The 115,343-nt window shown below is 45.2% G+C and carries 104 protein-coding genes and 1 pseudogene; 58 read left to right on the top strand and 47 right to left on the bottom strand.

Annotated features, from left to right (window positions below; translation table 11 throughout):
- Window positions 1-100: 100 nt before the first annotated feature.
- Window positions 101-1,087, top strand: coding sequence for a LacI family DNA-binding transcriptional regulator (locus L3V30_RS08920; RefSeq protein WP_182033256.1), 987 nt, complete (start codon window positions 101-103; stop codon window positions 1,085-1,087).
- Between the two features lie 63 nt (window positions 1,088-1,150).
- On the opposite strand, the gene L3V30_RS08915 is transcribed toward L3V30_RS08920, so the two are convergent.
- The 6 genes from L3V30_RS08915 to L3V30_RS08890 form a co-directional block, all read right to left on the bottom strand.
- Window positions 1,151-2,524, bottom strand: a complete 1,374-nt coding sequence (locus tag L3V30_RS08915) for a carbohydrate porin (protein ID WP_237308751.1) — start codon at window positions 2,522-2,524, stop codon at window positions 1,151-1,153.
- A gap of 451 nt (window positions 2,525-2,975) precedes the next feature.
- Window positions 2,976-3,707 (bottom strand): hypothetical protein, encoded by a 732-nt coding sequence (locus L3V30_RS08910; protein WP_012842374.1) that lies wholly within the window; start codon window positions 3,705-3,707, stop codon window positions 2,976-2,978.
- Between the two features lie 312 nt (window positions 3,708-4,019).
- Window positions 4,020-4,739, bottom strand: a complete 720-nt coding sequence (locus L3V30_RS08905) for a beta-ketoacyl-ACP reductase (RefSeq protein WP_005392780.1) — start codon at window positions 4,737-4,739, stop codon at window positions 4,020-4,022.
- A gap of 300 nt (window positions 4,740-5,039) precedes the next feature.
- A complete protein-coding gene (locus L3V30_RS08900; protein ID WP_237308750.1) occupies window positions 5,040-5,834 on the bottom strand; it encodes a metal ABC transporter permease in 795 nt (264 codons plus the stop codon).
- 3 nt (window positions 5,835-5,837) lie between these two features.
- On the bottom strand, window positions 5,838-6,764 hold the full coding sequence (locus tag L3V30_RS08895; protein WP_237308749.1) for a zinc ABC transporter substrate-binding protein: 927 nt from the start codon (window positions 6,762-6,764) through the stop codon (window positions 5,838-5,840).
- On the bottom strand, window positions 6,754-7,890 hold the full coding sequence (locus tag L3V30_RS08890; protein WP_237308748.1) for a hypothetical protein: 1,137 nt from the start codon (window positions 7,888-7,890) through the stop codon (window positions 6,754-6,756). The genes L3V30_RS08895 and L3V30_RS08890 overlap by 11 nt, the downstream gene beginning before the upstream one ends.
- Before the next feature lie 207 nt (window positions 7,891-8,097).
- On the opposite strand from L3V30_RS08890, the gene L3V30_RS08885 reads away from it, so the two are divergent.
- Window positions 8,098-8,769 (top strand): cupin domain-containing protein, encoded by a 672-nt coding sequence (locus L3V30_RS08885; RefSeq protein ID WP_237308747.1) that lies wholly within the window; start codon window positions 8,098-8,100, stop codon window positions 8,767-8,769.
- A 73-nt stretch (window positions 8,770-8,842) separates the two neighbouring features.
- Here L3V30_RS08885 and L3V30_RS08880 read toward each other — a convergent pair whose 3' ends face one another.
- Entirely contained in the window at window positions 8,843-9,082 is a 240-nt protein-coding gene (locus tag L3V30_RS08880; protein WP_005392770.1) for a YdcH family protein, read from the bottom strand.
- 232 nt (window positions 9,083-9,314) lie between these two features.
- Here L3V30_RS08880 and L3V30_RS08875 point away from each other — a divergent pair, with 232 nt between their 5' ends.
- A complete protein-coding gene (locus L3V30_RS08875; RefSeq protein ID WP_225460909.1) occupies window positions 9,315-10,352 on the top strand; it encodes a DUF4382 domain-containing protein in 1,038 nt (345 codons plus the stop codon).
- A gap of 114 nt (window positions 10,353-10,466) precedes the next feature.
- On the opposite strand, the gene L3V30_RS08870 is transcribed toward L3V30_RS08875, so the two are convergent.
- Window positions 10,467-11,336 carry a helix-turn-helix domain-containing protein gene (locus L3V30_RS08870; protein WP_237308746.1) on the bottom strand — a complete coding sequence of 290 codons (870 nt, stop codon included), beginning with the start codon at window positions 11,334-11,336 and terminating at the stop codon, window positions 10,467-10,469.
- Between the two features lie 124 nt (window positions 11,337-11,460).
- On the opposite strand from L3V30_RS08870, the gene L3V30_RS08865 reads away from it, so the two are divergent.
- Window positions 11,461-12,609, top strand: coding sequence for a PLP-dependent aminotransferase family protein (locus tag L3V30_RS08865; protein ID WP_005392764.1), 1,149 nt, complete (start codon window positions 11,461-11,463; stop codon window positions 12,607-12,609).
- A gap of 412 nt (window positions 12,610-13,021) precedes the next feature.
- Complete coding sequence (locus L3V30_RS08860) at window positions 13,022-14,050, top strand: hypothetical protein (protein WP_145534506.1); 1,029 nt, start codon at window positions 13,022-13,024, stop codon at window positions 14,048-14,050.
- 103 nt (window positions 14,051-14,153) lie between these two features.
- On the opposite strand, the gene L3V30_RS08855 is transcribed toward L3V30_RS08860, so the two are convergent.
- The gene (locus L3V30_RS08855; protein ID WP_005392758.1) at window positions 14,154-14,483 is read right to left on the bottom strand and encodes a DUF4156 domain-containing protein; all 330 of its coding nucleotides are present in this window, start codon (window positions 14,481-14,483) and stop codon (window positions 14,154-14,156) included.
- 195 nt (window positions 14,484-14,678) lie between these two features.
- Here L3V30_RS08855 and L3V30_RS08850 point away from each other — a divergent pair, with 195 nt between their 5' ends.
- Window positions 14,679-15,389: a lipoate--protein ligase gene (locus L3V30_RS08850; protein ID WP_104970509.1), complete on the top strand. Its 711-nt coding sequence runs from the start codon at window positions 14,679-14,681 to the stop codon at window positions 15,387-15,389.
- A 62-nt stretch (window positions 15,390-15,451) separates the two neighbouring features.
- On the opposite strand, the gene L3V30_RS08845 is transcribed toward L3V30_RS08850, so the two are convergent.
- The 3 genes from L3V30_RS08845 to L3V30_RS08835 are packed head-to-tail and all read right to left on the bottom strand — an operon-like array spanning window position 15,452 to window position 19,149.
- Window positions 15,452-16,489: an HlyD family efflux transporter periplasmic adaptor subunit gene (locus tag L3V30_RS08845; RefSeq protein ID WP_006741410.1), complete on the bottom strand. Its 1,038-nt coding sequence runs from the start codon at window positions 16,487-16,489 to the stop codon at window positions 15,452-15,454.
- Between the two features lies 1 nt (window position 16,490).
- Window positions 16,491-17,807: a glycosyltransferase gene (locus L3V30_RS08840; RefSeq protein WP_237308745.1), complete on the bottom strand. Its 1,317-nt coding sequence runs from the start codon at window positions 17,805-17,807 to the stop codon at window positions 16,491-16,493.
- Entirely contained in the window at window positions 17,794-19,149 is a 1,356-nt protein-coding gene (locus L3V30_RS08835) for a diguanylate cyclase (RefSeq protein WP_237308744.1), read from the bottom strand. The genes L3V30_RS08840 and L3V30_RS08835 overlap by 14 nt, the downstream gene beginning before the upstream one ends.
- A 718-nt stretch (window positions 19,150-19,867) precedes the next feature.
- Between L3V30_RS08835 and L3V30_RS08830 the strand changes: the two genes are divergently transcribed.
- Window positions 19,868-21,436: a DEAD/DEAH box helicase gene (locus L3V30_RS08830; protein ID WP_237308743.1), complete on the top strand. Its 1,569-nt coding sequence runs from the start codon at window positions 19,868-19,870 to the stop codon at window positions 21,434-21,436.
- 105 nt (window positions 21,437-21,541) lie between these two features.
- Here the strand turns inward: L3V30_RS08830 and L3V30_RS08825 are convergent.
- Window positions 21,542-24,421, bottom strand: a pseudogene (locus L3V30_RS08825) (Six-hairpin glycosidase-like protein).
- Between the two features lie 220 nt (window positions 24,422-24,641).
- Between L3V30_RS08825 and L3V30_RS08820 the strand changes: the two are divergent.
- Entirely contained in the window at window positions 24,642-25,553 is a 912-nt protein-coding gene (locus tag L3V30_RS08820; RefSeq protein ID WP_020841841.1) for a LysR family transcriptional regulator, read from the top strand.
- Here L3V30_RS08820 and L3V30_RS08815 read toward each other — a convergent pair.
- Entirely contained in the window at window positions 25,506-26,441 is a 936-nt protein-coding gene (locus L3V30_RS08815) for a LysR family transcriptional regulator (RefSeq protein ID WP_237308742.1), read from the bottom strand. The two genes, L3V30_RS08820 and L3V30_RS08815, sit on opposite strands and share 48 nt — an antisense overlap.
- Window positions 26,442-26,640: 199 nt before the next feature.
- Between L3V30_RS08815 and grxB the strand changes: the two genes are divergently transcribed.
- Both grxB and L3V30_RS08805 read left to right on the top strand, forming a co-directional pair.
- Window positions 26,641-27,270 carry a glutaredoxin 2 gene (gene grxB, locus L3V30_RS08810; RefSeq protein WP_065769252.1) on the top strand — a complete coding sequence of 210 codons (630 nt, stop codon included), beginning with the start codon at window positions 26,641-26,643 and terminating at the stop codon, window positions 27,268-27,270.
- Window positions 27,271-27,280: 10 nt separating this feature from the next.
- Complete coding sequence (locus L3V30_RS08805) at window positions 27,281-28,405, top strand: alkene reductase (protein WP_237308741.1); 1,125 nt, start codon at window positions 27,281-27,283, stop codon at window positions 28,403-28,405.
- A gap of 83 nt (window positions 28,406-28,488) precedes the next feature.
- Here L3V30_RS08805 and L3V30_RS08800 read toward each other — a convergent pair whose 3' ends face one another.
- The 3 genes from L3V30_RS08800 to L3V30_RS08790 are packed head-to-tail and all read right to left on the bottom strand — an operon-like array spanning window position 28,489 to window position 30,875.
- Window positions 28,489-29,547, bottom strand: a complete 1,059-nt coding sequence (locus L3V30_RS08800) for a zinc-binding dehydrogenase (protein ID WP_237308740.1) — start codon at window positions 29,545-29,547, stop codon at window positions 28,489-28,491.
- 4 nt (window positions 29,548-29,551) lie between these two features.
- Window positions 29,552-30,064 carry a 2,4'-dihydroxyacetophenone dioxygenase family protein gene (locus tag L3V30_RS08795; protein ID WP_237308739.1) on the bottom strand — a complete coding sequence of 171 codons (513 nt, stop codon included), beginning with the start codon at window positions 30,062-30,064 and terminating at the stop codon, window positions 29,552-29,554.
- A gap of 49 nt (window positions 30,065-30,113) precedes the next feature.
- Window positions 30,114-30,875, bottom strand: a complete 762-nt coding sequence (locus L3V30_RS08790; RefSeq protein ID WP_237308738.1) for an SDR family oxidoreductase — start codon at window positions 30,873-30,875, stop codon at window positions 30,114-30,116.
- Between the two features lie 131 nt (window positions 30,876-31,006).
- On the opposite strand from L3V30_RS08790, the gene L3V30_RS08785 reads away from it, so the two are divergent.
- Window positions 31,007-32,008 (top strand): AraC family transcriptional regulator, encoded by a 1,002-nt coding sequence (locus tag L3V30_RS08785; protein ID WP_237308737.1) that lies wholly within the window; start codon window positions 31,007-31,009, stop codon window positions 32,006-32,008.
- A gap of 64 nt (window positions 32,009-32,072) precedes the next feature.
- Here the strand turns inward: L3V30_RS08785 and L3V30_RS08780 are convergent, their stop codons facing one another.
- The 3 genes from L3V30_RS08780 to L3V30_RS08770 form a co-directional block, all read right to left on the bottom strand.
- On the bottom strand, window positions 32,073-33,350 hold the full coding sequence (locus tag L3V30_RS08780) for a TRAP transporter large permease (RefSeq protein ID WP_005392736.1): 1,278 nt from the start codon (window positions 33,348-33,350) through the stop codon (window positions 32,073-32,075).
- Complete coding sequence (locus tag L3V30_RS08775; RefSeq protein ID WP_237308736.1) at window positions 33,347-33,904, bottom strand: TRAP transporter small permease; 558 nt, start codon at window positions 33,902-33,904, stop codon at window positions 33,347-33,349. Before L3V30_RS08775 ends, L3V30_RS08780 begins: the two co-directional genes overlap by 4 nt.
- Before the next feature lie 132 nt (window positions 33,905-34,036).
- Entirely contained in the window at window positions 34,037-35,470 is a 1,434-nt protein-coding gene (locus L3V30_RS08770) for a PLP-dependent aminotransferase family protein (protein WP_080936811.1), read from the bottom strand.
- Between the two features lie 273 nt (window positions 35,471-35,743).
- On the opposite strand from L3V30_RS08770, the gene doeA reads away from it, so the two are divergent.
- From doeA to L3V30_RS08720, 10 genes are all read left to right on the top strand, one after another.
- Window positions 35,744-36,931 (top strand): ectoine hydrolase DoeA, encoded by a 1,188-nt coding sequence (doeA, locus tag L3V30_RS08765; protein ID WP_005392731.1) that lies wholly within the window; start codon window positions 35,744-35,746, stop codon window positions 36,929-36,931.
- Window positions 36,932-36,985: 54 nt separating this feature from the next.
- Window positions 36,986-37,993 (top strand): N(2)-acetyl-L-2,4-diaminobutanoate deacetylase DoeB, encoded by a 1,008-nt coding sequence (doeB, locus tag L3V30_RS08760; protein ID WP_006741395.1) that lies wholly within the window; start codon window positions 36,986-36,988, stop codon window positions 37,991-37,993.
- 332 nt (window positions 37,994-38,325) lie between these two features.
- A complete protein-coding gene (gene dctP / locus L3V30_RS08755) occupies window positions 38,326-39,339 on the top strand; it encodes a TRAP transporter substrate-binding protein DctP (protein ID WP_005392727.1) in 1,014 nt (337 codons plus the stop codon).
- Between the two features lie 103 nt (window positions 39,340-39,442).
- Window positions 39,443-39,922 carry an Lrp/AsnC family transcriptional regulator gene (locus L3V30_RS08750; protein ID WP_006741393.1) on the top strand — a complete coding sequence of 160 codons (480 nt, stop codon included), beginning with the start codon at window positions 39,443-39,445 and terminating at the stop codon, window positions 39,920-39,922.
- A gap of 155 nt (window positions 39,923-40,077) precedes the next feature.
- Entirely contained in the window at window positions 40,078-41,598 is a 1,521-nt protein-coding gene (locus L3V30_RS08745) for an NAD-dependent succinate-semialdehyde dehydrogenase (protein ID WP_237284859.1), read from the top strand.
- A gap of 41 nt (window positions 41,599-41,639) precedes the next feature.
- The gene (locus L3V30_RS08740; protein WP_237308735.1) at window positions 41,640-43,046 is read left to right on the top strand and encodes an aspartate aminotransferase family protein; all 1,407 of its coding nucleotides are present in this window, start codon (window positions 41,640-41,642) and stop codon (window positions 43,044-43,046) included.
- Window positions 43,047-43,132: 86 nt separating this feature from the next.
- Window positions 43,133-44,107 carry a hydroxyectoine utilization dehydratase EutB gene (gene eutB / locus L3V30_RS08735; protein WP_237308734.1) on the top strand — a complete coding sequence of 325 codons (975 nt, stop codon included), beginning with the start codon at window positions 43,133-43,135 and terminating at the stop codon, window positions 44,105-44,107.
- A gap of 14 nt (window positions 44,108-44,121) precedes the next feature.
- Window positions 44,122-45,081 carry a cyclodeaminase gene (locus L3V30_RS08730; RefSeq protein ID WP_237308733.1) on the top strand — a complete coding sequence of 320 codons (960 nt, stop codon included), beginning with the start codon at window positions 44,122-44,124 and terminating at the stop codon, window positions 45,079-45,081.
- 56 nt (window positions 45,082-45,137) lie between these two features.
- Window positions 45,138-45,914, top strand: coding sequence for an Asp/Glu racemase (locus L3V30_RS08725; RefSeq protein WP_114323418.1), 777 nt, complete (start codon window positions 45,138-45,140; stop codon window positions 45,912-45,914).
- A gap of 47 nt (window positions 45,915-45,961) precedes the next feature.
- Complete coding sequence (locus tag L3V30_RS08720) at window positions 45,962-46,483, top strand: DUF2058 domain-containing protein (RefSeq protein ID WP_006741387.1); 522 nt, start codon at window positions 45,962-45,964, stop codon at window positions 46,481-46,483.
- A gap of 93 nt (window positions 46,484-46,576) precedes the next feature.
- On the opposite strand, the gene L3V30_RS08715 is transcribed toward L3V30_RS08720, so the two are convergent.
- From L3V30_RS08715 to L3V30_RS08705, 3 genes are all read right to left on the bottom strand, one after another.
- Entirely contained in the window at window positions 46,577-47,191 is a 615-nt protein-coding gene (locus L3V30_RS08715; RefSeq protein ID WP_006741386.1) for a LysE family translocator, read from the bottom strand.
- 79 nt (window positions 47,192-47,270) lie between these two features.
- Window positions 47,271-47,663, bottom strand: coding sequence for a ribosome recycling factor family protein (locus L3V30_RS08710; RefSeq protein WP_237308732.1), 393 nt, complete (start codon window positions 47,661-47,663; stop codon window positions 47,271-47,273).
- Window positions 47,664-47,666: 3 nt separating this feature from the next.
- The gene (locus tag L3V30_RS08705; RefSeq protein WP_006741384.1) at window positions 47,667-48,536 is read right to left on the bottom strand and encodes a LysR family transcriptional regulator; all 870 of its coding nucleotides are present in this window, start codon (window positions 48,534-48,536) and stop codon (window positions 47,667-47,669) included.
- A gap of 105 nt (window positions 48,537-48,641) precedes the next feature.
- Here L3V30_RS08705 and L3V30_RS08700 point away from each other — a divergent pair, with 105 nt between their 5' ends.
- Entirely contained in the window at window positions 48,642-49,898 is a 1,257-nt protein-coding gene (locus L3V30_RS08700; RefSeq protein WP_237308731.1) for an adenylosuccinate synthase, read from the top strand.
- Between the two features lie 371 nt (window positions 49,899-50,269).
- On the top strand, window positions 50,270-51,334 hold the full coding sequence (gene ansB / locus L3V30_RS08695) for an L-asparaginase 2 (RefSeq protein WP_237308730.1): 1,065 nt from the start codon (window positions 50,270-50,272) through the stop codon (window positions 51,332-51,334).
- Between the two features lie 80 nt (window positions 51,335-51,414).
- Here ansB and L3V30_RS08690 read toward each other — a convergent pair whose 3' ends face one another.
- Entirely contained in the window at window positions 51,415-52,251 is an 837-nt protein-coding gene (locus L3V30_RS08690; RefSeq protein ID WP_005392709.1) for a pyruvate, water dikinase regulatory protein, read from the bottom strand.
- Window positions 52,252-52,502: 251 nt separating this feature from the next.
- Here L3V30_RS08690 and ppsA point away from each other — a divergent pair, with 251 nt between their 5' ends.
- The 4 genes from ppsA (at window position 52,503) to tyrS (ending at window position 58,167) form a co-directional block, all read left to right on the top strand.
- Window positions 52,503-54,875 (top strand): phosphoenolpyruvate synthase, encoded by a 2,373-nt coding sequence (gene ppsA / locus L3V30_RS08685; RefSeq protein ID WP_006741382.1) that lies wholly within the window; start codon window positions 52,503-52,505, stop codon window positions 54,873-54,875.
- A gap of 170 nt (window positions 54,876-55,045) precedes the next feature.
- A complete protein-coding gene (locus L3V30_RS08680; protein WP_237308729.1) occupies window positions 55,046-55,825 on the top strand; it encodes a hypothetical protein in 780 nt (259 codons plus the stop codon).
- Between the two features lie 193 nt (window positions 55,826-56,018).
- On the top strand, window positions 56,019-56,825 hold the full coding sequence (locus L3V30_RS08675) for a helix-turn-helix transcriptional regulator (protein ID WP_046876144.1): 807 nt from the start codon (window positions 56,019-56,021) through the stop codon (window positions 56,823-56,825).
- An 82-nt stretch (window positions 56,826-56,907) separates the two neighbouring features.
- On the top strand, window positions 56,908-58,167 hold the full coding sequence (tyrS, locus tag L3V30_RS08670) for a tyrosine--tRNA ligase (RefSeq protein ID WP_237308728.1): 1,260 nt from the start codon (window positions 56,908-56,910) through the stop codon (window positions 58,165-58,167).
- 78 nt (window positions 58,168-58,245) lie between these two features.
- Here the strand turns inward: tyrS and L3V30_RS08665 are convergent, their stop codons facing one another.
- Entirely contained in the window at window positions 58,246-58,605 is a 360-nt protein-coding gene (locus L3V30_RS08665) for a DUF6559 family protein (protein ID WP_237308727.1), read from the bottom strand.
- A gap of 112 nt (window positions 58,606-58,717) precedes the next feature.
- On the opposite strand from L3V30_RS08665, the gene L3V30_RS08660 reads away from it, so the two are divergent.
- The 5 genes from L3V30_RS08660 (at window position 58,718) to L3V30_RS08640 (ending at window position 65,798) form a co-directional block, all read left to right on the top strand.
- On the top strand, window positions 58,718-59,599 hold the full coding sequence (locus tag L3V30_RS08660) for a LysR family transcriptional regulator (protein ID WP_005392703.1): 882 nt from the start codon (window positions 58,718-58,720) through the stop codon (window positions 59,597-59,599).
- A 104-nt stretch (window positions 59,600-59,703) separates the two neighbouring features.
- Window positions 59,704-60,786 (top strand): efflux RND transporter periplasmic adaptor subunit, encoded by a 1,083-nt coding sequence (locus tag L3V30_RS08655; RefSeq protein WP_237308726.1) that lies wholly within the window; start codon window positions 59,704-59,706, stop codon window positions 60,784-60,786.
- Window positions 60,787-60,796: 10 nt separating this feature from the next.
- Window positions 60,797-63,859, top strand: a complete 3,063-nt coding sequence (locus L3V30_RS08650; protein ID WP_237308725.1) for an efflux RND transporter permease subunit — start codon at window positions 60,797-60,799, stop codon at window positions 63,857-63,859.
- Window positions 63,856-65,358, top strand: coding sequence for an efflux transporter outer membrane subunit (locus tag L3V30_RS08645; protein ID WP_237308724.1), 1,503 nt, complete (start codon window positions 63,856-63,858; stop codon window positions 65,356-65,358). Before L3V30_RS08650 ends, L3V30_RS08645 begins: the two co-directional genes overlap by 4 nt.
- Before the next feature lie 185 nt (window positions 65,359-65,543).
- Entirely contained in the window at window positions 65,544-65,798 is a 255-nt protein-coding gene (locus L3V30_RS08640; protein ID WP_046875806.1) for a hypothetical protein, read from the top strand.
- 101 nt (window positions 65,799-65,899) lie between these two features.
- Here L3V30_RS08640 and L3V30_RS08635 read toward each other — a convergent pair whose 3' ends face one another.
- Window positions 65,900-68,308: a glycoside hydrolase family 2 protein gene (locus tag L3V30_RS08635; RefSeq protein WP_237308723.1), complete on the bottom strand. Its 2,409-nt coding sequence runs from the start codon at window positions 68,306-68,308 to the stop codon at window positions 65,900-65,902.
- Window positions 68,309-68,612: 304 nt separating this feature from the next.
- Between L3V30_RS08635 and L3V30_RS08630 the strand changes: the two genes are divergently transcribed.
- Window positions 68,613-70,199: a BCCT family transporter gene (locus tag L3V30_RS08630; protein ID WP_005392697.1), complete on the top strand. Its 1,587-nt coding sequence runs from the start codon at window positions 68,613-68,615 to the stop codon at window positions 70,197-70,199.
- 62 nt (window positions 70,200-70,261) lie between these two features.
- On the opposite strand, the gene L3V30_RS08625 is transcribed toward L3V30_RS08630, so the two are convergent.
- Window positions 70,262-70,990, bottom strand: coding sequence for a UTRA domain-containing protein (locus tag L3V30_RS08625; protein ID WP_237308722.1), 729 nt, complete (start codon window positions 70,988-70,990; stop codon window positions 70,262-70,264).
- A gap of 205 nt (window positions 70,991-71,195) precedes the next feature.
- Between L3V30_RS08625 and L3V30_RS08620 the strand changes: the two genes are divergently transcribed.
- The 6 genes from L3V30_RS08620 to L3V30_RS08595 are packed head-to-tail and all read left to right on the top strand — an operon-like array spanning window position 71,196 to window position 76,456.
- Window positions 71,196-72,263, top strand: a complete 1,068-nt coding sequence (locus L3V30_RS08620) for an ABC transporter substrate-binding protein (protein ID WP_237308721.1) — start codon at window positions 71,196-71,198, stop codon at window positions 72,261-72,263.
- 12 nt (window positions 72,264-72,275) lie between these two features.
- Window positions 72,276-73,100, top strand: a complete 825-nt coding sequence (locus tag L3V30_RS08615; protein WP_237308720.1) for an alkaline phosphatase family protein — start codon at window positions 72,276-72,278, stop codon at window positions 73,098-73,100.
- Entirely contained in the window at window positions 73,097-73,987 is an 891-nt protein-coding gene (locus L3V30_RS08610; protein WP_237308719.1) for an ABC transporter permease subunit, read from the top strand. The genes L3V30_RS08615 and L3V30_RS08610 overlap by 4 nt, the downstream gene beginning before the upstream one ends.
- A gap of 2 nt (window positions 73,988-73,989) precedes the next feature.
- Entirely contained in the window at window positions 73,990-74,778 is a 789-nt protein-coding gene (locus L3V30_RS08605; RefSeq protein WP_074189833.1) for an ABC transporter permease, read from the top strand.
- A complete protein-coding gene (locus L3V30_RS08600; protein ID WP_109168901.1) occupies window positions 74,775-75,794 on the top strand; it encodes an ABC transporter ATP-binding protein in 1,020 nt (339 codons plus the stop codon). Before L3V30_RS08605 ends, L3V30_RS08600 begins: the two co-directional genes overlap by 4 nt.
- Before the next feature lie 2 nt (window positions 75,795-75,796).
- Window positions 75,797-76,456 carry an HAD family hydrolase gene (locus L3V30_RS08595; RefSeq protein WP_237308718.1) on the top strand — a complete coding sequence of 220 codons (660 nt, stop codon included), beginning with the start codon at window positions 75,797-75,799 and terminating at the stop codon, window positions 76,454-76,456.
- A 29-nt stretch (window positions 76,457-76,485) separates the two neighbouring features.
- Here the strand turns inward: L3V30_RS08595 and L3V30_RS08590 are convergent, their stop codons facing one another.
- The 5 genes from L3V30_RS08590 to L3V30_RS08570 all read right to left on the bottom strand — a co-directional run bounded on the left by L3V30_RS08590 (window position 76,486) and on the right by L3V30_RS08570 (window position 84,218).
- Window positions 76,486-77,304: a hypothetical protein gene (locus L3V30_RS08590; protein WP_237308717.1), complete on the bottom strand. Its 819-nt coding sequence runs from the start codon at window positions 77,302-77,304 to the stop codon at window positions 76,486-76,488.
- Window positions 77,304-78,611, bottom strand: coding sequence for a hypothetical protein (locus L3V30_RS08585; protein WP_237308716.1), 1,308 nt, complete (start codon window positions 78,609-78,611; stop codon window positions 77,304-77,306). The genes L3V30_RS08590 and L3V30_RS08585 overlap by 1 nt, the downstream gene beginning before the upstream one ends.
- A gap of 674 nt (window positions 78,612-79,285) precedes the next feature.
- A complete protein-coding gene (locus L3V30_RS08580) occupies window positions 79,286-79,552 on the bottom strand; it encodes a hypothetical protein (protein ID WP_046873807.1) in 267 nt (88 codons plus the stop codon).
- Window positions 79,553-79,894: 342 nt separating this feature from the next.
- Window positions 79,895-83,047: an efflux RND transporter permease subunit gene (locus L3V30_RS08575; RefSeq protein WP_237308715.1), complete on the bottom strand. Its 3,153-nt coding sequence runs from the start codon at window positions 83,045-83,047 to the stop codon at window positions 79,895-79,897.
- Window positions 83,048-83,060: 13 nt separating this feature from the next.
- Window positions 83,061-84,218 carry an efflux RND transporter periplasmic adaptor subunit gene (locus tag L3V30_RS08570; protein WP_006741362.1) on the bottom strand — a complete coding sequence of 386 codons (1,158 nt, stop codon included), beginning with the start codon at window positions 84,216-84,218 and terminating at the stop codon, window positions 83,061-83,063.
- A 518-nt stretch (window positions 84,219-84,736) separates the two neighbouring features.
- Here L3V30_RS08570 and L3V30_RS08565 point away from each other — a divergent pair.
- Together L3V30_RS08565 and L3V30_RS08560 are read left to right on the top strand one after the other, a co-directional pair.
- The gene (locus tag L3V30_RS08565; protein ID WP_053808079.1) at window positions 84,737-86,254 is read left to right on the top strand and encodes a phospholipase D family protein; all 1,518 of its coding nucleotides are present in this window, start codon (window positions 84,737-84,739) and stop codon (window positions 86,252-86,254) included.
- 89 nt (window positions 86,255-86,343) lie between these two features.
- Window positions 86,344-86,931, top strand: coding sequence for a class I SAM-dependent methyltransferase (locus L3V30_RS08560; protein WP_237308714.1), 588 nt, complete (start codon window positions 86,344-86,346; stop codon window positions 86,929-86,931).
- Window positions 86,932-86,981: 50 nt separating this feature from the next.
- Here the strand turns inward: L3V30_RS08560 and L3V30_RS08555 are convergent, their stop codons facing one another.
- Complete coding sequence (locus L3V30_RS08555; RefSeq protein WP_237308713.1) at window positions 86,982-87,452, bottom strand: ASCH domain-containing protein; 471 nt, start codon at window positions 87,450-87,452, stop codon at window positions 86,982-86,984.
- 200 nt (window positions 87,453-87,652) lie between these two features.
- Here L3V30_RS08555 and L3V30_RS08550 point away from each other — a divergent pair, with 200 nt between their 5' ends.
- A complete protein-coding gene (locus tag L3V30_RS08550) occupies window positions 87,653-88,498 on the top strand; it encodes a tetratricopeptide repeat protein (protein WP_005392681.1) in 846 nt (281 codons plus the stop codon).
- A gap of 13 nt (window positions 88,499-88,511) precedes the next feature.
- Window positions 88,512-88,907, top strand: a complete 396-nt coding sequence (locus L3V30_RS08545; RefSeq protein WP_005373896.1) for a DUF2391 family protein — start codon at window positions 88,512-88,514, stop codon at window positions 88,905-88,907.
- A gap of 9 nt (window positions 88,908-88,916) precedes the next feature.
- Here L3V30_RS08545 and soxR read toward each other — a convergent pair whose 3' ends face one another.
- Window positions 88,917-89,348, bottom strand: coding sequence for a redox-sensitive transcriptional activator SoxR (gene soxR / locus L3V30_RS08540; protein WP_005392679.1), 432 nt, complete (start codon window positions 89,346-89,348; stop codon window positions 88,917-88,919).
- Window positions 89,349-89,549: 201 nt separating this feature from the next.
- Here soxR and L3V30_RS08535 point away from each other — a divergent pair, with 201 nt between their 5' ends.
- From L3V30_RS08535 to fusA, 5 genes are all read left to right on the top strand, one after another.
- Window positions 89,550-90,758, top strand: a complete 1,209-nt coding sequence (locus L3V30_RS08535; RefSeq protein WP_237308712.1) for an MFS transporter — start codon at window positions 89,550-89,552, stop codon at window positions 90,756-90,758.
- Window positions 90,759-90,912: 154 nt separating this feature from the next.
- Entirely contained in the window at window positions 90,913-91,794 is an 882-nt protein-coding gene (locus L3V30_RS08530) for a LysR family transcriptional regulator (RefSeq protein ID WP_237308711.1), read from the top strand.
- A 101-nt stretch (window positions 91,795-91,895) separates the two neighbouring features.
- Entirely contained in the window at window positions 91,896-92,900 is a 1,005-nt protein-coding gene (dgcN, locus tag L3V30_RS08525) for an N-acetyltransferase DgcN (RefSeq protein ID WP_237308801.1), read from the top strand.
- Window positions 92,901-92,950: 50 nt separating this feature from the next.
- Window positions 92,951-93,943, top strand: coding sequence for an N-acetyl-D-Glu racemase DgcA (gene dgcA / locus L3V30_RS08520; protein WP_237308710.1), 993 nt, complete (start codon window positions 92,951-92,953; stop codon window positions 93,941-93,943).
- Between the two features lie 293 nt (window positions 93,944-94,236).
- Window positions 94,237-96,261: an elongation factor G gene (gene fusA, locus L3V30_RS08515; RefSeq protein WP_237308709.1), complete on the top strand. Its 2,025-nt coding sequence runs from the start codon at window positions 94,237-94,239 to the stop codon at window positions 96,259-96,261.
- Window positions 96,262-96,336: 75 nt separating this feature from the next.
- Here the strand turns inward: fusA and L3V30_RS08510 are convergent, their stop codons facing one another.
- Window positions 96,337-96,531: a hypothetical protein gene (locus L3V30_RS08510; protein ID WP_005392673.1), complete on the bottom strand. Its 195-nt coding sequence runs from the start codon at window positions 96,529-96,531 to the stop codon at window positions 96,337-96,339.
- Between the two features lie 210 nt (window positions 96,532-96,741).
- On the opposite strand from L3V30_RS08510, the gene L3V30_RS08505 reads away from it, so the two are divergent.
- Window positions 96,742-97,536, top strand: coding sequence for a phosphotransferase (locus L3V30_RS08505; RefSeq protein ID WP_005392672.1), 795 nt, complete (start codon window positions 96,742-96,744; stop codon window positions 97,534-97,536).
- On the opposite strand, the gene nqrM is transcribed toward L3V30_RS08505, so the two are convergent.
- Genes nqrM through L3V30_RS08490 form a run of 3 tightly spaced genes read right to left on the bottom strand, consistent with a single transcriptional unit; the run spans window position 97,514 to window position 98,527 of the window.
- Entirely contained in the window at window positions 97,514-97,723 is a 210-nt protein-coding gene (gene nqrM, locus L3V30_RS08500; RefSeq protein WP_005392671.1) for a (Na+)-NQR maturation NqrM, read from the bottom strand. The two genes, L3V30_RS08505 and nqrM, sit on opposite strands and share 23 nt — an antisense overlap.
- A 1-nt stretch (window position 97,724) precedes the next feature.
- Window positions 97,725-98,240 (bottom strand): NifB/NifX family molybdenum-iron cluster-binding protein, encoded by a 516-nt coding sequence (locus L3V30_RS08495; protein ID WP_237308708.1) that lies wholly within the window; start codon window positions 98,238-98,240, stop codon window positions 97,725-97,727.
- Complete coding sequence (locus L3V30_RS08490; RefSeq protein WP_005392669.1) at window positions 98,237-98,527, bottom strand: DUF134 domain-containing protein; 291 nt, start codon at window positions 98,525-98,527, stop codon at window positions 98,237-98,239. The genes L3V30_RS08495 and L3V30_RS08490 overlap by 4 nt, the downstream gene beginning before the upstream one ends.
- Before the next feature lie 502 nt (window positions 98,528-99,029).
- Here L3V30_RS08490 and L3V30_RS08485 point away from each other — a divergent pair.
- The 4 genes from L3V30_RS08485 (at window position 99,030) to ompV (ending at window position 102,941) form a co-directional block, all read left to right on the top strand.
- Window positions 99,030-99,929, top strand: coding sequence for a proline/glycine betaine ABC transporter permease (locus tag L3V30_RS08485; RefSeq protein WP_046873819.1), 900 nt, complete (start codon window positions 99,030-99,032; stop codon window positions 99,927-99,929).
- Window positions 99,922-101,151 carry a glycine betaine/L-proline ABC transporter ATP-binding protein gene (locus L3V30_RS08480; RefSeq protein WP_237308707.1) on the top strand — a complete coding sequence of 410 codons (1,230 nt, stop codon included), beginning with the start codon at window positions 99,922-99,924 and terminating at the stop codon, window positions 101,149-101,151. Before L3V30_RS08485 ends, L3V30_RS08480 begins: the two co-directional genes overlap by 8 nt.
- Window positions 101,152-101,408: 257 nt before the next feature.
- On the top strand, window positions 101,409-101,945 hold the full coding sequence (locus L3V30_RS08475; RefSeq protein ID WP_046873821.1) for a copper resistance protein NlpE: 537 nt from the start codon (window positions 101,409-101,411) through the stop codon (window positions 101,943-101,945).
- A gap of 219 nt (window positions 101,946-102,164) precedes the next feature.
- Complete coding sequence (gene ompV / locus L3V30_RS08470) at window positions 102,165-102,941, top strand: outer membrane protein OmpV (protein ID WP_005392665.1); 777 nt, start codon at window positions 102,165-102,167, stop codon at window positions 102,939-102,941.
- A gap of 75 nt (window positions 102,942-103,016) precedes the next feature.
- On the opposite strand, the gene L3V30_RS08465 is transcribed toward ompV, so the two are convergent.
- From L3V30_RS08465 to L3V30_RS08455, 3 genes are all read right to left on the bottom strand, one after another.
- On the bottom strand, window positions 103,017-104,684 hold the full coding sequence (locus L3V30_RS08465; protein ID WP_237308706.1) for an ABC transporter substrate-binding protein: 1,668 nt from the start codon (window positions 104,682-104,684) through the stop codon (window positions 103,017-103,019).
- A gap of 160 nt (window positions 104,685-104,844) precedes the next feature.
- Entirely contained in the window at window positions 104,845-105,459 is a 615-nt protein-coding gene (locus L3V30_RS08460) for an outer membrane beta-barrel protein (RefSeq protein ID WP_005373936.1), read from the bottom strand.
- A gap of 180 nt (window positions 105,460-105,639) precedes the next feature.
- The gene (locus tag L3V30_RS08455; RefSeq protein WP_005392662.1) at window positions 105,640-106,524 is read right to left on the bottom strand and encodes a LysR family transcriptional regulator; all 885 of its coding nucleotides are present in this window, start codon (window positions 106,522-106,524) and stop codon (window positions 105,640-105,642) included.
- Between the two features lie 94 nt (window positions 106,525-106,618).
- Between L3V30_RS08455 and L3V30_RS08450 the strand changes: the two genes are divergently transcribed.
- Window positions 106,619-107,515 (top strand): DMT family transporter, encoded by an 897-nt coding sequence (locus L3V30_RS08450; RefSeq protein WP_237308705.1) that lies wholly within the window; start codon window positions 106,619-106,621, stop codon window positions 107,513-107,515.
- Between the two features lie 65 nt (window positions 107,516-107,580).
- Here L3V30_RS08450 and L3V30_RS08445 read toward each other — a convergent pair whose 3' ends face one another.
- The 4 genes from L3V30_RS08445 to pncB all read right to left on the bottom strand — a co-directional run bounded on the left by L3V30_RS08445 (window position 107,581) and on the right by pncB (window position 111,268).
- A complete protein-coding gene (locus tag L3V30_RS08445; RefSeq protein ID WP_237308704.1) occupies window positions 107,581-108,360 on the bottom strand; it encodes a methyltransferase domain-containing protein in 780 nt (259 codons plus the stop codon).
- 170 nt (window positions 108,361-108,530) lie between these two features.
- Window positions 108,531-109,049 (bottom strand): glycine zipper 2TM domain-containing protein, encoded by a 519-nt coding sequence (locus tag L3V30_RS08440; RefSeq protein ID WP_237308703.1) that lies wholly within the window; start codon window positions 109,047-109,049, stop codon window positions 108,531-108,533.
- 214 nt (window positions 109,050-109,263) lie between these two features.
- Window positions 109,264-109,623 carry a hypothetical protein gene (locus L3V30_RS08435; RefSeq protein WP_005373947.1) on the bottom strand — a complete coding sequence of 120 codons (360 nt, stop codon included), beginning with the start codon at window positions 109,621-109,623 and terminating at the stop codon, window positions 109,264-109,266.
- A gap of 334 nt (window positions 109,624-109,957) precedes the next feature.
- A complete protein-coding gene (gene pncB / locus L3V30_RS08430) occupies window positions 109,958-111,268 on the bottom strand; it encodes a nicotinate phosphoribosyltransferase (RefSeq protein WP_237308702.1) in 1,311 nt (436 codons plus the stop codon).
- Between the two features lie 299 nt (window positions 111,269-111,567).
- On the opposite strand from pncB, the gene L3V30_RS08425 reads away from it, so the two are divergent.
- Genes L3V30_RS08425 through L3V30_RS08415 form a run of 3 tightly spaced genes read left to right on the top strand, consistent with a single transcriptional unit; the run spans window position 111,568 to window position 113,365 of the window.
- Window positions 111,568-112,293 carry an NUDIX domain-containing protein gene (locus tag L3V30_RS08425; RefSeq protein ID WP_005373953.1) on the top strand — a complete coding sequence of 242 codons (726 nt, stop codon included), beginning with the start codon at window positions 111,568-111,570 and terminating at the stop codon, window positions 112,291-112,293.
- A 32-nt stretch (window positions 112,294-112,325) separates the two neighbouring features.
- Window positions 112,326-112,979 (top strand): isochorismatase family protein, encoded by a 654-nt coding sequence (locus L3V30_RS08420; RefSeq protein ID WP_005392655.1) that lies wholly within the window; start codon window positions 112,326-112,328, stop codon window positions 112,977-112,979.
- A 29-nt stretch (window positions 112,980-113,008) separates the two neighbouring features.
- A complete protein-coding gene (locus tag L3V30_RS08415) occupies window positions 113,009-113,365 on the top strand; it encodes a VOC family protein (protein ID WP_054866935.1) in 357 nt (118 codons plus the stop codon).
- A 3-nt stretch (window positions 113,366-113,368) separates the two neighbouring features.
- On the opposite strand, the gene L3V30_RS08410 is transcribed toward L3V30_RS08415, so the two are convergent.
- Both L3V30_RS08410 and L3V30_RS08405 read right to left on the bottom strand, forming a co-directional pair.
- Window positions 113,369-114,109, bottom strand: a complete 741-nt coding sequence (locus L3V30_RS08410) for a DNA-binding transcriptional regulator YciT (protein WP_053808097.1) — start codon at window positions 114,107-114,109, stop codon at window positions 113,369-113,371.
- 91 nt (window positions 114,110-114,200) lie between these two features.
- Window positions 114,201-114,590 (bottom strand): VOC family protein, encoded by a 390-nt coding sequence (locus L3V30_RS08405; protein WP_237308701.1) that lies wholly within the window; start codon window positions 114,588-114,590, stop codon window positions 114,201-114,203.
- 193 nt (window positions 114,591-114,783) lie between these two features.
- Here L3V30_RS08405 and L3V30_RS08400 point away from each other — a divergent pair, with 193 nt between their 5' ends.
- On the top strand, window positions 114,784-115,230 hold the full coding sequence (locus L3V30_RS08400) for a peptide-methionine (S)-S-oxide reductase (RefSeq protein ID WP_237308800.1): 447 nt from the start codon (window positions 114,784-114,786) through the stop codon (window positions 115,228-115,230).
- Window positions 115,231-115,343: the final 113 nt, after the last annotated feature.

Here is a 115,343-nt window from a genome sequence, read left to right as displayed (position 1 = left end):
TAAGAGCAGTATAGGAGGTTAGAATCGCTACTTATCAAAGAGCCTTTCATCTTCTCTTTGCAAACAATCCCAAAAACGAAAAACAGAATGGATAGGAACAATGGCGAGTCTGCATGATGTCGCCCGTCTGGCTGGCGTATCAAAATCAACAGTGTCACGGGTTATAAACGATGAGTATGGCGTAAAAGAAGCGACAAAACAAAAAGTCCGCCAAGCAGTAGCTGAGTGTGGCTATGTGCCAAACCAAGTCGCTAAAGATCTAAAATCTCAAAAGACCAATCTGGTTGGTGTCATTGTTCCTCGGGTTTCCTCTCATGCCACATCCCAAGGCGTCGATGGATTAACCGAGGTCCTTGAAAAAGCGGGGAAACATGTCTTACTTGCTAGCACTCACCAAGTCCACGAAAAAGAACTGGAATATATTCAGATCTTTAACCAAAAACGGGTTGAAGGGATCATTCTTTACGCGACCCACCTCGATTCCAAGCTGGTAAAAGCAATTCAAAACTCAGCGGTCCCAGTTGTGCTCGTCGGTCAAGATGGTTCCATGTTTAATATTCCAAGCATCATTCATGATGACGCACGAGTAGGGTTTGAAGCGGGAAATAGACTGGTTGCAAAAGGTTGCCAAACCATGGGCTTTATTGGCGTACAAGGTGACGATATCGCGGTAGATAAGCAACGCTCTGAAGGATTTGTTCAAGCGCTGCAACACCATGGTTTTGAGCTCGCCTTCCATGCTCGTGGTGACTTTACCATCGACTCTGGCTATTCATTGGCAAAACAACACTTAACAGAGAACCGTAAGCTAGATGGCTTGTTCTGTGCGACAGACCGTATTGCTATTGGTGCGATGAGAGCGATTCAAGAGCTCGGGTTAACACCGGGAAAAGACGTTTTAGTGCTAGGAGTTGGTGATGATGAGCTCGCATCAGTGTGCACCCCAACCTTATCAACATTTAACTATGCATTTGATAAAGCAGGTGAAAATGGTGCGAAACTGTTACTAGATAGAATTGCCAACAGAAGTTTTGAAATGAGTAAGATGGTACTAACCTTCAAAACAATTGAGCGTCAGTCCTGTTAATGAAAAAGCGCCAACTGAAATCAGTTGGCGCTTTTCTTATTACTCTTTGTCGGTTAGATCCCTTTAGAACCAAGTTTCCATTTGCAGTGCAAACAGAACTTCACCACCATCACCCATCGTTGCAGCGCCCGCATCCTGGCTAATCGAGTAACCATTCAAGTCTTCGCTCCAATCAACGTAGCTAACTGCAAAACGTAGCTCCGGACGGTCAAAGAAACCTGCAGCGGTAGACATCTTAAGCGTTGGTGCAATTGTCGCTTTGTAAAAACTGCCACTTGCTTTATCAATCGCATTGTCTAGGTCCATGTATTGGTATGAGCCTTCATAAACCATCTCAAAGTTCTGCGTAAACTCTTGCGCTAAGCGGATGTTGAACGATGCCCACGTAAATTCATCATTTTTAGCAAAGCGATCTTGGCTGTGTTCTGCTAGCAACGCAGGTGCTACACGCCAGTTGTCGCCGATGCGTGTTACACCATAACTGAACAAGCGTACGGCTTTTGCGTCTTCTAGCAAATCACCGTTTGAACCAATGCCTTTAAGTTCTGCACCCAGTCCATCACCCATCAAAATACCAGTTTTAGAGAAGCCTTCACTCATGCCAAAGAAGTTATCGCCATGGTAAGCAAACATCGCATGTAAACCTTTTTCCGCTGCGCCTTCTGCGCGATCATTGTTATCAGCTGACGTCATGCCGCTCAGCATCAATTGCCAATTACCAAAGCGGTTGTTCATTGTCGCGATATAGTTTTCAACATCAGTTGACGAGCTATCAATCTCACCAAAATCACGACCATAGATCGAGAAGTTTGCTTTCCATGAATCGTTCATTTGGACGTCATACACGCCTGCACCAGTACCAGATAAGAAAACGATATCCGAGTCAAAGAAGTGAATATCAAAGTTATCACGGTCAAATCGTTTACCTGCCCAAAACGTTGCGTCAGCAAACGCACTTGATTCAGAGAACATGCTCAACTTGTTTAGCTCAGCATATACCTGACGAACGTTTAATTGACTCTCACTCGCTGTCCATTCGTTATTGGTTTCCGTACTATCTGCCAACATGATTCGGAACAATGCGCTGGAACCATCATCTGCAAAGCGTTTGTGAATAAGGTTTGCTTCCACATAATGATCATCCTCAACCCCTAATCGTCCAATTGGCGCGCCAATAGCACCAGCTGCCGTCATGTAAGGACCAGTACCCACTGCACCATTCAGATCATCATTAATGAGCAGCCCGGAACGAGCGTAGCCATGAAACTCAAAGCTTGAGGCTTTCTCATTTGCTTCTGTTGATACTTTTTCTGTCTGTTCAAGTCTCTGTTCTAATTCATTAATTCGCTTTTCAAGAGCGTCAACATCTGTTGTTGCGAATGCAGGTGCTGTAACCAGCCCAAGCGCTACTGCCATCGTCAAAGTGTGTAGTTTCATTTCCATAGTCTCACGTAAATTTATACTTAGATCAGTTGCAAACGTTCCCAAGCAAAATTGCAAACTTATGGTGACTTTAAATGTCTATCTAAAGCCTGAATTTCAGAGCGCTCAGATACAGAGCGTCTCTACCACTTGTATCAATGAAGGCGATAATATATAAAATTTTCGGGAACGTTACCGCAAGGAAGCGATTTTGTTACTTCTATCACGTTCAATTGTGTTACTTACAGAAAAATCATTAACCAGCGCACATTTGAATGGTAATGAGAAACAGGCATTGAAATTCAGCCTTATTAACAGGTGGCATTGTGGCAGAGACGTTGGCTCCATGCATTTTAATATCTACAAAACTCATTTTTTGAACATAAATGAGTTTTGTAAAATCCAATAATCTTGCTCATGGTCACATCGGTTGCGAAAAGCCACTCATTACCAAAAAGTAATCAAGCTAATGCATCTCAACGTTATTCTCTTTGGCGACTAGTAAGTATTTAATTTGATGTTGAAAATCTGCCTCAATTATCTCTTCTCGACCTTTGGACATAACGGTGTCGTAAACCATGTTTACATATTCATACGGCAGATATTTATCAAAAACATGAACTATATCGTCGTTAATTAAAATTTCACCGTAACAAGCTAAGTCTTCATCAAACGTATTTTGGTAACAAGATATTTTAGAACTATCCCATCCAGAGTAAAATTTGACACTCTTGACATCGTCATACATCGCAATGAATAACTTTTCGATTCCAAGCTTTCCTTCAGCCTCAAACCTCGACTCAAAGTTAACATAGCCGATAGCAATACCTTCATTAGAAGCTGAGTAATCTTTATTAACTCCGTAGTGGACTTGGTTTTCTCTAAGTTTAGAATTGCCAATAGCTTTCCAAGTTAGGCGGTTCCCATCAATATTTTCACCAAATGTAAGCTCTTCTTTGACCTCAATAATTTGGTTCGCCAGTTGGTAAGTTAAAGGCAGGTCAAGATCCGGAACGTTAGTGGCAAGACTTAGACCTTTCCTGCTATGTTTTTCGTAAATTACCTGATGTTTTCTTGGCTCGGAGTGAGAGCTTACAACTATCCATCCGCTTTCTTCAGTAGATGGGTTAGTTGATTCGGAGTTACAGCCCAAAATAAGAAGAGTTGACGCGCTAAACAGTACAGTTTTTAAGTACATAGTGAGTATTCAAAGTTAATTATTTAGTGGCATTATCATTTAAAACAATATCATGGGCAATAAAATCATACTTTAATACCTCAATAGTTATTCTATTTCGAAGTTAATATTTTTGATTAGCTACATTGCTAGGTTAATAACAGAGAACGATGCCAGAATGAATTACGTGTTCTAACTCTATACTTAATCATACAAATCCGGCAGTGCGAAACGAATAAAGTGAACGTGTCAAAAGCCCGAATAGCGTTACCCAACAAAAACGCCCTTCACATAAGTAAAGGGCGTTTGTTATTTGAGATTTTGATTAGCGAGCTATAACACCAACCCACCATCAATCTTGAGCACTTGTCCGGTTATAAACGCACTTTTATCAGACGCTAGAAACGCAACGCCATTGGCAATGTCTTGCGCCGAGCCCATGCGTCCCAGAGGCGTTTTACTTTCCATCATTTGAATGACTTTTTCAGGCAAGCTCTTTGTCATGTCGGTAGCGATAAAACCTGGAGCAACACAGTTGACTCGGATTTGAGCGCCTTTTCTTGCGAACTCTTTCGCCCAGCCTTTGCTCATCGCTATCACGCCACCTTTACTCGCGCCATAATTACTTTGACCAATATTGCCATCCGTTCCCACGATAGACGAAATACTGACAATACTGCCTGCGCCTTGCTCTAGCATGACAGGTGCAACGCGCTGGGTGAGTAAAAACACCGCCTTTAGGTTCACGTCGATAACGCTGTCCCAGTCTTGCTCTAACATGTCTGGCAGCAGTGCATCTCTCGTTATCCCGGCGTTGTTGACCAGAACATCAATGCGTTGATGTTTCGCGACGATGCGGTCGACCACTTCACTTACCGCTGCGGCCTCACAGAGATTAACTTGATAACTTGAAAGGTTTGGCGACTGACTCCACTCCACAGGCGAGATATCTAGCCCCACGACGTGGAATCCATCTTCGAGTAATTGTTCGCAAATGGCCTGCCCTATACCGCGAGCAGCCCCTGTAACGACGGCGACTTTTTCGTCTTTCATCTTGGTCTTCCTTAAATGTTGAGAGTACAAATTCGCTTGTATCCCTAGCGTTTTTTGTTTTTATGCCTAGTCGCGCTACAGCTGCGCTTCTCATACGCAGGGTCTTTTATATCTTATAAAAACTATAGAAACAGTCTGGGAGTCGGATGTGAACTAATCAAGGCAACTTGATGACTATGGCAAGATCAACTTAAGAAAGTGTGTTGGAAGGAGCAAAGTTACACGATTGGAGGACTTGGATAGAAAAGTATTGATCTGATGACTCAAATACTACTTCATCAGACCAATATTACTTGTCTCTTAATCTCTTACAAAAGCTGGTTTTGTTATTTTCACCAGAAAAGGTTGAAGCAAAAGATTAAACAACATTCCAATAATAAACAGGGTGATCACAATACTCGCACCACTTGGTAAGTCGTAGCGAGCCGATGCGGCAATACCCGATAAAATCCCAACAATACCGATGCTGATACTGGCGACAAAGAATCGAGTTCCCTTCAATGCTGCCGCACATAAAGCTGGAATCACCAACAAAGCAAATTCTAAATAAATGCCGGTTAACTTGACCGTAATGGGCATCAGGATAGCAAAGATAAGATAAAAACCACTACCGCGCATAAACGCAGGTTTTAACCAAACCAATAGCAACATCGCAGCGGTAATGAGTGCCAAAGGCCAAACGTCTGCCCAAGTCGCCCATAACAGTTGCCCATTAAGAATGCCTTGAATAAAGTCTCCGCCGTGTGGGTCTTTGCTCACCAGCAGGATCGCCAGCGATGCAGACACCACAAACAAGCTGCCAATCATGGGCTCTAAATCTTGCTGGTATCGTTTCTCCATTAAGGCAATCAAACCGCAAAGCATCAAAGACATAACCCAAGGGCCAATCATTTCACCAAAGAATGAGCCTGAGAACAGCGCGTATTGGCTCAACCAGTAGTGGCTTAGTGCTGCCCCCAATGCCGCGACTTGCGCCACCGCCAAATCTATAAAGATGATCTGACGATTAAGAACTTGTTGCCCCAGAACGATGTTGCCAACTAACGCAATTAAGCCACACAAAACCGCAGGTAAAAGCCATGCATAATCTGCCATGACTTAGATCTTCACTGGAACGGGTGGCACTAACACATCCAGTAAATCATCAATGACCTGATCGTACATCTCATCCAAGCTTTCACCCTCAGAAACGGTCAATGGCAGTTGAATCACAGGTTTGTCAGTATGCTCCTGCAACCATTTCGCTGGACGCTGATCCTGATGAGAGGAGTAAACAATCGCATCAAAACTGTCGGCATCTAACTTGGTAAGTGATTGCAGATGCGACGTCGTTGGCGATATCCCCGGTTTCGGTTCAAGATCCGCGACTTGAACCATACCTAACCAATCAAATAGGTATCGGTAGGTGGAGTGATATCCAACGACCCGTTTCCCCTGTAATGGTTGAGCTTTTTGTTCCCATTCATTGAGCTTTTTTTGCCACTGCGCGCGAAACTTCATACCATTCACTTGGTAACTTTGCGCGTTGTCGGGATCAATCGCTTTTAAGCGCTCAGTTACTTTACGAGATAATGGAATCATGTCATTTGCCGCAAATTGAACATGTGGGTTTCCGTGCGCATGAATGTCCCCCATGCTGCGGTCAACATGCTCATGAGAGTCCAACATACGCACGAAATCGGTCGCATAAATCATGCTTTGAGCACCATTTTGAACGGCACTATTGCCACTTCGATTTTGAAGCATCGGCAACCAACCTACCTCCAACTCAGCGCCAGAGCACATCGCCATGTCAGCTTGGCGCATCTTGGCAATTAAAGACGGACGAGCTTGAACATAATGCGGATCTTGCTTAGCCGTGGTTGCTGAGTAAATGGTGGCGTTTGGGGCATGGCTTTCAAGAAAAGCTTTCCATTCAGGCTCACAAACGAAAATGTTGAGAGCCAAAGCAGGCGAAGAGATGATGGCAGCTCCCGCCGCCATCATCACTAAACTGCATTTACTTATCGCAAGTTTAGAACGCATGTGCACCGTGCGCTCCAAATGTCATCACGTATTGCAGAGTAAACACGTTGTCTGTTTCGCTGTCTTGGTTATCAATGCGAGTGTATTGCGCACGGATCGTACCGAAATGAGAAGAATCCCATGCGATCATCACATCCATCTCTTTATCATTCAGTGCTGTGAAATGCATATGATCGCCGTGTGCGTGGCCATCATAGCTTTCTGCTTCGCCGTAGCGTAGGCCTGCAGACCAACTTGGGTTAAAGCGGTAAACGCCCGAAACATAGTATGCGCTTAGGTTGTCTGGTGACTCTGCATCGTTCTTGTATTTGCTGTCTACTACACCGTCTAACAACATGTATTCCGCAGATAGCGTGAAGTTGCTGTACTTGTAGTTACCATCTGGTGCCCACTTCCACACAAAATCTGCGCCGTATAGGTTCGCACCCATTACAGCCGCAGCGTGGCTGTGGTCATGTTCTTCTTCGTGACCATGGTCGTGATCTTCGAATTCTTTAACTTTGCCATTTTCGTTACGCAGGTAACTTAAACCAAACTGCCAACTTGAAGATTCAGAGAAATCATTACCAAGCTTCATCGTTGTCGTGTAAACACCAACTTTAGAGCCATCTTCAACAGAAGACATCTTGTTGCCGCTTAATGCTTCTACACCAAACTTCACGTAAAGATCGGTTGGCAGAACGATGTTTGCGCGTACACCGTCATCATAGTAATGCGAACCAAGGAAAGTACGGTAAGCAATTGGGCGTTCAACGAAACTGTCAGTGTGCATGTGTTGATTGTTGAGGTAACCGAAGTCAGATAGGAATCGGCCTGCGCGCACGTTTACACCGTAAGGCAATGCCAAAGTTTCGATGAATGCTTCTTCAAGCTCTAATTCTGTCTCATCGCCATGACTTTCAAGAACAGCGGTCAACGCACCGTGAAACTTGTCGTCAATATTTGATGATAAGTTCAATTCCGTATGGCCTAGGCCAAAGCCTTCTTCGCGCTCAGAATTATGACGTTGACCATCTTGGTAGTAGCCATCAACAACAACACCAATCTGTGGATTCGATAATGTATCGGCAAAAACAGGGGACGCAAAAATGCTACCGATCGCGAGAGAAACCAATTTCTTATTCACTACTTCTTTCCTTTTGTTATGTTATAACATTTAATTTTTCGATGTTATAATATAACAATTATCATTACACAAGCAGAAATTTAACTCGGTTCCGACTGCTAGTTCGTATTCAATCCCTGATTTCGACTATCAACAAGTGAATCAATTGATGTTTTTTATACGTATACTATTGAGAGTCAATCATTAGATAAGTAACGGAATTTCAGTATGTTGAATATGGATTTCTCGAAAAGAATCGTGATAGAAACAGGTGAACAGGAGTGGATCGCCAGCCCTTCCAAAGGCGTGTGGCGTAAACCTTTGGAAAGAGAAGCCAAAGAATCAGGGCACACCACCAGCGTAGTGAAGTATGAGCCAAACTCGCACTTTTCGACTCATCCTCATCCTCACGGAGAAGAAATATTAGTGCTCGAAGGAGTGTTCTCTGACGAACATGGTGACTACCCTGCTGGAACCTACTTGCGTAACCCTCCTGGAAGTCAACATGCGCCCTATAGCAAAGAAGGCTGTGTGATTTTAGTTAAACTAAATCAATTCAAGTCTGATGATCTTGAAACAGTTCGCATCAACACGAACGAAGCGAATTGGTTACCTGGCATTGGTGGGCTGAAAGTCATGCCATTGCATGATTTTGAGCATGAACATGTCGCATTGGTTAAATGGTCGAAAGACGAGAAGTTTCAACCACACCGTCACTTTGGTGGTGAAGAAATTTTTGTGTTATCGGGAGAGTTTAAAGACGAGCTAGGAACCTATCCTCCCTACTCTTGGATACGCAGTCCACATATGAGTGAGCACTTTCCTTTTGTAGAGCAAGAAACGATCATTTGGGTAAAAACAGGCCACCTGCCACTCCAAGCTCCTGCTCAGCAATCCTAATGTTGGAATACTTGGCATCGTCCCTCGAAACTAAAATCGGCTCGTAGATTACGAGCCGATGATCATTGCGTCGCTAAGAGCCCATAATTCTCGAGTGGAGCCAATCTTTGAGCTCAGCTCGATTATGTTTTAACACGTTCATTTCGTGATCATCAATCGGGCTTCCTTGCAGTTCTAGTACGCGGATTTCCTTATCTAAAGCATTGTAGTTTTTAACGGTTTCAGCAAATGATGCATCGTTTTCGGCAAGCTGAGTAATGGTATCCAAATGTTCTGGGAATTCATGAGTTAATGAGTGATTTTCACCTAACATAGAGACCTCTTGGCTAGAGTTATTGATGTATATCTCCGCTCATTTTTTGAGCGACACATTCTTAACCATAGCACTTCATTGAGCACAATATCGTCGATTTGAGCACACTTTTACTGAACTTCTTAATGATGGTTCGTCGCTGTTTTCGGTCCGGTAACTCCGCTCGTTGTTATTCTGTACTTTGTCAATAATCGGCTACATTTAATACACTTCTCATAAAAAGGTACATCTAATGAACAGCATGAAAATTGGCCTAATCAGTGCATCAATAGCCGTTGCACTTATTGGCTGTAATTCAGACAGTGACTCTGTCAGTACAATGACTCCTGTTACTTTGTCCGTATCAGATGCCCCTATTGATGACGTATCAGAACTGGTGATCACATATAACAAAGTTGCATTTCTTCCTCTGGATGGTGGCACACCACAAGTATTCGATGTGTATAAAACAGACGAAGAAGGCAATTTGGTCGACGAAGATGGTAACCCCCTTCCCGAAGGTGAAGATCCACTCCCACTAAGTGTTAACTTACTCAACTTCCAAGGCAGTGACGCGCAGGAATTGGTGGATGATGAACTGATACCAACTGGTAATTATAAACTCTGCGTGTTTGCTAATGATGGCGATCATCCAAACTACCCATCGTATGTGATTGACGAAGCGACAGGAAATCAAATCCCACTAACCGTCAAAGGTGATGGGGCTTGCCCACAAGGTGTCGGAAAGGATCCTGATTCTGGGGTACTGTTCTTTAACAACACCTTTGCAGTCAACCCTGACAGTAATGAGTTCGTAGTTGAATTTGATCTGCGCCGTGGCTTAAAAGACGGAACAGGCCAAAATGAAGGCTACAGCATTCAACGCACCTCCGTCACTTTAATTAACACGGTTACAACGGGGGAGATTCAGGGTGATGTCGCAACATTGACCTATCAAAGCTGCGAAACGGATACCCCAAGTGCAAACGGATATGCGCACGCGGTCTACTTATATCAAGGAAATATCGCTGAAGAAAACATGGGGCCATTTGCCGGCGCAGAAGGCCAAGCAATGCCAATCGCAGCAGCGAACGTGGTTCAAGATGTTGATGATGCAAATTACGAGTACGAATTCGGTTTTGTAGAACCTGGTACTTACTCGGTCGGTTATACCTGTACGGCAAATGACGATTCTGAAGAAGGTATTGTCGCTGGCGAAACTTTCAGCATTTATCAATCAACTAGCGGACTTAACGTATCCGTTGGTACTAATACAGACGCAAACTTTTAAGATCCCCTAGAAATGGCAGAGTCAGCACAAGCTCTGCCTTTTCTTCATGGCGTTCTTGGTCAGCTCTTTGCTCACCACAAATCGACTCACACGATAATACGTTCGTTTTCATCCTTAGAAGAAGCTAATGGGTAGATAGAAATCCAGCTCAAACGCCTCATCATGGCTGAGAAAGTGATTTTTATGATAATGGACATAAGCGGGCGTAGAACGCTGTTTAAAGCCAGAGTTAGGCAACCACTTCTCTAATACCATACTCAGTTGAGGAAGAAGCTCACCATATACTCCCGTTAAGCGAAAGACGGCATGTAAACCGCCTGGGATGGTCATTTGATTCACGACGCCACGCACTTTGAGCGGCGTATCAATCTCCATACAAGCCACATAGCGACACTTGTCGAGTTCTACCCAAGCAGGGTTGGAGTGATGCAAGCCGTATTGAACCGAAAAGTCCCGATTCTCAGAACTTGCCCACGCTTTCAAAATCAGCCACGCATTGCGAATGGAACGGTTATAGCCCTCATGTCGAACATACGCCGCAAAGCGTTGTGGAACCTCCATAATTTTAGGTTCTGGCAACTCGCGTTTAGCAACACGATGATAACCCGCAGCCACTTCCGGATCCTTCAAATACGGTTTTTCTGCGACTTGTAAATCATGCTTTCGCCACGCACCAGGTGACATAGCGAACGTCGCTTTAAACGCTCGGCTAAAAGAAGATACCGAGCTAAAACCGCACTTGTTAGCAATGTCTAACACCGACGAGCTGGTATCAAACATCAGTTGATTGGCGGCGTATTCCATTCTTGTGCGGCGGATATATTGATGGACAGACTCCCCTACCACATCTTTAAAAATACGATGGAAGTGTTGCTCAGAATAGGCTGCTACATCTGCTAGCTCTTTAGCTGATAAATCTCTGCTAATGTCCTGATGAATGTAAAACAGCACGTCATTGATTCTGGAAACTTGTTGATGGCTCACGGAGTAAACTTTTGCTTAAATAGCATAAATGGACACGTTTAACAGCATAAATGGACACACCAAGCTTGGCAATTTACCTATACTATTTCTGACATAAAAAAGACAATTACGAGAAGCACAGCACATGGAAATCGCACAGTCATTACAACAAACTAAGTCATCCTACATTCGAGAGATCCTCGCAGCAGCGAGCGATAAGAACGTCATTTCTCTTGCGGGTGGCTTACCGGACGAAAAAACCTTCCCGATCGACTTAATGAAACCGACGCTCGAAAACCTCGCGAACATGCCAGAGGTGTTTCAATACGGCGCAACAGCAGGCTACGCACCGCTACTTAACTTTTTGACCGATTATTATCAGCTACCAGAATCTCATTTGGCGATGATCACAACGGGTTCTCAGCAAGGGCTAGATTTGATTGCGCGTGCGTACGTGAATCCGGGCGATAAAGTGGTGATGGAAGCACCAAGCTACCTTGGTGCTATGCAAGTATTCGGTTTAGTGCAAGCCAACATCGTGACCGTTTCGCAAACCGAGTGCGGCCCAAACCTTGAAGAACTCGAGCAATGCTTTGCCACGCAGCAACCAAAAATGTTCTACGCCGTGCCCGATTTTCACAACCCAACGGGCGTATGCTGGGCGCTAGAGACTCGCCAAAAAGTTGCCGAGCTTTGTATCCAATACGACGTTGCATTCATTGAAGACGCACCATACCGCGAGCTGCGTTTTTCTGGTGAAGCACTGCCGCTGGTTTCGGAGTTCTGCCCGCAGCACTCCATCGTATTGCGTTCATTCTCCAAAATCGCCTCACCAGGCTTGCGTATTGGTGTGGTAACGGGCAAACGCAGTTACCTTGAGCCACTCATCAAAATCAAACAAGGTGCCGATCTGCACTCTAGTATTCCAATGCAAGCTTTGCTGCATGGTCTACTGCAACATGACAACTTCGAAACGCACATTTCAACCATCTGTGCGCTTTACAAATCGCGTTACGATGTCATGTTTACTGAGCTGCAAAAACAGCTGCCGGAAAGTTGCGTACTCAAACCTGTCGATGGTGGTATGTTTGTCTGGGTAGAAATTCCAGAATGTGACACCTTCGAACTTGCGAAGACTCTTCTCGCAAACTGGGTTGCTGTGGTGCCTAGCCCGGTATTTTATCCGGAAGGTTCAAAGGTAAAAGCCGCTCTGCGTCTTAACTTTACCAATGCCACACCAGAAGAACTGACGACTGCTGTCACTCGACTTGCGGATGTACTCAACGCTTTGTAATTAAGCGCATGCGTTAGAATTTGCCTTTGAGATTCGAAAAAGTCTCAAAGGCAGCATCAAAAAAGTTCCCCAAAAAATTTTATATTTTTCTCTCAAATCAACTCTCTACAGTAAGTGCCTGTTTTCTCTTGATCCTCTCACTCATATAAAAATGAGAACCTAATCACGTATTTGATGGTTAGAAAAGTTACGTCTATCTTTCAAACAAAAGACATCAACTTCGCAGCATTAATGTTCTCAATTTCAGACACTTTACTCAGTCGTGGCTTAGCGATTGAGTAAACGACTAGAAAGCATCTGCGGGCATACCCACTACGAAGGATTGACCAGAACCATTCTGAATGTCGCGAGCCAGTCTTTTGATTGGCAATTACGTCAGTGAATCGCACCAAATGACAGAGGGGTTATCAGGATGAACACTCGAACCACGACAGGACTCGTCACCACTGGCTGGTCCGTTATCTTTTCACTTTTTACCGCATTCGCCGCGTATGCGAATACGTCTCCAAACTGTAGTGATGTTTTAGCGGGCAACACAACTGCCGTATCGCAAAAAATGATGGTTTTACTGGGCGAAGACATCACTAAATCCAACCGCATCACCACAGTGATTCCAGCCGAAAACAATCCATTTGTGACCGAAGCACTGGTCTCGGTTTCCAACGATGTGTCACCCAATGGACGTTTGCCACAAAAGACATTGGAAGAGATCAGAAAAGTACGCTCAGATTTAGAAAAAGCCGCACAGGAAGTGAGTCGATTACAAGGTACTTTTGAAGTCGCATTTGTTAGCTTGATTGATGGTTACTGCCAGTTCTCGAACCACGAACTTACTCAGCATGCCAAAATCGACTTTGACCATTTGGAAGGTCTCACGTTGTATTCAATCCCCGCTTTGTTAGCAATGGTAGATCAATCTTACGCCATGGCAGAAAATAGAATTGCTAGCGAGCAGGAACAGTTAAGCAACATCGAGAAAGAACAACAGAGACAGAAACAGCAAGCCAGTGCTGCCGCAGCAGCACGTTACCAAGACGGTAACGTGTTGGTGAAAGTCGAGAATTTTGATGGCTCTAATGTGACGTTTTCCGTCACTAACGTCGGTTCACAAGGTTCATTACAGCCAAACTTCAACACGTTTAATGCCTATCGCACCGAAAGCGGAGAGCTAGTGTATAAATCGGAGTCTTTGTTGAACTTAGCAGATACTGCGGGTAATACGCTTGAAACCATGGGAATCGCAGAGCTCTCATCACGAGGGGGAAACAACTTGTCAATCTCTCCGGGTGAAACCCGAAAATTCGTTACTAGCATTGCTTCAGAAGTCGCGCCACATACGCAGTTAAGCTTAGAGTTCCCAGCCAAAGTATTAAATACCGAACAAGACTTCACGCTGTCGTTTTCTGACACGACGGCCGTGGCTACAGCGAACGTAAATTAACGGAAAAGCGCTCATCACAACGCGCACAGACGTAAACTTGTTGTTTGGCAGCAAGCTCAAAGACAGGCACATTTCGCCTGTCTTTGCTTTCGGAAAAGTAAAATTATGGCTGTTTGCACTTATAAGCATTAGCAAACATGGTAACCGATGTGGAGAAGTCCAACGGCTCATATAAATACAATGTATCTGCGCCTAAATCTGCCGCTTTGATGCGCATTTGGTTTAACGTACCCCAGACCATGTCTTTATCTGCGTGCAGCCAATAATCATAAAAGTGCCCTTCCGAGCCAATTACCGTTCCCATTAGCTCGCAGTTTTCAATCGCATTCACGTTATCCCAAAGCACTTGGACTTGCTCAGATTCTTGGGTCGGGAACGTCACACATCCCGTCAATGATGCCGCTAACGCAAGACACATCACTCGCTTTTTCATAGTCATATCGCCTAAAAATTATTTAGATGGCGGATTTTATGAATTGCTTATGTGATGACCAACAAAATATTTCTATCGCCCCTTTAAATAGAAATAATGGAAGCGAAGAAAACTCTAAAGGCAGCGTATACCGCTAGTAATCACATGGCATCTAAGATAAAACAGTAGCGATAATATACGGATGAGGGATAGAGTTTGGTTTCTAAAAATAAGCTAATTCGCTATACGGCTACGGAAGTCGCTGATGCATTTGAAAAAGAAGATGAGCTCATTAAACAAGTTCAGTCCAACCAACTCTCGCAAGTGCTATTACTTTGGCAAGTAAAAAGCCCGACGCTCGTGCTTCCCGCAGGTAAAAAGTGGCCTATTTCTAACGAGTTAGAACATGCGTTAAATGCGTCTGGCTGGAAACTCTTTTCCCGTAAAACTGGTGGTGCCCCCGTCCCTCAAGTACCGGGTATTATTAATCTATCCCACATCTATCACTGGCCAGACGGTGAGCCTTACGACATCAAGAAAGCGTATCTCGATTTGTGTGCGATTTTGACAGTTTTCTTTGAGCAACTGGGCGTGAAAGTAGATGTCCATGCTACGCCTTATTCGTACTGTGACGGCGAGTACAACCTCAATATTGGTGGTCAAAAAGTTGTGGGAACCGCGCAGCGCGTTTTATTGAAAAAAGGCGGTGGACAAGTGGTGTTATCACAAGCATGCATTCTGATTGATGCCGACGTTGAAAAGATTGTCGCACCGGTAAAATTGTGTAATCAACTGTGCGGTCACAACGATGATATTCGTGGTGATGTCCACACACCGCTCTTCAATCATATATCCGACCGCCCCTCGATAGATTCACTCTTTCAGCAACTGACTAGCGCGTTTTTAATGCATGCTAAAGGCCACTAAAGGCGCGTTAACAACCAAAATAAAAGGAGCTTTTCGCTCCTTTCCTACTCAATCAACCAACGTTAAAAGCGAACTTCCACTTCGACCCCTTCAATCCATCGACTTTTTTCCAACGGCTCATCAAAGCTCAGTGTGACTTTTAAATAGGCTGGCTGCCCTTCAAATGGGCTTTGAAGTTCTGAAGGCAATTTGTTCACAACCTCAACTGGCTTCGATACCGTCGCTCTAAACTTTCGACCATCAGGAAATACTACTTTTGCTTTGGTTTCCATATTACTGTATTCGAGGTATTTAGGATTTAGAAAAGCCGTAATTTCAGGTGTCACGTTGCGAGCAATCGTGAGCAATGGCGTATTTTCCGATACATTTTGCCCCTCATGCACATGAATATCGAGTACACGGCCGTCCATAGGAGAACGGAAGGTGAGATCTTCTTGTTGAGCACGCTTTACTACCAGCTCACGCATTAAAGAACGATACTCTTGTGTCACTGGACCAGCCAACTCTAACTCTTCCAAGTTACGCATCGCATCCACATAAGCAATTTTCTGACTGCTTAACTGATTACTCAGTGAGTTATTCACACTCACAATAGCCGCGTAATCCACCTCAGACACTTGCCCTTTCTTTCTGTAAAGGTCGTATTTTTTCTGAATATCACGAACCTTCTTCAAGCCTTCGGCTGAGCTTTCAATAGCACTTTTGTATAGCTCATCAGTACTTTGCACCTGATTTTTAGACAGTTTCACCAGCTCATCTTTAATGAAATCAATCTCTTTGTTCAACGCATTATCTTTTAACAACAGCAGCGCTTGATCCTGAGTCACTTCCGTACCGACATTCACAGGCACTGGCCCAACAATGGCAGAGCGAGTTGCCGTCACCGTAAGTGGATGTGACGTGATAATGGCAGGCGCCGTCACTAACACTTGCGTTCTAAACAAGTAATAAGCCATAAACAAAAGCGGACTGATTACAATCGCTAAAATCAAGTACCAACGGAGACGATAACCGCCACGCTTTGCCTGTCCGTAGACGACTTTCATCCCGTTCTCAGACTGCGGTTTGTTTTTCTTATCTAAGTGAAAGTTAACTTTCATACTAAAACTTTTTACCTCGCTTCAATACCCACCAAGGTGCCACACTCGACTCTTCATGACTTCTCCTCACAACCTCATTAACCATTGAGAAAGCGGTAATCAAACGCATGAAAAACTGGTAGACAGGGTAAAGAAATAACCATTTCGCTGACTTCAAATCCTCTTTTTTTCTCTCTGATACAAGCCCAATGTAGACAACAAAAATCAGAGCAGATAAAAAGAGGTAGACAAAATAGAGCATTAGCATCAACGCCAATACAAATTTAAGTGGATAGACAATCACCATGTACACGCTAAATATCACCACAAGCAGCGGCAATAAAACGTTTTGAATCACGCCATAAGCCAAAGTGAATAAGAAGTTTCCCCAACCAAGTAACCGTGGAGACAACCCTTCATTGTGTTTACGCAAAAACAAAAACAATAAATCGCCATCCCAACGCAACCGCTGCAATACCAAACCTTTCAACGTATCTGGTACATCAGTATGGCCGATGGAGTGCGTCGAAAAGGCCAATTTATTATCAGGGTAACGACGTTTGTATTGCTTCAAGCGCATGGTTAAGTCGAGATCTTCTGCAGTATGCGTATCCCAGCCCCCCACTTGCTTAAGCAGGTTCTTCCGAAACGCTCCGAATGCGCCAGAAATGTTATTGAGAACACCCCATGTCGCCATCCCCGTTTTACCGGCTTGCATCGACAGCATGTACTCCAAGGATTGCATTTTGGTCAACAAGTTGGCGTTATGGTTACGAACTCTTAACGCACCACCGCTCGCAATCACATTTTTATCCGCAAACTGTTTCATCATGGTGAAGACCATGTCGTTATCGAATGACGTATCTCCATCCACGTTAATGACGATTTCACCACTAGCCATTGATAAGCCGGCATTCAGTGTTGAAACCCGACCTCCTCGTTGCCATTTTGGCAACACGCGCACTTTACGATTACGAACGCCTGCATGCCTTTTCTCACCATTTAACGCGGCTTGATAGGTATCTTGGTTTTGTACCGCCCCATCAACCACAGCAAGTACTTCAATATGACCTGGGTAAACTTGCTCAACTAACGTATCGATAGTGATCCCAATCGCATCACCTTCACCATAACAAGTAATAACGAAACTCACTGAAGGGAACTGTTTTAATTCTGGATCTTCTTGCGCATATGACCAACGAAATATCCCTGTTAGCACCAGCAAATATAGAGGTAGCTCGATAATGATCATGACGGGAAACAGCAATAGCCATAACTCTTCGTTGTGAAGTAGCATACCTCGAAGATAGTCGAGCAGAACGAGACTATCTTGCAGCATAAATCTCACCCATCAGCGATTCCATCCAAACAGAAACACCGTCTTCGATGATCGGATCGGGCAGGTCCCAAGCAAAGACATCCAACTCAAACTCTTCGTCTTCAACAAGCTCACCCAGATCCGATAATTTTTGCTGTAAAATGGACAGGCTCGCGTTGGTCGTATTTGGCATTAGGACAAGCAACACATCCTGTTTGTACTGACAACAGATATCGGTATCTCTAAACAAGCCGCTAAGACGACGCGTCAGTTGATCCATCAATGAGAACAATTTTGCATCGCCATATTGCTTACCGTATTCATCGATCGTCGGTAAATGCAGTCCAAGTAGAAGGTGCTGTTCTTTGTGTCTCAGCGCGACTTTATTTAACCATGCAAGCAAATTTTGGAAAAAGCTGACTTCCACTTTGCCTTTGATCGAGAGTTCAGGAGCTTGAATGGACTTACCGTGTTGGAAAATGTATTCACCCACTTCACCAAGTCGATATTGGTAAATTTTCCGGACAACAAGCTCTTCGACTTTGATCTTTGAGTCACAACTTAAACATTGACTGATCGTCGTAGCTTCAACAAATAAACTGGAGCAACTATTACAAACGTGGTTTTCAAGCGGGCGATCATAATCAACGCCGATATGGCGCAGCTGGGTCAAACATTTGGGGCACTCGAGCTTTCCACGGCGCTGAAAGCTGTGTTGTTCACCAACATGGCCACAAGTGAAGCAGTGCAAAGAGCTTTGAGAGTCGATATCGATGCTGCTGCAATCCGGGCACACCTCTACATAATTCAAGTGCCCGCTATTACATTGAGAACAAACACGAATTCTGTCGATCAGTACTTCCGCTTCTAATACTCCGCGACCTTGCTCTGAGAGCACGTATCGATAAGTCGAATAAATATCAGGAAAGAACATGTCGATGATTGGGTACGAATAAACCGACATAGACTCTAAGCTTTTTAAAGCAGTCACTCTTCGCTGACGATTGACCCCAAGCCAACCAATCAAAGGGTCTAACACTTCCGGTTCATCAATGGCATCGAGCTTATTTTGAATAGATCGCCAAATTTTTATTGATTCTCTAGCTTCAAAGACACCGTCGGTAACGCATCGAGAATAAGGGGTTTCCACAGTGACATAAACCGCCCAAGACCAACGCCCTTTCTCCTGATAAAACGCTTTCAGCGCGGTATCTATTTGGTGTGGATCTTGATAAGCAATACACACCATGCCACCGAGTCCCGTTGCCACCTCATCAATATGATTAACCAAAACCATATCTTCAGCTAACTCACTGACAGGCTGTTCACCAACCCAGTAGAAATTGTTATTTATTGACGACATTTTATTAGTTCTCACAACCACAAAATTAATTCATAACATCAGAAATATAGAACTTGCAGTAACAAAGCACTCTAGGTAGACAAGCCTTGCCACCGTTAAATACAACAATAGAACAAATATTTAGAGAGCTTTAACTCAGGCAGTAAAAGCAGAAAGATCTCTGAATAAAGTGTGAAGGAGGCCGTGAGTAGAGAAATCGAATAGCAAAGCGCATAGTACAACCTTTTGTTAGCAAGCTGGGATAATAGTGCGATTTGATGCAGAATGAGATCCTTGCATTCATATCAAGCTCATTGTTTTATATCAATCGATTCCTTTCTGCTCAGCATTTAACCATACCGACACGTATCAAATCTGAGACTTGGTAATACTTTACTAACTAATTTCCATTAAAATTGAGTGGCAAAACACTGAATAACATTCAATCATTCTGATTATTTATCAAACAAGAATTTTTAAGCCGTTTGAGTGATTAATAATCACCATTTGTCTCGCTGTTTTTTCCGAAAGAACACGTAACACATTCAAACTACAGAATGAATCTACGTCACTTTTCTATGCTCTTTTTTGTTCAAAAAAGAAATGAGATCCAGTTCAAATATTTATCCATAACAGAATTAGTTGAAGCCAGCGCGTAAAAGCCTCAGAATGTCGCACTTTTCGTACCGATTTGTTTTCGGCGCGTTGTTATCTAACTCTACAATTGAGAATCATACATATGGGTTTTACCTCTTTAGGTCTATCTGCTCCAATCCTTAAAGCTATTCAAGAAAAAGGCTACGACACCCCTTCGCCAATTCAGGCAAAAGCAATTCCTGCTATTTTGGAAGGGAAAGACGTAATGGCAGCAGCGCAGACTGGTACAGGTAAAACTGCAGGCTTTACGCTACCGATTCTTGAGCGTTTATCGAACGGCCCTCGCGTTCGTGCTAATCAAGTTCGTGCACTTATCCTAACGCCAACACGTGAGCTTGCGGCTCAGGTGCAAGAAAACGTGTTTATGTACAGCCGTCACCTTCCACTAAGCAGTGCAGTTGTTTTTGGTGGTGTGAAGATCAACCCGCAAATGCAGCGTCTTCGCAAAGGTGCGGATGTGTTGGTCGCGACACCAGGCCGCCTGATGGATTTGTACAACCAAAATGCAGTGAAGTTCGACCAACTGGAAGTGCTAGTACTGGACGAAGCAGACCGCATGCTGGATATGGGCTTTATCCGTGACATTCGTAAGATCCTAGCTCTGCTACCAAAACAGCGTCAGAACCTACTTTTCTCTGCAACTTTCTCGGATGAAATCCGCGACCTTGCGAAAGGCTTGGTGAACAATCCGGTTGAGATTTCAGTGAACCCGGCGAACTCGACAGCGAGAACGGTTGAGCAAAGCATCTACCCAGCAGACGTGAAGAAGAAAGCACCGATGTTGGTTAAATTGATCAAAGACGGCGATTGGAAGCAAGTGCTGGTGTTTACGAAAACGAAACACGGCGCAAACCGTCTGGCGAAGTTCCTTATCGAACAAAACCTACCGGCTGCTGCCATCCACGGCAACAAGAGCCAAGGCGCGCGTACCAAAGCACTGGCGGATTTTAAATCGGGTGAAATTCGTGTGTTGGTCGCGACGGACATTGCTGCGCGCGGTATCGATATTCCTCAATTGCCGCAAGTGGTGAACTTTGAACTACCTAAAGTGGCAGAAGACTACGTTCACCGTATTGGTCGAACTGGCCGCGCGGGCGAAGTAGGTAAAGCGATTTCACTGGTGTGTGCGCTAGAAGCATCTGAGTTGTTTGCGATTGAACGTTTGATTCAAGAAGTACTACCACGTAAAGAGTTGGAAGGTTTTGCGCCAACCAATGTGGTGCCAGAATCTAAACTGGATACTCGCCCAATCAAACCGAAAAAACCTAAGAAGCCGAAAAAACCAAAAGCGCCAAATGCTGCAAGTGAAAACGCCCCAGCAGCCGAAAAGAAAGCAGGCAATGGTGCAAACAAACCTAAACGTCGCTTCAACGGTGGTAACAACGGCAACAAAAACAGCACCAACCAAGGCGGTGCGGGCAAGCCTAAAGGCAACCGTGAAGGCCAAGGTCGTGCAAACAGTAAACCAGATGACCGTAAACCTAACGGCAACAAGCCAAATGGCAATAAACCGAGTGGAAATAAACCAAACGGTAATAAGAGTGGCAACGCTGGTAAACCGTCAGGAAACCGCAAGCCAAACAATGCTAAGCCTGCAGGAAACAAACCGTCAGGTCAGCGCCGTAAGCCTCGTCCGCAAGCTGCAAACTAACCTGTAAACGGCCCCGATAGCAAATACAACAAAGCCGCTGATAATCTCAGCGGCTTTGTTTTTCTTAGAACACAGTTTTCTAGAATACAGCTTTGTTAAAACAGCCTACATTAAAGGTGTGATTCGAATATCTGCGATTTGCGCTTCGTTCTTTTCACCCTCAATACCACCAGCGTAAATGTAGGTTTCATTCGATGTGAGGTAACTCATATTGAAGTGGTCCTTCAGCGCGATCTGATAGGTTTTCCCCTGCTCCAACGCCACTTCAATTGGCGTTGAGTAACGCATACCTTGGTTTTCACCAATATGGCCCATCTGCAAGTAACCTTGACCAACCACTTTACCTGCATCATCCAATACCTCTAACAATTTCACGGTGTTCGTAATGCCAGTATTAAGTTGCCCTAGGTTATTGTTGTACCAAGCATCGAACTGGTAAGTGCCCGTTACAGGAGCTGTAAACGACTCTGCACCCTTTACGATGCCACTGTCTTTGCTCACCGTAACCACTGAGACATTGTCTTTGAGTGGCTGATATTCGCCAGCAAGTTTGATGCGGCTCTCTTCACCGACACAAACTGGTTGGCTTGGGTTAGAACGGAAGCCTTTATCGTTAATGCTTTCAGCCAAATAACAAGCAAAACCTGTTGGCGTATCGGAATAAGATTGAGCAATCACGTTCTTTTGAATCAGCTCGCCATTGCGATACAAGTTCACGTTGTACTTGCTCGTCACGTCAATCGAAACCGAATTATCAACGCTTGTTACCACCAATGTTGGCTCTTGCGGAGAATAAACGCGGCTATCTTCACTCACATACGGTTTCACACCAGAGACTAAAGTAATGCTGCTATCTACATTCACAAGCGCGCCCAGTGTCACGTGGAAATGCCCCTCTTCGTCCATCGTGACATTTTCAACTGGGTAGTAACCTGTTTCATCTTTGCTTACTTCAGGCAAATCAATGGTTACCGAATAGTTATTTCCTTTAAAGGCAAAGTTTTCCAACGTGATTTGTTCAGACTGAGCCAACAAGTTATTGCGCACCCAACTTGTGATAAACGGCTTCACTTCCAACTTACCTGTTTCAGTATGGATGCCGAATAGGGTCTCTACCACCATGTTCAAGTAGCCACCCACAGACCAAAGCTGACGCTGAGAGTTAATCACTGGGCCATCCAAGCTCGGATCTTCGCCATGATCACTATGGATGATGAATGACTTACCAGAAAGCCACTCTAAGTTCTCCATGTTGGATAAGTTGGTTGCCGTACCACGAACCAACGATTGAATCGCATTGTTCGCCGCAGCCACGTTTTGTGTTTGATGCGCGGCGCGCAAGCTGTACGCGGTAACAAATGGCCAAATTGCGCGGTTATGGTACACAGGCACATCCGGTTGTTGAGGGAAGTAAACCGGCACGCCAAACTCACTGTGTGGGTAATTGGCCATGATTTGTTTCGCCTGTGCATCACTTGCCACGCCACTGATGATCGCCAACGCTTCACCCAGCATGTCGTATTTGTCGACCGCGATGTCTTTGCCATTATCAAACAAATAACTTACGTACATACCGCGTTCGGCATTCCAAAACTGCTCGTTGATAGCGGTTTTTAACTGCTCAGCCCAATCGGTGTATTTGACCGCGTTGGTTGAATCGTACTTCTCTGCCAACTTAGCCGCGAGCTGAATTGCACGGTAATGAACCACGTTTGTCGATAACGCTTTGCTGCTACCAATCGCATTGACATCGTTTGGCGTCCACGTTGAGTAAGTTTGCTCACGTCAATCGAGGAATGATTGTTCACCAGTGTATAAACCGGATTTCGCATCAAAAGCCGCCAGGCGATCGGCTTCAAGTGTATTACTGATCGCTTTGTAAGCGCGCTCGGCAAATTGGTTGTACTCTTCCCCATCCAATGCCGAAAGTAAGCGTTCTGCACCAAGCGCCCAAGTCGTGCGGTCGGTACTGATTGGCCAGCTGCCGCCAGTGCCCGTATCTTGCACAATCTGCTCGCCATCGTATTGCTGAGCGGTCGTGTCGCGAAAAGCGGACAATTTGAAATTCAAACCATTTTGCACGCGCGTTGGATTCATCAATGCAAGCGAAAGGTCTGCTGCGTACGCCAAATCACGCGTCCACACGTAATGCCATTTCGCGCCCGTCTCAAAAACTTCCGCTTTGATTGGGTTGTTGTAGTTGTAATTGCCATCTTTGATTTCAGAAACAGCAAGCTGGTCTAGCTCTTTCATCGTCAACGCAAACAACGCGTCAAACGCGACATCACCCGACACCACTCGCGGCCCTGTTTGTTCATTAATCACTAAGCCTTGGTCGAGCGCATCACGCAATTCTGTCGTCGTTGAAATACCAAATTCACGCTGCTTGGCTTTTGGGTCTTTCACCGAGAAAATCACGGTATCACTCGAGTCATCGTAATTGGCGAACAGTTTCACTTCTTTACTCTGATGCCCTTCATGCACCATTGCAGGGTCGAGAATCGCATCAGAGTAGTATTTTTCCGCTTCTTCTTGCGTTGCTTTTGTCACAGTCATTGTCGCGCGACTTTCATCGGCAAAGCTCACAGAAAACTTGTAATACCCTTTGTCTTCAAACGTGATCTCAGAGTTACAATCATCGTTCATACACGCTTCATTCGTGTCTGGTTTTGGCAGGTACTCCTGAGCTTTATCGAACGCCGCGGGCTCCTCAAAATAGGTGTATTGGATCTGCCAACCCGGATCAGCAATCTTGAACTGATTGCTACCTCGAGCGACGCGCAGTACGGTTTCGTACTCGTTATTACCCAAATAGTTTAGCTTGGCATGCTCTGCCGTGCCCCAATCCCCATTTAAACCACGTAAATATAAGTCGGCTGAAATAATTGGTTTGTCGACCTGCACAGGCGCATCAGAGGAATCTGACCCACACCCAGCAAGACCAATACAAGACGCGACAGCAAGCGCAATAAAACTCGGTTTCATGTTCATCCCTTAGATTGTTGTTTTAGAGACAGTCTAAAGAACACCCTTTTGAGGGGAAAATAGGAAGTCAGGAGCGAGCTATAGATAACATCTATACGTCAAACCCCAACAGTGATGTAGATCTATGAAATGCGCATAATTTCAATCAAATGAGATTACAGATTTGTGATTTATAAATGAAATTGTGCAAAATACCCCTCGTTCTTAGAGGGGAAAGAAAATGGACAAATCTCTGCAGCAATTTTTACTGGTTGCACGCTGCCAAAGCATCAGCGCTGCGGCAAGAATGGCAGGGTTAAGCCAGCCAACGGTAACAAGCAATTTAAAGAAGCTGGAAGAGAATCTCGGCGTGACGCTGTTTGAACGTCACCCTAATGGCATGGTGTTGACCGAATACGGGCGCATCCTCTATCGCCATAGCAACGCAATGCAGCATGAATACAACCAAATGATGCAAAGCATTGATGAACGGAAACAGTACCAAGTCGGAAAAATTAAAATGGGTACTGGCGATGCGTGGTGGCCGCTGTTCGTCAAACAAGCACTCAATGAACATCTGACCAAGCAGCCATCGGCATCTACGCACGTCGAATTTGGCAACCACTTAGGCTTGATGGATTCATTAATCAACGAACAGATTGAATTCTTCATCGGCCACGAGATTGTCGGCTTGTCGTCTAAATGCGATGTTACGTTTATTCCGTTATTTCAAACGGTTGATGCCTATTTTGTTTCCCCAAACCATCCACTGCTAGGTAAAACCGTCACCGAAGAGATGCTGCACGAATACCCTGCTCTTTCGGTCACTTATGACGCTAAGAAATTCGCTCACGTCATCGATAACCCAATCCCGAAACAAAATGAACGCGAAAGGCAGCAACTGGATGACAGACCGACTTACGAAGTGGATTCTCTGCTCGCCAGTATTGATGTACTGAAAGAAAGCGTCGCGGTGATGTCTTATACCCGCCATCTGCAACCGTATTTGGAATCTTTTGGCTTACGATGCTTAACCATGGAAAACGAACCAAACCCTGGCACCGTCGGGATTTATCGCCACCGCCGAGAAACCTCGGAATCGCATCTAGATCTGATTGCTGGCATCACTCAGCGCGCTAAACTGCTCAACTAGAAAGTCCAAAAACAGGCGAACTCGTTTCGGTTGATATTGGCGGCTTTGATAAATGACATGCAAATCCGCTTCAGCGCCTTGCGAAAAGGCGCTGAAGTTTTTCATATACCCATCCAAAACCGTTACTAAACGTTGTTGTTTTAGGTCTTGCTGAATATCTAAAATCGATTTCAACGCAATCCCCGCACCGTCCAACGCCCATTGTCGAATCACTTCACCATCATCAGAAAAGCGCTTTGGCGTGACCGTAATCGATTGGTGAGACTCTTCATCTTTAAAGTGCCACGTTTTTAATTCTTCATTGCTGCGCACCATGGCTAAGCAGCGATGATCCGCGAGATCTTGTGGACAGTTTGGGACACCTTGCTTCGCCAAGTAATCAGGTGACACGCACAGCACGCGTTGACTCGACGCCAGCTTGCGCGAGATGAGATTGCTGTCCGCTAACTCGCCGTAACGAATCACCAAATCGAGCCCCGATTCAGCCAAGTTCGATAAATTGTCATTAAGATAAAGATAAGGCGTCACATCCGGATATTGCTCAGAAAAAGCCGACACCATCGGCGAAATAATTTGTTTGCCAATATCTCGTGGAGCTGAAATTTTCAACGTTCCGCGCACTTCCGAAATACCCGTTTGCAGTAAGTTTTCCGTCTCTTTCACGCTATCAATGATGTTCAGACAAGCTTGATGGTACATTGCCCCTGCGTCCGTGAGTGATACGTGGCGTGTGCTTCGGTTGAGCAGCTTTACGCCATAGCGTTCTTCTATCGCTTGCAGCCTTGCCGTTACCGTCGCCGGAGACAAACCTAACTCCCTTCCCGCCGCTGCCAGACCTTGATGTTTAACGATGCTGACAAACAACGTCATATCCGAAAACTTATCCATCTTCGCGCCCTTATTATTTGGAAAAACTGAATAATCAATTCAGATATTACCCAATTATCAAATTAAATCGAATCCATATACTGGCCCTATCGACATTGTTTAGACCCAGAACGTTATGTGACAGGGCAAAGTTAAACGCCGTAACGCTGTACAACGCACGACAACACGCCCTGCCCAGCCAAGAGATAGGAAACAAAAAATGAAACTGTACATTTATGAACATTGCCCCTTTAGCGCCCGCGTCCGTTTTGTTGCAGGCATGCTGAATATTCAGCTCGATGTCATCAACATTGCTTATGACGACGAGAGCACCACCACAAACCTTATCGGCGCAAAACAAGTTCCTCTTTTGATCAAAGACGATGGTGAAGCCATGGCGGAAAGCTTAGACATCATCAACTACTTCCTTGAATTGGCATCTTCTAACGAAAGCAGCCAACCCTCAACACTGGTTTTAGACTGGCAAAAACAAGCGTTTTTACCGCTACAAAAAGTCGGGTATCCGCGTTGGTCAAACATGACGTTACCGGAATTTGCAACAGAAACCGCTAAACAAGCATGGCGTGCAAAAAAGGAAACCGAAGCGTTAAATTTTGAAGCCTTGATTAACGATACGCCAGCGATTGCGAAAGAAGTCGCCGCTTTGATAGAACAAACCAAGCCCTTGCTCAACCTAAGTTCAGAAAAGCAAACGTCACTGGTTGATCAAGCCATTATGTTCTCCATTCTACGCGGTTTTTTCAGTGCGCCCGAAGTGCAATGGGATCCAGCCGTACTTCACTGGATGGCAACCGCTCGTAAAGCGACCAACGTGCCAGTACTTATCTAAGGAGCGCAACATGAAACAAAGACCAAATAAGCTGTTTGAACCAGCTCAACTGAAATCGTTGTCACTACAAAACCGTATTGTCATGGCACCAATGACTCGCGCACGCACCACTCAGCCGGGCAACATCCCGAATGAGATGATGGCAACGTATTATCAACAGCGCGCTTCTGCCGGGCTGATCATTTCCGAAGCCACACAAATTTCGGACGATTCTCAAGGCTATTCGTTCACACCAGGCGTTTACACCGATGCGCAAGTGGCGGGCTGGCAGGGTGTGACCCAAGCGGTCAAATCACAAGGCGCAGCGATGTTTTGTCAGCTATGGCATGTGGGCAGAGTGTCTCACCCAACATTCCAAAATGGTGAACAGCCTATCGCACCATCTGCGCTCGCTCCGGTAGAGACGCAAGTTTGGATTGCAGATGAACAAGGCAACGGCAATATGGTCGATTGTGTTGAGCCACGCGCAATGACACAAGCGGATATCAACCGAGTTGTCGGTGATTTCGCGAACGCAGCCAAACGCGCCATTGAATCGGGTTTTGATGGGGTAGAAATCCACGGCGGGAATGGGTATCTGATCGATCAGTTCTTAAGAACCAACTCGAACCATCGAACAGACAACTACGGCGGTCCACGAGAAAATCGTATCCGTTTTCTTATCGAAGTAGTGGATGCAGTTATCGCCGCTGTTGGTGCGCATCGAGTTGGAGTGAGATTGGCACCATTCATTACGTTTAAAGATATGGACTGCCCAGATATCGTGCCAACAATCTTAGAAGCATCAAAGCAACTACAGGAGCGCGACATTGCCTACTTACACTTGTCCGAGGCCGATTGGGCCGATGCTCCAACGATTCCTGAGGCGTTTCGAGTCGAACTTAGAAAGCGCTTTCGCAACGCTATTATTGTTGCAGGTCGCTACGATCCTCAACGAGCAAACGAAGTATTAGAGAAAGGCTACGCGGATCTTGTCGCATTCGGACGGCCATTCGTAGCAAACCCAGACTTAGTCTCTCGCTTGCAACATCACCATCCGTTGGCAGAACTCGATGGCTCAACGTTGTTTGGCGGAAACGAACGAGGCTACACCGATTACCCTGCTCTGCAACAGAAATGCGCAGAACAGGCCTAACAAAAAAAGCCCCAACCTAGCTGCTACGGTTGGGGCTGTCACCAAACTAAACTTGGTTTTGGCTAGCTTAAGTTGGCTAAGAGTTAAACCACTTCTAACGCGCCGCTGCGCCAAGGTTCGATAACGACTTTGATGTGATCATTTGGCGTCATTAACTGTCTAAACGCATCTTCCACACCATCGATTCCCACTTTGGCAGTGAGCATTTTCTGCCAAGGCAACTTATGTTCGGCAATCGCTTGTAGGCATTGCTCAAACTCGTGTGGTTGGTAGTAGTAAGAGAATCTCAAATCGAGCTCTTTTACCGTCGCGTACGCGTAGTTAACGGTTGCTGGAGTCGTATGAATGCCTGATACAACGATTCGTGCTCGGGCAGGAGCACGGCGCATGAAATCATCAATTAAAGTATGTTTGCCAACACACTCATAAATGACCAAACGTGAATTCATTGCGTACTGTGCCCCGACGGCGATCTCGTCTTCCTTGGTCGGGTTGATCAATCGATTTGCGCCAAACTCGCTGGCAAGTTGCAGTTTCTCTTCCTGGAGATCGACCGCAAGAATATTGCTCACACCGCGTTGTTTGAGCGCTGCAATCACCGCCAGCCCTATAGGACCGCAACCGACAACCAGCGCTGTATCTTCCGTTTCGATTTCACTGCGATTGACCGCATGCAAACCGACCGCCAGCGGCTCGGTTAACGCTGCCGCTTCAGACGGTATTTCGTCGGGCACTGGCAGTAGGAGCGCTTCATCAAGTAGGAAATACTCAGAGTAAGCGCCGTAAGTACCCGGAGTGACACCAACGCCTGCGCCATTTTGGCTGAGCAACATCGGCACAGAAGTGACTCGGCTACCGACAGGCAACGTTTGCTGCGTATCGGCACCGTATTCGACAATTTCCGCACAGAATTCATGTCCCAACATCACTTGAGCGTGCTCACCTACTTCATCAGGCATCAACCCGAGCTGGTAGAATACATCAAACACCTCATCCGCGTGTCGAGTAATGTGTAGGTCGGAGCCACAAATCCCACAGGCGAGACTACGAACCAAGACTTGTCCCGCTGCGGGTTTGGGGATTTCGACTTGCTTCAGGCGGACACTACCATCCTGCATTACGATACTGTTCATCTGTTGCATGGGGTTACTCCGCTAGCTCATCACTCAGGGCAGCAATCGCACCCGGTTTGATATAGCGCGCAGTGAAGCCTTGCGCTTTGGCAGCGGCAACCACCACTTGCTCAATCCAAACTGCATCCATGATGTTGATAAAGTTACCCTCTTCGTCAAAGTTAATGTTCGCACCTTGGATCACCATAAAGCCATCTGCGCCACCCGACTCTTCTGGACAGTGAAAGGTATGAATCGAACCGCCCGGCTCATATAAGTAGCTACCAGCGGTTTGAACTTGGTCTGGATACTCGATGTAGTGCCACGCGCCACTCAGTGTATAGAAATGCACCACACCAGTATGGAAGTGCTTAGGCAGAGTGATACCCGGTTTGAACTTGGCGCGAATCACCCACGTACCATTTTCTGGGTCAAGAAACAGCGGGTAAACATCAACACCCGGTAGCGCGTCTTTAATGATCGACTCTTCATTAGTATTAAGAGTTAATAGGAAATCTTGATGCTGAATAACTTCTGGTAATGACATAACTTACATCCTCACTATTGCTGTAATTTGGCGTGCTCGCCTATTCCATCTATCCCATGAGCGGGTACTTAAAATTCTCGAAACCGTCAGATGCGCTAATGGTGCAGCCGTTGATACAGTTGGCTTTCTCGCTGACAAGAAACGCTACCACGTTGGCAATCTCTTCTGGTTGCGTGAAGTTTTGGCGCATCTGTTCTTTGCGGATGTGGTTCCACAAGCCGATCTCTTCGTATTGCCTTAACATCGGAGTATCGACACGTCCCGGAGCGACGGCACACACACGAATATCCAGAGGCGCTAACTCTAGAGCGGCGCATTTGGTCATCATATCGACTGCGGCTTTACTGACGTTGTAGGTAAACGTCATCTCGGAGGCCATTTGGGCGTAAATGGAAGAGGTATTGAGGATCACGCCCGGTGTCCCTTGCGCTTGGAATTGTCGTCCAGCGGCGAGAATGCCATAGTAAACGCCGTTTTGGTTGACTTTAGAGATAGGCTCAAAGTCGGCGATAGGATCATGTTCAAGCAGAGGTTTCGGTGCGCCGATACCTGCATTGTTGACCATGATGTCAAGTGAGCCAAATTGTTCGACCGCGTACCTCACCATGGCTTCGACTTGTTGGTAATCGGTGACGTCCGCAACAAAGGTTTCCAACTGCTTAGAGCCAAAACTTGCGTACATTTGCAGTGATTGCTCTGAAATATCGACAGCAAGCACTTTGGCTCCTTGCTCTCTTAGCTTTGCAATAATAGCTTGCCCAATTCCACCCGCAGCGCCAGTCACGATGGCAGTTTTATTGATAAGTTCCATACAGCTTCTCATCCATGCGTTGTTGTTATCGAAATGTAACTTAGATCAACTCACTGGCACTCACTTGACCTTTTACGAAGTAAATTTGATATATTGCGATTTACAACCTGTTAACATTTAAAAATCGAGACATGTATATCGTACGAAGTGGCGCTGCCGATAAATTTGATAGCTTGGTTTCAGAATTAGGTCAGAATCCGCAAGAGATAATGGCCGCTGCTGGCCTGTCTGCCGCGCAGTTTCGCGATCCCGATACGTATCTCGCTTATCCAAGATTGGCTGAATTGCTGGAGGAAGCGGCTGCTCGTTGTAAGCAACCGTTGTTTGGTGCGTTACTCGCCGAGCGCCAAAACCTGCAAAGTTTAGGCGATTTGCCGATGCTGGTTTCTCGTGCTGAAACGGTCGGTGATGCATTGGCGCGGGTGAATGATTATCTCTATTTGCATTCGTCAGGCGTTACTCTCAACATGACGCCACAAGATGATTGGGTACGATTGTCGCTCAATATTGATGTGAATAGTGACCGCGGTATTGCGCAGTTGATGCAGCTCAGTGTGTCACACTTAGCCATGTTTATCGCCAGTTTGCTCGATATTGAAGCAAGCCACTTCGCGCTCCATTTGACTCAACACACAACCTTGGAAGTAGAGCAAAGCAAGTTTGCTCAGCAGAACAAACTGCGTTTTGGTGATAAGTTTGACGGTATCCTACTTAAAGCGAGCCTGCTTAACGCTAAGAACCACCAAGATGAAGACGCACTAGAGCGCCATTTTCAGCAGCACCTCAAAGAGCTGCAAACTCGCTATCCCAACAATCTCAGTGACCAAGCGGCCAATATGATTGGTCGTTTGCTATCGACTGGAGAATGCAGCGTGGAGCGTGTCGCCAGAGCATTGGATTTACACCCAAGAATGCTGCAAAGCAAGTTAAAACAACAGGAAACAAGTTATCGACAGTTGTTACAACAAGTACGACAGGATTTTGCCGAGCAGCGTTTAAGTGAAAATATTCAGAGTATTACCGATATCGCATTGCAACTGGGCTATGCAGAACCCGCGGTATTCAGCCGTCACTTTCGCAGTTGGACGGGGAAGTCTCCCAGCCAATGGAGACTGGAGAAAAGAATAAGTTGAACCAGTTTGAGAGCAAAGATTAAAAAGCCGCTGATATTCAGCGGCTTTGAGCGTTTAGTCGATACTATCGAAACGCTAGATCACGTAAGAAAAGTGAAATCGAAGGGAAGAAAATCAACATCACAGAGACCAACAGCAAGATGAACACAAACGGTGGTGTGCCGCGAATCACTTCTACATAAGGGCGTTTAAACACGGCAATCGCGGTGAAAATATCACAACCGAATGGCGGCGTTGCAGAACCTATCGCAGCTTGCAAGGTCACGATGGTGCCGACCAGTACTGGGTCAATGCCAGAGGACTTAATCACAGGTGCAAAGATAGGGATCAAAATCAGCATCACTACGATTGGATCAACGAACATACAACCAATAAAGAACGCAATTGAAATAACGACCAGTAACTCGGTCTGCGAAAGATCATTAATCCCGATCATACCCAACAATTCTTGCGGGATCTGGGCAAATGAGATTACCCAAGAAAAAGCAGCCCCTGCTGCGACTAAGATAAATACCACCGCGGTAACCATGCCCGTAGAAAGCGCGATTTCGCCAAGCTCCTTCCATTTCACTTTACGGAAGATAACCATTTCTAATAACACTGCGTACAACACCGAAACCGACGCCGCTTCGGTAGGGCTAAATACTCCAGCATAAATACCGCCAACAGTAATGATCGGAAAACCAAATGGTAAAACCGCTTTACGTATTGTGGTCCAACGTTCTTTCCAGCTGGCTCGCGGGGCATTTTCTACAGAGCTTTTACCTGCATAAAAATAACAGTAGGCAGAAAACATCAATAAAATCACGATCGCCGGTCCAATACCTGCAATAAACAGCTCAGCAACCGATGTTCCAGACACCACACCATAGATGATCATACCGATACTCGGTGGAATAAGGAGCGCTAAGTCAGAGGCGTTAATAATCAAAGCCAGAGCAAAACTGTCTTTGTAGCCATACTCCAACATTTTCGGTCGCATAATAGAGCCAACAGAAACAACGGTGGCTTGTGTCGACCCCGATACCGCACCAAACATCGCACAGCTAAGCGATGAGGTGATCGCCAGACCGCCACGAACGTGCCCAACAAACGCCATTGCGACATCTAGCAAGCGCGTTGCTGCGACGCCTCGGGTAATAATTTCTGCCGCGAGAATAAACATCGGTACTGCGATCAACGCAGCGGGTTTGATGCCAGCAAGCATTTGCTGGATCATAAAATCTGGCCCCAAGCCAAGAAAAACAATAAATCCCAACATGGTCGCCGCTAATAGCGGTACCAACATCGGAAAGCCAAAAGCCAACAACGTGATCATCGTTGCAACAAGAGCGGTCGTCATAGCGCTTTCTCCTGCTTAGTGGCAGAGCCGACGCCATCTGGTCGAGATGAGCGTGAAAGCTTTGTCAGCGTTATGAAACGTTTGATATGGCGACCACCCACACGCGCGAACTGAACCGTGCTAAAGAAAAGGCCAATCGGTGCGATTAAGTACACCCAACTCAAAGGTACTTGCATTGCAGGAGAAAGACGCCCCATTTGGCTCACCTTGCCAATGTATTGCCACGAATACCAAGTTAGCACCGCCACCAATGCGGAGGTGAGTAAATAAATAATGCCGTTGGCTAAAGTTTGTATACGCTTTGGAAGCATATCGGTAAATGCCGTCATACGGATATGGCGAGATTGGCGGGCAGCATAACTGCAACCAATAAACGTGACGGCGATAATGAGGAAATAATTGAGTTCTTCTGAAAAGTAGATGCTTTGGCTAAAGAGGTAGCGCCCTAACACGTTAGCAATTGAGTTCAACGCAATAAGAAGCACCGAGCCAATGAGCAGTGCCGCCTCCGCTTTCTGTATATATTTATCTAGCCACTGAAAAATCCCTTTCATCCGCGCTGCTCCTGATCAACAAAAATGTTAATGAAACGTTATCTTTTTCATGACAATCAAGTCAATCAGGTGAATAAGAAAGATTTTCTGAACTTGGCGCTTTCGCAGAAAAAATTGGTCAGAGCATACTGCTCAGACCAAAAAGTGAGAGGTTGGAGGGTTTGTATCGAGAATTTCTGCAATCACAGATAACCCATGCTTGATGTAGCCTCGATTAGTCTCTGCTCCCAAACTGATTCGCACGTAAGGCATTGGCTGATTAGTATCGAGAACAAAAGGTTTATACCCCGTGATCTGCACCCCAGAACGCTTAGCCGAAGCGACCAGATCATCACTGCTCCACTGCTCAGGTAACCTCAACCAAATGTGCTGACCATTCGGGTGTGAGCTATAAACATGCCCTTCTAAGGTGGCTTTTGCTATTCGCTGGCGCTTGGCAAATTCATTGACTTGAAATCGAACAAGTCGATTTAATGTACCGTTCTCGATCCACAAATGAGCGACTTCAAACGGTAGCGGGGTCGCAGACCAACTCGTCGCAGCTAAACGGCCAATCGCATGCTGCAAAAAATGACGTGGGACCGTTAAATAGCCCGTACGCATACCTGGCGCTACGACTTTGGTTAAACTGGTGACATAAAAAGCCTGCTCGGGTAACAGTGCGGCGAGAGGTGGGACACGATTGGGCTCTAGTGCCCCATACACGTCATCTTCAATCACGTAGATCTCATACTGCTTCGCAATATTTGCTATCGCCTCTCGGCGCGAAATGTCCATATGCGCACTATTCGGATTGGCCATGCTCGGTGTGCAACACAGCGCCTTGATTGGTTTGTGTTTACATGCCCATTCAAATGCATCCGGAGTGATACCAAACTCATCCATCTCAAGCGGCTGTAACTTAAATCCAAGCATTCTCGAGCGAGAGATCAAGCCATGATCGACTAAGTGCCCACAAGCGACTAAATCACCGTGTTCAACAACGGTGCTTAAAGCCAAGGTCAAGCCATGGCATGCACCATTTGTGAGTAATATTTGATCGGTACCAACGTCTAACCCTTGGCTACTGAGAAATCGCGCTCCGGACTCAATATGATGAGGCTGACCTGTTACTGGCTTTGCTTTACTGATCAAACTGCGATTGTTTGTTTGCCCAGCAATTTCCATTAACGCCTGATTAAAAAGCGTAATGTGGCGATCAGTTACTACCGGATGAGCGATCGACATATCAATTTCATCCGGCGTTTCTTTCATCTCTTGCGTCAGCATGAACTCCGTGTCCGTGCTTTCATCCACAAAGCCTGATTTTACAAACGTACCGTTTCCCACCCAAGACTCGAGCGCACCTTTTTTCTCTGCATAACCATATGCATGACTGACGGTTTGTACGCTCACGCCAATTTGCTCCGCAAACTCACGATGTGTGGGTAGTCGAGTACCGGGTTTTAGGTAACCACTGCGGACACATTCGACAAGATAATTGCCAATGGAGATGTACTTAGCGGTGCCTGGGCGAATGATCGGGTTCAAAGAAATTGTCATGACACAATATTTTAATTGATTCATTTTTAATGCTCATTGTAACTTCAATTTAACAAATGGCGAGTTTTTAGCCATCAAATGCGGTGTAATGCACAAAAATGAGCCACAATTGTAATGATTGACATGAGAAATATAGATTCAACAAACATGTTAAATGGCATCGTTTAATCCAAACCCAGCCGCAGTGGTGAGTTGCAATAGTTTTTAAACGCAGGTCTGGCTGACCTGGTGGAAGGTAGAAATACCTCAACGTCTCCGAAGGCCCATAAGGCGTCGGATTTTTAACAAGGAGAAAATATGAGAGGCGTTGCTTTGCATTTTACACTGGATGAATTCCAGGACCGATTAACAAAAGTTCGGCAGTCGATGGAAGAGCGAGAGCTGGATGTCCTTATCATTCACGATCCCTCTAACATGGCATGGCTGACAGGTTATGACGGTTGGTCTTTTTATGTCCCACAATGTGTCGTTGTAGGATCATCTGGCGAGCCTGTTTGGTTTGGGCGCTGCCAAGATGCCAATGGGGCATACAGAACTGCGTATATGTCGGCAGAAAATATCACCTACTACCCAGACCATTATGTAATGAACCCACCATTGCACCCAATGGATTTTCTGGTAGAAGCGGTACTCGCCCCGCGTCTTTGGGATCGCGGCCGTATCGGTGTGGAAAAAGATAACTATTACTTTAGTGCCACCGCTTACGAGTCACTCACCACGCACTTACCGAATGCTCAACTTCTCGATGCAACCGGGCTAGTCAATTGGTGTCGCGCCGTTAAATCTGATCAAGAACTGGCTTATATGTACCGCGCAGCTCGCATTGTTGAAAATATGCATCGCGTCGCGTTCGATATGATCGAGCCAGGATTGCCTAAACATCACCTTGTCGCCGAGATTAACCGCCAAGCAGTACTTGGGCATGAAGATCACTTTGGCGATTACACCGCGATCGTGCCGCTTTTGCCATCTGGTTCTGATGCTTCTGCACCTCACCTAACGTGGGACGATAGACCTTTCAAAAAAGGCGAAGGTACTTTTTTCGAAATCGCTGGCGCGCATCGCCGTTACCATTGCCCACTCTCTCGCACTATTTTTCTTGGAGAACCGGACGACAAATTCAAACGTGCAGATGAAGCATTAACTTTAGGTCTCGAAGCAGGCTTAGAAGTCGCAAGACCAGGCAATACTTGCGCCGACATCGCCAACGCATTGAACCAAGTCCTCGATAAAGCAGGATTCTCACGTGAAGGCGCCCGATGTGGTTACCCAATTGGTCTGAGCTACCCTCCTGACTGGGGCGAACGAACCATGAGCTTGCGAGACACCGATAAAACCGTATTAAAAGAAGGCATGACATTCCACTTTATGCCGGGGCTATGGTTTGAAGATTGGGGGTTAGAAACCACCGAAAGCATTGTGATCACCCGTGATGGTGCAAAAACACTGTGTGATTTCCCACGCCACTTATTTGTTAAACACTAACTTTTCAAACCGTAAGTTCTGTTGAACTAGGCTTAAGAACAAAAAGGACTCGATATGCAAAAGAGCTCGATCACAGCCACCGTAGACTTTGACCGAGAAGGCGTGCAGCACGGCTTTTTAGCGCTGCCCTATTCCCATGATGACTCCGCTTGGGGAAGCATCATGATACCTATCACCGTGATAAAAAATGGTCACGGGCCAACGGCGCTGCTTACTGGCGGTAATCACGGTGATGAATACGAAGGCATCACCAGCCTGCTAAAATTGGCAAACTCGCTGCAAGCAGAACAAATACAAGGTCGCGTCATTATTGTGCCAATGATGAACTTACCTGCGGTACAAAATGCCTCGCGCACATCGTCTATCGATAAAGGGAATTTAAATCGCAGCTTTCCCGGAAACCCTGTAGGCTCAGTGACCGAAAAAATCGCGGATTACTTTACTCGTTACTTAGTACCCATGTGCGATTTTGCGTTAGACATTCATTCAGGTGGTAAAACGTTAGACATCGTGCCTTTCGCCGCAGCCCATCGCCTCGACAACCTCGATCAAGAAGAAGCATGCATCTTAGGTGCAAAGCTGTTTGGCGCACCTTACACCATGATCTTGCTCGAAATGGACGCCACCAGCCTGTACGACACCGCAGTGGAATCTCAAGGCAAAATTTTCGTCACCACAGAGCTCAGAGGTGGCGGAACCAGCACTCCAGAAACCATCGCTTATGCCGACCGTGGTATTCGTAACTTCTTGCGTTTTTCGGGCAACTTATCAGGTGATTACGAAAAACCAACCCTGCCAACTAGGTTGCTTGATATGCCCGATGCAAGTTGCTACGTGCAAAGCCAGCACAACGGTATCACCGAATACTTATTTGAGCTTGGCGATACCATCAAACAAGACGATGTACTGGCAAGAATCTATTCAACCGAGCGTACAGGGAGCGACCCAATCGAATACAAAGCGCAGCGCAGTGGGATTTTTGCTGCACGTCGTTTCCCTGCCATGGTCAACATTGGTGACACGGTCGCCGTAATTGCCGAAGACTGTGGCGAATTAAACTAACTCTTACTAGGGCGTATTGACCTTTCGCGGTTAAATTTTGTTCGAGGTAAAATCGTTTTAGGCGCGGCGAAGACTATGCAGCCTAGTCATTCTAAGCAAATGGTCTTCAACAAAGCATAAAACGATTTTTGCGGGGGCGCCTAGCTCGAACCCTTCGGGCAGCCTTTGTGGTTCATTTCTACTGCGTTATCGGCTTTTTATGCAGGCCACCCACAAATCGCTGCAAAAATCAGCTCGAAAGGTCAACACGCCCTAAACACGACACAACATCGGGTCTGGTGTATCACCTGCCGTTGGTGAATTGACTCACAAACTGATTAAGGAAGAAATGGATGAATCCGATGAAACACAGCTACCTAACGAGTGCCGTACTGATCGCTGCCAGCTTTGCCACCAGCAATGTTTATGCAGAGACGTGGAAATTCGCTCTAGAAGAAGTCAAAGGCTCGGTGCAAGATGCTTATGCGCAAGAGTTTAAAAAGCGCATCGAAAATGCAACCGATGGCGACGTCACAGTGGAAGTCTATCCATACGGTACATTGGGTCAGTCAGAAGATCTTACCGAGCTTACTGCGAACGGTATTATCCAATTTACCAACGCATCGCCAGGTATTTTTGGTTCATTCGTGCCCGAAATGCAGGTTTTCTCCATCCCTTACCTTTTGTCGCAAGACAATGATGTGAATAAAAAAGTGCTGAGTTCAAGCCCTACTATCTATGACACACTCGGCGGAAAGCTAGAACAGAAAAACCTCAAACTTCTTACTATGTATCCAGAAGGTGAAATGGTGTGGACGACCAACCGTGAGATTCGTTCTCCAAAAGATTTTGATAACTTCAAAATGCGCGTGATGGCATCGCCAATGCTGGTTGAGGCCTATAAATCGTTTGGAGCCGACCCTACGCCTTTACCCTACTCAGAAGTCTATGGTGCTCTGCAACTTAAAATGATCGATGGTCAAGTAAACCCCGTTTTTGCTATCGAAGAAATGAAGTTCTACGAAGTGAACGACTACATGATCTGGGCAGGACAGCAACAATTTACTACGACTGTCATTACCAACAACAGTTGGTTCGAAACCCTCCCACAAGCCCGCCAAGATCAGGTCAATAAAGTCATCGCTGGTATGACTGACTTTATATTTGAAAAACAGGATGAGTTTAACCAAAAACGTCTTGATCAAATTAAGCAAGCCAAACCAGATATGCAGATGATAAAACTCGACAGTGACGAACGTGCAGCATTTAAACAAGCTTCTATGCCAATGCGGGACAAATACATCGAGCTTACAGGCGACAGCGGTAAAGCAGTGCTGAGCTCACTGGAACAAGAGTTCAATCAATAACAGAATCAATAACAGAAAAAGGAGTGGCCTTCGGGCCACCTTATAGCGGTTGACCAGTCATCAACTATTCTGAACTGATTGGTATTTTACAGGGAGACCAATTATGCGCCTCGATCGCTACGACGTAAAAATTTTACAAATACTTCATGACAATGGCCGTATTACCAAATCTCACCTTGCCGAGGCCATTAACCTATCTGTGAGCCCTTGCTGGGAGCGTGTCAAAAAACTGGAAGAAGCAGGCATCATTGAAGGCTATGGGGCAAAAGTAAATACCGATGTTTTGTTCAAACGAACGTCGGTCATGGTTGAAGTTACGCTCAAAGAGCACAGCGCCCAAGCGTTCAAACGTTTCGAGCAACTGGTTCAACACTCACCAGAAGTCACTGATTGTTATGCCACAGGCGGCGGTGTCGATTACATCCTCAAAATTCAGTCGGAAGATATTGATCAATATCAGCGGCTTATCGACAACTGGTTAGAGTCAGAAGTGGGCATTGAGCGCTACTTTACTTACATCGTGACGAAAACAATCAAACGTGATGCAGGCACATTAGAAGTGAACCAAAACGCCTTGTTCTAAAAGGGAAAACACGCTTAAAAGACGACCAGAAAAATCACCATATCTAACGGTGTGGAAAAGAAATTTTTGATGGTTTAAACCTCTGCATCAGAAATTATTTCGGTCACTTCTCCATTACAGTTTAACTATGGACAACGACGCTGGGAGAAGGACTCATGACAGCACTGCACAGCTTACATGCTGAGGAATTAAAAGCCTCGCACGACATGATGGCGATAATGAAAGACGTACGTTTGGTGAGAGGTTTAGCGTACATAAATGGCAAATGGGTAAGTGGTGACCAATTTCATCCGGTGGATAATCCAGCGGATGGTACGGTCATCGGCTACATCACCAAGCTATCTCAGCAACAACTCTATCAAGCGATTGATGAAGCCGACCAAGCCTTTCGTCAATGGCGAAAAATGCAAGCAGAAGAGCGCGCTGAAATTCTCATGCGTTGGCACGATCTGATTTTAGAATCAAAACAAGATCTTGCTCGTTTGATGGTTATGGAGCAAGGCAAAACATTAGGTGATGCTTTGGGTGAAATCGACTACGGCGCATCTTTTGTTCGTTGGTTTGCAGAGGAAGCACGCCGCAGCTATGGCGAAACCATCCCAAGTCATATTCCGAATGCGCAACTATCGACGGTACGCGAACCGATTGGTGTCGCTGCACTGATTACACCATGGAATTTTCCTAATGCAATGGTCACCCGTAAAGCCGCCGCAGCATTAGCGATAGGCTGTCCGGTGCTCATCAAACCTGCCAGTGAAACGCCTTTCTCCGCATTGGCCTTGGCAGAATTAGCAGACCGAGCTGGCTTTCCACCTGGTGTATTTAACGTGATCACTGGCGATGCGGTGATGGTGTCACAAACCTTGTGTCACTCCGATAAAGTCAAAGCGCTCTCGTTCACAGGTTCAACTCGAGTGGGTAAGTTGCTGCTGCGCGACGCGGCACAAACCGTGAAGAAATGCAGTATGGAGCTCGGTGGTAATGCCCCTTTCATCGTGCTGCCAGATATGGATGTCGAGCAAGCAGCCAAAGCCGCCGTCGATGCCAAGTTTCAAACTGCAGGACAAGACTGCTTGGCTGCAAACCGTATCTTCGTCCCTGACGATAAGTACGAAGCGTTTTTGGAAGCGTTTGCCAAAGAAATGAACCACATTGTTTTGGGCAATGGTTTAGATGAAAAAACCACCATGGGGCCGATGATCAATCGCGCTGCGGTGGATAAAGCGCATGATTTGGTGCGTGACGCACTCGACAAAGGCGCGCGATTGGTAGCGGGATACCACCAGCCCGTACCAGGCGAAAACTTCTTCGCGCCGACATTGCTGGCCGATGTCACCCCTGATATGGCGGTGTATCGCGAAGAGAATTTTTGTCCTGTGGCAGGCGTGTTGCCTTACCAAGACTTAGATACCGTGATTGAAATGAGCAACGACACTGAGTACGGCTTAGCTGCCTATGTTTATGGCCACGATATTCACCAAATTTGGCGCTGCATGCGTGGTTTGGAATTTGGCATGGTGAGCGTGAACTCCGTCAAGATGACTGGCCACCCTATCCCATTCGGCGGCGTGAAACAGTCAGGGCTTGGACGAGAAGGCAGTCGCCACGGCTTTGAAGAATACAGTGAAATCAAATACTGCTGCTTAGGCGCTTTACCAACCGTCAGTGGCAGTTAAGGCACGAAATATGGATATCCAATTATTAGAGGAGAAGGATCATGAGCAACAAAACCCAACAACTTTTAGAGATCGACCGTCAGAGAGTATTTCATGCCTCAACCCACCTGAAGCAGTATGCGGCTGGGGAGCTTTCGGGAAGAATTATCTCGAGCGGAAGCGGAATACGCATCACCGATTCAGAAGGCATCGAGCTGATAGACGGCTTTGCCGGGTTGTATTGTGTGAACATTGGCTATGGTAGGACTGAAATGGCCGATGCCATTTATGAACAAGCCAAAGAGCTGGCGTACTACCATACTTACGTCGGTCATACCAACGAAGCACTAGTGACACTGTCAGATCGCATCATCAAAATGGCGCCTGAAGGCATGAGTAAAGTCTACTACGGCATGTCAGGCAGTGATGCGAACGAAACTCAACTTAAATTGGTCTGGTATTACAACAATGCTCGTGGTCTACCAGAGAAGAAAAAAATTATCTCCCGTGATCGCGGCTACCATGGTTCAAGTATCGCTTCGGGTTCAATGACAGGGTTGCCTCTGTTCCACGCACATTTTGATTTACCGCTTGAGCGCATCAAGCACACCATGGCGCCGTATTACTATCGCCGTGAAGACGAGAGCATGTCTGAGCTTGAATTCTCTCAATATTGTGCGGATCAACTCGAAGCGATGATCTTGGAAGAAGGCCCAGAAACGGTAGCAGCGATGATTGCGGAGCCAGTGCTCGGTACTGGCGGTATTGTGCCACCACCAGAAGGGTACTGGCAGGCGATTCGTAAAGTACTCGACAAATACGATGTACTCTTGATTGCGGATGAAGTGGTCTGTGGCTTTGGCCGCCTCGGCTCCGATTTTGGCTCACTGCACTACGACATGAAACCGGATCTCATCACGGTAGCGAAAGGGTTAACCTCAGCGTATCAACCGTTGTCTGGCGTGATCGTCGGTGAACGAGTTTGGAGTGTGCTAGAAAACGGCACCGACCAATGGGGCGCTATCGGACACGGTTATACCTACTCCGGTCACCCAATGGGAGCGGCAGCCGCGAACTGCAACCTCGATATCATTGAACGTGAAGGCTTGGTGCAAAAGGCAGCCGAAGTCGGCGCTTACTTGCAGCAACGCATGGCGGAGACGTTTAACGATCATCCATTGATCGGTGATACTCGTGGCGTTGGCTTGTTGCATGCGTTGGAGTTTTCTTCAGACAAACTCCGCCGAGCACACTTTGATCCAAACTTGAAAGTGGGTCCGCAAATCGCGGCAGCCTGTTTAGAGCAAGGCTTAATCGCTCGTGCCATGCCACATGGTGACATCCTCGGCTTTGCTCCACCGCTTATCGCGAACCGTAATGACATCGACACTATTGTCGACAAAGCGCACCAAGCGGTCAATAAAGTGATGGATAACCTCGTCACGTCTAAACAGTGGCAGCCAAAATAGCCGCGAATTAATCAACTCACAAACCTACCAACGATTACCGCCCCCTCTGACCAAATTAGAGGGGGCGGTCCTAAGAGACGTACTACATGGAAACACAAGCAATCTTTGCCGCAAAGAAAGCGATTAACGGATTAGTCAGTCGCACACCATTACTTCACTCACCACTGTTATCGCAACAATATCAATGTGAGATTTGGTTAAAACTGGAAACACTACAACCTATTGGTGCTTTTAAATTGCGTGGAGCGACTCATGCCATGAACAAACTGAGTGAGGAACAAAAACGACATGGCGTCGTCACTTGCTCTACTGGTAATCACGGCCGTGCCGTGGCTTATGCTGGGCAACGACTAGGAGTCCGCACCGTGATTTGTATGTCCAATTTAGTACCACAAAACAAAGTCGACGCAATTAAAGCACTAGGCGCAGAAGTTCGAATTGTTGGTCAAGCTCAAGACGACGCGGAGCGAGAAGCATTGAGGCTAACGGAAGAAGAGTCGATGACCTATCTCTCACCATTCGAACACCCAGACATCATCGCCGGACAAGGGACCATTGGGCTAGAAATCATTGAAGATCTTCCTGATGTCGACGTCATTTTCGCCGGGTTATCTGGCGGCGGATTGATTGGTGGTATTGGCTTAGCCGCAAAATCAAATAGCAGCAAAGTGAGCGTGTATGGCGTTTCCATGGACAAAGGCGCAGCGATGGTAGAAAGCATTAAAGCAGGAAAACCAGTACAAGTTGAAGAGCACGAATCGTTTGCTGACAGCTTAGGTGGCGGCATAGGTTTAGACAATCGCTATACCTTCAAACTCGTGCAAGAAGTCATGGATAAAGCGTTTTTAGTCAGTGAACACAACATCGCCAAAGGCATGGCAGATATTTTCGATGCAGAAAAATTTGCCGTAGAAGGCGCGGCCGCAGTGGGGCTTGCCGCCATTCACCAGCATCAACTGGACTTACGCGGTAAGAAAGTCGTTTTGGTGCTCAGTGGAAAAAACGTCTCTTCAGACACTTTTGAGACGGCATTAAAAATCGGCCGCCAAGTCAAAGAATAACCGAGGTCGTGCGAATGAAAATCTATAATAAATCTCAGATAGAGCAAGTTACTCAGTTAGATCTTAATGCGTTAGCGGCCGTGGAAAATGGCTTCAAAGCGCTTGGGCAAGGCAACGTCACCATGCCTCCGGTTCTTAGTATGGCAATCGAAGAGCATAACGGCGAAGTGGATGTAAAAACGGCGCATATCAAAGGTAATGAGCGCTTCGCGATAAAAATCAGCCCAGGATTTTTTGATAACCCAAAACTGGGACTACCCAGCCTAAATGGTTTGATGGTGCTCTTTAGCGCGAAAACAGGGCTGGTTGATAGCATATTGTTTGACGAAGGGTATCTAACCGACATTCGTACTGCTCTCGCCGGCGCTATCTCCGCGAAATACCTGTCGAACTCAGAAGCATCCAAAATTACGGTTATTGGCAGTGGGCTTCAAGCAGAACTCCAAGTCGCTGCGATAAAATTAGTTAGGCCAATCTCCCAAGTGAACATCTGGGCAAGAGACAACACAAAATCGCAGGCTTACAAACAACGCATGGAGCAACGATACGATCTATCCGTATCCGTACACTCCTCTATCCAGCAAGCATGCCAAGAAGCCGACATTATTGTCACGACAACACCATCAAAAGAACCTTTGCTGAATTGGCAAGATATCCCATCAGGAGCACACGTGATCGCTATGGGTTCAGACAGCCCTCATAAACGTGAACTTGCCACGTCAGTCATTCTAAATGCTGAGCATCTGGTGGTTGATCGAATTAGTCAGTCAGAGTCGCTTGGCGAGTTACGCAGTGTAGATAAACCGCTCACTCGTAGCCTAGTCGAACTTGGCGACATCATTTGCGGCAAGCACCTCTACTCAAGGCGTGTTGACGATGTTTCGGTATGTGATTTAACAGGGACTGGCGTTCAAGACACCGCAATCGCTGACTATACCGCTCAACAACTCACCAGCATTCAATCCACGATGTAACTTATTCCCTGTGACTTTGGCGGTGGGCAACCACCGCACTTTTTGAGGGCCGTAACATGCCAGAGCTCTGTACGTTTCAATCTTTAACCACTCAGTTTGAGTTTTCGGCGGATGTCTCCGCTTATCAACGTTCAATCGGACTCATTCAACTCGCGACCGATTATGTGCTAGAAAACGAATGGCGCGAGCATTTACCCGCAGATGTTCGCTTATACACTTCACGCTTTCTCACCACAGGTACTGTCGATCCTCTGCACTTAACAGACATGCAAAACAGTATCCGCGAGTGTGTACGCACCATCGTGCCAATGTGGCCAATCAACGTCATGGCGTTTGGCTGTACGTCAGCTAGTGTGCTCATTGGCTCCGATCAAATCACTGATTTAATTCGTCAAGAGAGACCCGAAGCCATAACAACTAACCCTTGGCAAGCCGCACTGAGAGCGCTTGAACACCATCAAGCTCAAAGAATCGTTATGCTGACGCCGTATACCAATGACGTCAATCACCCACTTTATGAGTCCATGACCGAACATGGCATTGACGTTCTGGCCTTTGGGTATTTCAATCTCGACTACGATCCCCATATCCCAACCATTGGAGGACAAGACGTAGAAAATGCCTTAGCGCAGCTGCTTGAGTCGATTGATTGCACTGTGGACGCGGTATTTATTTCATGCACGAACATGCGAGTCATGCATCTACTGCCTTATTTCTCAAGCCGCTTCGGTATTCCTGTACTAAGCTCCAACCAAGTGATGCTTTGGGACGCATTGCGTTTGCTTGAGTCCGATAATTTCTCCGACGTGTCATCATCGCCCTTTCCTTGCTGATAAGGACTCGCTAAAATGCACAAAATTGCGCACTAACTGGATGAAACATGGCAAAACTTACCCTTCAAGAACAAATGCTGAAAGCTGGCTTAGTTAATGAAAAGAAACTAAAGAAAGCGAAGAAAGGCTCTAAAAAATCACGCGTTCAAGCACGCGAAGTAAAAGCGGCGGTTGAAGAGAATAAACGCCAACAGTTAGAGCGTGATAAACAATTGAGCGAACAGCAAAATGCCGAGCGTTTGAATAAAGAGATCAAAGCGCAAATCAATCAATTGATTGAGATGAACAAGATCGACTTAAAAGATGGCGATATTAAGTACAACTTCACCCATGGCACCTTGGTTAAGTCACTGTATGTTGATGCTCTCATCCGTGAACAGTTGATTAAAGGCATTCTAGCCATTGCGATTGTCGGTGAAAGCTACGTTGTCATTCCACGCGGAGTAGCGAATAAAATAGCTCAACGTGATGAATCCGTCATCATCGAACAGAAAGAACCAGAATCGGACATTCCAGCAGAAGACGATCCATACGCAGATTTCGTCGTGCCAGATGACTTGATGTGGTAACAACAAACAATAGATGCATCAACGAAAAGAGCCGCTGATATAACATCAGCGGCTCTTTTTTAATAGAAAAATACGCTACAGAAATGATATGCGTTATTGCTTACTTAGTAGCAAATTCACACCAGATGCAGCTAAAAACAGCGAACATCCCCGATTAAAACGTTTCGCCATTTTTGGATTTGAAAACCAATGTCTAAGGTACAAACCAAAAATCGCGTAAATTGAAATGGCGACCATTTCTAAAATCAAAAACGTGGAGCCAAGGGCAAAAAACTGCTCTTGAACGTTGGCGTTCACGTCTACAAACTGCGGCAAAAATGCAGTAAAAATAAGAATCGCCTTCGGGTTACCGGCGGCAAGCGTAAACTCTTGTTTCGCAAGCCCTGCATAGTTGCGTGAGTTCGTTAACTCAGAGATCGGGCTCGATTCAGAACGCCAAAGGTTGAATGCAATCCACAATAGGTACAACGCACCCACCAGCTTTAACGCTAAAAACAGCATTTCTGATGTGTACAAAATCACGGCGAGACCAGAGGCAGACAACGCGATCATGCCAGAAAATGCCGTAATACGCCCTAAACTAGCGACAAACGCGGCACGAAAACCGTAACAACGCGCATTATTCATTGCCAATAAGTTGTTTGGGCCTGGAGTCATATTCAGAGCAAAGCAAGCGGGAATAAAAAGGAGGAGCTTCCAAATATCCATGATAAAAAATGGCCTTAATTTTTAGTAATAGCCCGCACCGTAACATTGGCTGCTAGAATGAGTAAATAAAAATTCTACGCTAGAGCATTTCCGCTTCAAACCGAGCTGCTCTGGCTTGCGCAATCGTACAGTGCGTTTCTGTCATCAACTCCGCCAAAGTGATATTTGGGTTTTGCACCACCAACCGAATCAGTTTTTCTTCCAACGGCTCCAGTTTGTCCTGATGAATGGATAACCCTTTCTCCAACTTATTCATCACAAACCTTAGCTCTTCATACTGCCCTGCTTTTAGCTGATCAAGTAACGCTTTTAAGTTCAAAGCTTCTCCAGAAACTTGCCAATGACGTGAGCGCCTAACTCGCTTAACGTCACACCCGCAATCCGCCGCAATGACTTTAATGCGTTTAGCATTCTCACCGCCAATGCGATGAATCAGAGAGGGCAGCGACACAATAATGTCGTCATCTTTCATCCGTTACTCTCCCACTACTGACACATTCTCTCCAACCCAAGTGAGTAGCTGTTTGGCGGCTTTGGAGAGTACCTGATTTTGGCGCACAATGTAGCCGAAATCGGTGTTTGGAAAACTAGGCAAAGGCGTGACTTCTCGGGAAAGCATTAACCTCGGATCAAGAGAGAAATCCGGCACAATGGCGGTCCCAAATCCTGCTTCTGCCCAGTCGATTTGTGCTTCCACACTGCCCACTTCCATCACGCGATGCTTAGGCAGATTTAACTCAGGTAAAGACGCATCTATCAGCTCACGGGTTCGCGTATCGTGCCCTAGCAGAATCAACGTCTGGCTCTCTTTTCGATTGTCCTGCCATTCAAAAATGTTATCGCCAAACGCACACCAGTGAATTTGCGTGAGAGGCGTAAAATGCAGCGGTTGACTCTCTTTTTGTGCGATAACAAAGCCGATATCGGCACGCGCACTTTTCACCAAGTCCACTGCTTGAGAAGACGTGGTATTGAACAATGCCAAGTCGATACCCGGGTATTCACTTTTGAATTGCTGAAATGGTTTGATAAGCAGTAAACGTGAAACGATATCGCTCGCCGCAATAGAAAGCGTTCCTTGCGTAAGATCGTTGATGGCATTGAGATCCGATTGGCAAATTTGCAGCTCATTAAGCATCCGCTGCGCCGTATCTAACAAACGCTTCCCCGCCTGCGTCAGCTGTACAGGATTTCGCTCAATCAATTTAGTACGCGTGGCCTGCTCCAACTGCTTGATATGCAAACTTACGTTCGGCTGCGTCATGTGCAGTTCCGTCGCTGTTTTGCCGAAATGTTTTACCTCTGCAAGAGTTACGAAGGTTCGCAGCCAGTTCAAATCTAACATTGCCAATTCCGATATGGGATTCTTATCAAGTTAATGAGTATAATTAATTTCTCTTATTATGGCGAACGCCTTAAGATTTTTTCATCTGTTTTTGGAGATTAAATTATGTCGTCTATCGTTGTTGTGGGTGCAAACTGGGGTGATGAAGGCAAAGGCCGCATCGTTGACTTTTTGGCAGAGCAAGCTTCTGCGAGCATTCGTTTCCAAGGTGGTAACAACGCGGGTCATACCGTGGTTAACGACCTAGGTACGTTCAAGCTGCACCAGCTACCAAGTGGCGTTTTCAACCCAGACTGTTTGGCAGTATTAGGTCCGGGTATGGTTATCAGCCCTGCGTTGCTGTCTCAGGAGATTGCGGAAGTTGAAGAAGCGGGCGTAAAAGTGAATATGTGCATCTCTGATCGCTCAACACTGTGTCTACCTCTACACGCACTAGAAGATACGCTAGAAGAACAACGTTTAGGCGACAAAGCATACGGCTCAACTCGTCAAGGTATTGCACCTGCGTACGGTGACCGCGTAATGAAGAAAGGCATCCTAGTTGGTTGGTTGAAGCAACCAGAAGTATTGGTTGAACGCCTTCAATTCATGATGGATTGGAAACTGCCACAACTGCGTGCGCTTTACCCGACGTTCGAGTTTGAACAAACCGCTGAAGAACTGGCGAACTGGCTGCTAGAAGTCTCTGCACCTTGGCGCGATTCAATTTGCAACGTAACGCTTCCTCTAAAAGAACTACAAGCGAAAGACAAAACTCTATTGTTCGAAGCGCAGCTTGGCGCGGGTCGTGACCTTGTTTACGGTGAGTACCCTTGGACAACATCTTCTAACGTTGTATCAATGTACGCGGGTATCGGCAGTGGTCTTCCAGCACTTCGTCCTGAACGCGTTATTGCGGTTGCAAAAGCATTCAGCTCATCAGTAGGTACTGGTACGTTGATCACTGCAATGGAAGAGCAAGATGCTTTCCGAGAACTTGCAGGCGAGTTCGGTGCAACTACAGGTCGTCCGCGCGATATGGGTTACTTCGACGCAGTCGCTACGAAGAATGGCGTTGAACTGCAAGCCGCAACTGAAATTGCACTAACGAAAGTAGACTGTTTGACTGGTCTTAACGATCTGAAAATCTGTGTTGGCTACGAAGGCGACCACAGCGAAAACCCAATCTGGCCTCAAACTGCATCTCTTGCGCCAATCTACGAGAAGATGGAAAGCTGGAGCGAAGACATCACAGGTTGTCGTCAGTTTGAAGAACTACCAGTAGCAGCACAGAAATACGTTCTACGCATTGAGGAACTCATGGGCGTACCAGTAAAAATGGTGTCTGTGGGTCCTGGTCGTGAACAAATGATTATGCGATAAGATGTGAATTAACACATCATTGGCAAGCGGCTTTTATCTGTTCCGGGGTAAAGCCGCTTTTTTTTTACACTGTAAACTTTGAAGAAATTGCACTTCTCAATTCGTGTCTAGTAACCTAATCGCGCCTCCCTTCCCTCTTTATTTCCCAATCAATAGATTAGAGCATATAACGCATTATGCACGTTATTAGTACATCTCACTTGTTAAAGAAGCACGTTATTTAAGTTAATTGTTTGAATTAACGTTCTTTAACTGATTGCTTGATCACGATCTTCATCTGCAATTTGTTGAACTAGTGCTCAAAAAATCTAACCCGCTGTTTTTAGGATAGATGAGTTCCCCAACATCCAACCTAATAGCAGGTGATTCCTATGACGAAAAATCTTTTCCGCCTCAGTACGATAACTCTCGGTTTATGCATCAGTTCGTTCTCTTTTGCGCAATCCGATCTTCCGAACATTAAAATCCTTGCCACTGGTGGCACCATAGCTGGAGCAGGTCAATCTGCAACCGAGTCAAACTACACAGCAGGTAAAGTCGGCGTTGAATCATTGATTTCTGCGGTGCCGAGTATGACCAACATTGCCGATATTTCTGGAGAGCAAGTGGTCAGTATCGGTTCACAAGATATGAATGATGAGGTATGGCTTAAATTAGCCAAACGCGTCAACGAACTGCTCGCTCAAGATGATGTTGACGGTATCGTCATCACGCATGGTACCGATACGTTAGAAGAAACCGCTTACTTCCTTGATCTGACCGTCAAGAGCAAAAAACCAGTCGTGATTGTCGGTGCAATGCGTCCTTCCACCGCAATGAGTGCTGATGGCCCAGTTAATTTATACAGAGCCGTCGTGACAGCCACCGATGAAGATTCTGAAGGGCGCGGCGTGTTAGTCGCGATGAATGACACTATATTCGATGCGCGAGACGTAACTAAAACAAACACCACTTCCGTCAGTACTTTCCAGTCACCTAACTTTGGCCCTATCGGTTACATTCATAATAGCGATGCCAAATATCAACGAAGCCCAGAGCGTAAACACACCACAGAAACACCATTCGATGTATCAAAACTTAACACACTACCTAAAGTAGGTATTGTTTATAACTATGCAAATGCGTCGAGCTTACCAGTCAAAGCCTTTGTTGATGCCAAGTTTGACGGTATTGTAAGTGCTGGTGTTGGTAATGGTAACTTGTACCACACGGTCTTTGATGAGCTAGAAAAAGCGAGCAAAGATGGCGTTGTTGTTGTAAGGAGCTCCCGAACGCCTAGCGGCTCAACCACTTTGGATGCTGAAATTGATGACGAAAAATATGGCTTTGTTGCCTCAGGCACACTAAACCCACAAAAAGCACGTATCTTACTGATGCTGTCACTGACTCAAACCAAAAACTATCAAGACATCCAAAAGATGTTCCAATACTATTAATTCTGTGTAAGGCATCTTTAGATGCACAAGAGGAGGTGTTACTCGCCTCCTCTTGCACACGACGATGTTGGCGCCCCTGGTTAACCAAACAAACGGCGTTTCATCCCTGCTTTTTCAAGAATACGCGTTGTGATCTCTTCCACAGAGAGAGAGGACGTATTGATATATGGGATCGCCTCTCTTCTAAACAACGCCTCTACGGTGTCTAGCTCCAACTTACACTGCTCAGTACTGGCGTAATCACTTCCAGACAAACGATTCTCACGGATTTCAGTCAAACGTTCAGGGTCGATAGTAAGCCCGAACAATTTATGACGATGGATCTCAAACTCAGGCAACAAACGCATCATCTTCACGTCTTCCGCGATAAATGGATAGTTCACGACACGCAAACCAAACTGCATCGCCATATATAGGCTGGTGGGGGTTTTCCCGCTGCGCGATACTCCCAGCAGGATGATATCGGCTTGCTCCAACCCTTTTAGCGTGATGCCATCATCATGCGCCAATGTATATTCAATGGCCGCGATACGGTCGAAATAGGTATCGGAATCTTTCCCCACACTGCGAGAACGCTGCAACTTGGGTTTTGGTGCCATCTGAATGTCGTCTTGCACTTTCTGTACAATGCTTTCCAACACATCGTAGCTGTATGCAGGCGCTTCCAGCAGCATTTCACGTACGTCTGGCACCACGATAGAGAAAAACACCAGAGGTTTGACGCCATTGCGTTGGTAGGAAGTTTCAATTTCTTTTACAACGTCAGCAACTTTGTCCTGGCTTTCTACGAACGGAAAGGTTTTTTCGTTAGGAATGAACGGAAATTGACCGAGAACAACATGCCCTAATGTCTCACATGTTATCGCCGTACCGTCAGAAACATAGAACACATCACGACTTTGGTTATTTATTTGCATTTCTGTTTAATTTTTCAAAATCTTTTGAGTAGGATGGTAAACATAATATTAATAAATCAGTTTGGCTTTCAGTTAGGTTCACCACAGCTTTAAAAATTCTTTTGAATTTTTTTCAGCCAGAACGTAATCGTTTGCCTTTGATATCAATCTAAATGAAGCAATGTATGGTCAACGTGTAATAACAGCCAACATGCGATTGTTTAGAGCGATTTAAGTCCCCCTACTAAGCTGCAATGTTTCTGGAGAAAGACATGCAAAAGAACACCCTCTGGTTCAATGGCCTATCCATGGATGATGTCGACAAAGTCGGCGGTAAGAATGCTTCACTTGGCGAAATGGTTTCTAACCTAGCGAACGCAGGCGTTTCTGTACCAAATGGTTTTGCGACAACCTCATACGCGTTTAACCAATTCCTTGACCACGAAGGTTTGGATGAGCGTATTCACCAATTACTTGATGAACTAGACGTTGAGGATGTGGAAGCTCTGCGTAAGACAGGTGCAACCATCCGTCAATGGGTATTAGAGGCCCCTTTCCCTGCGGACCTTGAACAAGAAATCCGTGAAAACTATCAAGAACTGATTGAAGGCAACCCTGAGCTTTCAGTCGCAGTTCGTTCATCTGCTACGGCAGAAGACCTGCCTGATGCCTCTTTTGCTGGTCAGCAAGAAACGTTTTTGAACGTGAAAGGCATCGATGCAGTACTAGAAGCAACTAAGCACGTTTACGCTTCTCTATTTAACGACCGTGCGATCTCTTACCGTGTACACCAAGGTTTCGACCACCGTGGTATCTCGCTATCGGCGGGTATCCAACGTATGGTGCGTTCAGACAAAGCTTCTTCGGGTGTAATGTTTACGCTTGATACTGAGTCTGGTTTCGACCAAGTTGTCTTCATCACCTCTTCATGGGGCCTAGGTGAAATGGTCGTTCAAGGCGCAGTAAACCCTGATGAATTCTACGTTCATAAGCCAATGCTTGAAGCAGGTGAGCACCCGATCGTTAAGAAAACATTTGGTTCTAAGTTGATCAAAATGATCTACTCTGACAACCAAGAGATCGGCAAACAAGTTGATATCGTTGATACTTCTGATGAAGAGCGCAACACGTTCTCACTGAACGACGAAGAGATCAAAGAGCTCGCCAAACAAGCAATGATCATCGAGAAGCACTACCAGCGTCCAATGGACATTGAGTGGGCAAAAGATGGCATCGACGGCAAGCTGTACATTGTTCAAGCGCGTCCTGAAACCGTATGTTCACAAACGGAACAAAACGTGATTGAGCGCTACGAGCTACAAAACAAAGCAGATGTTTTGATTGAAGGTCGTGCAATCGGTCAACGTATCGGTAAAGGTGCAGTGCGTTTGGTTGACTCTCTGGACCAAATGTCATTGGTTCAGGAAGGTGATGTGTTGGTTACAGACATGACTGACCCAGACTGGGAACCAGTGATGAAGAAAGCTTCTGCTATTGTTACCAACCGTGGCGGACGTACTTGTCACGCAGCAATCATTGCTCGTGAACTTGGTATTCCTGCAATCGTTGGCTGTGGCGATGCGACAAGCAAACTGACTGATGGCGCAACAGTAACAGTATCTTGTGCAGAAGGCGAAACGGGTTACGTTTACCAAGGTGAACTTGAGTTTGATGTAAAACGCTCTTCTGTTGATGAACTGCCACTGCTGCCGACCAAAGTGATGATGAATGTGGGCAACCCAGATCGCGCATTCGACTTTGCTCAGATTCCAAACGAAGGTGTTGGCCTTGCTCGTCTAGAGTTCATCATCAACAAGATGATCGGTATTCACCCAAAAGCATTACTTAACTTTGATGCGCAAAGCGATGAGCTAAAAGCAGAAATCAAACAGCGCATTCGTGGTTACAAAGATCCTATCGATTTCTACGTAAGCAAACTGACTGAAGGCATCGCGACTATCGCTTCTGCTTTCTGGCCAAAACGCGTTATCGTTCGTATGTCTGACTTTAAGTCGAACGAATACAGCAACTTGGTTGGTGGTAAAGCCTACGAACCGCATGAAGAAAACCCAATGCTTGGCTTCCGTGGTGCGTCTCGTTACATTTCTCCAGTGTTTGAAGATTGCTTCGAGTTAGAAACTCAAGCTATCAAGCGCGTTCGTAACGAAATGGGTCTGAAAAACGTTGAAATCATGATCCCATTCGTGCGTACACCAAGCGAAGCTGCATCAGTGATTGATTTGCTAGCGAAGTTTGATCTGCGCCGTGGCGACCAAGGTCTTAAAGTCATCATGATGTGTGAACTGCCGTCCAACGCGGTACTTGCCGATGAGTTCTTGAAGTACTTTGATGGCTTCTCGATTGGTTCAAACGACATGACTCAGCTAACGCTTGGTCTGGACCGTGACTCTGGCGACGTTGCTCACCTATTTGATGAGCGTAACGCGGCGGTGAAAATCATGCTGAAAATGGCAATTGACGCAGCAACCAAAGCTGGCAAGTACGTGGGTATTTGTGGTCAGGGCCCATCAGATCATGAAGATTTGGCGGAATGGTTGATGGAGCAAGGCATCAGCTCTGTTTCACTAAACCCAGACACCGTTATCGATACTTGGTTACAGCTCGGTAAAGTTAGCAGCAAGTAACGCGCTAAAAACTTAAGCCCTCACACTCCCCTTGTGAGGGCTTTGTTATTCATACGTCATTTCACAATCAGTTCGTGATTCCTCTCTCAAGTTCGTCATTTAGTCAATTTCATTATCAAAGTCTGATGACCTAAAATGAATGGTATATCGATAACTCCAGAGAGAATTTGATGAAAAAGCCTATCGCACTCCTTACTACATTGATGCTCCTGTCATCCCCTGCTTATGCCGATTGGGATGAAATTTCCAATAAAATGTCTGAGCTTGGCGACGCAGTTTCTGATACTGCCCAAGATGCTTGGGACGATACCAAAGCGTTTTCAAAACAAGCGTGGCAAGATTTCACGAACTGGTCCGAGGAAGCAATCAATACCGCGGGCGAGTGGACAGAAGCTAGTATCGAGAAAAGCAAAGAATGGATAGATGCAGCCGACAAGAAAATTGATGAACTGATGGAAGGCGACACGCCAGAAGAAGCTCGCCAAGCCGTAGACTTAATGGCGGATAGTGCTTTGCTCAAGTTGTTTAATGAAAAGCCAGAGGCCAAAGCCATTTACGACAACGCTTACGGCTACGCGGTCTTTGATTCTCGTAAATTGTCTTTATTGTTTCACACCAACTCAGGGTCAGGTGTCGCTGTCAATAAGGAAACAGAAAAACGCACTTATATGAATATGTTTGGTTTGGGCGTCGCACTTGGGGCTGGTGGCAAGTTTTACCAACAAGTGATTCTGTTTGAGAGCAAAGAAGACTTTGACACTTTCGTCAACGAAGGATGGGAAGCGACCAGTGAAGCCTCTGCTGTAGCTGGCGAAGATTCTGAGCAACTTTCAAAGCAATTTAACAGTGGCGTCGCCGTTTATCAGTTGAATGCAAAAGGCTTGCTCATCGATGCCAACGTGTCTGGTTCTAAATATTGGGTTAACGAAGAGCTCACCAACTCGCAGTAACGCATAGCAACTAATCGCTTAAATAGAACGGTTGTTATGCACCCTTATCAATAAGTTAACGTAGCTATGACTCCTCAAAACTGAGTACTTGTGCAACTTTCTCATGGGAAGTCACCAGAAGATGGTGACTTCCCTTTCTCGTTGGATGGCTTTTCGTTATGCTTGCCCAAAACCATCTGCGATTCGGTATCCCATGCCTGACAATAACTTTAATAATCTGCTGGCAGAAGCAATTTCTGCTCTTAATACGCCTAACTTTACTCCTAAGCTTATGCGTGTCATTCGCACTCTTTTTCATTTTGATTGCGCGGTTATTTTAGGTTATCGAGAAGGTAAACATCCTATCTATCTCTACGACTCGATTGAGAACGAGCGAGAGTTACTTTTTCAACGCTACCTTACTGACTCATTTCAAAATGACCCTTTTTTTCTCAAACTAAACGAGACAAAGCAACAAGGCGTATTTACGCTCAAAGACGTAGCACGCAAAGGCGTTGATTTTACTTCCTACTGCGAACAGTTCTACCATCAGACAGGGTGGAAAGACGAACTGAGCATGCTAGTCGAAGTCGAACCTGGCCGTTGGGTCATGTTGTACTTCGGGTATATGAATGATGGAAAATACTTTTCTCAACAGCAAATCAATAAATTAAAGCCCTACTTCCCGATAATTCAATCGCTTTGTCAGCAGCACTGGAAACAAACGGAGTTTACCTTTTCTGAGCCTGTTTTTGCCCAGAGTGCTTATTCTGGCAGTATGCGATTAGCCATTGAGCAAGCTTTAGCAACATTTGGCGTAGAATCACTCACTCGTCGCGAGCAAGAGGTGGCTTCACTTCTCGCTCAAGGGTTTGACACCAAAGAAATTGCCGCGCGGTTACACTTAGTGCAAGGCACGGTCAAAAATCATCGAAAACGCATTTACTCGCAGTTAAATGTGTCTTCATTGAGTGAGTTATTCCAGCTTTTCCTCAATCACCTTATTCTCCATTCAAGATAAAAAACTGTCCCTTAAGGGATATATCGACAAAAGGTGTCGCGTTTTAGTCTGAATACAACAACCATCAAGACAGACAAAAAGAATGACGACACCATTACTGCAAGATTTACAAGATCGTGGCTTGATTGCACAAGCCAGCGATTTGGAAGAAATTCAGACACTTCTCTCACAGCCACAAACCGTTTACTGCGGCTTCGATCCTACAGCAGGCAGCTTGCACATCGGCCACCTCGTGCCTTTGATTATGCTTAAGCGCTTTCAAGATGCCGGACACCAGGCTATAGCCTTGATTGGCGGTGCAACGGGCATGATTGGCGACCCAAGCTTTAAAGCGACCGAGCGCAGTCTGAATTCTTCAGAAATCGTCTCAGGTTGGGTTAACGATCTTTCTAATCAAATTCAGCAGTTGATGAACCACCAACTGACCAAGCCAATGATCATGGTGAACAATGCTGACTGGATGAAAGCGATCAACGTCATCGACTTCTTCCGTGATGTAGGTAAGCACTTTTCGATCAATACCATGATCAACCGGGAGTCGGTAAAGCAACGCTTGCAACGCCCTGATCAAGGCATATCTTTTACCGAATTTAGCTACGCTCTGCTGCAATCGTACGATTTTGCCGAGCTAAACCGTCAATACGATTGTCGTTTGCAAATCGGTGGCAATGACCAATGGGGAAACATCGTCAGTGGGATCGATTTAACTCGTCGCCAAAATGGTGAGCAAGTATTTGGCTTAACTCTGCCGCTGATCACCAAATCCGATGGCACCAAATTTGGCAAAACCGAAGGCGGCGCAGTGTGGCTAGATCCTAGCAAAACCTCACCTTACGCCTTCTACCAGTTCTGGCTTGGCGCAGAAGACGCCGACGTTTACCACTTCTTGCGTTACTACACGTTCTTGAGCTGCGAAGAAATTGCCAGCATTGAAGCGCAAGACCAAGCAAGCCAAGGCAAGCCACAAGCACAACGTATTCTCGCTGAAGAAATGACGCGATTTGTTCATGGCGAAGACGGCCTATCTAGTGCCGAGCGCATCACTCAAGCACTGTTCAGCGGTAATGTGCAACAACTGAGTTTGGGTGAATTAAAACAGTTGGAATTGGATGGTTTACCAAGCATTGAGAGTGCACAACAAGATTTGGTTGAGCTGCTGGTTGAGTCGGGTTTAGCAAGCTCGAAACGTGTTGCGCGCGAACACATCAGCAACAACGCCATCAGTGTAAACGGTGAAAAAGTGTCGGCTGATAACCCGAGTTTAAGCTTCCCACTGTTTGACCAATACTGGTTACTACAACGCGGTAAAAAGCACTTCTGCCTCGTAAAGCGTACCGCTTAACAAAGCATCGGAGTGACACCTCACAAGGCAAAGTGATATAGCGAGTTAACTGACAAGACTTTATAAGGTTAGCTCGCTCTAGTATCGGCTGTGCATACCAAAATGATGAGACATTCCATCTTCCATTCGGCCGCCTTTCCAGCCACCAGCACCGAATAAATTAAGCGCATCTTGAGCGGTATAATCGGCACCAGAAAAGAAGTCATTCGCCACATCAGAGCGGATGGCTTGCAACTCTGGTTGATTTTCCAAATCAAGATCTTGCGGATTCGCGTACAACGCCAACGCAATTTTTTGTTGGCACGTGCTTAACTCACTGGTGCTCGTCTTTACCTGACCGACGGAAAAGTACTCACGACTGCCGTATCCCACCACCAATCTGGTACTCATTAGCTTAATCACTTTCTTAATGCGGCGACGTTGTATAAATCTCAACATGTTGAAGCCCTTATTTATATTTCGATAATTAATAATAAGTTTTGTATACCACACATCAATACTCTAGAGTGTCAGGGTTTAGTACGGCGCTCAAAGAGTATGGAGTTCAAGAGTGAAAATTGACGATCTAAAACTGTTCACCAAAGTCGTCCAACTTGGCAGCTTTACAGCGGCAGCAAATGCTTTGGATTTGCCACGAGCAAATGTTAGCCGACGCATTGGAGAACTGGAACGTTACCTCGGAACGCAACTTTTTCACCGCACCACTCGCAGCCTTTCGCTGACAAACAAAGGCGATGCCTACTACCAAGATCTGCAAAAAGTGCTCACCTTGCTTGATTCGGCAAACCAGCAAGCCAGTAACGAAAGCATCGAAGTCAGAGGCAAAATCAAACTTGGCCTTCTGCCAGAAACCTATGAACCTCTTCAACCCATTTTGTTTGAATTTCAGGATCAATATCCGCAGGTTGAGCTCGACATTCGCAATATCAACAATGGCTTTATTGATATGTTTCAGCAGGGGTTGGACATCGCGCTGCACGGCGGCATGCTGTTTGATTCAGACATTGTCGCCAGAAAGATCTTAACGCTAGACCGATGTGTCGTTGCCTCACCGAACTATCTTCAAACTCACGGCACGCCCGCTACATTAGAAGAGTTGAGCGATCATCAGTGCATTTGTTTTCGTTGGCCAAATGGCAATGTCGACAACCTTTGGCACTTTCAGGAACAAAACGTAGCGCTCAAACCGAAACTCATTTCCAACAACATCGGCTTTATCAAAAGCTCCACAGTGCTAGACCGCGGCATCAGTTATATCCCAAAACTGTTGGTAAAAAATGAGCTCGAATCCGGTGCATTGGTGCAAGTATTGTCTCAATATGCCGTCACAGAAGAAACGGGGTGGTTGCTCTACCCTAAGCCGAAAACGCTGAACCAAGCTAGCCGGTTACTTATTGAACATTTGTGCAATAAAATTCCAAAACTTTTGTAGTTTACATTTATTGTCATAAAATTCGTGACATTGAATCATGCACACGCATGATTATCTGAACATCTGTGAATTATAAGATGGCGCCGAAATTATGGAGCCATCTTATGAATCATCAAATTAAAACCGCCGCGCTGAGCACTATCGCTCTCTCTCTACTCGGCTGTAATCAAGCTCAACCTCAGGTTGAGGAACCAAGCGCATCCAGACCCGTTCAAGTAATTGAAGTCAACGAAAGGAATGAAGAACTCAACAAATCATTCAGCGGGATCGTAAAAGCAAAAGAAACCGCGTCACTCTCTTTTCGTGTACCTGGCACCGTGGAAAGCGTGTTCGTAAATAAAGGCAGCGTGGTAGAAAAAGGCCAAGTCATTGCCACGCTGGACAAGCACGATTACCAAGTCTCACTAGAAGAATTACAAGCGCGCATGTTAGAAGCGCAATCAGCACACAAACTCGCGAAAGCCGAGTTAAAGCGCGTAAAACAAGCAACTTCTGATGATGCCATTGCCAGCGTAAACTTAGATCGAGCCATCAGCAGCTACGAACGTAGCGTCTCTGCCGTCAAAGTGGTTGAGAAAAACATCCAACGTGCAAAAGATGCCCTACGTTACACCACTCTACGTGCACCATTCCCTGGCATTGTTGCCGACGTTTCTATTGATCCACATGAGCAAACCTTGCCGGGCGGCAGTGTTGTGTCAATTCAGCAAGAAGGCAGCTGGGAAGTCGACATCGACGTGCCGGAAAATATGATTGCGCAATTCGCACTAGGTCAGCCAGCATCGTTGACTTGGTATGATTCGGAGCAATCCTACCGAGCAACCGTGGCAGAAATCGCGCCGAAGAAGCACCTGCTCAAACAAACCTATACCGTCACGCTAGACATCGATTCGATTTCCAGTGCGCTATTCAACGGTAAAGCAGTCACGGTTAATACCGCGCTCAACACCAGTCACTCAAGCCATTGCTTTCCTTACTCTGCAATTTTGGGTGAGAAACAAACTCTACACGTGAATGTGGTTCGTGATGCGGTTATTCATTCAGAGCCGGTCAACCTTGACTCTATCGACGCATACCAAGCGTGTGTGACCGGAAGTTTTGAGCAAGGCGATTATGTGGTGATCAGCGGTAGCCATTATCTGAGCGAGGGCGATGCCGCCCCAAACCTGACCATCAAGACGTTGTAGGTGCGAATCCATGATCAATTTAGCTGAATTCGCGATTCGCCAACGTAAGTTCGTTCTGTTCTTTATCGTATTGAGCGTGATCGCTGGCATCTATTCTTACTTCGACTTAGGCAAGTTGGAAGACCCGAGCTTTACGGTAAAAACTGCGGTAGTCGTGACCCTTTATCCGGGTGCATCTGCCGAAGAAGTCGAGCACCAAGTCACCGATACCGTGGAAACCAAGTTGCAGGAAATGGCAGAGTTGGATCGCTTGCGCTCATTGTCTCGCCCAGGTTTGTCTATGGTCTTTGTTGACCTCAAAGAGAGCCTTAACTCCAAAGCACTTCCGCAGGAATGGGACTTATTGAGACGCAAAGTGGACGATGTAAAACTGCAGCTACCTTCCAGCGCGCAGATCAGCGTAGTACAAGACGAGTTCTCTGAAGTCTACGGTATGCTTTTCTCTATCCACAGCACAGATGCTGCGCCAGAAGAGTTGCGTCGCTACGCCGAAGAGCTGCAACGCCAAATCAAAGCCGTCGACGGCATCAAAAAGATCGAGCTACACGGCGTTCAACCTCGCGTTGTACATATCGATATGCCAGACGAGCGCTTGGCTCAATATGGTTTGTCGATCGCACAAGTTTGGAACCAACTGAGCACACAAAACAGCACGTTCGAAGCGGGAAAATTCGATGCAGGTACAGAGCGTATTCGTATTGCGCAAACCAGTGAGTTTCAGTCTCTAGAAGACATCCGCAATTTAATCATCAATGGTGGCACCGGAAAGTTTGGCTCGGGGTTGATTCGTCTTGGTGACATCGCCGACATCACCATGGATTATCAAACACCAGCATTGGCAGAAAACCGCTACAACGGAGAGCCCGCTGTCACCTTGGCGGTGAGCCCAGTTCAAGGCATTAACGTGGTGTCACTTGGCGATACGATTCAAGACATCATCGCTAACTACCAAGCAACACTGCCGCTGGGTGTCGACATCTCGACCGTTGCTTATCAACCTGAAGAAGTACAAAAGTCTATCGACGACTTTGTTGGCAACCTGCTTGAAAGTGTAGCGATTGTTTTTGTGGTGTTGTTGGTTTTCATGGGCTTTAAGAGTGCAACCATCGTTGGCGCAAGCTTGCTCCTGACTATTTTGCTCACGCTTGTATACATGAACATCGCCAGCATCGATTTGCACCGTGTCTCGCTAGGTACGTTTATCCTCGCACTGGGCATGTTGGTGGATAACGCCATTGTGATCACCGATATGATGATCGCCAAGCTCAACAAAGGTATCGAGCGAACTCGCGCCGCGATTGATTCCGTCAAAGAAACCGCTGTGCCACTTTTAGGCGCAACTGTCATCGCGATTATGGGCGCAAGCCCAGTGTTGTTCTCCAAAACCGACTCCGCCGAGTTTGCGAGCTCTGTGTTCTACATTGTGGCATCGTCACTGTTGCTTTCATGGATCGTCGCGATGACGTTTACGGTATTAATGGCGTGGATGTTCATCAAGCCAAAAGCTAACAGCGAAGAGACCAAACCGAGCCGTTATAAACAGTTGGTATTCTGGACGGTGGACAACCCGCGTAAAGCGTTAGCCGCTTTGGTTCCGTTGATTTTAGTCACTGCCGTGGCAATCCCGTATGTGGCCGTGAACTTTATTCCTCAGTCGGATCGCTCAATTGTATTTCTCGATTATTGGCTACCCAATGGTGCCAAGATTGAACAAACCTCGGCAGACATGAGCAAAGTTGAAGAATGGTTGGTCGCACAACCAGAAGTGGAAAGCATCTCTAGCTATGTCGGCACCAGTGCACCGCGCTTCTCGGTAACGGTAGAACCTGAGCCGCTCGACCCTGCCTACGGCCAGATTCTGATCAACACTAAAGACTACGAGAGCATCAGTCACTTGGTGACGCGTGGTGATGATTGGCTGAAAGAGGCGTTTCCGGATGCCGAACCTCGCTTTCGAGCGCTGAAGCTGGCAACCAAAGATAAGTTCGCGGTTGAGGTGCGTTTTTCTGGTCCGGATGAAACCGTATTACATCAACTAGCGGCAGAAGCGAAAACGATTTTTGCTTCAAACCCTGATGCAAAATACATTCGCGATGATTGGCGCCAAGAAAGCAAAGTGCTCAAGCCGATTCTAAACCAAGACAAAATGCGTCAAGCAGGCATTAACCGCGCCGATGTCGCTTTCGCGCTAAAACGTGCATCAGACGGCATGCCGCTCGGACAAATGAACCTGAATGATGAGTTGATTCCAATTCAGTTACGTGGCACATCGCAAAACATGGCGTCACTAGAAACGCTACCTGTGCGCTCGCTACTTGGCTTTAACAGCGTTCCGCTTGGTCAAGTGGTGGATGGATTCGAACTGGTCACCGAAGAGAGCATGATTTGGCGACGCGACCGCGTGAAAACCATCACGGTTCAAGCGGGTGTGAGCCGAGACTCCACACCAGCGAACGTTAGAAATGCCATTAAAGATCAGGTTGAATCTATCCAACTTCCGGCGGGTTATAGCATGGAATGGGGCGGCGAATATTACGATGAAGACAAAGCGGTCACCGACATCATGAAGCAGCAACCAAAAGCAATGCTGATCATGGTGATCATCCTAGTCGCGATGTTCAACGGCTTTAAGCAGCCAATCATCATCCTCGCAACGCTACCACTGGCGGCATCAGGTGCCGTGTTTGCTCTGCTGGGATTCGATAAACCATTTGGCTTTATGGCGCTGATCGGAGCCATCACGCTGACCGGGATGATCATCAAGAATGGCATCGTACTAATGGATCAAATTGAGCTCGAACGCGCAAATGGCATGAGCTTGTCTGACGCCATCAAAGAAGCCACGGTCAACCGTACTATGGCTATTTCTATGGGTGCGTTAACGACCGCGCTCGGCATGATCCCGCTGCTGTCAGATCTGCTGTTTGACCAAATGGCGGCAACCATCATCGGAGGCTTGGCGGCCGCAACCATATTGTCACTGTTTGTCATGCCTGCGCTGTATCGCCTTGCTTATAAAGAAAAAGCACCGTCCACACAAACCAACGCTGAGCTAGAGGAGGCGTCATCGTGAAAAAATTCATTCTAACGCCTGTCGTTCTAGCCCTAAGTTTAGCAGGTTGTGCAGTGGGCCCCGACTACCAAGCACCGACCACCAGCATGGCAGAAACCTACTTGAACGCCGAAAATGCAGGCTTGAGTACCGATTCACAACACATTGAGTTTTGGTGGACTAAGTTTCACGATCCGGTGTTGAATCAAATGGTTCAAGACATGCAGAGCCAAAACATTCCGCTGAAAGTGGCGGCCGAGCGGGTGAAAATGGCCAACAACTATAAAACAATGGTGGAGTCATTCAAAGTGCCAACGATTAATCTCGGTGCGGGTTACATGAACTATCAGTTCAGTAAAAATGACTCTTCACTCGGTCCAATATTGAACCCTCTCAGTGATTCCGTGTCGGGTCTGCCACCTCAAATTGGTAACGTCACCCTAATGGATAATCAGCACGATGGCGTATTTGCAGGCGCGAGTATCGCTTGGGAGGCTGAGCTGTTTGGGCGTATTGACCGCCAAGCAAACGCGGCACAAATTCGTCTCGAACAAGCTCAGATTTATCAAAGCGGCTTGAACACGGTGATCACGGCGGATTTGATTCACAACTACTTGCAATACCTAGGCGCAAGCGAGCGCCTTGAGTTAGCAAAGTCGAACTTAGAAGATCAACGACGCACACTCGACCTCGTCGGAAAAGTCGTGCGCAGCGGCTACGGTTCTGATCTCGATTTAGCCCAAGCAAAGGCCACGCTTGCGGCGATGGAATCGCTCGTTCCGCAGTTAGAGATTGCACAACAAGCGCACAAACATCGTTTAGCGGTGCTGCTTGGCGAGCCGCTAGCGCAAGTCGAAATCCGTCTGTCTAAGCAACATAGTGTACCTGTCATGCAAGACATGGTGCCGGTCGGTTTACCTTCCGATCTGTTGAAGCGTCGTACCGATATTCGCTTAGCCGAGCGCGAAATGGCCGCGCTCAATGAAGAGTTAGCAGCAAGCGTTGCTGATCAATATCCGAAGTTCTTTTTGACGGGCTCTCCGGGGTTGTCGGCGTCAAGCTTTGACGATCTCTTCAGTAGCGATTCTTTCGGTTGGATGGGCGCGGCTGGCGTAAGCTGGAACTTGTTCGATGGGGGGCGTGGCAAGGCGATTGAAGCCATCAACCAAGCGCGTTTTGATTCGGCGACATTGTCTTATCAACATACGGTAGAGGCGGCTTTGGCGGAAACCGAATCCACGCTGTTTACTTATGGCCGCAGCCAAGAAAATCAGCGCCGAATCGATGAGGCATTGAAAGCCACCAATAACGCCGTCAACAAAGCTAAGTCACTGTACCGCGCCGGCTTGATTGATCATTTGTCGGTTTTGGATGCGCAACGTCAGCAACGCATGATGCAAGATCAGCGAGTCGCGGCAAAGTTACAAACCGCACACGCTACGATTGCGCTCTACAAATCGCTTGGTGGTGATTGGACGCTACAACCAGAAGCACAACCCGACACGAATGCCAAAGGTTAGGTTTCTTACAAGCCTCACACCTTTGCGTCATAACGGATGCCGTTAAATCGGTTAAAAAGAGGCCACTTGGATGGCCTCTTAGTTTGTGAGGCAAATATTTCTACCACCTATACCCTCTCTAGGTTGTATAATGCATGCTCTGAAATATTTTGTTACGTTACCTCGGTAACACCTGAGATTACAACATGAACAACAGCAGATGGGTCGGCTTTATAGGCGGCACGATTGTCTTACTTAGTACCTTTATCCTCTTCGGATCTTCCGTCCACGCTGCTTGGTACCGAATCCCTGCGGAGGCCATTCATGGTATCGCCTTCACTCTGGCTTTTGGTTTAGGGTTAAACAGCCTACTGGCGTACGCGACGGCAATGCTTACTCTCGCAGCGCTATTCTACATAGGTTTTGTTGTTGGCTACCGTATTCATCAGAAACTTAAATAACCTTCTGTCTCAACCTGAGCTTAATAACTGATACTTGATAACTAAAAAGGGAGCAAAGGCCCCCTTCTCAGATATCAGCATATAGATGCTCTATGCCCGTTTTAATCATTAAGGTGGTATACCCTCAACGACTGCTGCATGCCGAAAACATCATCACCTAAATACTCAACCGTCATTGGAACGTTGGTCAGCAGAGTAAAACTGGAGTCACTGAACCTTCCATCAACATCACTTTCCAAATGAACAAAAAACGCAGGCTTGTCAGCAATCAATGTAATTTGGCTTCCTTCAATAGAGACATCAATATTGGCTTTTGCCATAGGCAAAGTTTTCAGCTCATGAGTGCAAAACCATGTGTTGCTTATTCTGTCTTCACCGATTTGCGCTTCAACATAGAAGAAGCCTGACGTAAGCTCATCCTTCTCAACCGATTCATCCAATTGCCACAAAATCGTATTGCTGTCTGCTATGACCGTTTGTTCTAAGCTCCAACATTGCTTTTCTTCCCCTTGCCAATCTACCCACTTGAGCAGTGCGTTGACGCTTGCGGGCTCTTTGGCATCATTGAGCAAATGCAGGCTCAACTTGCCTGTATGCTCGGAAAATACCAAATACTGCGGCGCAAAAAAGCGTTTTGCATGGTAGTGCAACTGCTTCCAACGACCACTGTATTCCAAGCTAGACCAAGAACTGACAGGCCAGTTGTCGTTGAGTTGCCAATACAGCATGCCGCGACAAACTGGAGAAATGGCACGCCAATGATCGCACGCAGTTTTGATCGCGATTGCCTGCTGAACTTGGCTTAAATACAGCATGTTCTCGAATCCAGAGGGAAAACGGAAATAACGCGTGAACATCTCTGTGATGATACTGTTACCACGAGGATTCTTCTGATGTTGTTCAAAGGTTAGGGACGTGATATTCCAATCTTGCTCCGGGACAAACTGCTTAACTTCTGCAAAAGATGGCCAAGATTGAAAACCAAACTCAGAGCAAAAACGAGGATTCACGTCAAGGTAGGCATTGAATGATTTTCCTGAATGCCAAACGTCCCAAAAGTGCATATCACCTTTACTATCATCATGCCACGCGTCACCGAAATCCAGTTCACCATTACACGGGGAACTTGGCCAGAAACGACGAGCGCTATCGTGCTCAGTAATCACCTGCTCAATCATGCGGTTGAGGCGATCGTAGTTAACCGTGTATTTGACTTTATTGTGCTTAGATTCTTCGTACCAACCAATAGCTCCAATCACTTCATTATCACCACACCAAAGTGCTATTGATGGGTGCTCCTTAAGCCTCGGAATTTGGTATCGAAGCTCATCTTCGACCTCTTTTAAGAAGTCATTATCAGATGGGTACAGTGAACATGCGAACATCATGTCTTGCCACACTAACAAGCCGAGCTCATCACACAGATTGTAAAAGCTCTCGCTCTCGTACTGACCTCCACCCCACACACGTATCATATTCATGTTAGCATCAACCGCACTTTGCAAAAGGTTGCGATAACGTGTTTCGCATTCTCGCCCCGGCATTGCGTCAACAGGGATCCAGTTGGCACCTTTGGCATTAATTGGTACGCCATTAACGATAAACTCCATCGCAGAGCCATGTTCATCAGCTTGGTTATTTAGGGTTAACTGACGCAAACCAACGTTGCGCGTTAACTTTTGCTCTCTGCAAGAAATGGTAATGGGGTAAAGATAAGCTTCGCCATAACCTGATGGCCACCAGCGTTGAGGCTCCGAAATGTGGAACTGGCAGTGATAGTGGCCACTTCCTTTTGTTTGAATACATTGACGCTCACCATTAAATTCAACAATCAGTTCATGGCGTTGACTGTCCGTTTCCACTTCAACTACTACATCAAGAAACACACTCTCATCGGCTTGCCATTGCTGCTCTGTCGAGAAGCCTTTGAGCCAAAGCTCATTCACAATGTCGATTTGAATGGGGTCGTAAATACCCGATACCATCAAGCAAATGCCCCAGTCCCATCCGGAATGACATTGGGTTTTTCGGATCAAATTCATGTGTGGAATTTGGTTGTTGCCCATTGCCGATGGAATAGGAAATGGTAGTTTTTTTGCTCTTGCGATACCTTCTAAATCCACCCGAGAAAACTCAACCTGAATCGTGTTAGTACCTTGCTTTAAATGCGGTTTAATATCCACACGTTGCTGGGTAAACATGTTGCTGCAAGTTAGTGCTAACTCACCATTAACATAGAAAGTTGCCAAGGTATCGACACGAGTTAGCGTCATCCAAACTTGCTTGGCAGACAACGTAAACGCGTCGACTTCAAACTCACGCGAGATATGCCACTCACACTCTTCAATCCAACGAACTTTGTTTTCATTATCGGCAAAATAAGGATCCGGAATGCGCTCTGCTTGTAAAAGCGCCGAAATATTATCGCCCGGAATAGACATTGGAATTTCAATATCGGGACGCTGTGGCGAGGTAAGTAACCACTGTCCATTAAGTTCGAAGTGAGCCATTGAGTAAACCTCAGTTTGGAGAAGAAACATGTTTGCTCAATGTAATCCTGAGTAATCCATGCAAAAACAAGGGAAATGTTATTTACATACGAAATGCGGTGCACTTCACGTAAAAACACTTTCCTTTGATCTCTACCCAAAAATCAGCAACTTGGCTAACCTGTTAAAAATTAATCGAAATCTAAGGTTATATTTGCAACTTCGACATGTTAACATCATCGGCTTTTTGAACATCCTCACACTTTTCGTCGAAACGATGTGAGGGGAAATGCACGGCTTCATAGCCCTAAAAAGCGAAGTAATTATGTCAAATATGACGAATGCCGCCTCCCACACAGCGCCTATTCAGGATGCTGACTATTCTGCTATTCATCCCCCATCTCTGCTCAAGCGCCTCGAACTCACCAATCCTGTCTTTTGGTTAAGTGGTAGCTTCCTCACTCTATTCGTTTTACTTGCCCTAACGAATACCGACTCTCTAACCGCAATGGTTAACACCGGCTTCGGCTTTGCTACTAAATATTTCGGAGCTTACTGGCAAGTACTGCTTCTTCTGAATTTCCTTATTGGTTTGGCTCTTGCGTTTGGTCGCACTGGTTATGTGCGTCTAGGTGGTCTAGCGAAACCTGATATTGATAACTTTAAGTGGTTGTCAATTGTACTCTGTACCCTACTTGCAGGTGGTGGTGTGTTCTGGGCCGCTGCTGAGCCTATCGCGCACTTTGTGACTGCCCCACCTTTATACGGTGAAGCTTCACCGAAAACTGCCGCAATCAATGCTCTATCTCAGTCTTTTATGCACTGGGGCTTCTTAGCTTGGGCGATCCTTGGTGGTTTATCTTCCATTGTCTTAATGCACTTGCATTACGATAAAGGCCTGCCTCTTAAGCCGCGTACTCTGCTTTACCCTGTGTTTGGCGATAAAGCCATTAAAGGCTGGATTGGTGATGTTGCTGACGCATGTAGCATTATTGCCGTAGCAGCAGGAACAATCGGCCCTATCGGCTTCTTAGGTTTACAAATTAGCTACGCGCTAAACTCATTGTTTGGCCTGCCAGATACGTTCGTAACGCAAAGCATGGTTATCATGGCAGCGATCCTGATGTATACCCTTTCCGCACTAAGCGGTTTGAGCAAAGGTATTCAAATCGTCAGTCGTTACAACATTATTTTGTCTGTGCTGTTAATTGGTTACATCCTGTTCTTTGGACCGACAAGCTTTATTGTTGATGGCTACGTACAAGGCGTTGGTCGCATGGTAGATAACTTCTTCCCAATGGCGCTTTACCGTGGTGATACGGGCTGGCTAAGCTGGTGGACAGTATTCTTCTGGGGTTGGTTTATAGGTTATGGCCCAATGATGGCGATCTTTATTGCTCGTATCTCTCGTGGTCGTACAATTCGCCAATTGATCATGTCTATTAGCATCGCAGCACCGCTGATTACTTGCTTCTGGTTTAGTATCGTTGGCGGCAGTGGCCTTGCGTTTGAGCTTGATAACCCTGGCTTGATTTCATCTGCGTTTGAAGGCTTTAACTTGCCTGCAGCACTGCTAGCGATTACGGGTGAATTACCTTACCCAATGATCATTTCGGTTCTGTTCCTGATCTTAACGACAACATTTATCGTGACGACGGGTGACTCAATGACTTACACAATCAGTGTAGTAATGACGGGCTCAACAGAACCAAACGCAGTGATTCGCTCATTCTGGGGTTTGATGATGGGTATTGTCGCTATTGCGCTTATCTCAATGGGCTCTGGTGGTATTTCTGCATTGCAGTCTTTCATTGTGATTACCGCCGTGCCTGTGTCTTTCATTTTGCTGCCAAGCATTTGGAAAGCACCTGGCATCGCAAGTAAAATGGCGAAAGAGCAAGGCCTCGTTTAAACCGCCTCTCTAACCAATATACGAAAAAGAGCCCTTCATTGGGCTCTTTTTAATTCTGCGCTTTATCCTACGCTATCAATGCGAATCATCACTGCATCTGGACGCCAATACTCGAATTCGCAGTCCATTAAATGCCCATCTTGTTTGTAGTTTACTCGACGAATTTTCAGGACGGGTTGTCCTTCAGCTAGGTTCAACGCCTTAGCGACATGAGCAGGCGCTGACGTTGGAATCACATCAAAACGAGAGCGCTTTGTCTCGTAGCCATACTTCTCACGATAAATACCTGTCAGTGAAATGGTGAGGTTCTCGGACAATATACCTTCAAACAGTGCTGCTTTGAGTATATTTTCAACAAACAATACCGCTCGCCCATCAATAAAACGTAACCGTTCAATCACATAAATTGGGGTAATTCGCTCAACCTCTAACGATTTTGCATATTCACCTGCAGCCATTTCACTTCTTACGTTGAGTAATTTGGTTTCCGCAATACGATGCTGCTCTCGAATCATTTGATGGAAGTGAGAACGAGACAACGGGTTGTAACAGATACGCTCCGGAGATACATACCAACCCCGGCGCTCTTCTCGATAAATAAGACCTTCAGTTTCCAAAGACACCAACGCATCTTTGATAGTGATTCGAGTCGTAGAGAACAGCTCACTGAGCTCTCTTTCTGATGGCAATTTTTGTCCTTCCGACATGATGCCGGAAAGAATCTGCTGCTTTAAGCTGCTTCTAATTTTTCCTAATTGGGTACCAAATTGGCTGGTGCCTGTCGCTCTCATTCTGATCTAGTCCAACGATAATTTGATGAACAACATAAGGCGTGTACGTAACAAAAATATGACATTAATCAACAGAACACATGCGTATGAAATATAAGTGCCATAGAAATTCATAAAAACTGTCAAATTACTTGCGCTAAATCGTCACATTCCATCCATAGCATACAAAGCGAACTTACTGACCTAGTCCAGAAGGATGGAGACAATGAAAACTTTGCTAAGTCGTTCAATTACCGCACCAGCGGCAATCATCGCGGTAACGCTTGCAGCACCAACAGTAGCGAAAGAAGCCGATATTGAGTCATTGGTTACCGCAGCACAAAAAGAAGGGGCGGTTTACAGTGTAGGTATGCCCGATAGTTGGGCGAACTGGAAAGACACTTGGGCTGATTTAAAGTCAAACTACAACCTTAAGCACCAAGACACGGATATGAGCTCGGCTCAAGAAATCGCAAAATTCGAAGCTGAGAAGAAAAAGGCGACCGCAGACATTGGTGACGTAGGCTTTGCCTTCGCACGTGTAGCGGTTAAAAAAGGCGTCACTCAGCCATACAAACCAACAACTTGGAATGACATTCCAGATTGGGCAAAAGACGAAGATGGTCATTGGGCACTTGCTTACACTGGCACTATTTCTTTTATCTCCAACAATAACCTCGTAAAAGACGCGCCAAAAACGTGGGATGACCTATTAAAAGGCGACTACAAAGTGACCGTAGGTGACGTCGGCGTAGCAGCACAGGCAAACAACGCGGTTCTCGCCGCAGCGTTCGCCAACGGTGGGGACGAATCCAACCTCAAGCCTGCGCTCAAGTTCTTTTCTGAACTCGCGAAGCAAGGTCGTCTTTCATTTACTGATCCGAACATCGCCAACCTAGAAAAAGGCGAAGTGGAAGTGGCGATCATGTGGGACTTCAATGCGTTGAACTATCGCGACAAAATTGACCGCGATCGCTTTACAGTGAGCATTCCTCAAGATGGCTCTGTGATTTCTGGTTATACAACCATAATCAATAAATATGCGAAGAACCCTAATGCAGCAAAACTTGCTCGTGAGTACATCTTCAGCGATCAAGGGCAAATCAACTTAGCAGAAGGTTATGCGCGTCCAATCCGCACCAACATCACACTGCCTCAAGCAGTGCAAGACAAGCTAATTGCTAACGACCAATACAGCAATGTTCACCCAGTGACTGACTTCTCAGCTTGGGAAAAGTCCGCGCGTAAGCTGCCACGTCAATGGCAAGAAAGTGTCTTAATCCACCAGCAATAAGAGTAAGTCGTTATGAGCAATAAGGTCATCCTTGTTGTTCTAGATGGACTGAACTATCAGGTAGCCCGTGATTGTATGGGCTACCTCAATGGTCTTCTAGAACAAAGTCGTTCCCAACAAGAAACTCGCGCAACGCTTTATCCTGTGCAATGTGAGCTGCCCTCTATGTCTCGCCCACTTTATGAGTGCATTTTAACGGGCGTTCGCCCTGTAGAAAGCGGCATCGTAAACAACAATATCGTTCGTCTATCCAAACACGATTCCATTTTCAGTTTGGCAAAAGCCCAAGGCAAAGTTACCGCTGCGGCTACCTACCACTGGGTAAGTGAGCTTTATAATCGCGCGCCATTTGAACCTGTTCGCGATCGTTTCACGCATGATGAAACCCTGAATATCCAGCACGGCTGCTTTTACCATTGGGATCATTATCCTGATGAAGCCTTGTTCCTGGACGCAGAGTATTTACGTCGAAACTATCAACCTGATTTCTTACTGATCCACCCGATGAATATCGACGATACAGGACATAAGTTTGGCCTAGACTCTCGCCAATACCGCAATTGTGCGCGAGGTGCAGACATTATTCTTTCCAACTACATCGAACAATGGCTTGCTGATGGGTATCAAATCATTGTGACCAGCGATCATGGCATGAACAACGATCTTTCTCACGGTGGGATTTTACCTGAAGAGCGAGAAGTTCCTCTGTTTGTCATTGGCGATAAGTTTACCCATCAGGATTGTCATATTAAGCAAACTGATATTTGTGGCACCGTTTGTCAATTGCTAAACCTTGACCACACGAAGCCATACACTCAGGAATTGTTAGCACTATGAGCAGTTCTGTCCTCTCCCCAAGCTCTAGCGAATCTCGCTCAAATTTGGCAAGTACTTGGTTAAAGCGCTTTAAGCCAGCCATTTGGTTAGTGCCTTTCGCGCTGTTTTTCTACCTATTTCAACTCGCACCGATGATTTGGGTACTGTTAAACAGCTTTATCTACGATGGCGAGTTTGCCTTAGATAACTACATTGAAGTGCTCGACTCTGCCTTTATGATGCAGGCGTTTGGCAATAGCTTGTGGTTAGCGGTGTGGTCGAGCATTTTTGGCTTAGCCATTGCGACTTTGTTGGTCTCTTCTCTACGCAGAGTCGATTCTAAAGTCCGCGACGGTGTGATTGCGTTTACGAACATGAGCAGCAACTTTGCAGGCGTACCTCTGTCATTCGCTTTTATTATTATTTTGGGCACCAATGGGGCGATTACCCTTTTGCTCAAGCAGTATGGCTTACTCGGTGATTTCGACCTTTATGGTAAATGGGGCCTGCTGGCCATTTACATCTACTTCCAAATCCCGCTGGCGGTGTTGTTGATCTACCCTGCGTTCGACGCGTTGAGTGATGATTGGCAAGCAGCTGCTGCGCTACTAGGAGCCAAAACATCGCAGTATTGGGCGAAAATCGCGCTGCCAGTGCTCTCACCAGCCTTATTCGGTACCTTTATTATCTTAATAGCCAACGCAATCGGCGCATATGCGAGTGTTTATGCGTTGACCTCCGGTAACTATAACGTCATCACAATTCGAATTGCGAGTCTGGTATCGGGAGACCTGTTCCTTGAACCTAATCTCGCCGCTGCAATTTCGGTGATTCTAATGGCGTTACTTGCCTTTATCACAGTGATTAACCAATGGCTCATTTCGAAAAGCTATGCAGGTAGGAGGTAGTCATGCACAACGTTAATACTCGATTCCATAAAACGGTGGTTTATTCCATTGTTGGGATCATGCTCATCCCGATTTTAGCGACCTTTGTCTATTCGCTTTCATCACGCTGGGGCGCCACGGTGCTTCCGGATGGTTTCACTTTTGATTGGTACGTTAAATTGCTGACCGACCCACGTTTTTTGCAAGCGTTTGGGCGTTCGTTGTTTATTTGTATTGCTTCGCTAACCCTCAGTGTGCTTCTGGTTCTGCCAGCGATATTCGTGGTGTTTTACTACTTCCCGAAGCTCGATAAGCTCATGAACGTACTAATTTTGCTACCATTCGCTGTACCACCAGTCGTGTCGTCCGTCGGCTTGCTTCAACTTTATGCTGACAGTGAAATATCTCTTATCGGTACCCCTTGGATTTTAATAGGCACTTACTTCACCATCGCGTTACCGTTCATGTATCGTGCGATTTCCAATAGCTTCGAAGCAATTAACCTTAACGATTTAATGGACGCTGCACACTTGCTAGGGGCAAGCACAACCAAAGCGTTTTTGATGGTCATTTTACCTAACCTCAAAAAAGGACTGATGGCATCGCTTTTCCTTTCATTTTCATTTCTATTGGGAGAGTTTGTGTTCGCCAATATTTTAGTCGGCACACGTTATGAAACCCTGCAAATCTACTTGTATAACATGCGTCAGACGAGCGGCCACTTTACGTCTGCCTTAGTGATGACCTACTTCCTATTTATTTTTTTCCTGACTTGGTTGGCAAGTCGTTTTAGCCGAGGAGTCAAACAATGAGCTACGTCACTGCGAAAAATCTGACTAAACGTTTTGGTGATAACACCGTATTTGAGGACATTCACTTTAACATCGAGCAAGGTGAATTCATTACGCTTTTGGGCCCTAGCGGTTGTGGTAAATCGACGCTACTTCGCAGCCTTGCAGGGCTTAACCCTGTCGATGGCGGCGAGATTTGGGTAAACGGAGAAGATATCACGCATCAAGTCCCGCAAGAGCGTGGTATTGGGATGGTCTTTCAATCGTATGCGCTGTTTCCCAATATGACCGTTGAAGGCAACATTGCATTTGGCTTAAAAATGAAAAAGCTTGCGAATGATGATATTCGACGTGAAGTAGCTAAAGTCATCAAACTGGTGGATCTGGCAGGTAAAGAAAAACACTATCCACATCAACTTTCTGGCGGTCAGCGCCAGCGTGTCGCACTCGCCCGAGCGTTGGTGGTTAAACCTCGCATATTATTGCTTGATGAGCCACTTTCTGCGCTTGATGCCAAAATCCGCAAACATCTTCGTCAGCAAATCCGAGATATTCAGAAAGAGATGAATCTCACCACTATCTTCGTAACTCATGACCAAGAAGAGGCGATGATTATGTCTGATCGTATCTTCCTAATGAGTAAAGGGGAAATTGTTCAAGCAGGAACACCTGAAGAAATTTATACTCATCCTGCTAACGAGTTTGTGGCCGGTTTCATGGGGCACTACAACCTTGTAGAGGCCAATAAAGCCAAGCAACTCTTCAATATTGATACCGAATGGAAAGTAGCGATTCGCCCAGAGTCTATATATGTAAAAGAGCAAGGTCGTCAATATGATAGCCACATCTCAGCGCCACAAGTAGGTACGATCACCAACCACCAGCTTCTAGGTAATATTATTCGCTATCAAGTGAACGTTGAAGAGTGTGAGCTCACTGTTGACTTACTTAACCGCTCTTCAGAACGCTTACTAGCGAATGGCAGCCAACTAGAGCTACTCTTTAACCTAAACGAAATACAACCAGTGAGAGCCTAAACATGTCCAAACCTTTGTATGTTTTTGATATGGATGAAACCCTAATAAACGCTGACTGCGCAATGATTTGGAACGAGTTTATGGTTGAGAGAGGCATCGCGACTGATCCTTTATTTATTAAGGAAGATCAGCGTCTAATGGCCTTGTACTCTGAAGGCAAAATGGACATGGAAGATTACCTAGCGTTCTCCATGAAGCCACTAGAAAACATGCCGATTGAAGAAGTAAACGCCTTGGTTGAAGAATGTGTTGAAAGCCATATTCTGGCTAAACAGTTTCCTCAAGCCAAAACTCTGATTGAGCAACTGTCTCGTGATGGTATAGATATGGTTATCATCTCTGCCAGCGTCACTTTTTTGGTGGAAGCCGTTGGTCGCCGTCTTAATATTCCAACCGTACTCGGAATTGATTTAATTGAGAAAGACAACTGTTATACCGCTGAAATCGACGGTGTCCCTAGTTATCGTGAAGGTAAAGTCACGCGCTTAAAACAGTGGCTAGAAAATCAGCCTGAGCCTTATTCGGAAATCCATTTCTATACCGATTCAATCAACGATTTGCCTTTATGTGAATACGCAGATTACACCTACCTGGTAAATCCATGCTCACGCCTAAAAGAACACGCGAATCGATCAAATTGGACGCTATTACGTTGGAATTAGCCTTCGGTCTTTATAGCAATAAAGGGCAGCTAACTGCTGCTCTTTGGTTTTATGTTACGTACCTCATTATCAGGAAGCTCTTCATCTAATAACTCTGATATATTTATCGATGATACAATCATATTTTCAGCCTCCTGCGCATTTTCAAGGCATACTTTCATATAGCGATCAGTCCATCCATCATGATGGAACTCTATGCTCAGGTAACAATATTTATTAAATAAAAAGCAATAATGATTCTTAAATTTAGATAAACTTTTCTCAGACTCATATTTAATATAATTATTATGTAAGCTTATATTAGGGGGAGTTACCAATATATCTGAAACCCTAGTATTAATAAGTTCATTTCTTAACTCTTCATTACCTACAACCACCTCTTCGGTGTAATGCTTATATATAGATTTTGCTTTATACTTATTGTAACCTCTACCCGTTTTAGGATCATGCTCTTCGGCATTGTAAAAATCATTATATCGAAAGAAAATATCATCTCGTATATCATATAGTGATTTTTTAATATTTGAGCTCTTAACATATGGAATCAAGCTAAGCTTCATTGTTAACTGTCCATAATAATCGTATGTTCCAGGATATGGAATTATCGTGTGGTAAGGCCACTCTAAGCGCCCAACCAAAAAAAACTGATTATGGTAATCATTCCTAACATTACTTTCTAAGAAATCACGCGTAATCTCTGAGTCCTCTTCAGCTCTATGTGATTCGTACCCCCCTCCAGGCACGGTCAAATCACAAACGAGGCTCCCAAACCTATAGATTCTGTGGCTAGGTTTAGATAATTTCGCTCCTGATCGAAATTTTAATTTTAGAAGAGACATAATACTCATTAATGCTTACCAATTTTCGCATATTTACCTATCACCCTAGCCTTTTGCCGGGCACCAGACTCTCTCAGCTGTTTTTCATAAGTATTTAACCCAAGATAAGGTAATGAATGAGGGCTGCCACCTATGGTTTTGGACAAAAAACAAGCCCAAATAAAAACAGGACTCAAGCTCAAGTTCATTTTGGTTATGCTTGTTACACCATTTAACCCGATTACGTTAGGTACAAAGTCTGCAGGGTTAGCTCTAAGTGGCTGAACTTTCATACCTAAACGCTTTGCTTTCATTGATAAAATACCATAATTACCACCAGGGCTATGTACTGCCAATTCATGTCCATCTAATCTTAGTTCAGGCCTTAGACTTTTTACTTCCTCAATCGCAGAGCGAAATATAATAGCTCCTTGACTATGAACAGTCCATTTTACTCGACGACGCTCACTGTGTGTTTTAATAATTAAAGAAGCAAGTTGCTTCGCATTTCTACTTTTAAATATACGAGTTTGATCAAAGATACACTCTGCCAAATCAAAAACCCCTCCATCTGTAGGGTTATGAAACAAATTATACCTAACTATATTATCTTTCCTATATGCGACGTCAGTATGAACACCCATTAACTTTGATGCTGTATCATAATCGTTATTCATACCATTTATAGTAACGTGTTCACAGTTAATCTTCGGAATGATATTGGCACCTTTCCCATCCCAACTATTCAATGCAGACTGAATATCTTCATTAGTATTTTTATCTTCTGAGTAGCGGGATTTTGTTTCTTTTCTTACATCGTACAACATAGTTCTTTGTTTTTTTGACTCTAACTTTGAACCATGGAGCTTACTATCTAGCATAATCTCTTCAATGACTACAGAACCACTGTCAGATATACGATAAAGAATTAAAAAATGATAAGCTCTAAAAGGGTCAATATTCCTTGCCAAACGCCAAAAAGGATTTCTGCTATGCTTAGTTAGACTCGCCCTTTTAGGATTATCTATAATTTTATAAATGTCTTTTATCACATTCTTGCGATCAAAGTCTGTCATTGCTTGAATAACTAAAATCGCCTGCCTTGTAATCTTAACATCTCTCTTATCTAATATTCTAGGATCAATATCGAACTGACCTAAAAAGTTGCTAAATCTATTCAATACAACAACATCTCTAGCATTACTCTCTGTTGGCTTTTGGTTAAGTATTTCCCAAGTCATATTAGGCTCCAAACTTAAAATAAGGCCAACATTACTCAATATATATTCTAATCTAAAGAGCAAATTTATTATTTTAGAGGAAAGCGGTAAAAGCATGTAACTTATTATTACCACAGTTACATAAAAGATAAAAAGACAATCTTATAATTTGCATCTCCATGTGAGCGACTTTCTCGTTCCAAGAAGTACAATGCAAAGTTCAAACTAACGAAAATCAAAGATACTTACACACCAGTAACAATCCTGCCTAACCTATGTCGGGTTGCTAAAAATCATGAATATTTAGCAGTGTGATATGACGAAATTTATATAACTAAAATGGATAAAGAAAGGAATATTTATATCTCTATATGTGTTCAAATTCGAAAGTCAAGCATTCCAGGAACAATAGAACAACATGTTCACAATCCATACTAACGATAATGAAAACATTGATTGAAGAATTAACATTTTAACAATCATTGCAACAATGTTAACTTTAGCTCCGTTGGTCGCGCTGGTGGTAAGCCTCTCACCAAGCCTATTGTCAGTTTTATATGGACGTTCGACCACCTCCAAAATGAATAGACACCCAATTTGGTGCCCTTTATTACGCCCGCAGAGGAAATTCTTTGTGGGCTTTTTTCTTCCAGCTTTATTGGTCTGGTAGTAAAAACAAAAAAGCCAGCCTTAAAAGGCTGGCAAGTAGAGCAACAAGGTCAGTGCTTACTGCTAACTAGCACTGAACTCGTATTGGATTCATTTTCGTCTGTTAGTCTCTTTATCGGCGGTTATGACTTGCTTGCTTTCTCTTTGTGGCACGTTACCTTTACTAACTGTTCTTGCTCATCTTTAATGTTTTTCACGATACGCTCATCGCGTGCGTGGATGGCATCCATATTCATTTGCTGAATATCTGCTACAGCTTCATGCTTCATTTCAGAAAAGTCCTGACGTAAATCTGAGCTCCACTCCTCTTTGTCTAAAGTGTTAGCAGCAGCGATTGGTGATGACATTACAACAATAAGACTTAGAGTAGATAGAAATACGCTTTTCATAATAAGCTCCTTGAGGATTAGCAGTTCGTTTTAGTTACAATTTATATATTGCACATACGGTGCCAACTTTTATTTTGTTATTTTTCAATAACTTAATCAGAATCATGTGTTCATCATTATCTCCATCTGGTAAATTTCGCTAACCAAGTGTTAAATTAACCAAGAAAATCAAACACGCAAAAGGTATTCATATAAAGAATGATTTATCAGGAGATTTTCTCGCTGTTCTTTCATCGAATAAATTACGTAACAACCCACTCTAGAACTGCTTTGAATCAAAATACAGAAATAAAAAAGCAGCCCGAAGGCTGCTCCTAATCGTTAACATCAAGCTTGTTAACTCTATATATTTACTTCAACGCTCGACGTCACTGGCGACTTTCTGAAACGATTGATAAAGCGATGAATAAACCTCTTAATCGATCTGAAAATATTTTTAATATCTTCAAGCATTAAATACAAACAAGGCACCAGCACTAAAGTCAGAACCGTTGCGTACAACACCGCAAAGCCCAAAGCGACAGCCATTGGTATGACAAAACGCGCCTGCAAGCTCGTTTCAAACATAATCGGCAATACACCCGCAAACGTCGTTATGGAGGTGAGCGTGATCGCTCGAAAGCGTGCACAGCCCGCCTCAACCACCGCTTGTTTGATGTTCATACCCTTTTCTCTCACTTGGTTTACGTAATCTGTCATAACTAGAGAGTCGTTGATAACCACGCCAGCAGCGGCGATCAAACCAAATGTCGACATCATACTGATATCCAAACCTAGCCAGAAGTGGCCCCAAATCGCCCCCGTCAGACTAAATGGAATGACTGACATTACAATCAAAGGTTGGGTATAACTTTTTAACGGTACGGCTAACAAGATGTAGACGATGATCATGCCTGCAATAAAGAACAGAATCTGTTCATTACGCTGCGCTGCTTGCTCTTCAATATCACCACCCAATTCCGTTTTCACACTCGGGAAGACTTGCTTCATGTCCGGTAAGATATTGTCGTCGATGACCTTCACGACTTCTTGAGGTTCAACCAATTCTTCGTCTATCGAACCATAGACATAAACGGTTTGATACCCGCCTTCACGTCGAATGCTACTCACGCCCGGCTGCTCGTTGATCTTCACCACATCACCCAGCATGACCTTCTTACCTGCTGGCGTGGTAATCACAGCGTAACGTAATGATGAAAATGCTTCACGTGTCAGTTGCGGGTAACGCACCATAACTTTGATTTCTTCACCATCACGAATAAGACGCTGTGCTTCACCACCGTAGAAGCTGCCACCCACTTGCTCTGCGATCATGGTGAGATCCAGTCCGAGATCGTACGCTACAGGCGCAAGAGAAAGGAGCACTTCTTTGCTTCCTGAATCAATAGAAGATGAAATATCGTATAACCCTTCTTCCTGCTGTAAACGCTCTATCAAGTAACGCCCAGCCTCGTTCAATTCATTAATATTAGAACCAAACAGCAAGTAACCAAACTCATCTCTGTCACCGCCACCCGCGCTCTGCTCGCGGATTTTGATGCTCTTCATTCCAGGAATAACTGGCATAGCTTCACGCCAACGTCGAGCAAGTTCAAATGTATTGAACGGGCGTAATTCCTCATCAACCAATGGCACCAAAACACGGCCTTCGGTACGGCTTCTGTTGTATGAAAGCACATCACGAATCATACCTTGACCATGTTCTGCGATGGTCTCTGATTCAATTTTTTGCATCACACGTTCGATGGTCTTAAGAGCACTGATTGTTTGCTCACTTGAAACGGTATCGTTCATTTCAATAGTGATCGCAGGATAATCAGTAGGCACTTTAGGGTTAGGGATCACCCGAACATAATTCGCGTTGACCAAAGCCGCACTGATCAGCAGTAAACCGCAAAACACAGCAAATACTGTCCAGCGCCAATGCGTACATGTCGTGACAAAGTTACGATAAGTGCCGTTTACAAAGCCAAAAAAGCGTTGGTTAAATCGGTCACGCCAGCCACCAGGTTTAACTGGCTTAAAGTGAGTATGTGCGAGGTGAGCAGGAAGGATTAACTTCGATTCAATCAAACTGAAGATCAAACAAAGAATCACAACGCCCGCAATACCATAGAAGAAAGCACTGTCAATACCGCTAGACAACAAGAAAGGGGCAAACACGGCAATTGTGGTTAAAACGCCAAAAGTAGCTGGCGTGGCAACACGTTTGACACCGCGAACCACATTTTCTACGCCACCGCCTTTTTCTTCAATTTCGCTGTAGGCGCTCTCTCCCATCACGATGGCGTCATCGACCACAATACCGAGCACCATAATGAAGGCAAAAAGAGATACGATGTTTACCGTGATCCCTAATGCAGGCATCATCATCACCGCGCCAAGAAAACATACTGGCAGCCCAATCATTACCCACATTGCCAAGCGAAAGCGCAAGAAAATGGTCAGCATGATCGCCACTAGAACTGCGCCTTGCAGCAAGTTTTTCAACATCATGTCGAGACGACCATTTAAATAATAGGTCGTATCCACTAAGACTTTGAGCTTAACGTCCTGCGGTAATGTCTTATTTTTTGCTTCGATATAATTACGAACAGACTCGGCAACAGGGATAATGTTCTGATCGCGAGTCGCTTCAACAGACATGTAGATCGCATTTTGCCCTGAGTATTCAAAGTAGCGCTCTTCTTCCGTAAAGCCATCTTTGATCGTGGCGATATCTTGCAGTAAAACCTTCGCACCATTTGCGCCAAGCTTTACAGGAATATTCCTAAACTCATCACCACGGTAGTACTGATTTTCAATCCTTACTGCGATCATCCCTGAGTTTGTTTTGACTTCGCCCGCAGAAAAATTGGCAGAATAACGACTGATCGCGCTGCTGATATCGCTCAACGTCAAGTCGTATTTACGAAGAACGAGTGGATCAACTTCAATCGCTATCTCTTCCTCTGGTGCACTCAAATACACCAACATGACATTTTTGAGTTGAAGTAATTCACCCTCGACTTGCTTAGCAATGGGTTTGAGCTCTTCAAGCGGTCGGTCCCCAACTAACCCCATTTCTATCACATCTTGACGCCACTCAACTTGGTAGACATTGATCGGTTCCATACCGGCAGGTAAGTTGGATAAAGTATCAATGCGTTGATTTACATCATCCAAGACACGCTTGATATCAGCATTAACGTCTACCTCGATAGAGACATACGCGCTACCTCTAGAGGCCGTTGAGACCGTTTTTTTAATCCCGGTGACATCTTTAATCGATTCCTCAACCTTAACGAGAATGCTTTCTTCAATTTCTTGAGGAGAAGCGCCAGGATAAGTCGCACGAACATCAATGTAGTTCACCTCAATGTTCGGAAACATCTGCCTTTGAATAAAGAGAAAACTAACCACACCCATGATGATGATGAACACCATCAAAAGGTTGGCAGCGACGGGGTTATTCGCAAAATAGGCAATTAAGCCCTTTTGTTTAGTATCTTCCATGACAAACTCCTACTTACTGTACGACGGTTTCGGAGTCGTCACTCTTTTTTGCGATTTGTACCGCCATGCCTTTTTGAGGGTACTCCGGCAAGGTAAGTACCAACTTATCACTTTGCTCTAAGCCTTCCCCCACAAGTAAAAATTCACCTTCTGCTCTCAAGACCGTTACCGTCCGAGGTTGAAGTTGATTCTCACCATTCACTACCCATACTGTGCGATTTTTGACTAATTCCTGTGGCAGGCGATAGATATGCTTTAGCTCCTTACCTGTGAAGCTCACTTCAACGTAGGAGCCAAATTTAATTGGAGGCTGCTGATTATCAATACCATATGGGTCCGCGATTTGAATGACCATGTTAATCATTCGGGTAGCGCTATCAATCATGCCTAAATCACGAACAACTCGACCTTCTCTAGTGGTAGAAAATACACCTTGCTGCGTTACTGTCGCAGTGAGCTCACCAATGGATTCGGGTAAAAATGCACTATCAAAACCGGCGATTGGTACGTGCACCTCCGCCACTTCAATGTTGTTTAGCGTGGCAACTCGAGAGCCAGATGTGACAAATTGACCAACACCAATATCACGCTCAACAACCAGCGCATCGTAAGGTGCAACGACTTTGCAATTTTCTAAATCTCTTTTTGCTCGTTTGAGTGCCGCTTGAGCCGACTTCACTTGCGCTTGCGCGCTCAAAACGTGAGGCTTACGTAAATACAGGTCTGTCACTTGCTTATCGCTCAGTCTCTTGGCCTGGCGTTTTGCCACTTCCGCTTTGGCTTGCTCCTCAATCAAGCTCGCACGTGCGCTAGCTAAATTGGCTTCGGCTTGCAAAACCGACGCTTCGTAGTTGTCACTTTCAATCGTGAACAGCACTTCTCCTCGTTTCACGATCCCACCCGTTACAAAATTAGGGTGCCAACTTATCACTTCACCACTGACTTGCGCGGAAAGGTGTGTTTTTTCAAAAGGGACTAACTCACCATGGCTGGTTATCACCACTTTATGATCGGTAGGAAAAAGAGAAGAAGCCTGAACGGTAGGCTCTGTAATGGCATCTTTGGTTGACTCCTTTTCCGGAGCTGTCGCGGCGATTGCGGCATATCCGGCATAAGATCCACCAACGACGACGAAAGGTAAAAGCCAACGTAATACGGGTTTTGCTAACATCGAAAATCCTTTTTTATTGTTGTTTTCATCACCATGCTTTTATTAAATCTTTGACTCCCTGTAAGCATGATGGTGAGGGAATTACATTTGAATAGACGTCAAAGCAGCGCGTACCTTGCTTTTTCGGTTGCTAACTACAGAGTTATTGCCAATTCAAAGTTAATAAAATTAACAAAAAATTAACCAACTTCGCAAGTTGCCCTGACTTAACTCTTCTTTTGAACAGCAAGGGACGTGCCAGGCATTTATTTATTAAAATTCAAATAGTTATTGTTACTCAACTATTTTAACCAGTGTGCTATTGGTCATAATCACCAGATATTAGTGATTATGACCAATTCAGACACAATCATAATTAAAATAAATGATTATCTGCGTTCAAAAAGGTGAACTTAATCCCGAGAACATGACAATTCATTGATTAATAGCCCGTTATCCAACCTTGTTGGATGCACGCTGCGGCAACTTAGGTCTATAATTTCTGATAAGTAACACTCTGTAAGACAAGGAAATGTACTTTGTTACATACACTCGCTAAGCTGCTCTTCCCTTCTTTATTCACAATTTTATCGGCATGTTCATCCGTGTCATTGAACGATCCCAGTGAAAAATCCACTAGCTTCCAACTTGGGTATCAAGGTGACTCTGTGCTTGCACAGTACTTTGAAGCTTACGGGAAAGACCCCAAGTCAATCACTGGCTTTTCCCCTTTAAATCAAGGACACGATGCCCTTCTTGCTCGCACCTCTCTAATCGAGTCCGCACAAAAAAGCCTTGATCTTCAATACTATATTTACCGTGGTGACGAAACGAGTCAGCTAATAACGTGGCGCTTGTATGAAGCGGCAAAGCGTGGAGTCCGAGTAAGGCTGTTGCTTGACGATATGCAAAAGCGAAACGATGACGTGATGGCTGCCCTCAATGCACATCCTAATATCGAAATCCGCTTATTCAATCCGCATCAGTATCGCGACTCCCGCTGGTTCGCACTTGCCAGTGACTTTGAACGTCTTAATCGCCGTATGCACAATAAATCTCTGATTGCAGACAGTGTTTCTGCCATTGTCGGGGGTAGGAATATCGGCAATGAGTACTTTTCTTTTGAATCACAAGTCGAATTTGGTGATTTTGATCTACTGCTCTATGGTGAGGCGGTACAACAAACTGCAGATCAGTTCGACCTCTATTGGAATAGCGCCTATGCGATACCAATGGAATGGATAACACCGGACTCACAGCAAATTACCGACCTAGCGATTCAAAAGCAGGTCGACAAACTCCAGCTAGAGGAAAAGTTCTCAACCGGCCGTTATGACTTCACTAAACTGGATATGTACCAAGCTCTCAAACAAGGCAATCTCAAGCTCTACTGGGGAGAAGCAAAAGTATGGTTTGACTTACCCGATAAAGTTGCGACCCGAGAGAGCCAACTTATTGATAATTTAACGGAGCTGGTTAAAAGTGTTGAACATTCATTTGTTCTTATCTCCCCCTATTTCGTCCCAACCGAAGTCGGCACACAAGCATTGAGTAACGCGGCCAAGCGAGGCGTTGATATCACGATTGTGACCAATAGTCTCGCCTCTAACGACGTGTTTGCCGTGCATGGTTGGTACGCAAAATATCGAACAGACCTACTCGAAGCTGGGGTCAAGCTATGGGAAGTAAAAGCAAGCGCAAAACTCAAAAGCAAGTGGAGCCTCACGGGGAGCAGCAGAGCAAGTTTACACGCAAAAGCAATGACGATTGATGACAAAACTCTGTTTGTTGGCTCGATGAACTGGGATCCACGTTCAGCCGCTTTGAATACCGAAATGGCCGTTGTTATCGAACAGCCAGAATATGTGCAAATGTTTCTAGAACAACTGCCGAATCAATTGTCGAATAACGCCTATGCCTTAACTCTACGCGACGGAGACATTGTCTGGACTGACATAAAAACAGGCAAAGAATATGATTCTGAACCAGAGGCCGGAGTATGGCGAAAAATGGGCGCTTGGTTCTCCGGCATATTGCCAATTGAAGAGCAGCTATAACAATTGCCAATGTTTCAAAACCTCCCCGATAAAGCAATACAAGAATCGACACTAGATTTGGGGAAGCACAATAAATACAAGGAAGTTCAATGTCAGCACAATGGAACGAGTACTATCAGAAAATTTTAAACCAACCTCACCGCCCAAACGTGGAAAATGCCGTAAACCTACTGAAACTCGAGAGCAAAGTCGCTCTTGATATTGGCTGCGGAATAGGTCGAGACAGTCATTTTCTCCTCGAACAGGGGTTTAACGTTCACGCATTTGATAGCCATGAAGATGCAGTAAAAACTTGTTTAACACGCTTTGAAGGCCACAAGCGTTTCTCAATTTCACAGTGCTGTTTTACTGAGTTTGACTATCCTCAATGCAGCCTGGTTATCGCGAATGCCAGTTTGTTCTTTTGCCCGGACGAAGGCTTTGAGCAAGTTTGGACCAAAATAGACAGTGCCTTACAACCTGGCGGTATCTTTTGCGGTGATTTCTTGGGAGTAAAAGACTCCTGGGTTGCATCAGAAATGCATCCGAACATTACCGCATTAACGAAAAAGGAAGTGGAAAGTTTATTCGTGGATTACGAACTCATTTCATTGAATGAAAGAGATGAAGACGGAACCACGGTAGTCGGAAGCCTAAAACACTGGCACATGTTTAGTGTGACCGCTCGCAAGCGCTAAAAGCGGTCTCTCAAGAAAGCAGCACTTCAAATCAGTGCTGCTATCAGCGATTAATTGACTGGATACACCACTTCAAAACGCTCCAAAACTAGCGTACGTTTCTCATGCCAATCTATGTTCAACTCATCGCATTCAGCTTTAAAAAATGCAGTATGCGCGTCACGCCACCAGTTTAAGGTTCTATCACCTTCGCCTTCTGCGTAGGCAAACTCTGCGGTTACATCCTCATATTTGCATGTGCTGACATCAGTAATTCGTATTACACAAACGGGGTCCCCGTTCCAATTCGTGACGACTTGTAAATGACCCACTTGTGGCATGCTTTCGCCATGCTCTCGATACCAAAGCTCCATACTGCAAGAGGCGGTTTTCTGTCCAATTCGAACCAAATCGGCGCATACGTTGGCGTTGTATTCATCGGCACAATAATAGTCAGCACTAACTGATGGTAGGGCTGCTCTTTGTTCTGGTGATAATACTTTTAGATACTGCTCTAAGTAATCCTTAGCTCGCGCGTCCATGCTCACTCCATTAATCATAAATTCGCAAGGAGAATAAAAGATATCTCGACAAATAACCACAAGGAACAAACTGAAAAACAACAAGAATATGACTTTTACGTAGACGACAATTATTTCTTTTGTAATAACTTTGCTAAACGTTTGTGCTATTTGCTATTGTTGCATGGTCTATCTGTACTCTTCTCGTGAAAGGACGTTTTATGCGCTTATTTATTGGTATTTTTTTCTCGCTGATACTTGCCTTGCCGACAATGGCATCGGACGAAAAGTATTCAGAATCGGATCTGTTAGATAGACCATTAATGGAACGCTATATTTTAGATGAGCTAAAAGCACTGCGTCAGGACTATCAGAGCCTAGAAAAACGAATGATCACAGAGATCACCGATCGCGAGCTGACGGTTGCGGATAAATCGTTGAACTATGCCAACGTGACCGTAACCTACTTCTTCTACATCATCGCAGGTGTCGCATCGCTGATCGCCTTTGTAGGCTGGCAATCTCTGCGAGAGTTTAAACACAACACCAAAGAGATGGCGGATAAACGATTAGAAAAGATCGCCCAAGAATACGAGAAGAAATTTGTCGCCCTTGAGCGAGATTTAAAACGCAAAACTCGCATTATCAGTGAAAACAATAAAGAAATTGAGAAAATCAACGAGATCCATAACTTATGGTTGCGTGCGCAAAGCTCACAAACACCAGAGCAACGTATTGAAATCTATGATGAGATCTTGCTGATTCGCCCAGGTGATTTAGAAGCGTTGACTTACAAAGCAGACGCCGCGATGGAAATCAACGAATACCACTGGGCACTAAGCATCTGTAACCGCGTACTTGAAGTCGATTACACCAATGGTCCGGCACTGTATCAACGTGCTTGTGCATACTCTCGTCTTGGCATTGAAGAGCAAGCCATTGAAGACTTGGAACGCGCTATTGAATACAGCCCATCTATTCGTGACTTGCTTGCCGAAGAGCGAGACCTCGAATTGCTGCATGGTAACGAGCGCTTTGAAAAGCTCTTACACCTAGCAAACGAATAATGGAATGAGCAGCATGAGTAGTCACTTTAACTTAGAAGACGCCAGCCAAGTGTTGGTTGGCGCTTTTGCCCTCGCCGTCCCCATCTCTTTTTCTGAAGAGGCGTGGCGACTGGGTGAAAGCTTGCCAATGGCAAACCTGCTCATGCTGTTAAGCCTTTCTGTCATTTTCCTCAGTTTTTTCGCCTATCAAAGCGTGTTCCAAAGCCACATCAAAAATCGCGTATCCATTTTTATTTTTCGTGTGGTTATCGCGTACCTCATTGCGGCCGTTGTGGTGGCGTTAGTTCTTTTCTGTCTTGATAAGCTGCCACTAATGAATGAGCCTTTGGTTGCGATAAAACGGGTCATCGTCATCACAATGCCGGCGTCAATGGGTGCAATTGTGGTGGACAGTTTCGACAAAGAATAGGAATAGCACCTACTCTTCTAACGTTAAATTAGAACCCGAGTGGTCTTTGCCTAACACATCTTCTGGGTTTCGCAGCGCGCAGGTTTCTAACGACAAACACCCGCAGCCAATGCATCCACCCAAATCGTTTTGCAGGGCTTTGAGCTTTTGAATTTTTTGCTCCAACTGTTCATGCCAATGACTCGCCATGACTTCCCATTGCTGTTTGTTTGGCGCTTGATGTTTCGGCAGCTCATCTAGCGCATGTTTGATTTCTTCTAACGACAACCCCACTTGCTGCGCCGCTTTAATCACCGCAACACGGCGCAACACACTTCGATGATAGCGACGCTGATTCCCTTGATTTCTCCAGCTCGAAATTAGTCCTTTTTGTTCATAAAAATGCAGGGCAGAGACTTTCACTCCGGAACGTTTTGCCACTTCTCCTACACTGATTTCCATCCTTGACTCCCTGTGTATCAATTTTGTTAAAAAAATTCTTTACCTCAAGTTTACTTAAGGTTTTAAAGTTGCACCATCTTAATTAACGCTAAACCCAGATGGTCTCGAAATAATGCGTTCGGAATGAACAAGTTGGTTGACAAACACAGCACAGTTATAAGCCAACGTTTTGAAATCCAAAGGGAACTTGAGGCAAACATAATGAAAAATAAAACTCAGCCGTACTTAGCTGGCCGCTTCTTTGACAGTATCTCATCTGGCTTATTCATGATGGCACTGCCATGGGTCATGCTTTCCGAGCCCAAAATGGGCACATTCGTCGCTTTAGTTTCTCTGAGCTGTACCGCGATTTCTTTTCTGGTAACGCCTTTCTTTTCCACTTTAGTTGACCGAAACTCACGCAAAGCACTCCTCGTGCTCAATCAATGGATTCAATCGGGTATGGCTTTGGTGGTGTTCATTGCTTATTGGTTAGGGTTTGAATCCCACTGGCTGCTGGCTTTTGCACAATTGGTGTATTGGGTTTCGAGTAACTTTGCATGGACGACCAACAACGCCTTCACCCAAGAAAATTATCAGCATCACGAATACGCAAAAATTTCGGGTCAGCAAGAAATTGTAATGCAATCCACGACCCTAGGAGCTGGTGCGTTGGGTATTGTTTTGCTTGAAATGTGGGGAATGAAAGAGTTTGCTTTGTTTGCAGCCAGCGCATCCGCTTTGGCGGCGATGTTTTATATTCTGACGCCGTATACCCAACAATTAAGGGCATCAAAATCTGTCGCTTTCATCGCACAACTCAAAGAGAGCCAACAAATATTCCGTCTCGAACCCCGCTTTTATGGCTTTATTCTGCTCTCTTGTCTCTCTTATCCTGCATTGACGTATTTGAGCAAATTGGTGCCGATTTGGTTTTCTGAACAAGGCATCTCTGGCGATTGGTTTGCAGGGTTCAACATCAGTTTTGGTCTCGGCTCGTTGCTAACTGGTTTCATTGTCACCAAAGTGCTGAGTCGCGCCTCCCATAGCCACATTATGTTTGCTTCGATGGTCATGGTATCTCTGGCGTTTATCGGAATGAGTTTTGCGATAAGCCCGTTGACCATCTTATTGTTTACAGCTCTGTTTGGTGTGTTTAACGCGCTAAATCGCATTGCAAGAGTCAACTGGATGCATCACACCGTAGCGGTTCATCAACGTGGTCGTGTTGATGGCGGCATCAGCATGTTTTCCACCACCATTCAATCTCTCAGTTATGTATTAATCGCGATGTTGAGTCATTACGAGCTAACACAATACGGTTTTGCAATAGCAGCTGTTGTCATGGTGTTAGCAGTGGTATTGATGGGATTACTCAGCCGAGACGTCGAGCCGTTTAACGACTTGCCCCTTCATGCAGCAGCAAAGTGAAGCATAGAAATTGAGAAGTTGAGAAATTGAAAAAGCGAGATAGGAAGGCAACCAACATCGTCTTCCTATTTTTTACACCAGCACTTTTGCCTCTATCGCTCATCAGCAAGGTTGGGTATTCTGAGGTGACAAACATGAGCAGAGGGAAATCGCAGTGAACTTAAGGCAATTGGAAGTCTTTTACGCCATTATGCAAGCAGGAACGGTGTCTGGTGCTGCTCGCTTACTGCACGTTTCCCAACCTAATGTCACTCGAGTTCTCGCCCATACAGAACAACAACTGAGCTTCGCTTTATTTGAGCGTGTAAAGGGACGTCTCGTTCCCACTCAAGAAGCCAAAGCCTTATTGCCAGAGGCAGAAAAGGTCTATCAACAACTCGGACAATTTCGCTCTCTGACCAACAAAGTCAAACAGGGAACTCAACATTTACGAGTCGGTGCCCCGCCTGTTTTGGCTGCGCACTTGTTAGCGCCGACTGTCGCGTTGTTGTCGAAAGAGCACGGCATCTCCTTTGAGCTCTTAACGGCCAATCGCGATGAGCTGTGCTCCGGGTTGCTGAAACATGAATTGGATGTCGCCATCGCGTTCGGTGAAGAAACACCACCAGCGACCATGGGGCACGTATTATTGAAAAAAAACTTAGCACTGATCGCTCCTAAAAGCGCAGCGATACCCGCAGAAAAAACCGTCATTTTAGAAGAACTCATCAGTCACGATTTACCCATTATCGGTTTAGATAGCCGAGACCCTCTGGGCTTGCTGTTGCATCAAACCTTGTCAGCGCGTGACGAGCATTATCAACATGCCATTACCGTCCGCAGCTACTCCGCGGCGGCTGAACTGGTGAAAAACGAAGCAGGATTCGCCATTGTAGACCCTTGGACTGCAAAACAATATTGCCAAGATAATGCCGTTTCCGTGCATGCTTTGGAGCCAAATATGTCCTTCTCTGTCTCTATTTTATTCGCAGAGCACACGCCTCAATCCATTGCGACAAAGCAATTTATCACCGCCCTAAAACAACAGATGGTTTAAAGGTATAACCTGAAGTTATACCTGCCTAACAAATAAGCATTCGGTTTCCTAAATCAGTCTGGCTACATTAATGAGCAATAACGATGACGAAGGGAACCATCATGCAAATTGCTCAACCTTACCTACTCTTTCTTGGCGATGTAACCGATCCACTCGCAGCAAAAACCGCGCGTGGCATATATCAATGGCGACCTGAGATTTGTCTTGGCCAAATCCGCCTGACGCCAGAAACCGTATCGCTTGGTTTAACCGACATGACACTACAACAAGCGCAGCAGCAAGGAGCAAAAACGCTGGTGCTCGGCACGGCAAATCCAGGAGGCGTCATTCCCGAAGCTTGGCAAGCAACCTTACTTGAAGCGGCAGAAATGGGATTTGAAATAGCATCGGGCATGCACCAACGTTTGGCGGAATTTGCTCCTCTTGCCGATCTAGAACAACGCGGATTAACCAAACTGTATGATGTTCGCCATTATGATGCCCCGCTCAAGGTCGGCAATGGCAAAGCTCGCGCAGGCAAGCGAGTACTTACTGTAGGGACAGATTGCTCCGTGGGCAAAATGTACTCTGCTCTTGCCATTAAGCATGCATTAAAGCGTAAAAACTGTCGCGCAGAGTTCAAAGCAACAGGTCAAACCGGAATTCTCATCGCAGGCAGTGGCATTTCGATTGATGCCGTAGTTGCCGATTTTATCTCCGGCGCAGTAGAAGCGATCAGCCCCGACTTCACCGGCCACGATTGGGACATCATCGAAGGGCAAGGTTCGTTATTTAACCCTTCGTTTGCTGGCGTAAGTTTGGGCTTACTTCACGGCGCACAAGCGGAAGCTCTGGTACTGTGCCATGAGATTGGTCGCCCACACATCCGCAACTTACCACATGCGAGCTTGCCAACCATTAAACAAACGATAGAAGCGAATCTGGCCGCTGCTCGCCTAACAAATGCAAAAGCTCAATTAGTGGGTATTTGCTTAAACACTTCGGCGATCAGCGAAGAAGATGCTGCCCAGTTATGCCAGGATTGGAGCGACAAATATCAGGTGCCCGTCACCGACCCTGTGCGTTTTGGCGTTGACGCGGTTGCAGATAGGCTTCTTACGATTTAGGAAACATTTACGGTTTAGAAAATAACTGCGGTTTAGGGAAAACTAGTGAGATGAAAATTCATGTAGAACCCGTCACGATTGCTATGGCGACACCATTTCGCATCTCTCGCGGCAGTCGGACAGAGTGCCACGTAGTCCGCGTGACAATTGAACATCTGGGCATGATCGCACAAGGAGAATGCACGCCATACCCTCGTTATGGTGAATCAATTGAATCGGTAATTAAGGCGATTTCTCACGCCGCGCATGAACTGCAAAGTTTGTACGCCAAAGGTGACGCTGATGTGATGGCTCTCAAAAGCCAGCTTCAATCATTATTGCCCGCAGGAGCGGCAAGAAATGCGTTGGATTGCGCCCTTTGGCATCTTCTTGCGCTTTTGAGCCACAAGCAACAAGTTCACGACCTCTTTACGTTACCTGAGGCGATTGTGACGGCGATGACGGTTTCTATCGATACGCCGCAAGCGATGGCAAAACAGGCGCAAGCTTACCTTAGCCAAAGCGCAAAACTGCTTAAGGTAAAACTGGATGGTGAACACGTGATTGAGCGCGTTGCAGCAGTGCGTGACGCCGCACCGCACACGCAAATTGTCTTAGATGCGAATGAAGCATGGCAAAACCTCGACCTCGCTACGGTATTTGCTCAACTCGAACCGTTTAATATCACCATGATCGAGCAACCGTTGCCACAAGACTGCGACGACGTACTCGCCAGCATTCCGCACCACATTCCACTTTGCGCCGATGAAAGTTGTCACACCAGAGAGCAATTACCTCAGCTGGTTGGCAAATATGAAATGGTGAACATTAAGCTAGATAAAACGGGAGGGCTCAGTGAAGCATTATTGCTGACCGACGATGCAAAAGAACTCGGTTTTAGCCTCATGTCCGGTTGTATGTTGGGGACGTCGCTGGCAATGCGAGCTGCGTTACCTATTGCTGCTCAGGCGAGCGTTGTCGATCTTGATGGCCCGGTGTTGCTCGGACAAGATATAACGCCGAGCTTAGTTTATCGCGACGGCGAAATCGTTCTTTCCAAATAGCCTAAACAATCCAGAGGTTTTGCTCCAAAAGTCAGAACCTCTGAGTTTATGATCTCGATTAAAAAACAATCAGCCCCATCATGAAATAAGTCACATAAATTATATGGTTATTACGGCATGCTAAGATTACAGTAGTCCAATAAGGTGGTCTTATGCATCGAGTCATCCGGAAAATGACATGGAAGACGAATAGGCGGTAATCCCGCCCTACTCCAATGCAGTGCGTGGGTTTCTCTAACAACCCACTTCCTAGCAATTCGTAGGTTTTTCACGCCATCTTGCAAGGAGGCTCTATGCCTATCAACAAAATACGCAATATCGCTTTTGTCGGCCAAACCGGGACCGGTAAAACCACGCTGATAGAAAAACTGCTCTTCACCTGCGATGCCACTCACCATTTAGGCAGCGTAGAAAAAGGCGATACCGTTACCGACTTCGACCCTCAATCCATCCAATATCAACACAGCATTGAAGCAACGCCAGTCGCACTGCGCTGGAATAAACATCGGCTCAATATCATCGACACTCCGGGACAAAACGAGTTACTTGGCCGTACGATCAGCGTCTTTCCTGCCGTTGAAACATCCGCCCTTGTCATCGACCCTCAAACACCACTAAACCAAACTTCCGATCGCTTATTCACCTTTGCTAAAGAGCAACAAAAATGTCAGATGATCATCATCAATAAGCTCGATAACCACGGTAGTCAGTTAGAAAGATTGATGGAGAACATCGTTGAGCATTTTGGGGACCACTGCTTGCCGATCAACTTACCTTCGGCTGACGGGGAATCTGTAGTTGACTGCTATTTCGAACCAGAATTGGGACGAGAAACCTTACTTGCGACGGTAGATGAAGCTCATGAGACCTTGATTGACCAAGTTATCGAAGTCGATGAAGAACTGATGGAACTGTATCTGGAACAAGGTTCCGAACTCACCGCAGAGCAACTGCATGATCCGTTTGAAGAAGCACTGAGAACTGGACATGTGATTCCGGTCTGTTTTGTCTCAGCACAAACCGGCGCGGGCATCGAGCTTCTGCTTCGTACCTTGGCGGAGATCATGCCCATGCCAAACGAAGGTAACCCTCCTCTATTGGAAAAGAACGGCAAAAAAATCAAAGTAAATTGCGAAACTTTAGAGCACACCGTCGCACACGTGTACAAAGTCAGCGTCGACCCATATATGGGAAAACTTGCCTACTTACGTGTGTATCAGGGTGAAATCAATGCGGGCAGCCAGCTTTATATTGGCGAAAGCAACAAGGCATTTAAAGTTGGGCACTTATATCAACTGCAGGGCAAAGATAGAACCGAGATCCCTCGTGCGCTTGCGGGCGACTTCTGCGTTTTAGCCAAAGTGGATGATCTCGAATTCGATTCGATCGTTCATGACTCTCACGAAGAAGATGGTGTTCAACTCAAAACGTTGGACCTTCCTGACTCCATGTATTCTTTGTGCTTGAAGCCTCTTAAGCGTGGAGATGAGCAAAAATTAGGCGATGTACTGAATAAAATCGCCAGTGAAGATCCTTCGCTGCGCATCGAACATCGCGCTCGCACCAACGAAACCATCATCAGCGGCCAAGGGGAGTTTCACCTCAAAGTCGCATTAGAAAAGATGGCTAACGTGTACAAACTGGACGTCGAAACCTGCCAACCAAGCGTAGAATACTTTGAAACCATCACCAAGCCTGCCGAAGGGCATTATCGACACAAAAAACAAAGTGGCGGTGCAGGCCAGTTTGGTGAAGTGCAATTGAAGGTTCGTCCACTCGAACGTGGCGCTGGATTTAAGTTCATCAACAAAGTGGTGGGTGGCGCCATTCCAACCGCGCTTATTCCCGCGGTCGAAAAAGGTATTTTACAAGTACTCGAAGAAGGGGCGATTTCTGGCAACCCAATCAAGGATGTGGAAGTCACCGTTTATGACGGTAAATATCACTCCGTCGATTCAAAAGAAATTGCGTTTGTCATCGCAGGTAAGAAAGCCTTTTTAGATGCGATCAACAACGCTGATCCTATTGTGTTAGAGCCCATTGTCCAAATGGAGTTACACGTACCAACCACAAACGTCGGTGACGTGTCTGGGGATTTGTCAGGTAATCGAGGATTAATAGAAGGCACCGAACCGATTGATAGCCAATTCACGTTGTTGAAAGCCAAATCGCCAGTAAACGAGTTGCAAGATTACGCTCGTCGATTGCGAGCTATCACGGGTGGTGAAGGCAGTTTTAGTATGACTTTAAGCCATTACGAGCCCGCGCCACCAGCAGTGCAAAAACAAGTCTGCCAAGGCAGTGCTCAACAAGGTTAATTCCCTACGATTAAAATCAATCATACAAATAAAAAAGCGCCCTCATTTTGAGGGCGCTTTTAGGTAAATTAAAATTTATTTATCGAGAGACAAACCGATCTGACTGATTTTATTTTCAAACTCTTCGATGCTGTTCGCTTTGTAAGTCGGAGCACCGTTAAAGTAGCGCGGTTTCTCTGGCAGCATCGCATTTTTCAGCTCTTGTTCTTGATCGACATTGTCATGATAAACCGTTACACGATTTGGAATATCCTGCTTTATTACAGCCATATTGGTTCTCCTTGTTTAAATCGAATATTAAGCGTAGAACGTGGTTAACGATGCGTAAAAGCCACTGTGCAAAATTTAGACACAAGCGACAATTTTATACTCAAACCATTGCATTATTTTGTTTCAATGTTCTCTTTAAGTATTCTTGGCGCACACACCTTTCGCGTTTAAGGTAAGTGAAGATTCCACCATCAAAAGGCAGGATGTCTTATGTCAAAGCAAGAGCTTAACCAGATGGGCAGTGCCAAAGTTTATCTGGTAGAAAAACACGGCATTTCATTCATTGAAAAGCAACAGGTAGAACAGGTTGAGGTCGCTTTTTATCAACACCAGGCTAAACCATTCAATGAACTTGGCATTCTTGTACCTGAGCTCATTGATTACGATCACCAACAAAATACGTTACGAATCGAGTATATCCCGCACTCTGTCAATCAAGAATTCCTGCTTGAAGAGCCGCGCGTGATAGAACAACTAGCTAAAATACATAGACTATCTCCGACATCAGACGGTGTTTATCATCCTCATCAGTGGACACAACCAGCCACTTCCCAAGCTTTAAACACGCTCAAACTAGACGCAAAAACAGAGCGGTTCTTTTATCAGCTACAAGAGCAATCCGGCCCGCTTTTCAACGCCAAAAATTTGATCTCTGGAGACACCAATGCCGGAAACTGGGGGCGACGAGATAATGGCGATTTGGTGCTGTTCGACTGGGAACGTTTTTCGACAGGGCATATCGCGATAGATTTAGCGCCACTAGTCAAAGGCATGGGCACATTCGAAGATTATCTTGGTGTGGCGCATACCTATACCAAGACGGCAAAGCAAGGCGATGCGAGTAATTTAGCAAGAACGATTGCAATAGCTAAAACGTGGATGGTGGTAGAAGTGGTGAACATACTGGTCTCGAGACAGAACCCTCAGACCAGTAAATACATTGACTGGTTTAAACAAACCTTACCGAAATGGGCAAAAGATCTTAGCGCTCAGATGACGAATTAGGTTCGGATATTTGATACAAACGTCTTTCAGGCTCTGCACAAGAGGTTTCACAATTGCACACCTTATCAACACCGACATTATTCAATCCGCCACAACTCCCTTGAATACGCTTGTTGTGGAAAATGACGCCAAGCGACATCAACAAAATGATTGCGAGAAAACCAAGAAAGGTAAATAACCAAACCATATTAACTTGCCTTATTAGCCATCGTCTTTAGCCTAAATATAGCAGGGCGAGATGTCACTTTAAGTAGCCCTGCTGGTGCTTTCGGTCTTGCCAGCAAGGAGGGTTTGGATTTTTTGCCACCACAACCACAGGAACCGCAACCGCCTTTTGGCTTGTGAGCATTTTTCTTATGATTGTTTGAGGGACGACCTTGAGACGGCTCAATGAGAGGCTCTCTTGGAACCGCAAGTACATCTTCCAATGAGCTACGGGTAGAAAGCCTGAATACTTGCGTGCCACTACGAAGTAATTTGGCTAATGCGCGTTCACCGATATTTCGTACAAGTACAGCATCCACATTGTACTCTTGCAGAGACTGAATTAACTGAGACTTCGCATTGCAACCTGCTTGTGGCATCGAAGCAATGTTCGCTAAGTTTTTTAGCATACCGTCAGTATCAGAATAAATAGCAATATATGGTGCTTTAACAAAGTGGTTTGCCACCCGCTCACCATCATTAGGAATAGCATAAATCATAAGTTTGACTCCTCATCCGGAAAAACTAATGCATGACCTTCAACTAAACTTTTTGCGACTTTCAATCTTGCACTTTTTACTGTGTTACCAAAAGTTTGTCTAGAGACGCCCATCTGCTCAGCAGCTTGCTGCTGGCTAAGCCCCTCTAAATCGGCCAAACGCAGTGCTTCTAGCTCTTCTGGTAATATGGCGACTTGCTCCAACTGATGAAATGGCACGCCATTAGGTTTGAAACAATGGTGCGCAGCACGTCCGCATATTCGTCTTTCTATCTTTGGCCTTGCCATCATTATCCCTCGAAAACACAGAGTCAAATTACGCCTTAAGTTGGCATATGCCAATAACATTTTTAGCATATGCCAATAAACTAAGTTTGCAAAAATCGACACGATAAATACGTAAGACATCAGGATTAATTAGACATCTAAAAATTTACAAACTTTGGTGACAAACGAGCAAAAAGATCAATTCTAATTATCTAGATAATAAAAACGTTAGTTTGCGCAGACTTTTCATACAAATACGCGCTAATGTATTCATTTTATTGGAGAAGAAAAACTATAATCCGATCAAATCATTCATTTGAACACTAATGATTGTTTTATTAAAAGGGTGTCTACCTAAGTAACTATAAAGTGCAGGTCGACCGCATTGAAATGAGCCTAAAGGGTAAAACAATAGATGGAGGACCTATCGAACCACCAATCATTACTTGGTCTACGATCCCAACCATTCTTGCTGAATCACGTCTCTTGAGGGCACCTAGATATATCAGAAAAGGAAGTAAATATGTCTGACTCGAATTGGCTCAGCGAATTCCCAGAAATGGATCGCTCTGATCTTAGAGCGATTCGCAAAACACTCGATGGCGCCTACCGAGATTTCTCTCGTGAATATGGTGAACTTATCGAGTCTCTCTTTGATCCGCTCCTTTCATTTCTTGTCTGGTTTGAAAAACTGCTTATTTCAACACCTTGGGTCGTTGTTTTAGGCGTCTGCACCGCCCTCGTTTATGCCGCTAGTCGCTCTTGGAAACTGGCCATCGCATGTTTTGGCTCACTTATCCTGATTGGCTACTTCGGCATGTGGGAAGACACAATGCGCACGCTCAGTATTATCACGGTGTGTACCATGCTGGCAATCACACTCGGGATCCCTATCGGCATCGCCATGGCCCGCTCTAATCGTATTCAGTCAGTTGTGACACCATTACTCGACGTCATGCAGACCATGCCGGCATTTGTGTACCTCATCCCAGTTGTGATGTTACTCGGGATCGGGAAAATTCCTGGCCTCATCGCAGTAGTGATCTACGCGATTCCACCTGTTATTCGTTTAACTAATTTGGGGATTCGTTTGGTGGATAAAGAAGTGTTGGAAGCCGCAACCGCATTTGGTGCCAGCAGTAAACAGCGGCTTTTTGGGGTCCAACTTCCGCTCGCAATGCCAACCATCATGGCGGGAATCAACCAAACGATCATGATGGCACTGTCGATGGTCGTCATCGCATCGATGATTGGGGTAAAAGGTTTGGGCCAGCCCGTTCTTAAGTCGATTACCAATCAATATTTCACTCTTGGTCTTTTAAATGGTCTAGCCATTGTCGCTCTAGCGATTCTTTTCGACCGCGCTTCACAAGCGTATGCGAAACGCACTCAAGCCCATCTGGGAGATTTAAAGCATGACTAGCCCACTTATCGAAATCAGCGGTCTGTATAAAATCTTCGGACCTAAACCCGACAGCGTGATTGAGCGCGTCAAGTTGGGACATAGTAAAGAACACGTGTTAGCGGAAACGGGCCACACGGTCGGGCTAAAAGACATCAACCTCCAAATTAAAAAGGGCGAGATTTTCGTCATTATGGGTTTATCCGGTTCAGGAAAGTCCACCATGATTCGCCACTTCAATCGTCTAATCGATCCAACCATGGGACAGATTTTGGTGGAAGGGGTAGATGTCATGCAGCTTTCTAACAAGGAGTTAGAGCAGTTTCGTCGTCATAAGATGTCGATGGTGTTTCAACGTTTTGGCTTATTGCCTCATCGCACTGTTATCGACAACATCGCTTACGGTTTGGAAATTCAAGGAATAAGTAAAGAAGCGCGCTTATCAAAAGCAAACGAATGGTTGGATACCGTTGGATTAACGGGTTATGAGAACCAATATCCCGCTCAGCTATCAGGTGGTCAGCAGCAACGCGTAGGCCTCGCGCGAGCGTTGGCAACCAATGCCGAAATACTATTAATGGACGAGGCATTTTCAGCGCTGGACCCACTGATTCGGAGCGAAATGCAGGATCAGTTAATAGAACTGCAACAGCAGTTACACAAAACGATTGTTTTTATTACTCACGACTTAGATGAAGCACTGCGCCTTGGCGATCGCATTGCGATCCTTAAAGACGGTGAGCTTGTCCAACAAGGTTCACCAGACGAAATATTGCTGCATCCTGCCGATGAGTACGTTGAAGCCTTTGTAAAAGACGTCAATAGAGCGCGAGCATTGACGGTTGAGACTGTGATGCAGCCACCTTCATATCGCATTGCCGCTAAAACCATTGAAGAAGCGATCAGTGAGATGAAACGAGTTAAACGTGATTATGCTTATCATGTGACCGATGCAGGCTATCAAGGCGTGATAACGCAACAAGGGTTACTAGACGCGACGAAGTTAGCTCAAACCCCAAGCTGGGATGATGATATCTATGAAGAAGTGCCTATCATCTCTCCCCATTCAGCCATTGAGCAAATATTGACTGAAACCATGTCGTGCGAATACTCACTGCCCGTTGTCGATGAGCATGGTCATTTGAAAGGTGAATTAGAGCGTCGTACTGTTGCTGGTCTATTCGCTAATGAAGACAGTACAAAACGAAGCACCTCACGTTCAAACATCGATAAGGCCTCTTAACTGATTTAATAAAACAGCTCACGGCAATGTGGGCTGTTTTCAGCTATCTCTGCCCCCCCCCCTCTAGATATTTATTTGTAGACTCAAGCTTGATATCCCAATCAACATTTACATTGTTCTGATTTTCCTGACAATTTCATGCTCATATTCGGTTTTATTGACATAGATAGATCATTCTATTGCTTTTTGATGACGCAAATACCTGATAAATGTCTACTATTACTCTCATACAAAATCTTGATTTAAAGAGGGATAAAATGAAAAAAACAATGTTGGCACTAACAGGCGCGGTAATCATTCTTGCAGGCTGTCAAGATGAGAAACCTGCCGAAACAAGCGCAGTTGAAGTACCTCAAGCGACGGAAACTGAAGTCACTACTAGCGCAGAAGTTACTACAGAGACAATTGACACGCTGCCAGTAGCAGAAGAACAAGTCATCACTGAAGAAACATTTGTAGACTCTGAGCATAACGCACAAAATGCCCTGGACTGGAACGGCACATATAAAGGTACGCTTCCATGTGCGGATTGTTCAGGTATCGACATGACCATCACACTAAATCAAGATGGCACTTATGTACTTGAAGAAAGCTACCAAGACAAAGAAGACGGTCAGTCAAAGTCTGAAGGCCAATTCACTTGGGATGCAAACGGCAGCATCGTAACGTTGACAAACGAAGATGCGCCAAACCAATACTTTGTTGGTGAAAATGTACTTATGAAGCTAGACATGAATGGCGAAAAAGTAACAGGTGACCTAGCACCGTTATACAACTTAACGAAACAACAATAAGTTCGTATCGATACCTGATAAATAATCTAAATCCGAGCTACCCCAACTCGGATTTTTTCTTTCCATCGACGGCGGTTGCCTTTCTTATCTTCCTCCTCTGATCTTACATTCCGCTTCTTATCCTGATGGTTCATTACATTTCCATACGCTTTGCTGATAGAGGCTTACAACTTCATTTTGTACAGTGTTCAAAACAAATCAGAACAACTCGGAAAAATGATGAAAAAGACATTAATTGCACTACTAACTCTGACTGCTGCTGGTTCAGCGGTTGCTGGTGATACTTATATTCGTAACGGTAACATCTACAACAATGAAGGTGGCTGGAACGCGGAAGTCGGAGTGGCTCATGGCAGCGATCTTTTCAAAGATCAAAAATACAATACAGCTCCAATTCTAAATGGCGGTTACCATGGTGACGACTTTAACGCCGATCTAAGTGGCATTAACTACCGCTTCTTCGGTAACACCAATGAATTAATCAACATGAGTGCTTACCTTGTTGGCAGTGGTGTCATGCGTGACGGTGATATTGCAAAGAGCCTGAAAGGCACGGATAAACGTCGCTTTGCTGTCGATTTAGGTTTGAACACTGACTTTACGTTAGATCAACACAATGTGATTTCAACATACCTTCAACATGATATCAGTGGTGCTTACAAAGGTTACTTAGCGGGCGCGACTTACTTCCACATTATGAACTTCGGTAGTGTTGATTTTGTTCCTTTTGCTAACCTAACTTATCAAAGTGAAGACTACGTAGATTACTACTTTGGCGTAAAACAACGCGAAGCAAATGCAAACCGCAAAGCGTACAAAGGTGATTCAACAGTAAGCTATGGTTTAGGCTACAAGCTAGTCATGCCAATCAACGATAACTGGCAAGTGAGCCAAATGACACAATACACTCGCCTAGGCAGCGGTATCAGCGATTCCTCGATTGTTGATAGTGCAAATCAATGGGTTGTTGGTGCGAGTGTGTCGTACAACTTTTAACTCTACATTCCACATAAAGCCATCATTGCGATGGCTTTATGTATTCATACTCTGTGCTCACCGTGTCGAAATATGCTAGTTAGAGTGAGCTATCCAGAGACGATGCAAATCGCTATAACCCGTATTTTTCACCTGAACACCGCGCACTTGCTGTGTTTTTGTCACCTCTTCATAGCCAACAAATAAAGGCAAATAAAGATACTGCTCTCGTAACGCTTTTTCTACGCCTAAAAGAGATTGTAAAGATTGAGCATTTGTCATGGCTTCGCGAAGGTTTTCTCGATGGATCAACATCTGGCTTTGATCAAAACTAAAACGCAAACCTGTTGCTATCGATAGCCATTCAAATACGCCATACTCAAACGGCGCTTCCATGACTTCTTCAATTAGGAGCAAGTCCGCTCGATGTGATACGACTTCAGGAAAACTAATGTCATCAATAATGACGATCTCTAGCTCTAGTCCCGTCGCCCTAATCACTCGGTGCAACCACTCAGAGTGACGAATTAAACTTGGTATCGTCCAGATTGGCTCGGCTAGCGCTACTTTACCCTGTAGCTTAGGCGTCACAACAGCCTCTGCGATTAGTAAATCTTGATCTTGAGTCGCTAACTGAATGCTGTCAACGGCACTTTGCGCCTCATAGATTCTCTTTTGCGCATTGATGTAATCGGCGAGTTGATGCCAGTCTTCTTTTGCGAGATTAGAGTCCGCGCGCTGCCGATAGGTCAAATATGAAAATGCGCTGATTTTTTCCACTTCAACGTGATCAGAGGTTTGGTTAAAACTCAACATATTCAGGGTTTTAACATCACCATGAGACAGCGTAATTTGGTCCAACAACGCGCGTGCTGAAAAATATTCTTTGTGTGCTTGAAGAAGCATACTCTCTTGGTTCCAACCACTGATTTTAAATGGTCCGGTGCCTATGTGGTAAGAATAACCAGAACCGAAAGAAACAACATCTCGACAAAGAATAGAAGCGTGAGGAGTGGCTAGCATGTATGGAAAAAACATGTTCGGATGTTTCAATGTGATTTTTAAGCAGCTCGATGTTTCGGCAATCACACTGTCAATACACTGCCAGAGCTCGTGTACTGGTCCTTTTATTTCCTTAAGCCTTTCGATGCTCCAAACAACATCTTGTATGCTGAGAAGTTCGCCATCGTGACGATATATTCCAGGCCTCAACCATAACGTCATCACATTGCCTTCCATTTTCCACTCATGTGCTAGCGAAGGCTCAATGCCACCATTGGAATTTTGAGTCAGCAAAACATCATAAACACTTTTCGCCACATGCAGTTCAGTATGACGATAAGTGTTCGCAGGATCGACCTTAGACACCCAAGGATAAGAGGAGATCAAAATAGCGTTATTTGACTCATTCAACTGGTTCACTTTTTCAGAGGCAATCGTCAGCGCCCTGACAGCACTTTGACCGAACCAATCGATAAGTTTTGTTATCGAGTTCATTCTTCCCCGACCAAGTTCCTCAACCAAAAATTCGGTCATCGCTTGTTGAAGGGAAATAGTAATATTCAGACGGCTGGCGTTACTTCTTCCAATTGCAGGTTTCCAATCTACCCAACCGTAAGAGGCAAGCTTTTTCATCACAATAGAAACATTGCGCCTTGACGTACAAATTACCACTTCAAGCTCAGACAGCGTAACGAAGTGATATTGATGAGGTTCAAAGTGCTTTAACAGTAGATCCAGATACCTAAGATTGACATCGTTCACAAAGATTCCTAAGAGTTATTCCAAAGCAAAAAAATAGCACAGGACGCTTAGCAACTAAACTTCCTGTGCTATATCTAAACATATTCAAAGCTTGGACTCAGCTCGACCAACAGAAGTCAAAAACGTGTACTAAGCCAAGAGGTAACTTGAATAAGTATTCTTAGAAACGGTAGCTCATACCTACAGAGAACACATTGATGTCTGCATCAACCGTTACTTTTTCATTGCCAAATTTCGCAATGTCTAGCTCAGGCATCATGTATTCCCATTCAACTTGCAGAGCAAAGTTTTCAGTAATAGCGAACTCTGCACCTAAACCGTACATGCCTGTTACAGTGCTGTCAGAAATGGTGGTATGGCCTGCGCTACCGTCAATCACAGAGTTGCTAATTTTGAATTCAGCATTGAAGTAAGAAAGACCAGCTTTAGCAAAAAGGTTGAAACGATCACCAATAGGTAGAGTCGCTTTTGGTTGAATCGATAAATACTTCATATCACCAACAGTAACAACTTTGCCGTCTAAAGCATCGTAGCCACCAATGGCTGCTTCTAGAGAAATGTATTCGTTGAATTTGTAACCACCGAATACTTTGCCTGAAAGGCTTGAGTCATCTTCAAGTTTAAGTTTAGTGCTAGCGTTAGTACCACCACCATTGATAGAGCCATTAACATCACCAAAAGATGCTTGACCTACCGATGCACCAACGTAAGGAGCTGCGTTTGCAACAGAACATGTTGCTAGAAGGGCTGTCATTAGCCATGTTTTTTTAAACATTGTATTTCACTGCCTGTTAATTATTGAGGTTGTGTTTTGCCCATCCTTAAGCACGTCATGCTATCCATTTCACTCGGTTTCAAAACCAAGTTGATATTAATGAATAAAAACTCAATAAAACATGAAATATTTAAACACAACTTTGCCACTTTATTTCTTAATTATGACAATTTAGTCATTTTACAAGCACTGTTGCTTCAACCAATTAGTGAGTTTGATAATTTCCGCCTGCTTGGCTCGGCTCTTTTTATGAATAAAATAAAAGCTGTCCCCCGTCTCTAATCCATGAGAAGGGATATACACCAAATCATGCGCTTTATCTCTTTCATTGAGCATAAAATCATTCGCAAATGCGATGCCTTGGTCATAACGTGCAGCCTCAATTGCCAACAACATATGACTAAAATGTTGAACATCGACATCTTTTGGCAAAGTGTAACCACCCGCTCTGCACCACTCTGCCCAGTCTTTTCCTCTCTCACGATAAATAGAATCTGTCGACAAAATAGGATATCGCCAAAGCGCTTCTGGAATGGGTTGATCTTGTAACTCTTTCCAAATTTTATGGCTGCATACCGGATACAGCGTTTCCGCGTATAACTTCACCGACATATAGTTGCGCTTTGGCTTCTCTACCGTGATAAAGCAATCACCAACGCTATCTGTCTGCTCAGGATCACCAACAACCATATTGAGTGTCAGATCGATTTCCGGATGTAACCGCTTAAAATCAGACAAACGCGGAATAAGCCACTTTACGGCAAGCGAGCTATAAATCGCTAAACGTATGCTGCCTTTGTCCCCTTCTCTCACCTTTTGGCTGGCCATCGCAATAGAGCTAATTGCCGGGCTAATATCCTCTAAATAACGAGCACCAGTATCCGATAAAGAGAGCTTTCTTCCTTGACGAATAAATAATGACTCGCCCAAATAATCTTCCAATAATCGTATCTGATGACTAACGGCACTTTGCGTCACATTGAGCTCTTCAGCCGCAAGCGAAAAGCTAGAGTTTCGAGCGACAGATTCAAAACAGTGAACCGCTCTGAGTGGTGGCAATTTCATTATCTAAAAATCTCATACTTAAACTAATAAATATCACTTCACTTCATCCTATGACATCACCTACTCTTTGGCAAAGAAAGAGGAGAGGAAATAAGTGAAAGTTACATCGGTCGGCGCAGCTATGCTGCTATTAATTGTTGGGAATCTCATTGCGGTGCTTTCGGACTCTTTAATTAAAAGTGTCGGAAATGAAGTGCCTATTTTTCAGTTTGTCTTTTTCCGACAAATTTCCGCAGTGCTTTTCCTACTGCCTGTCTGCTTGCTGACAAAAAAGACTCATTTTCTTGAAGGATTTAAATGGCATGCTGTCCGCGCTCACGTGTGGTTGCTTGGTGCTATATTTATGGTTTTGGCGATTTCATCTTTACCGCTCGCAACTGCGAACGCAATCTTCTACGCCGCGCCATTAATCATGCTGCCGCTTGCCGCGATATTTTTTGGCGAACAGCTGTCTAAACAATCGGTCGCGGCTGCGATCATGGGCTTTGCTGGTGTGTTGGTCATCATTCGTCCAGATCAAATCGACTGGGCAGCGATTTCGGCTTTAGTTGTGGCTATTACCCTGGCAATCAATAACTTGCTTATTCGAAAACTGCCAAAAAATCAGTCCGTCATGCAAACGCTATTAATGACAAACTTGGCAGGTATTCCCGTGGCTTTCTTACTTGTTCTGATCGAAGCGGAACCTTGGGACTGGAGTGCTTTCCCTGTCGCTGCTGGCTCAAGTTTGTTCATCATGATTTATGCGGCAACATGTGTGATCGCTTACCGCTCGATTGATAGCAACAAAATTGCCAGCGCTGAATACAGTGGCTTAATTGGTGCCGTGTTTGTGGGATTAATCTGGTTTGGAGAAGTGCCAGACATATTCATGGCGATAGGAACAATAATGATTGTTGTGCCGCTGGTTTGGCTTTCTAAACGAGAGCGTCGCAAGAAAAAGCTGCAAGCTCAGCAAGAGCGAGACCAAAAAGAGGCGCACGTTACTTAAAATCGCGCTCTATCTCAAAGACTAAAAAAAACCGAGTCGTAAGTGCTCGGTTTTTTTATGTAGCTCTAATCCATTCTGATGTAAGCGACCACATGAGATAAAAACTGCCTTGCAAAACGATCATTAAACCGGATGCGATATTCATGATCGGCTTCCGATACTAAACGCCAACCTTCAGCAAAGTACTCTTTTATATCATCGACCGCTTCTTCTTCATTTTTGATGTGTTTCGCGTTCCACTGATAAGTGCAAGAGACAACCATCAGCCCGCCAACCTTGGTGGCTTCTTTTAGAGCGTTGATCACGCTAAGTGGCGACTCACATTGATCAACCACGTTCAAACATACGACTAAATCAAAGCGAGATTGGAGAGTATCGTGCTCAAAAGGTTGGTTAATCAGCGTCAAATCAACATGAGCACATTTTTGCACGATATCTCTATTCTCTACTTCTAACGTGTTTATGGTGTTCACATCGTGCAGATAAGTTAACTCGACCCGTTGTTCTTCTATTAAAAGCTGCTTAAAGCCTCCCATTAACCTATTTGAAGGCTCAACCAGCGTCGCTTCTTTAAGGCTAGGTAAGCGTTGCACTAACTCATAATAGTTTCTTCCCAGCGCCGCGCCAACCTCAAGTAGGGAATACGGCTGAACGCTGCTTTCGATTACCGCCTGCGCAATAAAATCAGCGACTTGGGAGCAGTGAGGTGATGACAAAAAAGAAAGTGGGACTTGTTTTGAGCGACTGGTTATCGTCTCAATCTGCTTATCTTCGATGAACTTGTCGAACCATTGCGCTTCGAAATAACCAGCTAAACCGCGATCGGTCAGGTAAAAATCTTCCATGTATTTTCCGTTCGTACTTTTAGAAAAGTGATTGTATCGAACGCTGAAATTAACTAGTAATTCTGGCTGCACATTCCCGCGGGAAAATAGATGAAAACACCGCTTATGTGAAAAAGCCCTTTCATCTCAAAGATAAAAGGGCTTGTTAATTACTTCGGTTGAGGAGCTAGTTATTGCGGAAGAACAACTTTGCCATCTTGAATTGGGAACGTTTTTGTCGCTGGCTTGCTCGCTAAGCGAACCGTCGTTGGCGCACCTGAAACTTCATAAGTGACATCGTAACCCACTACTTTTTCAGATGTTGTGTATTCTGTGTGGCACTGCTTTTTCGTCGTTGTCACTACATCGCCTTGTTGCACGTTCTCCTGAATCTTACGACCCGTTAACGCACCAGCGATCGTACCAGCTGCAGTTGCAATCACTTTACCTGAGCCGCCACCGATTTGGTTACCCAATGCCGCGCCAGCTGCTGCGCCGCCGACCGTACCAATTATTTTATTATCATCCGTAGGAGCAGCTTGCTCCGTTACTACCACGTCTTTACATACTTGGTGTGGATTTTTCACAGTTTCAGTCACCGCTTCAACCAAAGTAATGTTTGCTTGGGTTGGAGCTGGTGGCGTTTTGTCTTTACAGCCTGCTAGTACAGCAACAACTGCCGTTGCAATTGCGATAGATTTCATATTCATGATTTACATCCCAGTATGGTTTGCTTTGATGAGCGGTGTAGTAAATCGCAATTAGGAAATCACATCAGGCGAAAACAAACCCTCTGTCATTAACGAGTAAAGAAACACTGTTTTATAAAAGGTACGTCAAGAAACACTCAACAGAATGTCAACTGAGCTAAAACCGTATCATTACTGATTATGATTAGGCTTGATTAACCTATGAGGCTTATTTTTAAGCCAAGCTTAAAAACAGTTCGTCATCCGTTAAATACTTATGACGGTGACTCAGGTTACGCACATGCATAAACATAAAATCAGGAAAGCCAGGAGCAATAATGTTGTTTGGTTCCCAGCATACACCGCCAACAAACACATATCGCCCTTGCTTGTCATCTTCGTGAAGGGGGTTATTAAGAGGAGAAGAAAACTCTGCGCGGCAACCTTCAACCACACAAACAATTTGTCCTTTAAAAAGGCCGATCACGCGCTTAACAAGATTTGCCTTGATGCCACATTTCCATGCCTGCCGAGTTGCCATCTCATAGCCATATTTTCGGATCGCTTTCTTTTGCAAATGTACTACTAGGTTCATTTTGACTCCTGATTCAAGCAATTACGCGAAGCCCAAAGTCATAAAAGCAGATAGACGTCTATACCCGAGTGACCTCATAGTACATGGGAATAAACTACGTGATTAGACTGAGTTTAGTGTCCGATGAAAATACACCTTCCACGATGCTGTAACGTATCGATTTACACCAATCATAGGCACATAGCACATCAAAAAAACAACCTTATTTTCGAGTGCTTTCCTACGCTGTATCTGGTTACTTCTGCGTATTACTATAACGAAATCACCCTCTACGTTTGTCTATATAAATTTGTCGTAACGATAGAGGGTGCTTATCAAGGAGAGAGGATAACGCCTACGCGTCGATGAGATAGTTTTGACCTTCAGTTTCTAGACGATCAATCAGTTTACGACACTCATTTAAATCAAGAGGTTGCTCGAAGCGGCGCTTGAGGTTCATTAAAAAGAAGATATCTTCACACATGGCTTTCTCAGGTTCGTCACTGATTTTTGCGACTGGTGAACCATTGCACGTGACCATTTTGATCACGATAGAAAGTGGCTGGTAGGCTTCACCCTCTTTATTAACATAATCACCCATATCGTTCGCAAGAAAAGTACCGATACCAAAACTCACCTGAATACGTCCCTGGAAATACTCGCAAATATCTAACGCTTGTTCGAAGTTAAGTCCGTCGGTAAACACCAGTGTTTTTGTTAATGGGTCTATATTAAGCGACTGGTAGTGTGCAATCATTTTTTCACCCCAGCTATAAGGGCAACCACTATCGTGACGGACACCGAAATACGCGTTACTTAGCTCTTCATCAAAGTCTTTAAGGAAGGCATCAATACCAATCGTGTCGGTCAGTGCAATACCTAGTGCACCGTTAAACATTTTTTGCCAACGTTGCAAAGCCACTTTTTGCGAATCTCGCACATTCACCAGAGCTTGATGGCCCATAAACCATTCATGAGCAACGGTACCGATAGGCGTCAAATTCAGTTCTTTTGCTAAGTGGTAGTTGCTTGTTCCTGTCAAACATTCCGGCACTTCCTGGCACAAGAACTCCAGCATGGTGCGCTGAGCTTGAAAAGAGAAACGTCGACGCGTCGACATATCAGAAAACTTAAAGTTAGTGATGTTACGACGCTTTAGTTCGGATTTTAGGTACCGAACTTTCTCTTCTAAAACGGTGGTAAATTGTGCTACAGGGATATCAGACCAACGCTGACGGCTACGAACTTCAGACACGATACTCATGATGATCGTTTCGTACAAAATAGTATCTCGCCACAAACCATTGATAGTAATGCGTAACTGGCTTGAGCCATCAGCCATGGCTTTATTATGGAAAGAGACATCACTTTGCGGGTTAAACCGGAAATGGCGCAATGCATCAACAAAATCAGGATTCAGGTAAGGCGCGACACGCTTAATATATTCGATTTCTTCTTGCGTAAATTGAATGTCTTGCAGTTTAAGAACTTCTGCTTTTACCTCTGGTAGCAGTTCAGAGAGATCTTCCTCGCTACGCACAATAAATTTGTATGACACCATTGCATCAGGGTAAAGCGCTGTTACTGCGCTTATCATATTGACTTTGTAGACATCAAAATCCAAAGCGCTTTGAATGATGCGGGAAGAAAATAGTTTGGTGGTCATTAGGTGCCCTTCTACACGCCCTTCCTGGGTATATAACTTTTTGTTACTAACTAATTTGCGTAAACAATAAACACCCATCTATAGTTTGTCAACTTTTGTTACTAACCACTCATTTTTATAAGGTTTTTCTGTCTAGAATTCGCACAGAGATTGTGAATAAGTCAGATTCATTCGTAGATTTATACTCAAGGCGTACTATGAAGCACTACCAAAAACGTTTCGCACAACTCGTTACTTACCCATTGATTGACCACTTGTTATGCGCTAGATTACTTACAAATCAATATTAGGACCCAACCATGATCGTATCTGTCGACATTATTCCATTCAGGCTATCTGGCTGTGCCGATAAGGGATTGGAAGTGTTGTTGATTAAACGTTCAAATCCAAATCGGCCATACCATGGAGTCTGGGCACTACCGGGCGGATTTGTCTTTGATAAAGACTTAACCAGTGAAGGAGGACGCCCGGCCGATGAAAACTTTGAGGCGGCGCGTCGCCGAATTTGCCGCGAGAAAATCCATACCTACCCTCGTCACTTTAGTGAAGCTTTTATCGACGGCGATCCCAAACGTGATCCAGAAGACTGGAGCTTAAACATTACGCACTACGCCTTAGTCGATCGTAACAATGTAGAGCAAATCAACAATGCAGGTGTACCAGAGTGCCAACTTAAATGGTTTTCGCTACAAGCTATACTCAATGGAGAAGAGACCCTCGCGTTTGACCATCAAAAAACCATTGAAAAAGCGTGGCAGAAGCTTCGTGCATCCATTGAATACACATCGGTTCTTTTGTTTGCATTAGACAAAGAGTTTTTGGTTGCCGACATCATTTCTGCTTATCAAGAGTTTGGTATTGATATTAGCCGAATGACGATTAAGCGCCGCTTGATAGATTCAGGCGTACTAAAGCCCACCAATAAAGTCGCTTCTACCAACAAAGGCAAAGGTGGAAAACCCGCAATGGTATATACGCTGACCAGCGACGAAGTAACCTTTTTTCAAAACTGTTTGCGTGGATAAACGCAGGCAATCAGACAGACAAGGAGTCTGCCATGACTGTTCGAGTAAACTATCAAACTACAGCAGTGATCGACGTTGATCCAGAGAAAGGCTTTAGCGAGTTATGTCCAAATGAACTGCCCGTTGCAGGTGCGTTGGAAATCGTACCGGAGCTTCTGAGTAATCATGCCAAAGGCCGATTAAAACTGGTCAGTCGTGACTTACACCCACCAAAAGCAAAATGGGATGCCGAAACACCAGCCAACATGCTTGAACCCGTCGGTCTACCCAATGTGGATATAAAATGGAACCGCCATTGTGTACTTGGCACAACAGGTTCTGAACTTTTAGACGGTTTACCACCTGTTTTGGACTATGATTTTCAAGTTAATAAAGGCATGGATCCTGATGCGCATCCTTACGGTATTTTCTTCCATGATATTGCCGATACTAAAACGACAGGTGCACATGAATTTCTAAAATTCAACGGGATTGATACCCTAGTGATCGGTGGTCTCGCGCTAGATTTTTGTGTGAAGAAATCCGTCATGCAAGCACTGGATCTTGGCTACAATGTGGTGGTCAACCTTGCTTCAACTCGCGCAGTGCTGCCTGATAATGTTGAAAATGTGCTGACAGAGCTCAAGGATCAAGGCGCATTATTTGTCGAAAAAGCGGATGACATCATCGTAGAAAAATTCGCCTAGAGACGATAGTAACCGAGAAGGATTTCACTATGCATCAACATGAAAAATTGAATTACGTCGAATTTGGTTCCACCAATATTAACGCTACAAAACAATTTTTTGAGCGTACCTTTGACTGGACTTTTATCGATTATGGTCCTGAATACTCTGCATTTTCAGGACAAGGGTTAGATGGCGGATTCTTCAAATCTGAGTTTGTAAACCAAACCGCAAATGGTGGCGCACTTTTAGTGTTTTATAGCTCAGATATTCAGGCCACGCAGATAAAAGTTGAGCAGCATGGTGGAAAAATTATCCGCCCTATTTTCGAATTTCCCGGCGGCTGCCGATTCCACTTCACCGAACCAAGTGGAAATGAATTCGCAGTATGGTCGGAGAGCAATTAGTACTTACCCCAACACCACTTCCACACCTAGCTTTTTGATTTGCTCAAGGTCGCTTTTCGGAGCGGCTTTGTCGGTTAACAACACCGATATTTCGTTGGTATTTCCAATTGAAGAAGGATAAATCTGTCCAAACTTACTGGAGTCCGTCAGTACGATGTTACGTCTATTCTTTGCCAGAATGGCCTCTGCGATGTCGGCACGCATCATGTCTCGGCTAGTAAAACCAGTGTCTTGGTGAAATCCGTCTATACCCAAGAAAGCCGTGCTGAAGTGAATGTTCTCAATACAGAGTTTGGTGAGCGGGCCAACGAGGCTCTCACCTTGATGCTGATACACACCACCAAGCAAGATAATGTTGGCTGAGGTGTTACGGATGAGATGGGCGATGTACGCCGATGGGGTAATGATGGTCACATCGCCGCGTTCAGCTAAAGTGCGAGCCAAGAGCGCATTAGCACTGCCGCCCTCGATCAATACGGTTTCGTTTGGTGATACCAAGTCCGCCGCTTTATTTGCAAGTGATTGTTTAATATCGAAACGGACTTCTAATCGGGTATCAATATCATCACTTTGCAATGCGGTAGCTGCGCCGTGTACGCGCTTTAGATAGCCCTGTTGCTCCAGAAAATTCAAATCCTGCCTGATGGTCACGCCCGACACGCCGATAATGTCAGAAAGCTCCGTCACTTGAACGCGTTTGCGGTCATTAACCAATTGCAGGATTTCATTTTGTCTTGGATTCACAGGCTCGCTCCTTATTGATGAGCTTGCAGTATACGCCCGAATACTTTCATATGAAAGCAGCCTGTGAACGATAGAAATAAGCTAAGTCGCGTTACACCATAAGCTCTAGACGGTTGCCATCCGGATCTAATACGCAGCTTTCGTAGTAACCATCACCCGTTTGTCTCGGACCGTCGATCCATTGGTAGCCATCATCTACTAAGGTTTTGGTTAATTGATCCACCGCCTGCTCTGATCCTAAAGCGAAGGCAAAGTGTGCTAATCCTGTTACCTGCTTCGCATGAGATTTTTCACAAGCGGTCACACCTTCCATCGACATTAACTCCAATCGTGCTCCACTTTCAAACGAAAGAAAGTAAGTTGAAAACTGCTTAGTTGGGTTGTGGTATTTATCGTTAGACACCGCGTTAAAATATTTCTCATAGAAGGCTTTTAACTCTTCCAAACATTCTGTCCAAATCGCGATATGTTCAATTTTCATTAGGATTCCCCTTAGCTCTTAACTGCGCTCAATCTAACGAGGAAAAGCAGCACAAAAAAGAGAGCAAATCACCACCGAGTTGTTCCTGTTTAATGTCCGAACTGCTCATCAATGAGTCATTAAATCTATGGTTGGAGTTGTGTTTGAGCGAAAGTGATGTCCATAATGGCGCAAAGTTTTACAGGATAAAATGATGGAAGAGATTTACTTCGCAGGCGGCTGCCTTTGGGGCGTTCAAGAATTTATGCGCCACCTTCCCGGCGTAATCAGCACCGAAGCAGGACGAGCAAATGGCACGACGGATAACACTCAATCCGAATACGATGGTTACGCAGAATGCGTGAAAACCCAATTCGACCCCGAACAAGTTTCGGTTGAAACTTTAATGGGGTATCTGTTTGAGATCATCGACCCGTACAGCGTTAACAAGCAAGGTGAAGACGTAGGTGAAAAGTACCGTACCGGTGTTTATAGTCAAAACGAGCAACACCTAACTATTGCTAAAGCGTTTATCGCAGCAAGACCGGATGCCGATAAAATCGCCGTAGAAGTGCTGCCACTCACAAACTACGTGCCAAGTGATGATGAGCACCAAGACCGACTCACGCGCTTTCCAACCGAGATTTCGCAGCCAATTTAGGAATAAACTGCTTCATACAGAACACCAAGAAGCTTAAGCAGCCGAGTCTGATGCTCTTGAACACCCGTTATGAAGCTTTGGCCGCCAAATTCGAGTGTGTCGATACCTTCGAA

Source organism: Vibrio sp. A1-1, from assembly GCF_021728175.1.
Lineage (GTDB): Bacteria > Pseudomonadota > Gammaproteobacteria > Enterobacterales > Vibrionaceae > Vibrio > Vibrio diabolicus.
This window is presented reverse-complemented; position numbering and strand designations above follow the sequence as displayed.

Excerpts from the sequence above, each read along its gene's own strand:
- L3V30_RS08920 (WP_182033256.1), top strand. The coding sequence starts at position 101 with ATGGCGAGTCTGCATGATGTCGCCCGTCTGGCTGGCGTATCAAAATCA.
- L3V30_RS08915 (WP_237308751.1), bottom strand. The coding sequence starts at position 2,524 with ATGAAACTACACACTTTGACGATGGCAGTAGCGCTTGGGCTGGTTACA.
- L3V30_RS08910 (WP_012842374.1), bottom strand. The coding sequence starts at position 3,707 with ATGTACTTAAAAACTGTACTGTTTAGCGCGTCAACTCTTCTTATTTTG.
- L3V30_RS08905 (WP_005392780.1), bottom strand. The coding sequence starts at position 4,739 with ATGAAAGACGAAAAAGTCGCCGTCGTTACAGGGGCTGCTCGCGGTATA.
- L3V30_RS08900 (WP_237308750.1), bottom strand. The coding sequence starts at position 5,834 with ATGGCAGATTATGCATGGCTTTTACCTGCGGTTTTGTGTGGCTTAATT.
- L3V30_RS08895 (WP_237308749.1), bottom strand. The coding sequence starts at position 6,764 with ATGCGTTCTAAACTTGCGATAAGTAAATGCAGTTTAGTGATGATGGCG.
- L3V30_RS08885 (WP_237308747.1), top strand. The coding sequence starts at position 8,098 with ATGTTGAATATGGATTTCTCGAAAAGAATCGTGATAGAAACAGGTGAA.
- L3V30_RS08880 (WP_005392770.1), bottom strand. The coding sequence starts at position 9,082 with ATGTTAGGTGAAAATCACTCATTAACTCATGAATTCCCAGAACATTTG.
- L3V30_RS08875 (WP_225460909.1), top strand. The coding sequence starts at position 9,315 with ATGAACAGCATGAAAATTGGCCTAATCAGTGCATCAATAGCCGTTGCA.
- L3V30_RS08865 (WP_005392764.1), top strand. The coding sequence starts at position 11,461 with ATGGAAATCGCACAGTCATTACAACAAACTAAGTCATCCTACATTCGA.
- L3V30_RS08860 (WP_145534506.1), top strand. The coding sequence starts at position 13,022 with ATGAACACTCGAACCACGACAGGACTCGTCACCACTGGCTGGTCCGTT.
- L3V30_RS08855 (WP_005392758.1), bottom strand. The coding sequence starts at position 14,483 with ATGAAAAAGCGAGTGATGTGTCTTGCGTTAGCGGCATCATTGACGGGA.
- L3V30_RS08845 (WP_006741410.1), bottom strand. The coding sequence starts at position 16,489 with ATGAAAGTTAACTTTCACTTAGATAAGAAAAACAAACCGCAGTCTGAG.
- L3V30_RS08840 (WP_237308745.1), bottom strand. The coding sequence starts at position 17,807 with ATGCTGCAAGATAGTCTCGTTCTGCTCGACTATCTTCGAGGTATGCTA.
- L3V30_RS08835 (WP_237308744.1), bottom strand. The coding sequence starts at position 19,149 with ATGTCGTCAATAAATAACAATTTCTACTGGGTTGGTGAACAGCCTGTC.
- L3V30_RS08830 (WP_237308743.1), top strand. The coding sequence starts at position 19,868 with ATGGGTTTTACCTCTTTAGGTCTATCTGCTCCAATCCTTAAAGCTATT.
- L3V30_RS08820 (WP_020841841.1), top strand. The coding sequence starts at position 24,642 with ATGGACAAATCTCTGCAGCAATTTTTACTGGTTGCACGCTGCCAAAGC.
- L3V30_RS08815 (WP_237308742.1), bottom strand. The coding sequence starts at position 26,441 with ATGGATAAGTTTTCGGATATGACGTTGTTTGTCAGCATCGTTAAACAT.
- grxB (WP_065769252.1), top strand. The coding sequence starts at position 26,641 with ATGAAACTGTACATTTATGAACATTGCCCCTTTAGCGCCCGCGTCCGT.
- L3V30_RS08805 (WP_237308741.1), top strand. The coding sequence starts at position 27,281 with ATGAAACAAAGACCAAATAAGCTGTTTGAACCAGCTCAACTGAAATCG.
- L3V30_RS08800 (WP_237308740.1), bottom strand. The coding sequence starts at position 29,547 with ATGCAACAGATGAACAGTATCGTAATGCAGGATGGTAGTGTCCGCCTG.
- L3V30_RS08795 (WP_237308739.1), bottom strand. The coding sequence starts at position 30,064 with ATGTCATTACCAGAAGTTATTCAGCATCAAGATTTCCTATTAACTCTT.
- L3V30_RS08790 (WP_237308738.1), bottom strand. The coding sequence starts at position 30,875 with ATGGAACTTATCAATAAAACTGCCATCGTGACTGGCGCTGCGGGTGGA.
- L3V30_RS08785 (WP_237308737.1), top strand. The coding sequence starts at position 31,007 with ATGTATATCGTACGAAGTGGCGCTGCCGATAAATTTGATAGCTTGGTT.
- L3V30_RS08780 (WP_005392736.1), bottom strand. The coding sequence starts at position 33,350 with ATGACGACCGCTCTTGTTGCAACGATGATCACGTTGTTGGCTTTTGGC.
- L3V30_RS08775 (WP_237308736.1), bottom strand. The coding sequence starts at position 33,904 with ATGAAAGGGATTTTTCAGTGGCTAGATAAATATATACAGAAAGCGGAG.
- L3V30_RS08770 (WP_080936811.1), bottom strand. The coding sequence starts at position 35,470 with ATGAATCAATTAAAATATTGTGTCATGACAATTTCTTTGAACCCGATC.
- doeA (WP_005392731.1), top strand. The coding sequence starts at position 35,744 with ATGAGAGGCGTTGCTTTGCATTTTACACTGGATGAATTCCAGGACCGA.
- doeB (WP_006741395.1), top strand. The coding sequence starts at position 36,986 with ATGCAAAAGAGCTCGATCACAGCCACCGTAGACTTTGACCGAGAAGGC.
- dctP (WP_005392727.1), top strand. The coding sequence starts at position 38,326 with ATGAATCCGATGAAACACAGCTACCTAACGAGTGCCGTACTGATCGCT.
- L3V30_RS08750 (WP_006741393.1), top strand. The coding sequence starts at position 39,443 with ATGCGCCTCGATCGCTACGACGTAAAAATTTTACAAATACTTCATGAC.
- L3V30_RS08745 (WP_237284859.1), top strand. The coding sequence starts at position 40,078 with ATGACAGCACTGCACAGCTTACATGCTGAGGAATTAAAAGCCTCGCAC.
- L3V30_RS08740 (WP_237308735.1), top strand. The coding sequence starts at position 41,640 with ATGAGCAACAAAACCCAACAACTTTTAGAGATCGACCGTCAGAGAGTA.
- eutB (WP_237308734.1), top strand. The coding sequence starts at position 43,133 with ATGGAAACACAAGCAATCTTTGCCGCAAAGAAAGCGATTAACGGATTA.
- L3V30_RS08730 (WP_237308733.1), top strand. The coding sequence starts at position 44,122 with ATGAAAATCTATAATAAATCTCAGATAGAGCAAGTTACTCAGTTAGAT.
- L3V30_RS08725 (WP_114323418.1), top strand. The coding sequence starts at position 45,138 with ATGCCAGAGCTCTGTACGTTTCAATCTTTAACCACTCAGTTTGAGTTT.
- L3V30_RS08720 (WP_006741387.1), top strand. The coding sequence starts at position 45,962 with ATGGCAAAACTTACCCTTCAAGAACAAATGCTGAAAGCTGGCTTAGTT.
- L3V30_RS08715 (WP_006741386.1), bottom strand. The coding sequence starts at position 47,191 with ATGGATATTTGGAAGCTCCTCCTTTTTATTCCCGCTTGCTTTGCTCTG.
- L3V30_RS08710 (WP_237308732.1), bottom strand. The coding sequence starts at position 47,663 with ATGAAAGATGACGACATTATTGTGTCGCTGCCCTCTCTGATTCATCGC.
- L3V30_RS08705 (WP_006741384.1), bottom strand. The coding sequence starts at position 48,536 with ATGTTAGATTTGAACTGGCTGCGAACCTTCGTAACTCTTGCAGAGGTA.
- L3V30_RS08700 (WP_237308731.1), top strand. The coding sequence starts at position 48,642 with ATGTCGTCTATCGTTGTTGTGGGTGCAAACTGGGGTGATGAAGGCAAA.
- ansB (WP_237308730.1), top strand. The coding sequence starts at position 50,270 with ATGACGAAAAATCTTTTCCGCCTCAGTACGATAACTCTCGGTTTATGC.
- L3V30_RS08690 (WP_005392709.1), bottom strand. The coding sequence starts at position 52,251 with ATGCAAATAAATAACCAAAGTCGTGATGTGTTCTATGTTTCTGACGGT.
- ppsA (WP_006741382.1), top strand. The coding sequence starts at position 52,503 with ATGCAAAAGAACACCCTCTGGTTCAATGGCCTATCCATGGATGATGTC.
- L3V30_RS08680 (WP_237308729.1), top strand. The coding sequence starts at position 55,046 with ATGAAAAAGCCTATCGCACTCCTTACTACATTGATGCTCCTGTCATCC.
- L3V30_RS08675 (WP_046876144.1), top strand. The coding sequence starts at position 56,019 with ATGCCTGACAATAACTTTAATAATCTGCTGGCAGAAGCAATTTCTGCT.
- tyrS (WP_237308728.1), top strand. The coding sequence starts at position 56,908 with ATGACGACACCATTACTGCAAGATTTACAAGATCGTGGCTTGATTGCA.
- L3V30_RS08665 (WP_237308727.1), bottom strand. The coding sequence starts at position 58,605 with ATGTTGAGATTTATACAACGTCGCCGCATTAAGAAAGTGATTAAGCTA.
- L3V30_RS08655 (WP_237308726.1), top strand. The coding sequence starts at position 59,704 with ATGAATCATCAAATTAAAACCGCCGCGCTGAGCACTATCGCTCTCTCT.
- L3V30_RS08650 (WP_237308725.1), top strand. The coding sequence starts at position 60,797 with ATGATCAATTTAGCTGAATTCGCGATTCGCCAACGTAAGTTCGTTCTG.
- L3V30_RS08640 (WP_046875806.1), top strand. The coding sequence starts at position 65,544 with ATGAACAACAGCAGATGGGTCGGCTTTATAGGCGGCACGATTGTCTTA.
- L3V30_RS08635 (WP_237308723.1), bottom strand. The coding sequence starts at position 68,308 with ATGGCTCACTTCGAACTTAATGGACAGTGGTTACTTACCTCGCCACAG.
- L3V30_RS08630 (WP_005392697.1), top strand. The coding sequence starts at position 68,613 with ATGTCAAATATGACGAATGCCGCCTCCCACACAGCGCCTATTCAGGAT.
- L3V30_RS08625 (WP_237308722.1), bottom strand. The coding sequence starts at position 70,990 with ATGAGAGCGACAGGCACCAGCCAATTTGGTACCCAATTAGGAAAAATT.
- L3V30_RS08620 (WP_237308721.1), top strand. The coding sequence starts at position 71,196 with ATGAAAACTTTGCTAAGTCGTTCAATTACCGCACCAGCGGCAATCATC.
- L3V30_RS08615 (WP_237308720.1), top strand. The coding sequence starts at position 72,276 with ATGAGCAATAAGGTCATCCTTGTTGTTCTAGATGGACTGAACTATCAG.
- L3V30_RS08610 (WP_237308719.1), top strand. The coding sequence starts at position 73,097 with ATGAGCAGTTCTGTCCTCTCCCCAAGCTCTAGCGAATCTCGCTCAAAT.
- L3V30_RS08605 (WP_074189833.1), top strand. The coding sequence starts at position 73,990 with ATGCACAACGTTAATACTCGATTCCATAAAACGGTGGTTTATTCCATT.
- L3V30_RS08600 (WP_109168901.1), top strand. The coding sequence starts at position 74,775 with ATGAGCTACGTCACTGCGAAAAATCTGACTAAACGTTTTGGTGATAAC.
- L3V30_RS08595 (WP_237308718.1), top strand. The coding sequence starts at position 75,797 with ATGTCCAAACCTTTGTATGTTTTTGATATGGATGAAACCCTAATAAAC.
- L3V30_RS08590 (WP_237308717.1), bottom strand. The coding sequence starts at position 77,304 with ATGAGTATTATGTCTCTTCTAAAATTAAAATTTCGATCAGGAGCGAAA.
- L3V30_RS08585 (WP_237308716.1), bottom strand. The coding sequence starts at position 78,611 with ATGCTTTTACCGCTTTCCTCTAAAATAATAAATTTGCTCTTTAGATTA.
- L3V30_RS08580 (WP_046873807.1), bottom strand. The coding sequence starts at position 79,552 with ATGAAAAGCGTATTTCTATCTACTCTAAGTCTTATTGTTGTAATGTCA.
- L3V30_RS08575 (WP_237308715.1), bottom strand. The coding sequence starts at position 83,047 with ATGGAAGATACTAAACAAAAGGGCTTAATTGCCTATTTTGCGAATAAC.
- L3V30_RS08570 (WP_006741362.1), bottom strand. The coding sequence starts at position 84,218 with ATGTTAGCAAAACCCGTATTACGTTGGCTTTTACCTTTCGTCGTCGTT.
- L3V30_RS08560 (WP_237308714.1), top strand. The coding sequence starts at position 86,344 with ATGTCAGCACAATGGAACGAGTACTATCAGAAAATTTTAAACCAACCT.
- L3V30_RS08555 (WP_237308713.1), bottom strand. The coding sequence starts at position 87,452 with ATGGACGCGCGAGCTAAGGATTACTTAGAGCAGTATCTAAAAGTATTA.
- L3V30_RS08550 (WP_005392681.1), top strand. The coding sequence starts at position 87,653 with ATGCGCTTATTTATTGGTATTTTTTTCTCGCTGATACTTGCCTTGCCG.
- L3V30_RS08545 (WP_005373896.1), top strand. The coding sequence starts at position 88,512 with ATGAGTAGTCACTTTAACTTAGAAGACGCCAGCCAAGTGTTGGTTGGC.
- soxR (WP_005392679.1), bottom strand. The coding sequence starts at position 89,348 with ATGGAAATCAGTGTAGGAGAAGTGGCAAAACGTTCCGGAGTGAAAGTC.
- L3V30_RS08535 (WP_237308712.1), top strand. The coding sequence starts at position 89,550 with ATGAAAAATAAAACTCAGCCGTACTTAGCTGGCCGCTTCTTTGACAGT.
- dgcN (WP_237308801.1), top strand. The coding sequence starts at position 91,896 with ATGCAAATTGCTCAACCTTACCTACTCTTTCTTGGCGATGTAACCGAT.
- dgcA (WP_237308710.1), top strand. The coding sequence starts at position 92,951 with ATGAAAATTCATGTAGAACCCGTCACGATTGCTATGGCGACACCATTT.
- fusA (WP_237308709.1), top strand. The coding sequence starts at position 94,237 with ATGCCTATCAACAAAATACGCAATATCGCTTTTGTCGGCCAAACCGGG.
- L3V30_RS08510 (WP_005392673.1), bottom strand. The coding sequence starts at position 96,531 with ATGGCTGTAATAAAGCAGGATATTCCAAATCGTGTAACGGTTTATCAT.
- L3V30_RS08505 (WP_005392672.1), top strand. The coding sequence starts at position 96,742 with ATGTCAAAGCAAGAGCTTAACCAGATGGGCAGTGCCAAAGTTTATCTG.
- nqrM (WP_005392671.1), bottom strand. The coding sequence starts at position 97,723 with ATGGTTTGGTTATTTACCTTTCTTGGTTTTCTCGCAATCATTTTGTTG.
- L3V30_RS08495 (WP_237308708.1), bottom strand. The coding sequence starts at position 98,240 with ATGATTTATGCTATTCCTAATGATGGTGAGCGGGTGGCAAACCACTTT.
- L3V30_RS08490 (WP_005392669.1), bottom strand. The coding sequence starts at position 98,527 with ATGGCAAGGCCAAAGATAGAAAGACGAATATGCGGACGTGCTGCGCAC.
- L3V30_RS08485 (WP_046873819.1), top strand. The coding sequence starts at position 99,030 with ATGTCTGACTCGAATTGGCTCAGCGAATTCCCAGAAATGGATCGCTCT.
- L3V30_RS08480 (WP_237308707.1), top strand. The coding sequence starts at position 99,922 with ATGACTAGCCCACTTATCGAAATCAGCGGTCTGTATAAAATCTTCGGA.
- L3V30_RS08475 (WP_046873821.1), top strand. The coding sequence starts at position 101,409 with ATGAAAAAAACAATGTTGGCACTAACAGGCGCGGTAATCATTCTTGCA.
- ompV (WP_005392665.1), top strand. The coding sequence starts at position 102,165 with ATGAAAAAGACATTAATTGCACTACTAACTCTGACTGCTGCTGGTTCA.
- L3V30_RS08460 (WP_005373936.1), bottom strand. The coding sequence starts at position 105,459 with ATGTTTAAAAAAACATGGCTAATGACAGCCCTTCTAGCAACATGTTCT.
- L3V30_RS08455 (WP_005392662.1), bottom strand. The coding sequence starts at position 106,524 with ATGAAATTGCCACCACTCAGAGCGGTTCACTGTTTTGAATCTGTCGCT.
- L3V30_RS08445 (WP_237308704.1), bottom strand. The coding sequence starts at position 108,360 with ATGGAAGATTTTTACCTGACCGATCGCGGTTTAGCTGGTTATTTCGAA.
- L3V30_RS08440 (WP_237308703.1), bottom strand. The coding sequence starts at position 109,049 with ATGAATATGAAATCTATCGCAATTGCAACGGCAGTTGTTGCTGTACTA.
- L3V30_RS08435 (WP_005373947.1), bottom strand. The coding sequence starts at position 109,623 with ATGAACCTAGTAGTACATTTGCAAAAGAAAGCGATCCGAAAATATGGC.
- pncB (WP_237308702.1), bottom strand. The coding sequence starts at position 111,268 with ATGACCACCAAACTATTTTCTTCCCGCATCATTCAAAGCGCTTTGGAT.
- L3V30_RS08425 (WP_005373953.1), top strand. The coding sequence starts at position 111,568 with ATGATCGTATCTGTCGACATTATTCCATTCAGGCTATCTGGCTGTGCC.
- L3V30_RS08420 (WP_005392655.1), top strand. The coding sequence starts at position 112,326 with ATGACTGTTCGAGTAAACTATCAAACTACAGCAGTGATCGACGTTGAT.
- L3V30_RS08415 (WP_054866935.1), top strand. The coding sequence starts at position 113,009 with ATGCATCAACATGAAAAATTGAATTACGTCGAATTTGGTTCCACCAAT.
- L3V30_RS08405 (WP_237308701.1), bottom strand. The coding sequence starts at position 114,590 with ATGAAAATTGAACATATCGCGATTTGGACAGAATGTTTGGAAGAGTTA.
- L3V30_RS08400 (WP_237308800.1), top strand. The coding sequence starts at position 114,784 with ATGGAAGAGATTTACTTCGCAGGCGGCTGCCTTTGGGGCGTTCAAGAA.